Source organism: Endozoicomonas sp. ALB115 (assembly GCF_049310245.1).
GTDB lineage: Bacteria > Pseudomonadota > Gammaproteobacteria > Pseudomonadales > Endozoicomonadaceae > Endozoicomonas.
The window spans coordinates 57,672-173,014 of the sequence record NZ_JBLYZG010000002.1 but is presented as its reverse complement, the minus strand read 5'-3'; the positions used below and the strand labels follow the sequence as shown (position 1 = coordinate 173,014).

The following is a 115,343-nucleotide window of genomic DNA, read 5'->3' as shown; positions in this document are numbered from 1 at the left end:
GGGTCCGCCCCATGTTTCAGTAACAGCAAAACTGTTTCCAGAGAACCGAAATTCAGAGCATAAAATAACGGTGGCTCATCGCAGCTATCGCGCTGGTTCAGGTTAAACCCCTGATCTATCAGTTCAACAATTTTGTCATTCGACCCATTGGCAATCCATCTGTAGATATCGTCTCTCTCCTCGAATGGATCCTCAGGATATCGATACCACCAAATTATCGGCCCTGTGTCACTTGTATCTCTCGAAGCATCACGTTTTACTGATTCCGAATGATCTGAGCATTCAACGTTTCGCTCTCTCAAACTGCTACCGGCAAACTGGTGGTACTGCTGAGTACTCAACAGAGAATTAACCGAAGCCTCAGTTGGCAATGTTTCAGAGGTTTCTGGTAGAGACTGGGGGAAATCTGGCCGGACAGCCAAGTGATGATTGATCATGCTTGAATACTCTGAGTTGGCCAGCGTTTGTTTCGTGCTACAATTTTTCGACAACATTAACAACGTAAAAGTTCTTGAAAATAATTCTGGGACTTGACAGCCTGGCGGAGGCAAAGGGACAGAACTGCCTTTTCTTAGTAAAAAAAGGTCGATGTAATTCAAACCGTTCTTACCATGACTATTACACTGGCTATTATCTCCTCCCCATTAACGGTTTAGAAATCGGCAATGGTTACACGACAAAGACAAATCAAGTAGTTGGCCAAATGGAATCGTATGTTTCTGGCTAAGTGGGCAGTTACTATGCAAGGAACAACGCAGGAGCAGTTGCCGGGAGTGGCTGTCCACTTATTCAGAAAATAGGATTTCATTTGGTTAACTACTTAAACGTCACTGACTTATCTGTTCTATTCCTATAGTTATCTGTTCTATTCCTATAGATAGATGTTTGCTCTGTAACGACAGTGAATTGATATCACTGCAAACAACTTTGTTATAAGGTACTGATTTGATACGGCAATCGCACGTCCCCCCAACAAGCACTGCCATCGACCCGCAAACTGTGGCAACCCCGCCCACAGAACCGGAGGGTCGATGGAGAGGGCTGGGTGTGACCATCCAATCCGGGGGTATTGCACTTCTCCAGTCGTTGAACCCTTTCTCTGATCTATCCAATTCCAGCCCACCGGTACCAGGCTTCGTAAGCCCTGCTGCCGACATGGATCCTCAGGGCCTTGATGGCCAGGCCAGTAATTTCCTGCAGTACACCGCACTGGCAGGACGGGCAATATCTGGCTATACCGGCCTGCCCTCAGAAATCATTAGTCTGCTGAGCAATCTTGCCAACCTTTCGGTTGCTGCCCGGTTTGCCAGGGATCAGTTTAACGCGTTCACAGCCCGTGCCGGTTTGCTACCCGAACCTGACACGCAAAGAGAGAATACGCCGGAAAACGCTAAAGAAAAAACCGGAAAAGCCCCCCGGAACCCACGACCACAGCCCGATAACCCCGTGACCACGACACTCCGGGCAGGCCAGCTGCCAAACATGCCTCTGGCACTGGGCGCTCTGGCCAGCCTTTCCTTGGCAGGCGCGTCAACAGCATCCGGCCCTGACACCCCGGTTGAAGTGGCGGATGCCGAAACTCTGGGCAAGGTCTGCCATACAGAGAAATATTCATGCAGTAAAAAATATCGGCTGATTAAGGATATTGACGGTAGCCAGCTGACTCAGCCCATTGGCAATAAAACCCATCCATTTACCGGCGAGTTGGACGGCGGTGGTCATATGATCCGCAGCCTCTCGCACTGCCTGGTAGGAGAGTTGGCCGAGAGCGGTCGTATTGATCGCCTGGGCTTTAGTGGTACCAGTATACGGTCAAACGATCCAGCCGGGGTAGCAGCCTGTGAAATGTCAGGTAATGCCACGATCAGCAATATTCAGGTTGAAGGTGCTGACATCACCACTAACGATGCACCCGCAGCTATTGGCGTTGGCAAGATTAATGGTGGAGGAACTGTGACCAATACGACTGCAGTGAATTGCACGGTAAAAAGTTCCGGAGCCAAGTCACACTCCGGTATTGGTGCGGGATATCAGTTTAAAGGCGCTGTTATCAACACAGCTGCGTTAAAATGTCATGTGGAAACAGCAGGAAAGTACGCAAGTGCTGGTATTGGTGCGGGATATTCGGAGGAAGGAATGGTTACCAACACAATTGCGGTGAACTGCCATGTTAAAACATTGAGAAGACGTGCAGATGCGGGTATTGGGGTGGGATATCTTGAGCAAGGAACGGTTACCGACACGACAGCAGTAAACTGTACAGTCGCAACCGCCAATGATAATGCAGATGCCGGGATTGGGGCGGGAACGTCGAATAATAAAGGTACTGTTAGACACACGACAGCCGTGAACTGCAACGTGACAACCGCCACAGGCGTTGCATATGCCGGTATCGGGGTGGGACATCATGAAGACAGCGATGTTTCCGACACGACGGCAATCAACTGCCGGGTGGAAACCTCTGGCAAACATGCATATGCCGGTATTGGTGCGGGAGGCGCAAATGCAGGGACTGTCACCAAAACGACCGCAGTGAACTGTCATATTGGCACAAAACGGGCCGGTGTCGGTATTCTCGTAGGACTTAACGTTAATCCAAAAAATATCGCCAACACTGTGGTGGTTAACAGCACCTTTAACAGTGCAGGTAAAGATGCCTCTGTGAATAAAAATGCAGGAGATGATTCTGTTATTTGTAATGTCCGCATTAATGGTGAGCAACAGGACAATGACCCTGAGTGTCGTGACTGGCTGGATCATAAATTCTGTGCAGGTATTGACCCCCGCCTGGTAACACAGAATTGTCAGGCCGCTAATTACAGTCTTACCACATTAAACAGTACTAATGCCCTGCTAACGCCCTTAATCACAGAGACGGGGGCCAGGGTATCGAGCACCAACATGACCTTTTCCGATACGGGTTCTGCCACAATTACAAAGCCCCAAACAACTGTGGCCACGGCATCCGACATGACCTTTGCCAGCCCGGGCGCTACCAAATTTGCCACACCATCACCGCTAGCGGAGTCTCTAAGTACTACTGTCATAACTTATATCACCCTGGGCGTCGCTCTGGGCACCGTAATTTTTATCCTGACCGGTGTTACCGGTGTGTGCGTCTACCGCTATTTCCGCCAAAGATCATCGACTAATGCTGACCGTAACCGTGAGGAACCCATACCGGAGTCCCCCGATATGCCCCGGGTTGAGAGAGAGCTATCTACTCCCCCCCGGAACCATCACCAACCGCAACTGTTGTCAGTCAGTCAGGCAAACTCAAGACCGCTGCCTGTTCTTCCCTGGAACCATTATCAACCATTGTTAGTCAGGCAAGGGGACATGAGACGGCTGTCAACTTCTCCCGAAAGCCATTATCAATCGTTGTCAGCCATTCAGGAGAACATGGGGACAGGGGGCAGAAGCTCTATTGCGACGAACGCTGAAGAAGAACCTGACCCGAAAAGTCCTGACAGCCCTGTGTACCATGTACTGACCGAGCATCAATACTGCGGCCATGACCAACCAGTGATGATGGAGCTGACAGATATGACAAAAGCCACTAACTCCATGGCAAGCGCAGGCAAAGAACCGGAGCCTGAACCGCAAAGCCCTGACAGCCCTGTGAACCATGTGCTGACCGGGTATGAATCCGATGACCATGACGAACCGGTGATGATAGAGATGACGGATATGACAACGGTCAATAACCCCATGGCGAGCACAGACCAGGAACCGGAGCAACAACGTCCTGATAGCCCTGATTAAAACCAATGGCTACAGATATCTGCATTTCCATAATATTTTCTGGCAATCATATCTCTACCTGCAGAAACCGGAATTACTGGCTATCTTATGTCCATATTGGTTTGTCAGGAGGTTCAAGTGTCCAGAGTCATTCAATTATGTCTTATTGGCATGATTGCCGTTTTCGTAACCGTCCAGTCATGCCTTGGTGGGGCAGAAACCAACGACAAAAGCAAACCGGTCCTTGCAGAAATAACTTCACCAAAACCGCACGGGGATTCGTCACTATCTGAAGCAGATAAAGAAGCGCTTAAATCTACTGTTCTTGAGATGGTTCGAAACCTGAACACGTTTGACTTTGACGAATTCGCCAGTTTCTTTGCTGAAGACGCATTAAAACTGTTAAAGCATCAGGTGCAACGCTATCACTCAAGTCATTTGTTTCAAATTATTTTTCCTGAAGGACGGGCAAAAGCCAATGAACTGAGTCCACAGGATTTTTATGTGCGAATTATTTCCAAATCAAAATTTAATGTGGGTATTTCCCGGGCCTACGAAATTAATGTGCCCCCCAGGTTTCGTATGCGGGCAGATGATGATGGAGAGATTGTAACCGTACTAACTATCTTCCCGGAGTCATACTCCGGCTATCAGACCAGAAGCGAAGTGTTCACCTTCAGGAAAGCGGGAAACCAATGGGTTCCGGAGGTTCCTGACTTTATTCTCAGCGACTTTAAATATGACCTGACCCGAAACTTTGCCAGCCCGCGCACGTTCTACCCGCTCTATCCGGTCATGGATACTTTCAATATTATGATGGGTTACTTCAAGCCTTCGAGTTAACCCGGAAGACGAGATTCACGGAAATATTGTTCCTCGTCTCTGTAATCGCAATTCCTTCCGTGTGGCCTCGGGCAAAGGCAAAACTCTCGGATCACGTCCATTGAGATGTTTCCCAATGGCACGTAAGCTGGCACCTTTGAGCGACAGCGGTGTGGTTTTCGGGTTTATCTTATATTTACGGATAACCTTCCTGACCAAATTTCTGGTCAGCTTTTTATCCGCACGAGCGCCACACCTGAGCAGTTCAAAGGCAATATCAACCCGCTTTTTCCAGGCAGCTAACTCAAGGGGAGCTATCCTGTCGCCATCGACGCTATTAACATCCGCATGATAATCCAACAGCAAGTTCACACTCCTTAAACCTCCGGTGTGCACCGCAATAGCCAGAGGGGTGGTCAAGCCGGTTGACTTGCCATTAACGTCCGCACCGGACTCCAGCAACAGCTTCGCGATCTTGATATCCCCCAATCTCACCGCTTTGTATAGTGGCGTTTCGTAGCCCGAGCTTCTGCTATTAGTGTCGGCCCCATGCTGCAGAAGTAGCTTTACGGCATTGATATGCCTATGGTAGACAGCCCAAAACAACGGGGTGTAGCGTCCCTTGGTCTTGGCGTCAGGATTCGCACCGTGTTTTAGCAATACCTTCATGACCTTAATACTGATAGGCTTTTCTTGAAGGATAGAGTTCAACGGCGTTTTGACACCAACGGCATGATCGTCAGGGTTTGCCCCATGCTCCAGCAGCAATTCCAGAATCTTGATACGACGATGGTTCACAGCCGTTTTCAACGGGGAATCCTGATATTTCAAATAGCATTCTTTGCGAATGTTCACGCCTTTATGCAGTAGCCGTTCAACTTCATTGCGGCGTCCGGATCTGACAGCCATGACCAGGTCCAGCTTGTCCCGAACCGTAATTTTACGTTTCCCATGTCCGGTCGGTGTCTGGTAATGGGGACTGGTATCTTGTTGTTTGCTGGCCTGGTCAACAGTGCCGGAGAGGGGAGATTGGCTTGCCGGTGTTTCAATCCTGAGAGCTGGCGTATTGCTGATACTGTTCATGATGTCTGCTCTTCATCAGGGACATCATTAAAATATAGGGCTTACGCATTGATCTGATACACCATTTGCATGAAAACTGTATATTGGAACTGTTGACGTTTAGTTGCGAGCTGAGTAACAAAACGTCAACAGGCTCCCGGGAAAAGTGATGACTGCCAGAACAAACTTTAGCCAGAAGAACGATCACTGTGGCCCGGAACCGGTTCAATCACCAGGCTGCCTTCGCGGATATCAAATTGAATCTGCCCATCAGCATTATGTCTGGCAAGTGATTCGATGGTGGCCGCCAGTTCCGGGGTTTTGACCAACGAGATTAATGGCATCCCGGCCAGCTCTTTGAGCAATGCCTTCTGAAAGCTGTCCACGATCATGGTTTTGAACAATGCCACTTCCAGGTCGATCTGAGCCTCCATAAACGCTATCTCAGTAAAATAAATGGCCTCATCTTCCCTGGAATATCTCAGCTGGGTGAAGCCGGTAATTTGCACCGGCAGTTTTTCCGTGACCATCCCCCCAAAGATATCCGCATCCACCTTGCCATCGATATGGAACATCAGGGGCTTGCCATCCCCCTGAAGAAAAATTTGCGGCGTGTCCAGATAGAGCTGCACCGTCATCATCGGCAGCATATCCAGATTGCGAATCTGTGGTGACAGAAAGCCTTTATCTACCAGCTGCTGAAACTGCTGCTGGCTGTAAACCTCCCGGTCATTTCCTGCACAGCCCCCCAGGAGAATAACTGCCAGAGCGCAGAAAACGTTAGCGAGCCAGAATCTGGTTGGCCCTGGCAACCGCCTGTCCCCGGTTGGAAGCCAGTGCATCTGCCCAACGAGTGGTTTCCGGCAACCGGAAGCGGGTAAGACATGATTCAACATAATGCACCGCCGTGTTCAACGATATTCTATGGCCAATACTGATGTACAGTGGGCGGGTTGCGCTTCGGGTGCGCAGCACACTGCCAATCACTTCATTATTATCCCGCAGTTCAACCCTGGCCCCTTTCTGCTCTGGCAGGGTATCACTGTTTCCACATAGTCGGCTCTTGGCAACCCCAATGGCGGGCAGCCCGGTGAGCACACCAACGTGACAGGCAACGCCAAAGCGCCGTGGATGGGCAACTCCCTGACCATCACACAGCAACAGATCAGGCGTTATCCGCAACTGGCCAAGCGCTGCCAGAATCGCCGGGCATTCCCTGAACGACAGCAACCCGGGGATATAGGGCATCCGGGTCGGCACTTTGGCAATGGTGTAATCCAGCAGCTCCAGAGTGGGAAAAGCCAGAACCGCAACGGCGGCACGGGTTACCCGCCCGTTATCCTCAAAGCCCACATCAACACCGGCAACACGGGTAATTTCAGGCAGGTCATCCTGTTGGATCACCTGACTGGCCAGTGTCGTTTGCATGGATATGGCTTCGGCATAGGACAAGTCCCAGCGAAGGTCAGCAAAGTCAGACACTCAACCCATTCCTTAACGGAAGACGAAGGGTCACTTCAAGACCCGGGTGGGCATTGCGGGCAGCAATGGAGCCGTTATGTTGTGATACTGCAGTACTGGCGATCGCCATGCCAAGACCCGTTCCATCATTTTCCTTACCCCGGGTTTCATCCACCCGGAAGAAGGGTTCAAACAGATCGTCAAGGGTCTCTTCAGGCACCCCCGGCCCATAATCACGAATACGAATCAGTGCCACATCATTTTCCCGAAACAGTCGCACCTCAACTTCCGAACCTTCCGGAGTGAAACGGATCGCATTCCTGATGATGTTTTCCACCGCACTGGAAAGAAACTCTCGCACAACCACCAGCTCAATTTTAGCGGTCTCTTTCAATACCACGGCCTTGTCACGGGCCTGGGCTTCAAAGTTACCATCGTCCACCAGCTTTTTCAGCATACCTTCGAGAGCCAGTTTCTCGCAGGTCATATTGGCCATATTATGCTGAATACGGGAAAAGTGGATGATCTGCCCGATCAACTGATCCAGGCGTTCTATCTCCCGTTCGATGCGTGCGTGCTCTGCCTCGGCATCCGGCGTTTTCCGTCTGGCCAGCGCCAGAGAGATCTGCAACCGGGTTAACGGCGACCTTAACTCATGGGAGACATCCCGCAACAACCGTTCTTTACTGAACACCAGAGACCCGACCTGCTCCGCCATGTGGTCAAAATCCCTGGCCAACTCACCCAGTTCATCCCGGCGTCTGGCAACCTTGCCGCCCACCCGGGCACTCAGGTTGCCACGGGCCAGCTTTCTGGAGGCCCGCTGCAAGTTCCGAATCGGCCCCACCAGGTAGCGGGCCAGAACCACACAGAGAAAGAAGCTGACACCCAACGCCAGAATAATAAGATGCCACTGACGTGCAATAACCTGCTGCACCCGCCAGTGCACCAGCATTGGCATCTCCTTGGTGAGGTACAGTTCGTAGGGGGCATCATTCAGGGTAATTCGCTGTGGGCCGACCACCACCACCCCTCGGCGAAAGGTAATGGTCGGATCGCTGAGGTTCCGGGTTTTATTGTAGGCAGAAATCAACTCTTCAGAGATCGACGCACTGCCCAGAATATTGCCCTCAGTATCGAACAGGTAGTAACCACTGCCGGGGAACCGGGGAATGGGTAAGTGCACGGAAGTACGGGAAAGCAGCTCCATTTTGCGGGCCGCTATTTCCAGCTCACGAAACAGCGCCCGCCGCTCGGACAGAAAGTCCGATGGGTCCACGGTGATGGCAAAGGCCAGAAACAGCGTCACCAGCATGGCAATCATGGTCAGCCAGAACCACAGAAAAATCTTCCAGAAGACACTGTGCCATGGCCAGACCACCAGCCCGGGGATTTTAACTCGCACTGGCAACCCCATCAGCCCGGAAGAATATAAAAGTAACCAGATCCACGCACGGTTTTTATCCTTGGATTGCCGTCAGGCCGGGTACCAATCTTTTTGCGCACATTACTCACATGCATATCAATGGCCCGATCATACAGTGTCAACTTACGGTTAAGGGCGATCTGGGTCAGGTCATCCCGGGAAATCAGTTCACCGGCCTTTTCAATCAGCGTTTTCAGCACCAGAAATTCAGTGGCGGTCAACTCCAGTGGTTCACCGGCAATGGCGGCCTCACGGTTGGCCAGATTCAGGGCAATATCATCAATCTGCAGGGTTCGGCTGGTCCCTTCCGGAATCAATGGTGTGCGACCACGGCGCAGAATAGCCTTGATTCTGGCCACCAGTTCACGGTGGTTGTAAGGCTTGGGCAAATAATCATCCGCGCCAATTTCCAGACCGATAATCCGATCCACATCATCGCCACGGGCAGTCAGCATCAGAACCGGGATGTCCGATTGCTGGCGTATCTGCTTCAGGGCATCAAAACCGTTCAGCTTCGGCAAAGTGACATCCAGCAGCACCAGGTCATGCATCCCGGACAGAGCGGCATCAACCCCGGCTTCACCATCATGAACCGCAGAGACCGTAAACCCTTCTGTGGCCAGATATTCCACCAGCAATTCACAGAGCTCGATATCATCATCAATCAGCAACAGCCTGGCACTGGTTTTGCCTGTACTTATAGAGTGACTCATAGCATGTGCTCCATAAAAAAAATACCCCGCCTTGGGGGAAAGCGGGGTTAAAGGTACAGCTCGTAAAGTAACTGATGGTATGGCCAGTCTCCCCCCCGCCCGGGTTTTCTGGCTGCCTCTGCTCATTGATTTAATAAAGAGGCTTGCCAAAAGCGCGGGACATCATATCATTCATCAAACATCAATGCTTAGTGAAACAGCGGCAAGACAACACATCAGCCCCAAACAGTGACGACTTTGATCACTGTTTCTGAATCTCGAATTCAGTGTATTGACTTGCATCTCAATCGGGTCAATAGATCCGGTAAAAGCAGTGTAAAGCCCTGACTTATTCCATTTTAAACAGTAAAGGATTCGCCAATAGTGGTTTTCCACATAGCTCTGGATGGATGAACCTCGTACTATCCGTCACAGTACATAACCCTGTATAGTGTTCGGCGCTTTGCACGGGGCATTTCCCTATATAAAGCCAAAGGCACACTCCCTTCCCCTGAAGTCATACAGGTTAATACTTAAGACCGCCAATACCTTCTTCCCCTAACAGGTTATGACGTTTGCAAAGACAAATAAGTGGCAGGTATTTTGCTGAATGCAAACAGTACGGAGCTATCAATGATCGCTAACATCACTGATCGTAAACTCGGAAAATGGCTTCCGATAGGCGCTTTAGCCACCTCTATTTTCCTTCTGGCCGGTTGCTCGGAGGAGCAGCAGCCGCAACATCAAATGCCGCCACCCGGTGTATCGGTTTTCAGTGTAATCGATCAGGAAGTAGGCGACTATTATGAATACATTGGCCGTTCAGAAGCGATCAATGAGGTAGACATCCGTGCTCGTGTAGAAGGCTTTCTGGTCAAAAGAAACTTTACGGAAGGCGGTATGGTTGAACAGGGCCAGCTGCTTTACGAAATTGACCGGGCACCATTTGAGGCCGCCCTCAAAGGTGCCGAGGCCCAGCTGGCAAGCAGCAAGGCTTCCCTTATTAACGCCCGGAAAAACCTTGAGCGTAGCCGGGATCTGGTAAAACGGGGAGCGATCAGTCAGGCTGACTACGATAATAAAACCAGCTCGGAAGCCCAGGCGGTGGCCGCAGTGGAAGCAGCAGAAGCCAGTCTAGAAACAGCCCGGCTGAATCTTGGCTACACGCAAATTTCCGCACCCTTCAAAGGGGAAATTGGCAAATCAACCTACAGTGTTGGCAATCTGGTGGGTCCCACCAGCCAGCCTCTGGCTACGCTGACCAGCATGGATCCAATCTATGTTACCTTTCAGGTGGATGAACGACAGCTGATCAGCCATCTGGCCGAACACCCCGGAGCCAGAACGGCGCAGGAAGCCAGCGTTGAGGTCGAAGAAAAAGGCAGGTTCAAACTCTCTCTCAGACTGCCCAATGGCACTGAATACGACCAGCCAGGCACCTTCAGTTTTGCCGACACCCAGATCGATGAAACCATGGGTACCCTGACCCTGCGAGCCACCTTCCCGAACCCACAGGGTATTATTCTGCCGGGCCTCTACGTCACGCTGCAGGCAGAAAGCCATCAGAAAATGCCCATGCCCCTGATTCCCCAGGCCGCAGTTCAGCAGGATCAGTCCGGCTATTTTGTCCTGGTTGTCACGCCGGAAAATGTCGTTGAAACCCGACAGGTGGAAGTCGGTCGTCGTATCAATGCCATGTGGGCCGTAACCTCAGGCCTTAAGCAAGGTGAACAGATTATCGTTCAGGGCCTGCAGAAAGTGCGCCCGGGCGGCACAGTATCGCCAACCCTGGTTAATGTAGACCCAACCACCGGTACGCTTTCATCACCCGCTTCCGCCAAGCCACAGGAGCAGGATATCTGAGATGATCAGCCAGTTTTTTATTAACCGGCCCAAGTTCGCATTCGTCATCTCGATTGTGATCACCATGGTCGGTCTGATCTCGCTGACAACACTGCCAGTGAGTATGTTCCCGGAAATCACGCCGCCCCAGGTAACCATCAACGCCACCTACCCGGGTGCCGATGCAGAAACCCTGGAGTCTGCGGTTATGCGCCCCATTGAAGAGCAGGTTAACGGGGTTGAAGGGATGATTTATATGGACTCCAAAGCCTACAATAATGGCAGTGTGTCCATCACCGTCACCTTTGATTCCGGCACCGACCAGGACATCGCCATGGTCAACGTGCAAAACCGGGTCGCCGCTGCCGAACCGGGTTTGCCTGAACAGGTGCGCCGACTGGGCATCAATGTACGAAAACAGTCGTCCAATATGCTGCTCGGGGTTAACCTGGTGTCGGAATCCGGCAAGTTTGATCAGGTCTACCTGAGCAACTACGCCAGTAACTACCTGTTAGACCCAATGACCCGTATCAATGGCGTAGCGCAGGCCCAGGTGATGGGTGCCATGACCTACAGTATGCGCGTCTGGCTGAACCCCAGCCGGATGGCGGCACTGGGTGTCACCACTTCCGACGTCAGTCATGCCATTAATGAGCAGAATGCCATTGTTCCCGCCGGACAACTGGGACAATCCCCCAATCAGCCGGATCAACAATTTACCTATACGATTCGTACCCGGGAACAGCTGGAATCCCCTGACGCTTTTGGCAATATCATTATCCGGGCAAACCCGGATGGCTCTTTTGTCCGCATTAAAGATATTGCCAAAGTGGAACTTGGTTCCCAGAACTATGAGGGTGATGCACGGCTGAACAAACAACCCACGGCATTCCTGGTTGTTTACCAGCAACCGGATGCCAATGCCATGGACGTGGCCAAAGGCGTAAAAGCCCGGATGGAAGAGCTGAAGAAGAACTTCCCCGCAGGCATGGACTATACCATCAAGTTTGACACCACAGAGTTTATCTCCGAGTCCATCAATGAGGTGGTCAAAACACTGTTTGAAGCCGTACTTCTGGTTATCCTGGTGGTCTTCCTGTTCCTTCAGAACTGGCGCGCAACGCTAATTCCCGCCATCGCTATCCCGGTGTCGTTGATTGGTACCTTTGCGGTCATGCAGGTACTGGGGTTCTCCATCAATACCATCAGCCTGTTTGGCCTGGTGCTGGCCATCGGTGTGGTGGTAGACGATGCCATTGTCGTGATTGAAAACGTTGAACGACTGATCACCAAAGAAGGCATGGCACCGAAAGAGGCCACCCGCCAGGCGATGAAAGAGGTATCCGGCCCCATTGTTGCCACCACCATGGTACTGCTGGCGGTTTTTGTACCCGTGGCATTTATGCCGGGCATTACCGGAGGCCTCTATACCCAGTTTGCCGTGACCATTTCTGTCGCGGTACTGATCTCCTCGGTCAACGCGCTCACCTTAAGCCCCGCACTGTGCTCAGTGTTACTGAAAAAAGGCAGTCTTGACCAGATTGTCTGGCTGAAGCCGGTAGACACCCTGATTCACAAATTGACCGGGGGTTACCAGGGCTGGGTAAAACTTTTACTGCGCCGTTCCATTCTGGGTGTTGGTCTTCTGGCGGTGATGCTGGGCAGTACCGGCTTTATGTTTACCACCACACCCGGCGGCTTCGTCCCCGGTGAAGACCAGGGCTTCTTTGCGGTCAACATTCAGCTACCGGATGCGGCTTCACTGAATCGCACCCAGGAATTAATGGGGGGCATCACCGACCAGATTCGCTCTGAAAAAGGGGTGGATAGCGTTATCACCATTTCCGGCTTTAGTATCTTCAGCGGTGCCAGCAGTAATGCGGCCATGGCCATTGTCGTACTGGATGACTGGTCAGAGAGACAGAGCCCTGAGCTGCATCAGGATGCCATTTTGCAAAGAACCCAGGCTAAATTGTGGTCGCTGCAAGAAGCACAGGTCATGGCTTTTGCCTTCCCACCCATTCCGGGTCTTGGGTCATCCGGTGGCTTTGACTTCCGGCTGCAAGACACCATGGGACGCTCACCCCAAGAGCTAAGCCAGGTCATGAATGGCCTGATTTACCAGGCCAACCAGCAGCCGGAACTCGCCCGGGTGTTCTCAACCTGGCAGGCCAATGTGCCGCAATACCTGCTGGAAGTGGATCGTCAGAAAGCCAAGGCCCAGGATGTATCGTTATCCGAGATTTTCATGACGCTGCAAACCCAGCTGGGCTCTCTGTACGTGAATAACTTCACCCTGTTTGGCCAGAACTATCAGGTCAACCTGCAGGCTGAAAGTGCTGACCGGGCCGGACCGGCTGACCTCAGCAAGTTCTATGTCCGTAACAGTCAGGGACAAATGGTGCCATTGACCACGGTTGCTTCCCTGAAACCCGTGCTGGGCCCCAGCAGTATCGGTCATTACAACCTGTATCAATCCGCCAGCATCAGTGGTCAGGCTGCTCCGGGTTACAGCTCCGGTGACGCCATTGCGGCAATGGCCCGACTGGCTGAGAACCTTCCCCAGGGGTATACCTATTCCTGGTCAGGTCAGTCTTTACAGGAAATCGAAGCAGGAAACCTGGCACCCATCCTGTTTGCGCTGTGCTTCCTGTTTGCCTACCTGTTCCTGGTCGCCCAATACGAAAGCTGGACCATGCCACTGGCCATCATCAGTGCCGTGCCTATTGCTACCTTTGGTGCCTTTGTGGGAATCAATATCATGCGACAGTGGAATCCGGTGCTGGCCAATGACATCTATGCCCAGATCGGGATGGTGCTGTTAATTGGTATCGCGGCAAAAACGGCGATTCTGATCGTGGAATTTGCCATGGTTCAACGTCGGGAAGGCAACAGTATTTTTGACTCAGCCATTAATGCCGCTGGCCTGCGCTTCCGTGCTGTACTGATGACTGCACTGTCTTTTATTCTCGGGGTAATGCCGCTGGTGCTTGCCACTGGCGCTGGTGCCGCCAGCCGACAGATCATCGGTATCACGGTGAGCTCCGGTATGTTGGCGGCCACTATCTTTGGCACTCTGCTGATTCCAGTGTTTTATTTACTGTTGCAAAGGGTGCGTGAGCATTTTGATCCTGACAAGGCAAATAGTTAATTGAACCAGAAGATGCTGTGTACAATCTCCGTTCACCGGGAATCGAAGGGTGATTGGCACAGTGTTCAACGGTTACCCATACCGTTCGTCCTGAGCCTGTCGAAGACCGGAAACTCCGGACTCTGATAGATCGTGCCAAGTACCCTTCGACTCCGCTCAGGGTGAACGGAGATCGTACACGTCAAACTCATTAAAACCAGGTACCAGATCGCTGGCTGGTTATTCATAACGGTATTTATAAAGCACTACTGTTATGAGGCATCAGTGGATCGGCCAGCTCATCAACCGTCAGGTTCAATGAGTTTTTCGGAATGGCTCCTGGCTTGATGGTTGCTGTGCCATCCTCTCTAATTAGCCATTGCTGCCCACCAGCCCTGACCGACAGAGGTCTGTGCAATGCCTCGGCCATCAATGTCAGTGGATGTCTGTCGGGCAGCGCACTGCCTGGCAACCAGTCCTCCAGAGTAAAGTTTGACCAGCATTCAGGCCCGTAGCAACTGCCTGCTAATTGCGCCCGTTGAACCTCCTCTCTGACAAGCGCAGCTGCCACCTCTGGATCATCATTGGCAGCGCGTGAGGAATCATCATCACCGCCAGCCACCCATTGCTCACAGTCTGCCAGTCTGGAAATACGATACCTGCCTATATCCTCCCCGGTTTTTTCCAGTGTCATTTTCAACGGGTTTACCTGCCTTTTCAGTTCACCCCAGGCCTCTTGCAATTGTGACAGATTGAAGGTGTCCATTTGCGATTGATCTTGCCGATCTTGTACAGGTTTTTTTCGACCTTTTGGCAACTTGTTGTTTCTTTTCAAAAACTGGAACCGGTCATGCCAGATGAGTTTTATCTCTTCAAAAGCGGCTTCAATCTCACTAACCAGCCCTACCTCTGTCCTGACACGTTCATGCAAAGATGCCAGCTCATCCAGAAATTCCCTGTCCAGCCCATCAGTACGAAGAATTAATCCCGACAAGGTGCTCAGCGCATCATTGACATTATCAAGCCAACCACAAATCTTCGTTATATCAGTAACGTCCTGAATGGCCTTTTTGAATTCCATACCCAAAGTGGGCGACGGCGTCAAACCTGCTCGTATTAACTGCCCATAGGAATAAATAAAGGACGTATGAGTGATAATCCGGTCAAATTCTTTATTCATTTTTCTATCAAGCATATCAGCAAGAGCGAAATAAGACTCAGCCTTAACCACAGGCGTACTCTCGGGATCATCAACCACTGATTGAATCATTGCCTTGACCTCAGCCATTGGTCGATCAGCAATAAACGCCTTTACCGCATCCTGCACCCCCTGTGGCAAAGGTGTTTCCCGTGGTGGGGTTGGTGAATCTTGTCGGGCTGCCGACTGAGCTGCGGGTACAGGTGCTTTTGGCTGCACCGGTTTCCGGTAACCATAGCCCCTGGTCATTTTTCGTTTAAGCTTCCCCCTGATCTCCGATTTTTTCCTGGCTTTCTCAGATTCTTCTTCACTGATCAGACTGTTTATTTGCATGGCGGATTCTTCTGCTTTCAGGGCATGCATCAGTAAAATATCTCTGCAGGGCCCTTCTATGAATCGTTGAAAACAGTCATCAAGATTTGCACACTCAGCTTTAGACAGGGAAAACGTCTGCTTAAATTTTTCCATCGCGTCTTTAAACGACTTTTTGGTTGTTTCGATATGTATAAGTTTTTGATTGTCAATGTCTGACAAGTTGATGCAAACCAGGCACGCTAATGCCTTCGATGCAAGATAAAACAACCATTCGATATCGCCCAGTTCAGCATTTATGCCATCAATTTTGCCATCAATCAGGTTGATAAACTTGCTTAACAGCCTGAGTGCTGTGGCAAATTCGCCAATACACAGTGAAGCACTGACCATTTGTATCACTTGGGGAATTTCATAGCACTTGAACAGGTCTTGGTCTAGTTTGTCCGACGCTGAATTTAACCAATTGCTGAAACCTTTAACAGCAGAAGCTGATCCTCGCTTCAGGTCTGCTTTTTCTTTCAAATGTGGATAGTGATTGACAGCATCATCCAGAGTTTTTATCAGAGACAAACCGACAGTGTCACTGACACTGGATATCAGGTCAATATACAGATTATGCTTTTCCACATCCTTGCTAAGCGGACCATCAGGCTTGATCGGGATCTGGCTATTCAAATCGGCCATACTGTCACAGACATTCAGAAACTCCATGGATTGTGACATGAAGACCTGCCAGTGCTGTGACAAACGATCACCATTGAGAGCATTCGACTGAAACAGCTGGACCAAATCACTGATGTTTTGTCCATACTTATTTGCGAGACGTTCGATTTGGTTTTCGTCTGGCTCATCACCACAACGCAATGACGACACAAAGTGTAAATCTAACACTGTTTTGGATACAGGTTTGAAACGTTTGTGGCACAGAGCGAAGTATTCTTGTTTCAAAAGAAACAACTGATCTCTAAGCATTTCACGATTTTCTTTTGCAAATGTTCGGTCACTCGATTTTCTACCAACCTTTTTTCTTTCATTCGTCACCATTTCCTCAAAAAGAGCAACATCCTCTCGAAAATGCTCCATAATCTCGAGATCTTTCATTGACTTAGGTGTAAAGCCAGCAAAGTCATAGGAAAACTCCATATTTCGGAGGGTCTTGACACTAAAAGGCATTAATTCATCAAAATTTTTTACTTCGGAAAATTTTTTATGACGGACAACCTTTCTCTTAGCCAGTCCTTTACCACCCTTTTTTTCAACAGGGTCTTCCACCGGTATTTTTTTTCTGCTTTCAATAACATTCGGACCGACGGAGTCAATGGTCTTGCTGGCATTATTGTCTTTGGCTGCTGCCGGAAATTGCTTTTCAAAAGTAACCACGCCAGGTGCACTGCCAGCAGAAGGCTTTATATTTTCCATAACCATTACCTTTTATAATCGCGAATATTTCTTAATATTGACAACGTAAAGCCTTTTTTGTTCCCTATCGATGTAACCTGACCCGGGCCAGATCAAAAATGAGGCGTTATCACGGAGAAAAAATAAGGACTTAATGATACCTGTCGGCGACATTTACTGGAGCGGTTATTCATAACGGTGTTTAGAAAGCACGACTGTTAAGTAGCTGGCCATATGGAATCATATATTTCTGGCTACTTATGTATGAGGCGTCAGTGGATCGGCCAGCTCTTCAACCGTCAGGTTCAGTGAATTTTTCGGAATGGCTCCGGGCTTGATGGTTGCTGTGCCATCTTCGCCAATTAACCATTGCTGCCCACCCGCCCTGACCGACAGAGGTCTGTGCAATGCCTCGGCGATCAGTGTCAATGGATGCCTTTCAGGCAGGGCACTGCCTGGCAACCAGTCCTCCAGGGTAAAGTTTGACCAGTATTCAGGCCCATAGCAACTGCCTGCTAACTGCGCCCGTTGAACCTCCTGCCTGACAAGCGCAGAAGGCACCTCTGGGTCATCATTGGCAGCAAGTAAGGAATCTTCATTGGCAGCAAGTGAGGAATCTTCATTGGCAGCAAGTGAGGAATCTTCATTGGCAGCAAGTGAGGAATCATCATCACCGCCAGCCTCCCATTGCTCACAGTCTGCCAGTCTGGAAATACGATGCCTGTCTATATCCTCCCCGGTTTTTTCCAGTGTTATTTTCAACGGGTTTACCTGCCTTGTCAGTTTACCCCAGACCTCTAGCAATTTTGGCAGATCGAAGGTGGCCATTTGCGATTGATCTTGCCGATCTTGTACAGGTTTTCTTCGACCCTTTGGCAGCTTGTTGTTTCTTTTCAAAAACTGGAACCGGTCACTCCAGATGCTTTTTATCTCATCAAAAGTGGCTTCAATCTCACTAACCAGCCCTACCTCTGCCCTGAGACGCTCATGCAAAGATGCCAGCTCATCCAGAAAATCCCTGTCCAGCCCATCAGTACGAAGAATTAATCCCGACAAGGTGCTCAGCGCATCATTGACACTATCAAGCCAACCACAAATCTTCGTTATATCAGTAACGTCCTGAATGGCCTTTTTGAATGCCACACCCAAAGCGGACGACGGCATCACACCTGCTCGTATTAACTGCCCATAGGAATAAATGAAGGACGTTTGAGAGATAATCCGGTTGAATTCTCTATTCATTTTTCTGTCAAGCATATCAGCGAGAGCGAAATAAGACTCAGCCTTAACCACAGGCGTACTCTCGGGATCATCAACCACTGATTGAATCATTGCCGTGACCTCAGCCATTGGTCGATCAGCAATAAACGCTTTTACTGCATCCTGCACCCCCTGTGGCAAAGATGTTTCCCTTGGTGGGGTTTGTGAATCTTGCCGGGCTGTCGACTGGGCAGCGGGTACAGGTGCTTTTAACTCCACCGGTTTCTGGTAACCATAGCCCCTGGCCATTTTTCGTTTCAGCTTCCCCCTGATCTCCCGCTTTTCCCTGGTTTTCCCAGATTCTTCTCCACTGATCAGACGGCTTATTTGCCTGGCAGATTCTTGTCCCCTCAGGGCGTGCATCAATAAAACGTCTCTGCAGGGTCCTTCTACGAATCTTTGAAAACACTCATCGAGTTCTGAGCACTCAGCTGCAGACAGGGAAAACATCTGCTCAGCCTTTTGCATTACCTCTTTTAACAACTTTTTGATTGTTTCGATATTTTTAAGTTCATCATTGCCAATGTCTGGCAATTTGATGCAAACCAGGCACGATAACGCCTTCGAGGCGAGATAAAACAACCATTCGGTATCGTCCAGGTCAGCATTTATGCCATCAATTTTGCCATCAATCAATTTGATGAACCCGCTTAACAGCTTGCGCGCTGAGACAAATTCGCCAATACACAGTGAAGCACTGATCATTTGTATCACCTGGGGAATTTCATAGCACTTGAACAGGTCTGAATTGTTTGATTCTGAATTTAACCATTTGCTCAATCCTGTAACATCAGAACCCAACCCACGATGCAGGTCATCTTTGTCCTCTAGCTGTGCATAGTGATTAACAGCATCGTCCAGGATTATGATCAGAGACAAACTGACAGTTGTACAGAGACGGGATGCTGAGTCAGGAAACCCTTTAAATTTTTCCTGATGATGTTTCGGGAGTTGTTGATGCATAGTGGCCAGATCGGCACAGACATTCAGAAATTCCATGGATTGTGACATAAAAACCTGCCAGTGCTGTGCCAGACGATCACTACAGACAGCGTTCCAGTATAACTCCATGCCAAGATCACCGACGCATTGGCAATACTTACTGGTGAGACGTTTGACTTTTTGGTGCATGGCGGGCTCATCACCAAGACGCAATGACGATACCATCTGTAACACTAACACTATCCCGGATACAGGCTTGTAGCGTTGGAAGCACAAAATAAAGTACTTATGTTTCAAATTAAACAGCTGCTCTCTGAGGCATTCATAGCTTTGTCTTGCGCTTGTTCGGTCACCGCCTATTTTACGCAGCTTCGGTCTTTCATCACTCACCATCTTGTCAAAACGAGCAATATCCGCTCGAAAAGACTCCATCATCTTGAGATCTTCCGTTGACTTTGGTGTAAAGCCTGCAAGATCGTAGGAAAACTCCTTATGTTTGAGATTCTCAAGATAAAAAGACATTAATTCCGAATAACTTTTTACCCTGGATGGTTCTTCATGGAGGTTAACCTTTCTTTCAGTCAGGCTTTTCTCCGGTATTTTTTTAGCAGAGTATTCCACCGGAGCATTTTTTCTGCTTTTGATAGTATTCGAACTGCAGGGTATCCCGGCCAAAGAACCGCCGGAGCCAATGGTCTTGCTGGCATGATTGGCTATGGCTGCTGCCGGTAATTGATTTTCACCACTTACCACGCCAGGTACACTGACAACAGAAGGCTGTACATTGTCCATAACCAATACCCCTTTAGAATCGCGGATATCTCTCAATACGGACAACGTAAAGCCTTTTTTGTTCCATCTCTGTGCAACCTGAACCAGGCCAGATCAACAACGAACAGTTATATACGCCTCAAATCACTGAGAAAAAAGTCCTTAAATAATTCCGACATTTAGAACTCACTCTCCGTTCATCCTGAGCGGAGTCGAAGGGTGCCTGGCACAATCTATCATGCCTCGGAGTTAACGCCCTTCGACAGCCTCAGGACGAACGGAGTTCGGAGGCTCCGAAATGTGTAAATTATTCAAGGACTATTCCTTAACCTCCCGGTGGCGGCCTTTGTTACCGGCTTTTTTTATCGGCTTTTTTATCAATTGAGAAAAGCAGCCTGTCCCTGTGAACTATCACGTCATACAATGGACCTCATAATAACGTGTATGGAGTTCAACGATGACCACTGCTTATGAGAATCTGGTGAGCCGATTCCAGCAGATGTATCACCTTTCCCATCTGGGAGCTATCGCTGGCTGGGACCAGGCCGCCATGATGCCTGTCGGCGGCAATCAGGCCCGTGGTGCAGCGCTGGCGGAATTGAACACCCTTCTGCATAAGCTGCTGACGGCACCTGAAGTGGCAGCCTGGCTGCAAGAAGCACAGGCTCAGGAAACCAACCCGGACACCATCCGCTCCATTAGAGAGATGGCGGTTGAATGGCAACAGGCCAGTGCCATTCCTGATGATCTGGTGAAAGCCAAAACCATTGCATCCACAAACTGTGAACATGCCTGGCGCAGCCAGCGGCCTGCAAATGACTGGCCGGGTTTTGCCAGGAATCTGAAAGAGGTGGTTAACCTTTCCCGCCAGGAAGCGGCTGTTCGGGCAGAAAAAAGCCATGTTTCCCCTTACAACGCCCTATTGGAGCTTTATGAACCCGGCGTCAATACCCGGGAGCTTGACCAGCTGTTTGGTGACCTGAAAACCTGGCTGCCTGGCTATATTCAGGATGCCCTGGATCGCCAGTCTTCGGTGAGCATCATTCAGCCTGAAGGCCCCTTCCCGATCGACAGGCAAAAGGCGCTGGGACTGGAGGTGATGCAGCTGCTCGGCTTTGATTTTGACCATGGCCGATTGGACGTAAGTACTCACCCATTTTGTGGTGGTGTCAGCGAAGATGTCCGGATGACTACCCGCTATAAAGAAGATAATTTTGTAGAAGCATTGATGGGCATCATCCATGAAACCGGCCATGCCCGCTACCAGCAAAATCTGCCGGAACAGAACCGTGAACTCCCCATTGCCCTCCCCCGCTCCATGGGAATCCATGAAGGACAGAGCCTGTTCTTTGAAATGCAGCTGGGCCGCAGCAGCGAATTCCTGTCGCTGATCCAGCCGTTGATCGTCAAACACCTCTGCGCTGGCACGTCACAGCCCGCCATGGCACTGGATAATCTGGAAAAAATCTACAAACGGGTTCGTCCGGGCTTTATCCGGGTTGATGCGGATGAGATCACCTACCCGGCTCATATTATTTTGCGCTATGAAATCGAGCGAGACCTGATTGAAGGGAACATCGAGGTGGGTGATATCCCCGAACTCTGGCAGCAGAAAATGCAGGATTACCTGGGCCTGGATGTAGCCGGTGATCACAAGAATGGCTGCATGCAGGATATTCACTGGCCCATGGGGTCGTTCGGCTACTTCCCGAGCTACACCCTTGGAGCCATGGTCGCAGCCCAGCTGTTTGCCGCCCGGAAAAAAACCATGCCGGATATTGCAGAGCTGATTCAACAGGGTAACCTTTCACCCATTTTTGACTGGTTGAAAAACAACATCTGGTCACAGGGACGACAGTATTCCACGGCAGAACTGATGACCAGGGCGACCGGCGAGCCATTAACGGCCAGTTATTTCCAACAACACCTGAAAGAAAGGTATCTTGGCTGACAGGCCCTGATAAATAGCATTTTCATCAATAGCACGCCTGGGTTAACTATGATGAAATCGACTGAATCTCTCCATTATTATCCTCGAGGTTAACCTGATGCGGGGCATCAAAACGACACATGTCCGCCATATATTTCAGGGGCTGGCAGCACTGATTATCATCATAACGGGGATCAAGCTGGGCAGCACACTGGTTATTCCCCTGCTGCTTTCTGCCCTGCTTGCCTTGCTGGCCAATCCTGTGGTTGACTTGCTGGCGCGGTTCAGAGTCCCGCGAATCGTCGGAATCCTGTTCACCTTAACGGCCTTTGTCATCTTCGCCCTGTTATTCCTGGGTAATGTTGCCAGCACGGTTCAGGAGTTTACCGCTGCACTGCCCGGGTATCGTGAACAGCTGACTGAGTCGTTTAACAGGACTCAGGCCTTTTTAGCACAGAAAAATATCCGTGTTGACCTGAAAACCTTTATGGACTCCTTTGACCCATCGGCGCTTGTCAGTCTGCTGACCAATATGATTGGCAAACTCGGCAGCACCATGAGTTTTGCCCTGCTGATTTTAATCGCCGCCATCTTCATGCTGCTGGAAGCTCCGCTGCTGCCGGGCAAGCTGCGCTTGGCACTGTCATCCCCGGACCATGAGTTACAGAGCATGCGTCGTTTTCTCCACTCATTTAACCGTTATGTGGCCCTGAAAACGCTGATCAGTATGATCACTGGCCTGTTGGTTGGCACCATGCTCTGGGCGAAAGGGGTGAACTTTTATGTGCTCTGGGGGCTGGTCGCTTTTCTGTTTAACTTTATCCCTAATGTCGGCTCCATCGTGGCGGCTATTCCCGGTATTCTGCTGACACTGCTGCAGTTTGGCTATGGCGATGCCATGCTGGTTCTGGCGGGCTACCTGGCGATAAACGTGTTTATCGGCAATATCATTGAGCCTAACGTTATGGGACAAGGGCTGGGATTGTCGCCCCTGGTCGTCTTTCTGTCGTTGATCTTCTGGGGCTGGCTGTTAGGGCCTGTAGGGATGATTCTCTCCGTTCCACTGACCATGTTTATTAAAATCATGATGGAATCTTCCAGACAGTGGCGGAACATGGCTATTCTATTAGGACCTGACGACAGTGCAGAGCAACACCAACAGAAGAACAGCTGATTAATAGGTAAAAGGGAGCCGGTGATGGTTGATAAACCTGACGTTGATCTGAAAAAAAATGCCCCGGATAACAATCCATGGATCGACTGGGCAGAAAAGATCCGGGCCATTGCCCAGAACGGGCTCACCTTCTCCAGAGGTGAATTTGACCTTGAGCGATATCACCAATTACAGGCTATTGCCCACGATATGACCGCACTGCTGACCGGAGCCCCCACAGCAAAAGTGGACGACTACTTTCTGCCGGATCATGGTTATGCCACCCCGAAGATTGACCTCCGTGGCGGCGTATTCCTCGATAATAAAATACTGCTGGTCAAAGAGCGCTCTGATGGGCGCTGGGCGCTGCCCGGAGGCTGGGGTGATGTGTGTGAACCTCCCGCTTATGGGGTCGAGCGGGAAATTGTGGAAGAGTCCGGCTATACCGCCAGGGCATTAAAGCTGGTCGCTGTTCGGGATACCCAGCAACACCCCTACCGCCCACGAAGCCCCTATCATATCTACAAATTGATTTTTCTCTGCGAACTGACCGGTGGAGCCCCAAAAGAGAATATTGAAATTTCCGATATCGGTTTTTTTGATATTGACGATCTGCCGGAGCTTTCCAGGGGAAGAACCTTGCCGGAAGATATCCAATTATTACTGGAACACAAAAATAAACGCGAATTGCCCACCGTTTTTGACTGAAACGATGGGCACAATCCGCAGAGAATATTAAGTAATTGTCTTTTAATAAGTTCCCGATTTCCGTTCACCCTGAGTGCTGAGCTTGTCGAAGTATCGAAGGGTCGTGCCACCGAACTTCGACAAGCTCAGTCCGAACGGAGTCGGGCGATGAAAATAGGGAAGTTATTTCCAGACAATTCCTAAGCCGTACCACCCACGGTAATTTCATCAATCTTCAACGTCGGCTGACCAACACCCACCGGAACAGACTGACCATCCTTACCACAGACCCCGACACCGGGGTCCAGTTCCAGGTCACTGCCGACCATGGACACCTTGTTCATCACATCAGGGCCGTTACCGATCAGGGTTGCGCCCTTGACTGGCACGGTCTTTTTGCCATTTTCGATCAACCAGGCCTCACTGGTGGAGAACACAAACTTGCCGGAGGTAATATCCACCTGACCACCGCCCATGTTTTCCACATAGATGCCTTTTTTAACGGTACTGATAATCTCCTCCGGGTCATGCTTGCCAGCCAGCATATAAGTATTGGTCATCCTTGGCATGGGCAGGTGAGAATACGACTCACGTCGTCCGTTACCGGTCGGTGCAACACCCATTAAACGAGCGTTCAGCTTATCCTGCATATAGCCTTTGAGAATGCCATTTTCAATCAGGACGGTGCTTTCTGTGGGTACGCCCTCATCGTCCATATTCATGGAACCACGACGACCGCCCAGCGTACCGTCATCAACAATGGTACAGTGTGGAGAAGCTACCCGTTCGCCAATCCGGCCAGCATAGGCAGACGACCCTTTGCGGTTAAAGTCACCTTCCAGTCCATGTCCTACCGCTTCGTGCAGCAGCACACCGGACCAGCCAGCGCTTAATACCACCGGCATGGTGCCTGCCGGAGCGGCCACTGCTTCAAGGTTGGTCATCGCCTGACGCACGGCTTTGCGGGCATACTCAAGGCCGGTGTCGTTGAGCAGGAACTGAAGGTAGTCACCCCGGCCGCCGCCTCCGGCCGACCCGCGCTCAATACGCCCTTCTTTTTCAGCAATAACACTGACATTCAAACGAACCAGCGGGCGAATATCCGCCGCCAGCGTGCCATCGGAGGCGGCTACCAGCACCACCTCATGGACACCGGCCAGACTCACCGTCACCTGCTTGACACTGGGGTCCGCCTTGCGGGCTTCCTGGTCCAGCTTTTTTAGCAGATCAACTTTATCTTCACTGGTTAAAGAGTCCAGAGGGTTGGCGGTTCCGTAGAGCGACAGTGGCTGGCTGCGCTGCCATGCCTGAACCTGCTGCTGCTGGCCGACCCGGGCAATACTTCGGGCAGCACCGGCAGCCTGTTCCAGTGCCGGGAGGATAATTTCATTGGAGTAGGCAAAACCGGTCTTCTCGCCACTCATGGCGCGAACACCAACCCCGCTGTCGACATTGAAACTGCCTTCCTTAACGATGCCATCTTCCAGCACCCAGGACTCATGGCGCATGGATTGAAAATAGAGGTCAGCGGCATCCACATTGTGCCCCAGAATGTTATCCAGAATCCTGCTGAGTTCACTGTCGCCGATATTGGCTGGAGTCAGCAGTTGGTCGCGGGCTGTTGTAATAATATCGGTCATAGATTTTGTCACCACTTTTGTTACCGCTTTTGTCAGCAGCACGTTTTGTCAGCAGCGTGGCTTCACACTGGTTTATTCTTATTGCAAGCCTACTCCCTGAGAACGGGCTAACTCAAGGGAAGTTTGAAATTTCCAATAGCAGTTTGGCATCCGAAAATAGCCTTTTGAGAAACTATATATCATCCAATGGCAGCAGTTGCTGTGGATCAAACTCTTTTCTCCGATGATAATGGCGATAGAGACACACACCACCAAGACCGACCACGGCAACCACGGCAGTAACGCCGACGGCAATACCGGCAATTGCGCCTGTGCTCAGGCCTGTTGCAATGGCAGGTGCAGCCGCAGCTATTGTTGATGATGTGGGCAGGGTTAAAGGCATACCCGTAAATGTTGTCATCGGTGTTGTTATTGGGCATGTGCCATCGGGTAATGATGAACTGAGCTGGCAATCGGAGCTGACAAAACGCTGGTCAGCTGAGGCACAGAGTGTATCGGCGCTGATATTGGTATCACTGCTGCTCTGAAAATTAACCCGGGTGTTTACGGTGCGGATATCAGTCAATCTCGCATCGGATTTATCTGCAAACCCGCTGGCAGCATAGCCGGCAGCGACACCGGCACTGCTATTTCTACCAACCGCAATCACCTCGCTGTTTACAGCGGTTATGGCATTGAGTTCACCATAGCGCTCAATTTTACCGGCACCGACTCCGGCATTAGCACCGTTGCCCATGGTGAATACCCGGCAGTTCAGTGCAGTGATATTGTTTGCTTCCCCGGCATGGCTTATGGATCCGGCACCAACTCCGGCATTGGCACCGTCGCTCATGGTTCTTACGGTGCTGTTAATCGCCGTCAGGTCACGGACTTCACCCAGAGGATCAATCTGGCCACCGCCAATGCCGGCGAAAGCCTCAGGGCCAGAGACTTCCACGTTATTACATACCGACGTGACATGGCTGAGTTTGCCCTCAATAAGCCCACCTCCGATCCCCCCATGGGCTTCGTAACCTTGTGTACTTATCCGGCTATTTTGTACCGTAACGTCATCAACCTGCCCCCGGATCTCACCCGCGACCATACCGGCAAGCTGGTCTCTCCCCCTTGTTTCAACGGTGCAGTTGTGTACTTCAATATTTTCAATGCGGCTTTCCCTGCTGAGTTGTTGTGCCGTAATAATCCCCCCCGCAGCCGGGGAATCACCGTGAATGGTTACGCTGGCGTTGGCAACCTTGATATTCCCGATACGGCTGGTGTCATCCATGGTACAGGCGACCACCGCAGCGGCTTCGTTTTCTGCCGATACCCGGGCATTAACCACTTGCAGATTGTTAACGCTGCCCCGAAGGTCCCGGAATAAACACATTGTTTGCTGATCAGTGATACGGTCCTGTCCATGATAATGGCCGGAAAAAACGACAGTTTTATCATAATTCAGCTCAGAGCCATCCAGATCACCGGTCTGGATGTAGTAGGCATTGGCTGGATAATCAGCATCCAGGCCGATTTTATTGAACGTTTTGCTGTCGTTTATCGAAATGGGTTTCCAGACAGACCCTCGTTCCGCAATCAATGGCGTTGTTGAGCAGTTCCAGAGGTTATCCATAACAGGATCCGGATGCACCTGACAATCACTGGTAACTAAACGAGGGTCGGCAGTACGGCATAAACCCGGCATCGTCAGATTCCCAACATTGACCAATTCACCGTTAACCAGGCTGTTGAGTGACCGGACATCCCCGATCACAGCGCCTCTAAAAACACCACCGTCAGCTATGCCAGCATTAGCGCCAGTCTCCGTGGTGACTGTGCAGTTCACTGCACGGGTATTGATCACCTCGCCAGCGTTGTAGCCTGCACCAATGGCAGCACCATCATTTGCGCCCCTGCCACCGGCTGAGACCGTGCAGCTCACTGCGTTGGTTCCGTTGACCCGGTCATGCACATACCCGCCGCCAATGTCGGCAGAGGCGGCATTCCCTTCGGTTCTCACGTGGCTGTCCAGGGCAACCAGGTCATTGATGGAACCCTTAAGAAGTTTGCCTCCGCCAAAAGGCCCGGGCAGGGTGTGGCCAACCTGCCCACCACCAATACCGGCATAAGCCCGGTTGCCATTGGTAGTGACCCGGCTCTTCACCACCGTCATGTTATTAATTTTACCGGTTACCATTCCTCCGCCAATGCCGGCATCTGACCCAGGTTTGTGGGTGCTGACATTGGTCCCCGACACCGTCAGATGTTGTATATCACCATCGACCTCCCCCCCACCAATCCCCGCATCCGCCTCGATGCCCCGGGTTTCCACCTGGCTGTCCGAAACCGTCAGCCGCTCAATCTGTCCTTCCATTTCGCCAGCGCCGATACCGGCATCTGAGTTTAAACCTGATGTTGTGACCCGAGCCCCCTCCACGTTCAGGTGGTTCATCTCACCCCGGGTCTTACCAGCGCCGATACCGGTCGGGGAATAGTTCCCTGAGGTTAAGACCGAACTGTTTTTCACCTCGGCTCTCTCAATCTGGCTGCCTTCTTGCTGAAGCCCGGTAATGACTCCGGTGTACGTTGAGTCAGACCGTGCAGATTTTCTGCTATTGATGATACGGCTATCCTCTATCCGGACATCGCGTATCGTTGATTTTCCCTCCATTTCACAGGCCAGTGCCGCTGAGGACTTATCCGTATTATTGATATTGGCATTGGCCACGCGCAGGTCGCGGACCTCGGAATAATGCCCTAGCTTGTGGAATAGGCAGCGACGGGAATCACTGATGGTATAACAGTCACCGTTATAATGGCCGGTGAACGGATGATCATCATCACCCACTGACACGCTGCTGTTATGGCTGAAGCTTTTTGTCTGGCGGTAGTAAGCGTCAGCGGGGTAGCCCTCCTGACCAATTTTGCCCAGGGTTTCGCTATCACCAACCGGTATCGGATTGTCCGGTGAGCCTGGTGATGTCCCGGCAGAGGGGACAGCCGCCGCACCGGAAAGCCTGTCCAGGGCAACCATTGCCAGGGTCGCAGCAGCGGGGCCGGACATGCTGCCTCCGCAACGGTTGACCGGTCTGTTCTGTTTTCGTCCTGATGCTTCTGTGGCCATCATGCTGTGCAAATCCTGACTCAGGGCAACAGATGAGCAGAGGGTGCTGACTGCATCGCTGACAACCTTGACGGAAGGTATCCAGCAGGAAGCTACCTTACTGGCCAGTCCAACTTGCCGGACGATATCGGTCATCGAACCTGTCCTGCCGCTTTTATTATCGGAATCGGCCGGGTTCATTACATCCACTGTTACGGGCTGGCTGATCAGGGTGGGTTGCTGCAGGTTTTCGGGGACATAAGCCGGCGACAGCGAAGCGAAGAAAGAGGTGATGCCTGATCGAATGGTAACGGCAAACCTCCCGGATTTGCCCACAGGTTCAGACTGGGTTGTCGAGGCAATTCCCGGGTTTTCGGCAGGGGCGGTCAGAGTAGCGTTCAATGGCAAATGTGATTGCATGTATTGTTCTCCATAATGCTGTCAACACAGTTTCAAACAGGCAGAAAGCCAGCACTGCTGCCAGGAGGAATCCGCTGCCTGCAAGCCAGCCATGCAGGCAGCAGAACATTCATAAATGGATACAATCAGTTATTGGCCTGCTGATTTAAGTGTTCCAAAGGTATTTCAGGATCCGCTGGTTGCTGTGCCTCGTCCCGACGATGATAGTGTTGGTAGAGAGCGCATAGACCAATGCCCGCAAGGATCGTGACAGCGGTACCCAGGCTGACACCCAGGACAACCCAGGTACTGATGGTTCCAGCCAATGGTGCAGGCGTGACGGGCAGTGCCGTTGCCGGGGGCATGCCGGAGAATGTCATTGATGCTTCCGGTAACGTCACCACGGTTTCCGTTACTGGTGCTGAGGTTGTCATTGCCGCCGTTGCCAATGGTGTTGTGGGAGTGATCGTGGCATTGATGGACGGTAACGGCGTTGAGATGGTGTTTCCTGTAATGGTTGTATTGGACATTACCATTTCGTTGAGCAATGCCGGGGTGGTCAGAGCAGGACTGGACAACGGAGTGCTTGTGTTGGCCATTGCCGTTTTGCCCAGTGGTGCCGGGGTAGTCTGAGTATGGCTGGACGGTGGGCTGGTAGTTCTGTCCATTGTCGCTTTGTTGAATGGCACCGGGGTGGTCTGTGTATGGCTGGACAGCATGCTGGCTGTGCTGTCCATTGCCGTTTTGTTGAATGCTGCTGGGGTAGTCTGAGTATGGCTGGACAGCGGGCTAGTTGCGCTGTCCATTGCCGTTTTATTGAATGGTACCGGGGTGGTCAGAGTATGGCTGGACAGCGAGCTGACTGTGCTGTCCATTGTCGTCTTGTTGTATGGTGCCGGGGTAGTCTGAGTATGGCTGGACAGCAGGCTGCTTGTGCTGTCCATTGTCGTTTTATTGAGTGATGTCATTGCCGGTTGTTGTGAGGTTGTATCAGCCATCGCAGGGTTATTGGTCGAGGATGCCGCTGTCTGCGGGCTATATTGCCGGACAGCAGGTGAATGGGCAGGTGTAGCAGCAATAGATGTTGCTGAACAGTTCCAATGCCAATGGTCTTCAGTGAGTGAGCCCGACGTGAGTTGGCAATCATCGGTTACAAAACGGGAGTCAGCGGTACGGCATAATTCGGATGAATCTGCAGAGCCAAAGTTTTCCAGCTCACCATTAACCTGGCTGTTCAATGATCGTATATCCGCTGTACTGCCGGCCTTACGACCGGCACCAATACCCCCACTCCCATCCGCCGTTGAAACAGAACAGTCAATAGCGCTGATCCCTCTGACCTCATCATTCACCACCCCGCCACCAATGCCGGCATGTGCCAAACGGCCTTCCGTCCTTACGTGGCTGTCCACGGCAACGAGATCATTGACGGAACCCCTGATAAGTTGGCCTCCGCCGCCAAAAGGTCTAAGACTGGGCCTCATGCCAACCTGTCCGCCACCAATGCCTGCATAAGCTATGGGAGCTTTGGTGGTGACATGGCTCTTGATCACCGTCATGGTGCGGATATCACCGGCCACTTCACCGCCGCCAATGCCGGCATCGGATGAGAACTGATCAGTGCTGACATTACTTGACAGAACCGTCAGATGCTCAATATCCCCGGTGATTTTGCCCCCTCCAATCCCGGCATTAGAATGGCTACCCCGGGTTTCTACCCGGCTATCGGTTACTGCCAGATGCTCACCCTGTCCAGCCATCCTGCCAGCGCCGATACCCGCATCTGAGTAACGGCCAGAGGTGGTGACCTGACTGTCTGCGACATTCATATTCTTCATCTGTCCCCTGGTCGTACCACTGCCAATGCCGGCCGGGGAAAAGTTGCCAGTGGTTGTGACCGAACTGTTTTTCACATCAACGCCCTCAATCAGGCTGCCTGTTTCCTGCTGTCCGGTGATGACGCCAGTGGAGGTACGACTAAAAAGATTAGCAGCCCGCTCGTTGATAATGCTGGTATCCTCGACAAGGATGTCGCGAACCGTTGATTGTTCGCCCATTTCACAAGCCAGTGCCGCTGAGAACCGATCACTGTTTTCGATGGCTCCATTGGCGACATGCAGGTCATGCACAATGGCATCACGCCCAAGCTTGCCGAATAGGCAACCCTCCGGATCACTGATGGTATGACACCCCCCATCATAATCCCCCTTGAATGGCGTGCTCCAGCTCCCAATGGTCACACTGTTGTTATGGCTGAAACTTTTTGTCTGAAGGTAGTGACCGTCCAGGGGATAGCCTGGCTGACCGATTTTGCCCAGTGTTTCGCTATCCGCGACCAGTATCGGACTGTCCGGTGCAGCCGACGTTCCGGTCAATGGTTTGCTGCCAGGAAGCGGTGTGGTGGTATGGGACAGCGCTGTTTTATGCATGGTTGTCGGCGTTGTCAGTGCATCGGTTGCTGGTTGTGTGATTGGATTTGCTGTCACGGTTTCCGTGATGGGTAATGTCGTTGGCTGAGGAACCGGGGCCGAAGTAGCAGTGGAGCTTGAACAGTTCCAATGATCTCCGGTGAGTGAATCAGGGTTCAGCTGACAATCACTGGTCACAAAACGTGCATCAGCCGTACGACATAAACCGGGTAAGGTAACATTGCCAAAGTTTTTCAATTCACCATTAACCTGGCTGTTCAGGGAGGCGGTCCCCTTCTCGCTGCCTGAACCGAGTGCCTTCCCAATATCTGCAAAACGCCCGGTGACTGAACTGTTCACTGCGGTGGTATCAGCAACTTGCCCCATGTTCCAACCGGCACCAATCGCAATCCAGGAAAGGTTCTGACTGGCTGAAACAGAACAGTCGATAGCCGTTATGCCGTTGATCTCACTTTGCTGAGCTACAAGGCCACCGCCAATAGCAGCAAAGCTGTGATCATTTTCTATGTTGACCCGGCTATTCAGGGCAACAAGTTCACTGACCTTGCCAGCAACAGGCGGAAACACCCTGCCAACCTGCCCACCACCAATGGCAGCATGCCCGCTGGTTCCCGTCGTTGTAACCTGACCGTTGACTACGGTGAGTTGTTTTATCTCGCCAGTGACCAGGCCACCACCTATGCCTGCTGGAGAATAAGCCCCTGCACTGGTAACCTGAGTGTCTCTAACGGTCAAGCGCTCGATATTACCATCAACCCATCCTCCCCCGGCTCCGGTATCTGTGTTCCGCCCTGAAGAAGTGACTGAGCAGTTAACAATCTCAATGTCTTTCAGAACGCTCTTTTTACCCTGTAGCCCGGTAATTACCCCGGCGGTACTGACCGACTCTGAGGATATTACCCCTTGCCTGGTTGCCACGCTGCCATGTTCAATCCGGACATCACTGACCGCAGAGCCACCGGACATTTTACAGGCCAATACGGCAGAGTGCTGCTTGCCGGTTTGATCAATGGTGGCATTGGCAATACGCAGGTTCTTAACGTCGGCACCGGACCCGAGTTCACCGAACAAACAGTCCTGCAGATCGCTTATGGTATGGCACCCACCGTCGTAATGGCCCTGAAATGGGGTGCTGTCACTGCCAACCGGAACACTGGTGTTATGGCTGAAGCTTCGAGTCTGCTGATAATGAGCGTCCGGGGGATAGCTATCGTTACGGCCGATTTTGCCCAGTGTTGCGCTATCCTCAACGGGTATCGGGTTGTTCCAGGCCCCGGGTCTGCCTTCTGCAGGCAGGGCCGCAGCACCCGCCAGCCGGTCCATCGCCATCAGGGTGGCGGTTGCCATGGCCGGACCTGATACACGTTTTGCTGTGCCCGAAGCGGTTACCGGCTTGTCTGGCTTTTCATCTTCCTGTTTTTTATCAGTGACCTTTTGCGAATGGTGTTTTGACACATTGTCTGAACCGCTGGCTGGCTCTTTACCAGACTTTCCCGACACGGCCATATTATCCAGGCTATTCGCCAGAGAAACGTAAGAACAGATGGTTCCTATCGCATCGCTCACTGCACTCACATTGGGTACCCAGCAGGAAAGTACCTTGCTGGCCAGCCCAACCCCCTGGACGACACTATCCGCCAGGCTTGTTTTGTCGTTTTTATTGTCAGCAGGCAGCGTATTGGCAACCGGTGCAGCTGGCTGGCTGGTTTGTCGTTGATGCTCAGGAATATAATTGGGAGAGAGAGAGCTGAAGAAGGAGGTAACACCTGACTGGACAGCAACTGCAAACTTTCCTAATGTACCAGTGGGTTTGGTTTTTGCTGGTTCGTTAAGGTAGGGATTACTGGTTACATCTGTCATTGGTGCATGAGTTGAAGAAAATGGCTGCACAATTTACTCCATAAATGTTGTCTCGGTTATACATTGAGAGTGCCATTGTCGTATGAGTAAAAAACAAAGGCATACACCTAGGAGGCTAGATGGCTTTTTGTCATTATTTCAGTTTTGGTAAGATTGCTTTGGACTACATAAAGTCATAAGCAATTTCTTTTGCCGTGAAAGATATTTTGCTTTATTCGATTGTTCTCACTTTTTGCGTCGGCTTGTTCAACGTTGAGCTCTGCTATTTCCAAACCCTGAACAAGAACGGGGCGGTCAGAGTAGCGTTCAATGGTAAATGTGATTGCATGTATTGTTCTCCATAATGTTGTCAACACAGTTTCAAACAGGCAGAAAGCCAGCACTGCTGCCAGGAGGAATCCGCTGCCTGCAAGCCAGCCATGCAGGCAGCAGAACATTCATAAATGGATACAATCAGTTATTGGCCTGCTGGTTTAAGGGTTCCAAAGGTATTTCGGGTTCCGCTTGTTTCGGTGCCTCGCCCCGACGGTGGTATTGGTAGAAAGCGTATAGACCAATGCCTGCAAGGATCGTGAAAGCTGTACCCAGGCTGACACCCAGGATCAGCCCGGTGTTCGGGATTGTAACCAGTGGGGGGGTGGTGGGCAGTACCGTTGTTGGGGGCATGCCAGCAAATGTCACTGATGCTTCCGGTAACGTCACCCCGTTTTCCGTCACTGGTGCTGTGGTTGTCATTGCAGCCATTGCCAATGGTGCTGTGGTAGTGACCGTGGCATTGATGGTCGGTAACGGCGTTGTCATGGTGTGCCCTGTAATGGCCGTATTGGACATGACCATTTCGTTGAGCGGGGCCCGGGTTGTCAGAGTTGGGCTGGACAGCGGGCTGGTTGTGTTGGCCATTGCCCTTTGGCCCAAGGTGGCCTGGCTTGTCAGAGTTGGGCTGGACAGCGGACTGGTTGGGCTGGCCATTGCCGTTTTGTCCACGGGGGGCTGGCTTGTCAGAGTTGGGCCGGACAGCGGGCTGGCCATTGCCGTTTGGTCCACAGGGGCCTGGCTTGTCAGAGTTGGACCGGGCAGCGGGCTGGTTGTGTTGGTCATTGCCCTTTGGCCCAAGGTGGCCTGGCTTGTCAGAGTTGGTCTGGACTGCGAGCTGGTTGTGTCGGCCGTTACCTTTTCATTGAGTTGTGTCATTGCCGGTTGTTGTGAGGTTGTATCAGCCATCACGGTTTTATTGGTGGTGGCTGAAGCTGGCTGCAGGAACCGGCTATGTTGCCGGGTAGCAGTTGAACGGGCAGGTGCGGAGTCAGTAGATGAGGCAGTAGATGAAGCAGTAGATGTTGAACAATTCCGATACCAATGGTCTTCAGTGAGTGAGTCAGTTAGCTGACAATCATCGTTCACTAAACGGGAATCGACGGTACGGCATAGTTCGGGTGAATATACAGAGTCAGAGTTTTGTAAGTCACCGTTAACCCAGCTGTTCAACGTTCGTATTTCCGTTGTTTTATTACCATGACTATAACCGGAATCAATACCCGCACGCCTATTATTCGCCGTTGTAACATTACAGTTAATGGCAATGCCCCCCCTGACCTCACCAGCCACCATCCCGCCACCAATGCCGGCATAGGCCCGGGAGCCTTCCGTTCTAACGTAGCTGTCCAGGGCAACAAGATCATTGACGGAACCATCAAGCCCGGGTTCGCAATGAGTTCCGAAACCACCAACCATCCCGCCACCAATGGCGACATTCGCATGCTTACCATCGGTAGTGACCCTGCTCTTTACCACCGTTATGTTCCGGATATCACCGCACACTTGGCCGCCGCCAATCCCGGCATGAGCCAGGCCACCCATGGTTAGTACCCAACTATCGGTGACTGCCAGATGCTCAATCTCTCCAGACATCTTGCCAGCACCGATACCTGCAACTGAGTAACGCTCAGAGGTGGTGACCGAACAGTTTTTCACAACAGCGCACTCAATCAGGCTGTCTGTTTGCTGCAGTCCGGTGATGACGCCAGTGGAGGTACGATTAGAAGCCCGCTTGTTGATAATGCTGGTATCCTCGACAAGGATGTTGCGAACCGTTGATTGTTCACCCATTTCACAGGCCAGTGCCGCTGAGTACCGATCACTGTTTTCGATAACTCCATTGGCGACATTCAGGTCATGCACGATGGCACCACGCCCAAGCTTGCTGAATAGGCAGCGCTGTGGGTCTCTGATGGTATGACCGCCTCCATCATAACGCCCCGTGAATGGTGTGCTCACGCTACCAATAGCCACACCGCTGTTGTGGCTGAAACTTTTTGTCTGACGGTAGGAACCGTTCGGGGGATAGCCTTCCTGACCGATTTTGCCCAGTATTTCACTGCCATTCACGCATATTTCACTGCCATTCACGCATATCGGGTTGTTCCTGGACCCTGGTTTTCCTTCTTCGGGCAGGGCCGCAGCACCCGCTAGCCGATCCATCGCCATCAGTGTGACGGTTGCAATGGCCGGACCGGACACACTGTTTGTTGTGTTGGAAGCGTTTACCGGCTTGCCCTGCTTGTCATCTTCCTGGTGTTTATTGGTGATCTCTTGCGAATGGGGTTTTGGCACATTTTCCGAACCGCTGGTTGGCTCTTTACCCGACTTGCCCGACTTGGCCATATTGTCCAGGCTATGAGCCAGGGAAAAGGAAGAACAGAGTGTTACTACCGCATCGCTCACTTCACTGACATTGGGTACCCAGCAGGAAAGTACCTTGCTGGCCAGCCCAACTCCCTGGACGACATCAGCCACTAAACTTGTTTTGTCGTTTTTATTTTCAGCAGGCAGCATATTGACAACCGGGGCAGTTGGCTGATTGGTTTGTCGTTGATGTTCAGGAACATAATTGGGAGAGAGAGAACTGAAAAAAGTGGTAATACCTGACTGGACAGCAACTGCAAACTTTCCTAATGTACCAGAGGGATTTGTTTTTGCTGGTTCGTTAAAGGAGGGATTGCTGGTTACATCTGACATTGGTACATGAGTTGAAGAAAATGGTTGCACAATTTACTCCATAATAGATGTTGTCTCTGTTAGATATTTAGAGCGCCATTGTCGTATGAGTAAAAAACAAAGGCATACACTAGTACATCGTTTCAATGAGTTTGACGTGTACAATCTCCGTTCACCCTGAGCGTCCATCGTCTCCGCTCAGGATGCGCGGACTAAGGGGGCTTGGCACGATCTATCAGAGTCCGGAGTTTCCGTCCTTCGACAGGCTCAGGACGAACGGAGTGTGGAGGCACGACAACCAGTCAAACTCATTGAAACCATCTACTAGGAGGCTAGATGACTTTTTGTCGTTATTTCAGTTTTGGTAAGATTGCTTTGGACTACACAAGGACATAAGCAATTACTTTTGCCGTGAAAAATATTTTGCTTTATTCGTATTGTTCTCACTTTTTGCGTCGGCTTGTTCAACGTTAAGCTCTGCTATTTCCAAACCCTGAACAAGAACGGGGGCAAAGAAAGCAATACGCATAGTACACTACGAAGTTTACATTTTTTTAACGCAAGCATACTATAAACTCAAACGTTTACTTCTTGCAGAGGATGACTATAATCGCGCCAAAGCGATTTTTGACAAAAGCCGGGCGATTTCCAAAAGTGATCTGGACGCCATCACCACCCGATTCAATCTGGCCCGGAACCGTGTCGATGAAGCAAAACGACAGCATGAGTACACCGAGCTGAGAGCACCTTTTGACGGCATCATCGGTCGTAAACTGGTGGACAACCATATCCAGATCCAGGCCAATGCGCCAGTGCTGGTGCTGCATGACCTGAGTGACCTGGAAGTTGTGATTAACCTCCCCCATCAGATGATGCTTTCCGAGCAGAATCAGGCGACAGTCAATGCGGAATTATCCGCCGTACCCGGTCAGTTGTTCCCACTGGATTTACGCACCTGGGCAACAGAAGCGGAGCCTGTCTCCCAGACTTACCCGGTGGTATTCGGATTTAATGACCTCAAGGGCTTCCGCGTTCTGCCGGGCATGGCTGTTAAAGTCACTGCGTCCAGCACCCGGGCGGAAGGCGCTCTGGCAACCATCACCGTTCCGCTGACGGCAGTGGTTCCGGACAATCAGGGCGGCCAGTTTGTCTGGGTGGTTGGCAGTGACAACCGGGTGAAAAAACGTTTTGTCAAAGTGGGCAACCTGAATAACAACCGCATTGAGATCAGACAACACCTGACCACCGGTGAACGGGTCATTATCGCCGGTGTCTCCAGCCTTAAAGAGGGCATGGAAGTTCGCCCATATACCGATAGCTCTGCTGAAAAAGCCACGAAAGGCTCTGGAAAAGCTGATGGCTCTTTCATCAAAAAAGCTGATGGCTCTCTTATCAGAAACGCTGATGGCTCCACCCAGAAAAGTTCTGGAGTCTGATGCATGGATATTGCACGCTACACCATCGCAAAACGTACCAGTGTCTGGGTGATTATCGCCCTGACCCTGATCGGCGGCTATATCAGCTACCTGAAACTGGGTCGCTTTGAAGACCCTGAATTCGTTATTCGTCAGGCGGTCATTAATACGCCTTATAATGGTGCCACCGCCCAGGAAGTATCCGATGAAGTCACGGACCTGATCGAAGGTGCGGTTCAATCCCTGCAGGAGCTGAAGGAAGTAAAGTCCGTCTCCAAACAGGGCATGTCCGAAGTGACCGTTGAAATCCAGCTGGAATTTGCCAAAAGCTCCGGGGATTTACAGCAGGTCTGGGACAAACTGCGGCGGAAAATCAGTGATGTTCAACGGCAACTGCCGCCCGGTGCCGGCCCATCCATCGTTAATGATGATTTCGCCGATGTTTATGCCCTCTTCTTTGCCGTAACCGGTGAAGGGTTCAGTGACCGGCAACTGCAGGATTACGTCGACACCCTGCGTCGTGAGCTGGTACTGGTGCCGGGCGTAGCCAAAACAGCCACGCTGGCCGAACAACAGGAAACCATTTTCGTCGAAATATCCAGTGAACGGATGGCCAGGTACGGTCTGTCGGCAGAGAAAGTCCTTCAGGTACTGCAAAAACAGAACCTGGTGGCCGTTGCTGGCAGTCTTGCTACTGATGCCATGCGTATTCCAGTGATTCCCTCCGCCAGCGTACACTCCTTTACTGACCTGAAAAATTTGCAGGTCGGCGTTGGTGAAAACAACGCCGTACTCCGCCTGGGCGATATTGCCGATGTGACCCGGGGATACCGGGAACCAGCCTCCATGCTGATGCGCTATAACGGCGAACGGGCCATTGGGTTTGGTATCTCCAATGTCACCGGTGGCAACGTGGTGGATATGGGCGATGCAGTCAAGGCACGGATTGCCGAACTGGAAAACCAGCGACCACTGGGCATCGAGCTGCATGTGATTTCCATGCAATCCGATTCGGTGCGTGCGTCAGTGGCCATTGCTGGGCGGCACCGTTGTGGGCATCTGTGCCTTCAGTGCCATTGGTCTGTCACCGTCGGATATGGGGGAATACGCCGGTTCACTGTTCTGGGTAATCCTCTACTCCATGCTGCTCAGCTGGGTATTTGCGGTCACAGTCACCCCAATGCTCTGCCATGACTTTATGAAAGTGAATACCAGCAAGGCGGCCCCAAAGCCAGGTCGAATGATCACGGCCTATAAAGCGCTGCTGGTATGGGTTATTAACCATCGTCTGGTAAGTGCAGTACTGCTACTGGCTACAATGGCAGTAACCATCTGGGGTGTGCAGTTTGTGCCTCCCGGCTTTATGCCTGATTCACAACGCGCACAGTTTGTGGTGGACGTCTATCTGCCACAGGGTTCCGATATCAAGCGTACCGAAGCAGTGGTTGCTGATATCGAGCAGGATGTAAAAGCTAAAGAAGGCATCACCAATATCACCAGCTTTATTGGCGGCGGCGGACTGCGCTTTATGCTGACCTATTCGCCAGAGGCGCGGAACCCAAGCTACGGTCAGCTGCTGATTGATATTGATGATTACACCCGAATTGCGCCGTTATTGAGCGAACTGCAAACAGAACTGGACACCAAATACCCCGACGCATCAATAAAAGTCTGGAAGTTTATGCTGGGCCGCGGTGGTGGCAAGAAGATCGAAGCCGGTTTCCAGGGTCCGGACAGTCAGGTGTTGCGTCAACTGGCTGAGCAGGCCAAAGCAATCATGCTGAATGAACCTGACCTGATTGCGATTCAGGACGACTGGCACCAGCAGGTACCTGTCCTGCGTCCGGTATACGCAGCTGAAGAAGCGCAACGTTTCGGCCTGACCACACCGGAGATCAATCAGGCCATTGCCCAGACACTGACTGGCCGAAACGTCGGGGTGTACCGTGAGGGTAATGAGCTGATTACTATTGTGGTCCGCTCACCCGAGGATGAACGCAACCATCAACGGGCTATCGAAAATACCGAAGTGTTCAGTCAGGTGGCGCAGCGCTTTATTCCGGTGAGTCAGTTGATCGATTCAGTCGATGTCGTCTATCAGGATGCCATCTTGCGTCGTATTGACCGCGTACCTACCATTCTTGTACAGGGCGACCCGGCACCCGGTGTCCTGACGGCGGATGCATTCAACAATATCCGCAGCAAAATCGAAGCGATTGAACTGCCTCCCGGCTATCAGCTGACCTGGTATGGTGAATACAAAGCCTCAAGGGACGCTAATGAAGGACTGGTGATTTCTGCGCCTTATGGTTTTGCCGCCATGATCCTGTCGGTCATCTTTATGTTCAACGCCCTGCGCCAGCTCCTGGTCATCTGGCTGACCGCACCGCTGGCACTGGTGGGCGTCACTATCGGGCTGGTAATCTTCCAGACGCCTTTCGAATTTATGGCGATACTGGGCTTTTTAAGCCTGATCGGCATGATGGTAAAGAATGCGATTGTTCTGGTGGACCAGGCGGATGTGGAAATCAAAGCTGGGAAACCGGCGTATCATGCCATTATTGATGCCGCCCTCAGCCGTGCCCGTCCGGTGTTGCTGGGTGCCCTGACCACCATACTGGGCGTGGCTCCGCTATTGGTTGATCCGTTCTTTAAAAGTATGGCAGTGACCATTATGTTTGGTCTGCTGTTTGCCACCATTCTGACCCTGGTGGTTATTCCACTGTTTTATGCCATCTTCTTCAAAGTGACTGTTGAAACGGCATAAAAGCGGATAAGAATATTCGCTCCTGCCGGGAGCGAATATTTTTTCAACCATTAACCTGCCTACCATTAAGATCAGTATCACTCTCCCTTTAGGATTTCTAAACTGATGTCAACCCGGTACCGGTTCTGTTGGCTGAGGATTCACTGATGAACAACACCCAAATCAACTATGCCGTTCAGGACGCCATTGAGTGGTCACTGATGCACGGCATGGCGGTAAAAACCGCCAAAGATTCTGCACGACACTGTGCCTTCAGCTTTGCCCCCACCCTGATCGGGCGTGAACGCTTTGAATTGTTGAAATCCATTGTGCCATTGATGGGCAAGCTGATTCACGGTGTTTCAGAAGACCATGGTTTTCTTCTGGATGCCATTGAGCCGCTGTGCAGTGGCGATGTCTTTTTTGCCAGCCTGCTGGAGCTGCACCAGAACATCCACAGCAGCACCAAGCCTGCCAGACGGCTGCCCATGCTGCTGATGCGCACAGACTTTATGGACGATGCAGAGTCTGGCCCGAAACTGATCGAATTTAATGGCATTGCTGCCGGTATGGGGCCTTTTGGTCAACGGGCCCATGAGTTGCACCATTATCTGCAGTATCAGTGGCCAGCGGCCTTTCAATCCTGGTCCGAGGCAGATGACCTTGAACTGATTCCAAATCATGGCATAGAACATCTGGCCAGGGGTATTGCCGGCGCAGCGACGATGGTACGTTCCCAATCCGGTGAACAGAGCCAGCCGTTGTTCCTGATGGTTGTGCAGCCCGATGAAAGCAATGTCTATGACCAGCACCTGCTGGAAGAAGCCATCCAGAAAGAGGGGGTCAAAACCGTCCGTCGTACCTTCCGCCAGCTATACGACCAGCTCACTTCCGGAGACAATAGTCGTCTGCTGCTGGAGGGGCTTGGCGGTATCGATGCCATCTACCTGCGGGCCGGTTATCAACACTGCGACTATGTTGCCCATGATCTGGATGGTGTCCGCTGTTGCTCCGAGCTGGGCAAGGTCAGAATCCTTATTGAACAGCACCGGGTGGCAGTGAACGCCACCGTTAGCCAGCAACTGGCCACCAGTAAGCGGGTACAAATGCTGCTTTGTGACATGAACGAAGAACAGCTGACCCGGTTTGGCCTGACAATGGCAGAGGCCCAACAGGTGAAGCCGTTCCTGGGGGAGATGCGACCAGTGGATGATCAGTCAGCCCATTGGTTTGCCGGGCAGAACCCCAACGATTGGGTGCTTAAGAACCAGGGAGAAGGCGGCGGCCACTGTGTTTTTGACCATCATATCCTGCCTCGCCTGAGCAGCCTCAGGTCTGAAGAGTATTCGGCCTGGTCACTGATGCGTCGTCTGCATCCACTACACCGTTCTCATGAAGCACTGGTGGTTCGAAATGGTGAAGCACAACCGGTAGATAACCTGATCAGTGAGATCGGCATGTTCACCCTGCACCTGGATGGGCACTCCCTGACCAGTGATATGGGGTACGCCGGTTATCTGGTACGCAGCAAACCTGCAACAGCCTCTGAAGGCGGGGTCCATAGCGGTCAGGGGGCGGTGGACTCACTGGCCTGCACCCGCCCCCCCTGGCAACGCCTGTGTTTCTGACGCCCTATTGCGCTGAAGACTGGTGCTTTATTTGGTGATCGTCGTCTTTTCTCAAGGTACAAATCTTCATGCTCATCGCGGTCGTTGGAAAACACGACAGGTATCGGATCCTGCAGGTCTTTTTTTGAGTTTTTAGCGCCTGGTTATTGGATCTTTTTGGCGTTTACCCGGTCTGAGTAACCAACCCAGAAAACGTAAGTGAAAAAGTCTCTTACATGGACAGCATTCCCTCCAGTCCGGCAGAAGCCATACCCACTGAGAATGCAATCTGCCCGATATGCCACGATGATCTCTACCGACCTGAAGACCCGGAATTTGCGGGCAGGCACGTCACCATAGCCAGGCCTTGCGGACATAAATTCCACCTTAACTGCCTTACCACCTGGACCGATGATCACCTGACGTGCCCCGTGGGGCGCAGAGTCATTGAGACCGTAGAGCTGGAAATCCTCACCCTGCCCCCGGACTGGCGGCAGCAGATGATCACGGCAGCAAAGGAGGGCGATATCAGGACCATCCGTGCCCTGCTGAACCGGGGGGCAGACGTGGGTGCAGGCCAGCCAGGGGAGCCTTCCCCCCTGGTCTGGGCCGCTACCAACAAGCATCTTGAGGTTGCCCTGCTGCTGGCCAGCAGGGGAGGACCCGACCCGATCGGTCTGTGCAAGCTGGGGGATCTGTTCCAGGATGGTGGCGAGGGCATTGAGGTAAATCTGCATGTAGCGGAGCGCTGGTATATGAAGGCAGCCATGCTGGGGAATGACTTAGCCATGAACAACCTGGGCCTCCTGTATAACAATGGTGGCGAGGGCTTTCCGGCAGATCTGCACAAGGCAAAATACTGGCTGCAAAAGGCGGCTGATCTGGATAACACTGTTGCCATGTACAACCTGGGCGAACTCTATGAGCAAGGTGGAGCGGACTTTCCGGTAGATCTCCGTGAGGCAGAACGATGGTACATTAAAGCGGCCAGACTGGATGATGCCATATCCATGTACAATCTGGGCTACCTGAATGAGCATGGTGGCAAGGACTTTCCGGTCAATCTGCACGAAGCTGAGCTCTGGTACTTAAAGGCGATTGAGCATGGGCATACTGGTGCCATGAACAACCTGGGCTTCCTGTATTTGGAAGGTGGCAAGGGCTTGCCAGCGAATCCGGAGCAAGGGAAGTTCCTGTTGTTCAAGGCGGCCGGGCTGGATGAAGAGTCAGCCATGTACAACCTGGGCTTACTGTATCAGCATGGTGGCGTGGGCTTTGAGGTAGATCTGCATGAAGCGGAACGATGGTATCTAAATGCAGCTGAGCTGGGGGATGTTATGGCCATGAACAACCTGGGCTACCTGTATGAGCATGGTAGCAAGGACTTTGCGGTAGATCTGTGCAAAGCGGAGCACTGGTACCTGGAAGCGGTTCGGCTGGAGTATTCTGTGGCCATGAACAACCTGGGCCTCCTGTATTTGTACGGTGGCGAGGGCTTGCCAGCGAATCCGGAGCAAGGGAAACGCTTGTTGCTCAGGGCGGTCGGGCTGGGAAACGCTTCAGCCATGAACAACCTGGGCTGCCTTTACAGGGATGGTGGCGAGGGCTTTGAGGTAGATCTGCCCCAGGCAAGAGCCTTGTTTCTCAAGGCGGCTGGGCTGGGAGATGCCTCGGCCATGAGAAACCTGAAAAAACTCCCTGAACCGCAACCCGCTAAAAAACGCGGGTTTGATGAAGCCTTTCCTGATGAACCCGACCACGCCTGCCCGGAAGGCGAATCCGGGGCTGGAGGCATAAAACGGTGTTAACGAGAGCTTCCCGACAGATCAGCTACAAGCGTTAATCACAAAGCTGCAATTATTCCCGGCACAGATGTGACCCGTTGATGATCATTGAGATTTTCAGAGCCTGGTACTGGATATTTTTGGGTTCTACCCGGTCTGAGTAACCAACCCAAACACGCAAGGGGTACCTTAGATGAACCGTGTTTCGTCCATTGCAGCAGTCATACCCACTGCCCCCCCAAACTGCCCGATCTGCCACGATGATCTCTACCGACCTGAAAATCCCGAGTTTGCGGGCAGGTACGTCGCCACAGCCAGGCCCTGCGGGCATAAATTCCACTTTAAATGCCTTGATCGCTGGAGAAAGGATCATCTTGAGTGCCCTTACGGGCGAAGGGCCATTGAGGATATGTTGTTGGAAAACCGGACCTTGCCCGGGGGCTGGCAGCAGCAGATGACCAATGCGGCAAAACAAGGCGATATCGGGATCATCCGGGTTCTGCTGAACCTGGGTGCGGACGTGGATGCGGGCCAGAGCCCGGGTAAAACACCACTGGCTCTGGCCGCTACCAATAAGCACCTCGATGTTGCTCTGCTACTGGCCGACCGGGGGGGGGCCGACCTGGTCGGTCTGAGAGAACTGGGGCGTTTGTACAGGTTTGGTGGCGAGGGCGTTCCGGTCGATCTGCGCAAAGCGGAGTGCTGGTTACTTAGGGCGGCCGTGCTGGGGGATGCTTCAGCCATGTGCCTCCTGGCTCACCTGTATCATCATGGTGGCGAGGGCTTTGGGGTAGATCTGCGTAAAGCGGAGTACTGGTACCGGGAGGCGGCTGGGAGGGGGATTGTTCTGGCCATGAGCAATCTGGGTTACCTGTATCAGTATGGTGGCGAGGGCTTTGAGGCAGATCCGGACCGGGGAACGTTCCTGTTGTTCAAGGCGGCCGGGCTGGGGAGTGTTGGAGCCATGTACAACCTTGGCAACCTGTATCACCATGGTGGCGTGGGCTTCAAGATAGATCTGCGCAAAGCGGAGCACTGGTATCTGCACGCGATCAAGCGGAGGTGCTCTGCGGCCATGAACAATTTGGCTGTCCTGTATCTGCGCGGTGGCAAAGACTTTCCGGCAAATCCGCACAAGGGAAAACGCCTGTTGCTCAAGGCGGCCGGGCTGGGTGATGCTGTCGCCATGTACTGCCTGGGCCAGCTGTATGAGTATGGTAGAACGGACTTTCCGACAGATCCCGGCAAAGCGCAGAGCTGGTACCAGAAGGCGGCTGAATTGGGGAATGCCCGGGCCATGAAAAAACTGGAAGAACTCTCTAAACCGCAACCCGCTAAAAAACGCGGGTTTGATGAAGCCTTTCCTGATGAACCCGGCCACGCCCATCCACAGGAGCCATGAATCCGGTAACCAATGCTGGCCTGTTAAAGTTCAGGCCTACTTAAACGACAATAAATTTGTATCTCTATACTTCCTGCATCCATAAAAATGTGTACGTTATGACTGTATAACCACTTTTTTTCGGATATTTTGCCCTGTTCTGGAATTCATGAAATCTATAAAGCTGTTTTTTGATATTTTCGGAACCTGTTACGGGATATTTTTTAGATCAACACAGTCAGAGTAGCAATCCCAAAAACGTAAGGGAGTTACCTGGCATGAACAGCGTTCCCCCCAGTGCAGCAGTTGTTGTACCCACCGAGCCCCCAATCTGCCCGATCTGCCATGATAGCCTCTACTCATCCAAAAATCGGAAGTTTGTGGGCAGGCACGTCGCTATTGCCAGGCCCTGCGGGCATAAGTTTCACTTTAAGTGCCTTTCCCGCTGGACAAAAGACCACGTGACCTGCCCTTACGGGCAGGAAGTCATTAAAAATATGGTGGTGAAAAACCTGCCCCTGCCCCGAGGCTGGAAGAACAAGATGGTCAACGCGGCAGAGGAGGGTGATATCAAGATCATCCAGGCCCTGCTGCAACGGGGAGCGAAGGTGGATGCGGGCCAAACTGCGGGTGAAACTCCCCTGGCCCTGGCCGTTGCCAATAAGCATCTCGATGCTGCCCTGCTGCTGGCCGGAAGGGGTGGATCCGACCCGATCGGTCTGAGAAACCTGGGGAATCTTTTCAAGGATGGTGGTGAGGGCATTGTGGTAGATCTAAGCAAAGCGGAGCACTGGTACCTGAAGGCAGCTGGATTGGGGGATGCCTGCGCCATGAATAACCTGGCCCTACTGTATCTGGATGGCGGCGAGGGCTTACCGGCAGATCATCAGGATCAGGGAAAGTTCCTGTTGTTCAAGGCGGCTGGGCTTGGGGATTCCGGAGCCATGTCCAATCTGGGCTGGCACTGTTTTAAGGGTGACAAGGGCTTTGAGCAAGATCTACACCAGGCGAAATCCTGGTGGCTCAAGGCGGTTGAGCTGAGATATGTTCTATCCATGCATCACCTGGGAAGCCTGTATCTGCATGGTGGCGAGAACTTTCCGGCAGATCTGCACCAGGCGAAAACCTTGTTGCTCAAGGTGATTGAGCTGGGAAAAGATCCAGCCATTATAGCTTCAGCCATGTACATGCTGGGTCGCCTATATCAGTATGGTGGCGAGGGCTTTAAGATAGATCTGCTTGAAGCGGAGCGCTGGTACCTGAAAGCCATTGAGCTGGGGTCTCATCTGGCCATGAGTAGCCTGGGTCACCTGTATCTGCGTGGTGGCGAAAAATTTCCGGAACATAGGTACAAGGGAAAACGACTGTTGCTCAAGGCGGCTCAGTTGAGGAGAGACCTGGACATCAAAAAACTGAAAAAAGTCTCTAAACCGCAACCCGCTAAAAAACGCGGGCTTGATGAAGCCTTTCCTGATGAAACCGGCCGCGCCCACACAGAGGGCGAATCCACGGCAGCAGACAGTAACGGGTATAAAACGATGATAGAGCAGGCTTCCCGATAGAGCCGCCAAATGCCCATGGCAGGTGACAATATTTTGTGTCCCCCGGGAGGCTGTCCAGAGTTATTTCCGGGTTATCCCGGGATCATCAAAGGAGCCATGAATCCGGTAACCAATGCTGGCCTGTTAAAGTCTGGGTCGAATTAAACGACAATGAATTTATATCTATATACCTCCTGCATCGATAAAATTGTATATGTTATAACTGTATAACCACTTTTTTTCGGATATTTTGCCCTGTTCTGGAATTCACGAAATCTATAAAGCTGTTTTTTGATATTTTCAGAACCTGTTACGGGATATTTTTGAGATCAACACAGTCAGAGTAGCAATCCCAAAAAGTAAGGGAGTTACCTGGCATGAACAACATTCCCTCCAGTGCAGCAGTTGTTGTACCCACCGAGCCCGCAATCTGCCCGATCTGCCATGATGGCCTCTACTCATCCACTAATCGGAAGTTTGTGGGCAGGCGTGTCGCTATTGCCAGGCCCTGCGGGCATAAGTTTCACTTTAAGTGCCTTTCCCGCTGGACCAAAGACCATCTGACCTGCCCTTACGGGCGGGAAGTCATTAACAATATTATGGTGGTGAAAAACCTGCCCCTGCCACGGGGCTGGCGGCGTCAAATGGTCAACGCGGCAAAGGAGGGTGATCTCAAGATCATCCAGGCCCTGCTGCAACGGGGGGCGAAGGTGGATGCGGGCCGAACTGTGGGTAAAACTCCCCTGGCCCGGGCCGCTGCCAATAAGCACCTCGATGTTGCTCTGCTGCTCGCCAGAAGGGGAGGATCCGACCCGATCGGACTGAACAACCTGGGGAAGCTGCTCCACGATGGTTGTGAGGGCATTCCGGTAGACCTAAGCAAAGCGGAGCACTGGTACCTCAAGGCGGCTGAGTTGGGGGATATTGCAGGCATGTGGCATCTGGGCTACCTGTATCATTATGGTGGCAAGGACTTCGCGGTAGATCTGCACAAAGCGGAGAGCTGGTACCTTAAGGCGGCTGAGCTGGGGCATATTAAAGCCATGTGCGGCCTGGGCATGGTGTATAGCGACGGTGGCGAGGGCTTTCCAGCCGATCTGCACAAAGCCGAGAGCTGGTACCTGAAGGCGGCTGAGCTGGGGCATGTTGTAGCCATGAATAATCTGGGCTACCTGTATCATTATGGTGGTGAGGACTTCGCGGTAGATCTGCGCAAAGCGGAGCGATTGTACATAGAGGCGGCTGGGCTGGGGGATGCTTGCGCCATGAGCAACCTGGGCCTGGTGTACCTGGAGGGAGGCGAGGGCTTACCGGCAGATCCGGATCGGGGAAAGCTCCTGTTGTTCAAAGCGGCTGGGCTGGGGGATATTGGAGCCATGTTTCACCTGGGTTGCTTTTATCTGGATGGCGACGAGAACTTTCCGGTAGATCTGCGCCAGGCGAAAATCTGGTTGCTCAAAGCGGCTGATCTGGGTTGCGCTGCTGCCATGTACAACCTGAGCGAGCTGTATGAGCGCAGTGGAGCGAACTTTCCGGTAGATCTGGACCAGGCGAAAGCCTGGTTGCTCAAGGCGGCTGAGTTGGGGTATGACCTGGCCATCAAAAAACTGGAAAAAGCCTTTAAACCGCAACCCGCTAAAAAACGCGGGTTTGATGAAGCCTTTCCTGATGAAACCGGCCGCGCCCACACAGTGGGCGAATCCACGGCAGCAGACTGTAAGGGTTATAAAACGATGGTAGAGAATGCTCCCCGATAGATCCACCAAATGCCCATGGCACGTCCCCGGGAGGCTGTCCCGGGTTATTTCAGGATTATCCCGGGATCATCAAAGGGGCCATGAATCCGGTAACCAATGTCGGCCTGTTAAAGTCCAGATCGACTTAAACGACAATAAATCTATATCTTTATACCTCCTGCATCCATAAAATTGTGTAAGTTATAATCGTATAACCGCCTTCTTTTCCGATATTTTGACCTTTTCTGTAATTCAAGAAATCTATAAAGCTGGTTTTTTGATATTTTCAGAACCTGTTACGGGATATTTTTGAGATCAACACAGTCAGAGTAGCAATCCCAAAAACGTAAGGGAGTTACCTGGCATGAACAGCGTTCCCTCCAGTGCAGCAGTTATTGTACCCACCGAGCCTCCAATCTGCCCGATCTGCCATGATAGCCTCTACTCATCCAAAAATCGGAAGTTTGTGGGCAGGCACGTCGCTATTGCCAGGCCCTGCGGGCATAAGTTTCACTTTAAGTGCCTTTCCCGCTGGACAAAAGACCATCTGACCTGCCCTTACGGGCGGGGAGTCATTAAACATATGGTGGTGAAAAACCTGCCCCTGCCCCGGGGCTGGCGGCGTCAGATGGTCAACGCGGCAAAGGAGGGTGATATCAAGATCATCCAGACCCTGCTGCAACGGGGGGCAAAGGTGGATGCGGGCCGGACTTCAGGAAAAACCCCCCTTGCCTGGGCCGCTGCCAATAAGCACCTCGATGCTGCCCTGCTGCTGGCCAGAAGGGGTGGATCCGACCCGATCGGTCTGAGCAACCTGGGGTGTCTTTTCCAGAATGGTGGTGAGGGCATTCCGGTAGATCTGCACAAAGCGGAGCACTGGTACCTCAAGGCGGCTGAGTTGGGGGATATTGCAGCCATGTGGCAGCTGGGCCACCTGTATCAGCATGGTGGCAAGGGCTTTCCGGTAGATCTGCACAAAGCCGAGAGCTGGTACCTTAAGGCGGCTGAGCTGGGGGATATTGCAGCCATGTGCAGACTGGGCATCGTCTTTGCAAATGGTGGCGAGGGCTTTCCAGCCGATCTGCACAAAGCCGAGAGCTGGTACCTTAAGGCGGCTGAGCTGGGGGATATTATAGCCATGAACAACCTGGGCTGCCTGTATCATAATGGTGGCAAGGACTTCGCGGTAGATCTGCGCAAAGCGGAGCACTGGTACTGTGAGGCGGCTGGATTGGGGGATGCCTGCACCATGACTAACCTGGCCATACTGTATCTGGATGGCGGCGAGGGCTTACCGGCAGATCAGGATCAGGCAAAGTTCCTGTTGTTCAAGGCGGCTGGAATGGGGGATGTTGGAGCAATGACCAGTCTGGGCTGGCAGTATTTCAAGGGTAACAATGGCTTTGAGAAAGATCTGCACCAGGCGAAATCCTGGTGGCTCAAGGCGATTGAGCTGGGATGTGCTAAAGCCATGCTTCACCTGGGTTACCTGTGTCTTCATGGTGGCGAGAACTTTCCGGCAGATCTGCACCAGGCGAAAATCTGGTTGCTCAAGGCGGTTGAGCTGGGGGAAGATCCAGCCATTGTAGCTTCAGCCATGTACCAGCTGGTTTACCTTCATCACTATGCTGACCAGGACTTTGGGTTAGATCTGCGTGAAGCGGAGCGCTTGTACCTGAAAGCCATTGAGCTGGGGTCTCCTCTGGCCATGAGTAAACTGGGTCACCTGTATCTGGGTGGTGGCAAGAACTTTCCGGCAGACCAGTACAAGGGAGAACGCCTGTTGCTCAAGGCGGCTGAGCTGGGAAATGCGCCATCCATGAACACCCTCGGCAACCGTTATGTGCTTGGTGACGTGGGCTTTGAGGCAGATCCGCACAAAGCAAAACACTTTTTCCTCAAGGCCGCTGAGCTGGGATATGTTTCAGCCATGAGCAACCTGGGCTGGTTATATCTGTATGGTCGCAAACACTTTCAGGTGGATCTGCAGCAGGCGAAGCTCTGGTTGCTCAAGGCGGCTGACCTGGGTAACGCTTGGGCCATGTTCCACCTGAGTCATCTGTATGAGCATGGTGGGGCGGACTTCCCGGTAGATCTGGACCAGGCGAAGGCCTGGTTGCTCAAGGCGGCTGAGTTGGGGAATGACCTGGCCATCAAAAAACTGGAAAAAGTCTCTAAACCACAACCAGCTAAAAAACGCGGGTTTGATAAAACCTTTACTGATGAACCCGGCCACGCCCGCCCGGAAGGAGAATCCGGGGCTGGAGGCATAAAATGATGATAGCGAGGGCTTCCGGATCAGCTACAAGCGTTAATCACAAAGCTTCAATGATTCCCGGCAGAGATGTGACCCATTGATGATCATTGAGATTTTCAGAGCCTGGTAATGGATATTTTTGGGGGCTACCCGGTCTGAGTAACGGACTTAGCAATGTAACGAAGCCCCTTACATGAACAGCGTTCCATCCAGTGCGACTGTAGCCATACCCACCGCCCCCTCAAACTGCCCGATCTGCCACGATGACCTCTACCGACCTGAAAAGCCGGAGTTTGTCGGCAGGCACGTCGCCATAGCCAGGCCCTGCGGGCATAAATTCCACCTTAACTGCCTTACCCGCTGGACAGAAGCTCATCTGAAGTGCCCCTGCGGGCGAGGGGCCATTGAGGGTGTGGTGGTAGAAAACCTGACCTTGCCCAGGGGCTGGAAGCAGCAGATGGTCAAGGCGGCAAAGAAAGGCGATATCGGGATCATCCGGGCCCTGCTGAACCGGGGTGCGGACGTGGATGCAGGCCAGAGCCCGGGCAAAACGCCACTGGCCCTGGCCGCTATCAATAAGCACCTCGATGTTGCCCTGCTGCTGGCCGACCGGGGAGGGTCCGACCCAATCGGCCTGAGAAAGCTGGGGTATCTGTACCGGCTTGGCGGCGAGGGCGTTCCAGTAGATCTGTGCAAAGCGGAGCAATGGTTTCTTAAGGCTGCTGAGCTGTGGGACGCTTCCGCCATGTACAGCCTGGGCTGCCTGTATCAGGATGGTGGCGAGGGCATTGCGGTAGATCTGCGCAAAGCGGAGCGTTGGTACTATGAGGCGGCTGGACTGGGGCATATTGCTGCCATGAACAACCTGGGTCACCTTTATCAGCATGGTCGCGAGGGCTTTAAGGCAGATCCGGACCAGGGAAAGTTCCTGTTGTTCAAGGCGGCCGGGCAGGGCTGTGTCACCGCCATGTACAACCTGGGGTGCCTCTATCAGCATGGTGGCGTGGGTTTTGAGGTAGATTTACGTGAAGCGGAGCGATGGTACATAAAGGCGATTGGACTGGGGGATCCCCGGGCCATGAATAACCTGGGTGAACTGTATCTGCGCGGTGACAGGGGCTTTGAGGCAAATCCATATCTGGGAAAGCGCCTGTTGCTCAGGGCCTCTGGGCTGGGGATTACGCAATCCATGAACATCCTCGGCAACCGTTATGCGAATGGTGGCGAAGGCTTTGAGGCAGACCCGCACAAAGCGGAACAATTGTACCGCAAAGCCGCTGAGCTGGGATATGTTTCAGCCATGAGCAACCTGGGCTGCTTATATCTGTATGGTCGCAAACGCTTTCCAGTGGATCTGCAACAGGCGAAGTTTTGGTTGCTCAAGGCGGCTGATCTGGGTAACGCTGCGGCCATGTTCCACCTGAGTCATCTGTATGAGCATGGTGGGGTGGACTTTTCGGTAGATCTGGACCAGGCGAAGGCCTGGTTGCTCAAGGCGGCTGAGTTGGGGAATGACCTGGCCATGAAAAAACTGGAAAAACTCTCTAAACCGCTACCAGCTAAAAAGCGCGGGTTTGATGAAGCCTTTCCTGATGAACCCGGCCGCGCCCACCCAGAGGGCGAATCCACTGCAGCAGACAGTAACGGGCATAAAACGATGGTAGAGAAGGCTTCCTGATAGATCCACCAAATGCCCATGGTACGTGACAATATTTTGCGTCCCCCGGGAGGCTGTCCAGAGTTATTTCCGGATTATCCCGGGACCATCAAAGGAGCCATGAATCCGATAAGGAATTGTCCCGGAATAACTTCATCATTTTATTCAGTCCGGGAAAATGTCGCCGCCCGCTTCCCGCCACCCGCTGCCCGCAAAAGCACAAGTGGTTCCAGCTTTTCGGGAAGCGGGCGGCGGGTAGCGGGTAGCGACTGTAGAAATGTCGAAGTTATTTCAGGACAGCTCCTAACCAATGCTGGCCTGTTAAAGTTCACGTCGATTTAAACGACAATAAATTTGTATCTCTATACTTCCTGCATCCATAAAATTGTGTACGTTATAACCGTATAAACGCCTTATTTTCGGATATTTTGACCTGTTCTGGAATTCATGAAATATATAAAGCTGTTTTTTGATATTTTTAGATCCTGGTACGGGATATTTTTGAGATCAACACAGTCAGAGTAACAATCCCAAAAACATAAGGAAGTTACCTGGCGTGAACAGCGTGCCCTCCAGTACAGCAGTTGTTGTACCCACCGAGCCCCCAACCTGCCCGATCTGCCATGATGACCTCTACTCACCCAAAAATCGGAAGTTTGTGGGCAGGCGCGTCGCTATTGCCAGACCCTGTGGGCATAAGTTTCACTTTAAGTGCCTTTCCCGCTGGACAAAAGACCACGTGACCTGCCCTTACGAGCGGAAAGTCATTAAAAATATGGTGGTGAAAAACCTGCACCTGCCCCGGGGCTGGAAGAACAAGATGGTCAACGCGGCAGAGGAGGGTGATATCAAGATCCTCCAGGCCCTGCTGCAACGGGGGGCAAAGGTGGATGCGGGCCAAACTGCGGGTGAAACTCCCCTGGCCCTGGCCGTTGACAATAAGCATCTCAATGCTGCCCTGCTGCTGGCCGGAAGGGGAGGATCGGACCCGATCGGTCTGAGCAACCTGGGAAGACTGTTCAATGATGGTGGTGAGGGCATTCCGGTAGATCTGCACAAAGCGGAGCATTGGTATCTCAAGGCGGCTGAGTTGGGGGATGTTGAAGCCATGTGGCATCTGGGCTACCTGTATCAGTTTGGTGGCGAGGGCTTGTCGATAGATCTGCATAAAGCCGTGAGCTGGTACCTTAAGGCGGCTGAGCTGGGGGATATTGAAGCCATGTGCAGCCTGGGCATCGTGTATGCAAATGGTGGTGAGGGCTTTCCAGCCGATCCGCACAAAGCCGAGAGCTGGTACCTTAAGTCGGCTGAGCTGGGGGATACTACAGCCATGAATAACCTGGCCTGCCTGTATCAAGACGGTGGCAAGGACTTCGCGGTAGATCTGGGCAAATCGGAGCACTGGTACCTGAAGGCGGTTGGATTGGGGGATGTCTGCGCCATGAATAACCTGGCACTACTGTATCTGGATGGCGGCGAGGGCTTACCGGCAGATCATCAGGATCGGGGAAAGTCCCGGTTGTTCAAGGCGGCTGAGTTGGGGGATCTTGGAGCCATGACCAACTTGGGGTGCCAGTATTTCCACGGTGAGGATGGCTTTGAGAAAGATCTGCACCAGGCGAAATCCTGGTGGCTCAAGGCGGGTGAGCTGGGATATGTTGAAGCGATGCATCACCTGAGTTACCTGTATCTGCATGGTGGCGAGAACTTTCCGGCAGATCTGCATCAGGCGAAAATCTGGTTGCTCAAGGTGGTTGAGCCGGGAAAAGATCCAGCCAATATAGCTTCAGCCATGTACATGCTGGGCCGCCTATATCATTTTGGTGGCGCGGGCTTTGAGGTAGATCTGCATGAAGCGGAGCGATGGTACCTGAAGGCGGCTGGGCTGGGGGATGTTTTAGCCATGTACAACCTGGGTCGCCTATATCAGTATGGTGGCGAGGGCTTTAAGATAGATCTGCGTGAAGCAGAGCGATGGTACCTGAAAGCCATTGAGCTGGGGTCTCCTCTGGCCATGAGTAGGCTGGGTCACCTGTATCTGCGTGGTGGCGAAAAATTTCCGGAACATAGGTACGAGGGAAAACGACTGTTGCTCAAGGCTGCTCAACTGAGGAGAGACCTGGCCATCAAAAATCGGGAAAAAGCCTCTAAACCGCAACTCGCAAAAAAACGCGGACTTGATGAAGCCTTTCCTGAAGAACCCGGCCGCGCCCACCCAGAGGGCGAATCCACGGCAGCAGGCTGTAAGGCATAAAATGATGGTAGAGCAGGCTTCCCGACAGATCCGCCAAATGCCCATGGCAGGTGACAATATTTTGCGTCCCACGGGAGCGAAAAAAGGTTCAGCAAAATATGTTTCACGACAATGAATATATATCTATACCTCCTGCATCGATAAAATTGTGTGCGTTATAACCGTATAACCACCTTCTTTTCCCATATTTTGATCTGTTCTGGAATTCAGGAAATCCACAAAGCTGGTTTTTTGATATTTTCAGAACCTGGTACGGGATATTTTTGAGATCAACACAGTCAGAGTAGCAATCCCAAAAAGTAAGGAAGTTACCTGGCGTGAACAGCATTCCCTCCAGTGCAGCAGTTGTTGTGCCCACCGAGCCCACAATCTGCTCGATCTGCCATGATGACCTCTACTCATCCACCAATCAGAAGTTTGTGGGCAGGTGCGTCGCTATTGCCAGGCCCTGCAGGCATAAGTTTCACTTTAAGTGCCTTTCCAGCTGGACAAAAGGCCATGTGACCTGCCCTTACGGGCGGGAAGTCATTCAAAATATGGTGGTGAAAAACCTGCCTCTGCCCCGGGACTGGCGGCATCAGATGGTCAACGCGGCAAAGAAGGGTGATATCAAGATCATCCAGGCCCTGCTGCAACGGGGGGTGGAGGTGGATGCGGGCCGAGCGGCGGGTAAAACGCCCCTGGCCATGGCCGTTGCCAATAAGCACCTCGATGCGGCCCTGCTGCTGGCCAGAAGGGGAGGATCCGACCCGATCGGTCTGAGAAACCTGGGGGAGCTTTTCCAGAATGGTGGTGAGGGCATTCCGGTAGATCTGCACAAAGCGGAGCAATGGTATATCAAGGCCGCTGAGTTGGGGGATATTGCCGCCATGTGGCATCTGGGCTACCTGTATCAGTTTGGTGGCGAGGGCTTTTCGATAGATCTGCACAAAGCCCAGAGCTGGTACCTTAAGGCGGCTGAGCTGGGGGATATTGCAGCCATGTACAGCCTGGGCATCGTGTATACAAATGGTGGCAAGGGCTTTGAGATAGATCTGCACAAAGCCCAGAGCTGGTACCTTAAGGCGGCTGAGCTGGGGGATACTTCAGCCATGAATAACCTGGCCTACCAGTATGAGCATGGTGGCAAGGACTTCGCGGCAGATCTGTGCAAAGCGGAGCACTGGTACCTGGAAGCGGCCGGATTGGGGGATGCCTGCGCCATGAATAACCTGGCCCTACTGTATCTGGGTGGCGGCGAGGGCTTACCGGCAGATCATCAGGATCAGGGAAAGTTCCTGTTGCTCAAGGCGGCTGGAATGGGGGATGTTGGAGCCATGACCAACCTGGGCTGCCAGTATTACGAGGGTGACAATGGCTTTGAGAAAGATCTGCACCAGGCGAAATCCTGGTGGCTCAAAGCGGTTGAGCTGGAAGGTGTCAGGGCCATGTTTAACCTGGGTTACCTGTATCTTTATGGCGGCGAGGGCTTTGAGGCAGATCTGCACCAGGCGAAAATCTGGTTGCTCAAGGTGGTTGAGCGGGGGAAAGATCCAGCCATTATAGCTTCAGCCATGTACCTGCTGGGCTACCTTCATCACTATGCTGACGGGGGCTTTGGGGTAGATCTGCGTGAAGCGGAGCGGTGGTACCTGAAGGCGGCCATGCTGGGCGATGATTCCGCCATGAACAAGCTGGGTGGCCTTTATCTGTATGGTGACGAGGGCTTTGAGATAGATCTGGACCAGGCGATCCCCTGGTTGCTCAGGGCGTCTGAGCGGGGTAATGCTTCAGCCATGAACAAACTGGGCACTCTGTTTGAGCTAGGTAGCAAGGGCTTTGTGGCAAATCTGTATGAAGCGGAGCGCTGGTACCGTATGGCAGCCAGGCTGGGGCATGCCAAGGCTATGAAAAACCTGAGGAACCTCAAAAGCAGTGTGGAGGTAGCTTCCTGATAGATCCGCCAAAAGCCTTTGCGTATTCAGAGTACATTCAGGCAGAGGATGAATCAGGAAGATTATATCGGCCGGGTTATTTTTTCGGCTTATTGGAGAACAGCCTGTCCAGGGTCATTTTAGGGTCAGCAAAGGAGCCATGAATCCGGTAACGGATGCTGGCCAGCTGATCCACCTGTTTGCCCACCAGTCTGTCCGCAATGTAAATAATACCCGCCACCTGGGGAGCAGTGCCCAGCAGTACGCTGAGAATCGGCAGATTGGATGACACAGGCAGGGTAACCACCAGGCTCAGATCCAGCTGTTCGGTGTTGGTATCGATAGTGCCATCCAGTTTGAAGTCGGAAGACGGTCCTTCGATCACCATGGGTGAATTGAAGGTAATCAGTCCCCGGTTAAAGTTCAGGCTGCCCTTGATTTGATCAAAACTGATACCGGACGAGTAGAGATCGGAAAAGTCCAGCTTTATCCTTCTGGTCAGTGCTTCGGTATTAAAAATACCAAATAATTTAAGTGCTTCCGACGAGCCATTATCGACTTTGCGCAGCCGCCCCTTCTTCAGCAGCAAATCGATCCGGCCTTTCATGGTGGCAATCGAACCTCCAAGAGGCGATCCATCCCAGTTCAGGCTGGCCTCGAAACGGCTTTCCCTGGCCTCAAGAAAACCTGAAGAGCCCAGGGCTTTCTGCAATGCTGTGATGTCCGTGCCCTTAAGTTCTCCCTGAACCCAGCTGCGCTGTTCACCGTCCGTCAGCACCCAGTCTGCCAGACCATTCAGCGACATACCCGACAGCTCACCGGTAATATGATCGATCTTGACACCGTTGGGTCCATGACGAAGTTTAAAACCGATGCTTGCAGGCGTTCGGCCGCCAACCTGAATATGGTTGATGTTCACATCAAGATTGGGCAACGTTGCCGGATTGATGTCCGCCAGGCTGTCCCCGGATTCTGAAGGACTATCTCCGGAAGCGGTTTCAGAAGCAGGCTCTGGCAGATGTACACGGTCAATATAAAGAGACCACGGTGCAGTTTGCTGGTCAGGAATCCATAAATCACCTTTCAGTGTCTGTCCATCAACGGCCAGTTTCATACCTTTTCTGTCAGACTGTGACCTCTGATTCTGAACCGCCTGCTGAAGTGAAACCGATATATCCGGCCAGAGATAATCCCCATACTTCAGTGAACCGAGGCGAACATTGTCAAGGGCCAGGCGTGAGGCCAACTGTTGCTCGACAGGACTACCGGGCTGCCCTTCAAAGCGAGCCTTCCAGGGACCGAGATCCAGTTCCGGCAAAGCACCGGTCACCAGAAATTGATTCCCTGAAGGCCAGGCAGCAGAGCCTGTACCAGGGTGGGAAGCATCGTCACCCAGTGTCATCAGGGCAGACTCCGGGGAAAACTCTGGCGTCATTCTCATGTCCAGCCGCCCCAGTTTGCCCAGCGTCACACCCAGCAGCTGGTGACCTGTTTTTTTGGTCAGAGAAAACGTCAGGGGTAGCGGTGTATCCGCCGTTTTACCCACCGGCGCTGGCAGTTCAACATTAACGCCAAGCAGTTCACTGCCGACCCTGAGTTCCGTGTTATTGTCGTCTAATCCCAGGGATAAGCTAGCGCGATAATCCGTTTCTCCCTCCAGCAAACTGAGCCAATCCAGCTTCAGCCAGTCCTGAAGTGAAGACACTGAGGCTCTGCCTGACCAGACAATATCGGTGGCAACGGGTTGTTGATTCTGTACCATCGAACGTATCTGAAATTGAGCCGGCTGATCAAACAGTTGACCAGATAACTGTCGTGCAGTAAGTCCACGGTCAGTGCTGTAGGAGAGATCACCGGCAATGCCTTTTGCGGCAATCCCCACCTCAGGAATCCCGAAGGTAAATGATTCCACAGCGCCACGGATATCCACTTCAGAACGGCCCGGGTCATCCAGAGGAAGTGTCAAATCAAGTCCGGCATCCAGCTGCCCCTGCAACGTCCATTGCTCTGCTGCACCCTTCATCCAGTCATTAACGGGTGTCCGGGTAAGAAAGTGCTGCAGAGTCTCGCCACTGGCATTCAGCTGACTGCTGATCCTGAGTATTGATGTCCCGTCCAGCGGCACTCGCGCGACTATACCATCCAGTTGGCCACCCGCTGACTCTGCCTGCTGGCCCTGTACTTCCACCCGGTCATCGTTAACATAAACCTGCCCGGCCAGGCCGGTAATCACAGGCCAGTCAGGCGCGTAGTCCAGCTCGCCATTCTGGAGATCAAAAAAAAGTCCCCATCGGGAATCCTGCGGGCCGATATCTCCACGCTTACCACCAGATAGAGCACCGTTATAAATAAACCCGCCCCCTAAGATATCTGCCTTGCGGATGGCGGTATCCAGCCAGTGCACCAGACCGCTGTTCATGGGCAGCAAGGCTGGCAGGTATTTGCCCGTATAGCGGGCATCACCATTGCTCATGCCCACCGTCAATGCCATATCCAGGGTGTCACCTTCATGCCATTTCAGCGGGATATCAAGCCTGAGCTTGCCTTTCAGATCACCTTCAGCCCCCACCAGGGCGATGTCATCCGACTTCAAAATATAAAAGTCATCAATAACATCCCAGTAAAGGCGTGCTTTGGCAGTAGCAAATGTCCAGGTCTCCCGGAACAGTTTGGGAAAGCCCAGCTGGAAGTTCCGGGTATCCAGGTCAAGATAGCCCTGCAGCAGGTTCATCCTTAACTGACCACTGACATTGCCCCCGGAAGGAGCGCCATGCCAGGCAGCCACCGACACATTGTCAAGCCGGGCACTCAAGTCGAAATCAAACGGTTGACGGGATGGGTAAAAACGGATGGCCAGATCCTTCAACTGGCCAATGGGATTCAGGGTATTCACCAGATCAGCCACCGGTTCCGGAAGCGCATCGGTATCCAGTAACCATCGTTTCAGCAGATCCAGATCCAGGTTTTCGGTCGCTACGGTTACCGTATATTCTTCAGCACGGCCACCGGCCAGATACCAGCTGTTTTCCCACTGATAAACCGTCCCGTTATGCAGGCGGTTCTCCAGATTGAGGCCATTCAGCCAGATCTGCCAGCTGGATTCTGACAACGGCTCCCGGGACAAAACGCCCTGCATAAATACATGGGTCTGTCCGGAAAGATGGTGCAACGCACCAGCGTTATCCCGATACGTTACATCAGGAGAAGCGATCTCTCCCTGTACTTGCCAGGCCCCATCATCATAAAGCCACCGGGTCTCCAACTGTACCACTGCTGACAGCACATCATCATAACAACCAGACCACAGGACACAGAGCTGCTCAGCATCAAGATCACTGGCGACGGCCACTCCCTGCCACCGGGAAAACTGACCAGGGCCGACGATGCCAGAGCCATCGATGGCAAGATAACCAGCACCCGCCTCAAGACGGACCGACAGATTTTTCTGGTCACCATCCGTCATGACCGTCAAATGCTGGCCACGAATATCACTGCCCTCACCATTGGCTTTGCGCATATTCAGGCGGATATCACGAATATCCACCTTCTTTTGCAGGGCAAGCCATTCCAGTGCAGAACTCTGTTGATATTCAGGAGCCTGTAATGATGACCCGGCAACCCGTTGAATACCGGATAGCGCCCACTGGGCACCATCGCCACGGACCAGCGCAACATTGACGCCATTGATTTCCAGGGATGAAAATACCGGCGTCCAGTGTAACAGTGACTCCTTCAGGCTCAATTCCAAAGCCAGCTGCGAGATACTGAACCCGGCCTGATCTGCCTCTTTACCTTTAAGCGTCAACCCTTGCATGGATAACCATGGCTCGCCATCATTCCATTGCGCAGACATGGACTCAATTTGCAGATCAGCCTGTAAACGGTCGCTGAGAACACCTGAAAGCTGAGGCAGCAGAACCGGTAGGGCACTGAACATCAGTCGCCCGAGTCCTACTAGAATGACCAGAATGGTTAACCCGGTCAGCAGCAGCCGCCAACTCCATTTCATCAAACTATTCAGTAGACGGAGACTGCCAGATGGTGCATTTTCGCCATCTGCCTCATGAATAAACGGAGCACTCCGCCTGAGGCTGTTTACCATCCGCTTCAACAACCGAGTTCCCGCCCTGACAAACCATTGGACAACTGACCATCAGCCAGCCGTATAACAAAAGTGACGCTCAACAAAATATCAATCCAGTAACCATTACCAAATACTAAAAAAACACTACCCGCTTCCCGTTAACCGCTCCCCTGAGAAGCGGGGTAGCGGTTAACGGGAAGCGGGCAGCGTTCGTTACACCAGAACTACATCAAACTGTTCCTGGGTGTAGATCGGCTCTACCTGAAAACGAATAGGCTTCTGGATAAACTCTTCAAGATCGGCGACATTATTGGACTCTTCATCCAGCAGACGGTCTATCACGGTCTCAGCTGCCAGCACCGTATAACTGTCACCATCATAGGCCCGGACAGCCCGGAGAATTTCCCGAAAAATCTCGTAGCATACCGTCTCTGCCGTTTTCAAGGTACCACGACCCTCACAGGTTGGGCAGGATTCGCACAGAACATTCTCCAATGACTCACGGGTTCGTTTGCGGGTCATCTCCACCAGGCCCAGTTCACTGACGCCGGTAAAATTGGTCTTGGCATGGTCCTGCTCCATGGCCTTTTCAAAAGCACGCTGAACCTGCCGCTGATGCTCCGGATCTTCCATATCAATAAAGTCGATAATGATGATCCCCCCCAGGTTCCGTAAACGGAGCTGGCGGGCAATGGCAACGGCCGCTTCAAGGTTGGTTTTAAAGATAGTCTCTTCCAGATTACGATGGCCAACAAAGGCACCGGTGTTGACATCGATGGTAGTCATGGCTTCGGTCTGGTCAATAATCAGATAGCCACCGGACTTCAGCTGAACTTTACGGCTAAGCCCCTTGTTGATCTCATCCTCAACGCCAAACAGATCAAAAATCGGGCGTTCGCCGGGGTAATATTCCACCCGGCCATCAATCTCAGGCACCAGCTTCTTGACGAATTTGGACACCTTTTCAAAGGTTTCCCGGGAATCAATGCGGATCTTTTCAATATTGGGATTGACCAGGTCGCGCATGGTTCGCAAGTGCAGCGGCAAGTCTTCATAGACATTGGCCGGTGCCCTGCTCTCCCGGATATTCTCTTCGATGGTGGCCCACAGCCTGCGCAGAAAGAGAATATCCGCACGCACCTCATCTTCGCCAATGCCTTCTGCTGCCGTTCTCAGAATAAAGCCACCGGCACCATCATCACCGCCAAGGCAAGACTCAACCAATTGCCGCAGACGTTCCCGCTCCTCAACATCTTCGATGCGCAGCGAGATCCCAACGTGGTTGTTTTTTGGCATGTGCACCAGATAGCGGGCCGGAATGGAGATATGGGTGGTCAGGCGGGCACCTTTGGTACCCAGGGGATCTTTGGTTACCTGAACCACCAGCGACTGGCCTTCATGCACCAACTCATAAATCGGGCGTTCCTGGGTCTCTTCCCCGTTTTTTTCATGGCGGCTGTCCTGCCTGGGCGCAATTTCACTGGCATGAATAAACGCCGCCCGTTCAAGGCCAATATCAACAAAGGCGGCCTGCATTCCCGGCAGGACACGAACCACCTTCCCTTTATAAATATTGCCGACAATACCCCGACTTCGGGCACGCTCGACATAGATCTCCTGCAGCACCCCATTTTCAACCAGAGCCACCCGTGATTCCATGGGCGTGATATTCATGAGAATTTCTTCGCTCATCCCAGTCCCTCAATTCCTTTAATGCATTGACCTGTGGTGCCTCTGCAGACGGACGATGAGTTTCGTCTCAGGCATCACAGGTCAATACACTTTCCACCATTCCTTAAGAGGCCGTCTGAGGTTGACGTACTGGTAGACACAAAATAGATCAGTCGATCATACCAGTAATTTGCATCCGGTTTTTGCTTCCTGACAAACTTTATACCAAAAACCGTTCCATGATGTTGTGAGAGCGTATTCACGCTCTTTTTTGAACTGCAAAAACGGAGAGAAAATGAGACACCTTAGTTGGAAATAAGGACTATCAGCACGCTTGCCAGAATGGCACATTAAAATCTGTCAGAAGTCGTGCAGTCTCCATTAGCGGTAACCCGACAACACCGGAATAGCTGCCAGACAGACTCGCTACCAAAACCGCACCGTAGCCCTGAATTCCGTAGGCACCTGCTTTATCGGTCGGCTCCCCGGAGGCAATATAATCATCAATCAACGAATCAGGCAGGTCATTAAACACCACACCCGTAACCGACAACTCAGTTTGCAGCTGACTGCCATCGGTCACCGCTACTGCGGTCATCACCTGATGAGTCTTGCCGGAAAGCATCCCCAACATACGACGAGCATCGTTTGCATTCTGAGGCTTGCCGAGAATTTGATCATTACAGACCACCGTTGTATCTGCTGCCAACAAAGGCATTTTGGCAGAATCCCGGGTTACTGATGCCTGCCAGCCTGCCGCTGCCTTTTCCCGGGCCATGCGCAGCACGTACTCTGCTGGAGCCTCACCGGGGAATGGGGTTTCATCAATATCACAGGCCAGTTGCTGAAAGGAAACACCGATTTGCTGTAACAGCTCAGCTCGACGCGGGGATTGGGAAGCCAGATAGATCATATTCAACCTTTTTTTGAACGACACAGATTAGAGGGATAGATGCCTAACGTAATGCAGACGGATTATAAAAGAGTTGGAACTTATTCGTTAGTTAGTGGTCAAAAACAGCAGCAAAGCTTTAATACCCATACACCCACTCTTCCTGAGCGGAGCCAAAGGATGGGAGCACCGCACTTCACTCAGTGCGAACGGTGTGGGTATCAAAGAATCAACTACTTATAACAATACTCATAATAAAGAAACACAGGAGGTTTCTATGACAGGCCCCACCGCCGGTAATTCAGCGCTCAATTCCCCCCAGAATGCGCCAAATAGTGAATGGACCTGCGTAAGCTGGTTTAAAAAAATTTCTGACACTGTTGCCAGTAAAACATCTCGCTTTTTTGGGCGTGTTGTTGCCGCTGTGCTATCTGTAGCCGCCTTCATTCCTTCACTGGGCGTTGATCTTGTTTATGCAGCCAAGAGCCTGTATGACAGAAAAGTCACCCATCTCCAAACCAAGGTAGAGTGGATAAGAGACATTCATGATAACGATGTCAAAACTACGATGGCAAACCACAACCGTTTTCTGGCAAAGAACGTCTTACATCCTCCAGAGGCTATCCCGGAAGCAGCTCACCGACAACTGCTTGAGGCCCTGAATGGTGATAGTCCAATTGAGTTGATTACTCCAGACCAAAATGCTTTTACAACATTTAAGTTCGGGGAAGAGCTAAGAATTGGTGAATCCAGACGTTACTACGATATTGGCGGTGGACAGGCACTGGCAATGAATAATCGACCACACCAATTCTATGATGAATTAATGATGAATAGATACCTGGAAAAATTAGGTGTTCCGACCATTGAAATCAAACCCGCTGTTATTCGTTGGGAATTCGAGGGCGAAAAATACACAATGGCAACCTACATCACAACATCATTTAGCGAATACGCAAAACAAAATGCTTTCTTAATGCATAAAAAATCTACGTCAGAGGAAAATGAACTACTGGATGGTAAGAAATTGTTAGCAGTAGACGAAGACAAAGACGAAGACGAGTATATACGGACTCCTGAGAACTGGGATGAGGTTTTAAAGCCACTGGTTAATGATGTCAGAACCCTGGTTGATAATGGTGTTTCTACACGTGCCTGTTACGGAATTGCGGCTACCCACAAAGCCATCGTTGTCGGAAAAGGCAATAAATTCCACTCAGGGGGGCCTGCTGAATATGAGATTCGCGCATTTCCTTATGAATTTGTAGACGAAACGACTCAACTGGATCAACTTCCACCTAAAAAGCAGCTTACAGCCAGGGAGGAGGAAGAAATATTGCAACATTATTTCGAGTTAGCCGCTTTTGTTCAATTTAACCCCAAGGAATGGTTCTTGCCAAAAGAGTGGAAAAAACTTGTTAAAAATCTTGTCGAAAGACATATTCGCCGATGAATCTTCCTGAGAAAAGGCTGCGTTGGTTTTCTACACTCCCGGGAGAATCGCGGTTTGGTGTTTTTGCCAGCAGTTGCCTTTTCCCGGCAGGGGACTCACCGGGAAAAGGTTTTTTATTGAAGGGCAGTTTCTGGCAGGAAACACCAATTTGTTGCAGCAGCTCAGCTCGACGCAGCCATTTGGAAGCCAGATAGATCTTATTAAATCTTAAAAGAATTGAAACTTATTCACTAGATAGTGGTCAAATCTCTAGAAAAATTTACTATATCTCCAAAATATTACTTACAACTACATAATTTAAAGAAAAACACAGGAGGTTTCTATGTCAGACCCGATTGTTGGTAATCCAGCACTCAATCTTTCGCCAACTGCGCAAAATAGTGAATGGACCTGCGTAAGCTGGTTTAAAAAAATTTCTGACGCTGTTGCCAGTAAAACATCTCGCTTTTTTGGGCGTGTTGTTGCGGCTGTGGTAACTGTAGTCACCTTTATTCCTTCACTGGGCGTTGATCTTGTTTATGCAGCAGCCAAGAGCCTGTATGCCAGAAAAATCAGCAGACTCCAGGCTACTGCTCCAAATCTTCCGGTTATTCCGGGAGCCAAAGTACAATGGCGAAGATACATTCATGATGCTGATGTTAAAGCTACGATGGAACGTTACGATCGTTTTCTGGCAGAAAACCTCACACATCATCCAGATGAGATTCCAACAGCAGCAGGGCAACAATTGGATAAGGCAGCCCAAGGTAATATCCCCATTGAGCTGATTACTGAAGATGGTGTCGCAACAGTAAAACTCCATAAAGCGCTGGGAGGTGGTGGATCCAAGACTTTCTACGATATCGGCGATGGCCAGGCACTGGCAATGATTAAAGCCCCACACCAATTCTATGATGAGTTAATGATGCATCGATACCTGGAAAAATTAGGTATTCCTACCAATGAAATCAAACCTGCGGTTATTCGTTGGGAATTTGAAGGCACCACATACACAAAAGCAACCTACATCGCACCATCATTCAGCGAATACCCGAAACAAAATGCTTTCGTATTGGACAGCAAAGCCCCTTTTAATATTGTCGATCAACTGAAGGGTAAGAAACTGTTATCAGCAGGCCAGAATCCATTCATACCTGAGAACTGGGATGAAGTTTTGAATCCACTGGTTAATGATATTAGAACCCTTATTGATAATGGAATTTTTGCTCGGCACGATTCTCTAAATGCCATTCTTGTGGGAAAAGGCAACAAATTCCACTCAGGGGGGCAAGCTGATTTTGAGGCGCGTGCATTTCCATTTGATTTCTCAAGCAAAGTCGAGCAGTACGATCAGCTCCCCGTTAAAAAGCGGCTTAAAGCGAAAGAGGAGGAAAGAACATTAAGTGCCTATATTGAGCAAGTCGTTTTCATTCAATTTGATGCCACGAAATGCGCCTTGCCAAAAGAGTGGAAAGGCCTTGTTAAGGACCTTACCACAAGATACCTTCGTCGAAGAAACTTCCTGTAAAAAAAGTAGCGACAGATTTCTATCCCGGAAGAATCCCGGTTCAGTATTTCTGCCAGCAGTTGCCTTTTCCCGGCGGGAAACTCACCGGGAAAAGGGTTTTCATTTAAAGGCCATTTTCTGTCAGAAAACACCAATTTGGTGTAACAGCTCAGCTCGACGCAGCCATTGGCAAGCCAGATGGATCATATTTAATCTTAAAAGAATTGAAACTTATTCACTGCATAGTGGTCAAACCAGTAGATAATCAACTATATCTCCATATTATTATTTACAATTACATGATTTAACATGATTTAAAGAGAAACACAGGAGGTTTCTATGTCAGACCCGATTGTTAGTAATCCGGCACTCATTACCGATCAGACTACAGAGAAACATAAATGGACCTGTGCAAGCTGGTTTAACAAAATTTCTGAGGCTGTTGCCAGTAAAACATCTCGCTTTTTTGGGCGAGCTGTTGCCGCTGTGGTGGCTGTAGTAGCTTTTATTCCGTCACTGGCGGTTGATCTTGTTTACGCAGTCAAGAGCCTGTATGACCGAAAAGTTACCAAACCTCAAACTATGACCGAAAACCAGCTGCCAGTGAGCAGAACACAAACTACGACTCAAAACCCGATACCAGAGATCAGGTCACAAACTACAACTCAAAACCCGACACCTGAGACAAGGCCACAAACTACAGCTCAACACCCGACACCTGAGACAAGGCCACAAACTACAGCTCAAAACCCGACACCTGAGAGAAGGCCACAAACTACAGCTCAAAACCCGATACCTAAGAGAAGGCCACAAACTACAGCTCAAAACCCGATACCAGAGAGAAGGCCACAAACTACAGCTCAAAACCCGACACCTGAGAGAAGGCCACAAACTACAGCTCAACGCCCGATACCAAAGAGCGGGCCACAACCCCCGGCTCAACGCCCGATACCAAAGAGCGGGCCACAACCCCCGGCTCAACGCCCGATACCAAAGAGCAGTTTTAAAAGTACGGCTCAAAAACGAATGGCAGAGGGTGGTTCAAAAACGCTGACTTCAAACCTTCAAGTTATTCCCGGAGCCAAAGTACAATGGCAAAGATACATCATTGATGACGATGTCAGAGATGCGATGGAAAGATACAATCGTTTTCTGGCAGTTAATGTTTCACATCATCCTGAGGAAATTCCAAAAGCAGCCTACAGTCAATTGGAGAAGGCAAGAGATGGCGCTATTCCCATTGAGTTGATTACTCAAGATGCGGTTAAAACAGTAAAACTCAAGAAGAGACTGGGAGCTGGTGCATCAAAGACATTCTATGATACTGGCGATGGTCAGGCACTGGCAATGAATGCGGCCCCACATCAATTCTATGATGAGTTAATGATGCACAGTTACCTGAAAAAATCAGGTATTCCAACCCTTGACATCGAACCCGCTGTAATTCGTTGGGAGTTTCAGGGTACCAAATACTCAATAGCAACCCATATCGCGCCATCATTTAGCGAATACGCCAAAGAAAATGCTTTTGAAGTGATCAGCAAAACCAGTCTTAAGATTTTTAATCATCTGAACGGTAAGAAAGTGTTATCAGAAGGCCAGAAGCCGTCCATACTTGAAAACTGGGATGCGGCTTTAACTCCACTGGTTAAGGATATTAGAAACCTTATTGATAATGGAGTTTACAACCCGGGTGATGCCTTCAATATGATTCTTGTGGGAAAAGGCGCAAAATTCCACTCAGGAGGTCCTGCTGATTATGAGGTTCGTGCATTCCCAATTGATTTCTCAAGCAAGATTTTTTGCTATGACCGTCTGCCCGTTAAAAATCAGCTGAAAGCTGAAGACGAGAAAACAATATTGAAGGCACATATCAAGCAAGCGGCTCTTATTCAACTCGATGCCAATGCACACCAGTTGACAAAAGATTGGAAGCGTCTTGTTGATAACCTTGCTGAAAGATACCTCCGCAAATGAAGACCTCTGTAAGTAGTTAACCAAATGAACGAGCCTCCAATTACATTGAAAACATTTGGTTAACTACTTATACCAGTGGCAAATCCCATTCACACCAGGAACTAAGTAATGATCCTTAAATAATTCCGACATTTAGAACTCACTCTCCGTTCATCCTGAGCGGAGTCGAAGGGTGCCTGGCACAATCTATCATGCCTCGGAGTTAACGCCCTTCGACAGGCTCAGGACGAACGGAGTTCGGAGGCTCCGAAATGTGTAAATTATTCAAGGACTATTCCTAAACCACCCGGAAATAGCGCCTCAAAAAACGCAGTCCGGACATAACCCAGGGCCAGATAAGCGCGCTGGATAATGAAGGCAGCAAATACCAGACAGAGGGAATCGTATTCCCTGCAGCACTGCGAACCCACAGTAGCAGCAGTTGATAAAAACCTACCATCAGGAACACCATGAAGGCCTGTTGCCAGACAGGAAATAACCTGAGCCGCCGATGCAGGCTGAGCACAATAAAAGCAACCATGATCATCCCCAGGGAGTTCAACCCAAACAGACTTCCCTGAAACACATCCAGCAGCAAACCAGTAATAAAGGCAAACAGCAAACCAAACCGCTCCGGCAATGCCAGAGCCCAGTAGATAACCACCAGCGGTACCCATGCCGGGCGAACCAGTGATAACCATTCAGGCAATGGCATAATACTGAACATTGCCGCCACCAGCAGGGTCATCCACACCACCCAGTGGGCATTAGCCTGCTGAACCATTATCGCCGCACCTCATCTGCTTTCTTCTCCACCTTTGTCTTTGAAACATCCGTCTGGGCAGCGTTGATCGGCTCAATCAGGCCGGAGACTTCCCGAAAAACCAGAAGCACAACCCGGCTTCTGTTCACTTCAGCAAGAGGCTTAACTTCAATAGAGGCAAAGGCATCGCCGGAATTATGGATAACCCGGGTAACCACCCCCACCGGGTACCCCTCGGGATAGATGCCCCCCAGCCCCGAACTGGTCAGCAGATCACCCTCCTGAAAATCTTCAGTAACCGGGATATGCTGCAATTCAAGGCGATCCGTACGACCGGTCCCCGTAGCAATAGCTCGATATTTGGTTCGGTGATTTTGCACAGGAATGCGGGCCGCCACATCGGTCAGCATCAACACCCGACTGCTGACCGGGCTGACTTCAATAACCTGCCCCATCACGCCATGAGCATCGAGAATGGCCTGCCCTTCGTAGACCTTGTCAATGGCTCCCTTGTTAATGATCACCCGGTGCCGGAAAGGATCAGGGTCAACGCCAACCACCTCGGCAACCAATACCTGCTCATCCACCAGTTCAGAAGAGTTCAGCAACTCCCGCAGACGGATATTCTGGGCTGTTAATGAAGCAAGTTTCTGAACCTTCTGTTCAAGAATCAGGTTTCGTGCCTTGAGACGGGCGTTTTCCTGAAGCAAGTCGTTGTGCGACATCACCACCTGTGAAGCGGTTCCCCAGATACGCCCGGGCAGATCAGCAAGAAACAGGACAGGCGTAGCAGCAACAGTCAGCCACTGGCGAACCTGTGACAGGGCGCGATAGCTATGATCAAAATACAAAATCGCCAATGACAGGATGATCAGCAAAACAAAGCGCGTGACCAGTGACTGGCGTTGACTGAAAATCGGTTTAATAACCTGCTCCTTACCAGGCTTCGGATTAATTGCCGTGAAAATGCCATATCAAAAACCTGAAGCACCGTTCTATCGACACCCATACCTGGCTGACAATTTCCAGTGATCAGCTATTTAAGGTGATGAGTTCAACACTTCCCGGAAAAGCCGCGATTACCGAAAAAACACTGATCACCAGAAGATAACTGCTAACTTTGCCTGGGAGCCTGTCCGAGAATAGCGCCCGTAGCGAGGATGGCAGAAAATTGAGGATAAAAATTCTGTTTTGTGAGGTGAATAGCGGGGCTATTTGCCGAACAAAACGGAATTTTTAGACCAATTTGCTGCCACCGCAGTAGGGCAGTCTATTCTCGGACAGGCTCCTAGTGGCAGACCAAAATAGCAAATCAGCAATACCTCGGGAAGAAATATTGCTGATCATTTTGCAAAACAGGTGCTTGATTAACAGAGCCGTTAATCCGTGGATAACAAGTCCATACGGTGCTTATCCATCATCTCTATTGCCCTGCCGCCGCCACGGGCCACACAGGTCAGCGGATCTTCAGCGACCAGAACCGGCAGGCCGGTTTCTTCACTGATCAGTTTATCCAGATCCCGCAGCAATGCACCACCACCGGTCAGAACCAGGCCACGCTCGGCAATATCCGAAGCCAGTTCCGGCGGTGATTGTTCCAAGGCACTTTTCACTGCCTGAACAATCGCCGTCAGCGACTCCTGAAGCGCTTCCAGAATTTCACCACTGTTCAGGGTAAAGCTCCGGGGAATACCTTCCGCCAGGTTACGCCCGCGCACATCAATTTCCAGCAGTTCATCACTTGGGTAGGCGATGGCAATTTCCTGCTTGATACGCTCAGCAGTAGCATCACCAATCAGGCTGCCGTAGTTGCGGCGGACATACGTCACAATCGCGTCATCAAAACGGTCACCGCCAATGCGCACAGATTCAGAGTATACGACACCGCTAAGGGAGATAATGGCAATCTCCGTAGTACCACCACCGATATCCACAACCATGGAGCCACTGGCTTCTTCAACCGGAAGTCCGGCACCAATAGCGGCCGCCATCGGCTCTTCGATCAAATACACTTCCCGGGCACCCGCGCCCAGTACTGATTCACGGATCGCCCGCTTTTCAACTTTGGTTGATTTGCAGGGCACACAGACCAGCACACGAGGGCTGGGCTGAATAAAACTGTTCTCATGCACTTTGTTAATAAAGTGCTGGAGCATACGCTCGCAGACATCAAAGTCCGCTATCACGCCATCCTTCATTGGACGTATAGCGGTAATGTTGCCGGGGGTTCGCCCCAGCATCCGCTTGGCATCGGCACCAACAGCCACTACGCTTTTCTGAGTACCGAGATTGCGGATAGCAACCACAGAGGGTTCATTTAACACTATGCCCTTTTCGCGGACATAGACCAATGTGTTGGCTGTTCCAAGATCAATCGAGAGATCGCTGGAAAACAGGCCACGTAACCTTTTCAGCATGTTATGGTGTACCTTGATTCAAGGCTTGGGTAATTCCAGAAACTCTAACAATGCTGCCTCCGGAGGGCAAGCAGCAATTGTGCTCTGTGGCAACTGTGCCTGAATCATTTATCTCAGGAAAAGCATTCAAACAGCGGCCTTAATAGTGGGATTTACCGAAAAACCGGGTGACTGTCCGTGTGTTTTGTTAAACTGCAAAGTTCTATTTTTACACCAATCAGCCCCCCCATTTACCATTCCAGCAGAGATGTTTCCGGTAATCATCCCATAGATCACCCGATAAATCCTTGAGAAATAGGTGGGCAGCCCATACATTAGCTTCTTATTTATTTGATTGTTATTCATTTATGGAGAACCATTACCAATGGCCATCGACGCCTCTGGAGTTAAAAAGGTTGCAAAACTTGCACGTCTGTCCATTGACGACGATGCAGTGGAAGTAACCGCTGCCACCATCAGCAGCATACTGGAACTGGTCGATAGCATGCAGGCCGTTGATACACAGGGCGTGGAACCCCTGGCACACCCTCTGGATGCCATCCAGCGCCTGCGCCCTGACCAGGTCACCGAAGAAAACCAGCGAGAGCAATTACAGGGCTGCGCACCTGCCGTTGAAGAAGGCCTCTTTCTGGTTCCCCGTGTTATTGAGTAATACGTCAGAAAATATTGCAGCAGTGATCGTGGTAGAAACGCCGAAAAGGCATTATTTTCATAATAACTGCTCTGAGTCCGGTAGAAGCTGAGCCTCTTCTATACCATACGTCTTCCAACCGAACGAATCCCATGTACGATAAAACCATTGCAGAACAGAGCCGGGCATTAGCCAGTGGCGAAATATCCAGTGTCGAGTTGACACAAACCTACCTTGACCGAATCAGGCAGTTCGATGGTGACATCAACAGCTTTATTACGGTGACTGAAACGTTAGCCCTGGAACAGGCAGCCGCCGCCGACCAGTGCCTTGCGGCGGGCGATGCCCACGCCATGACCGGCATTCCCGTTGCCCATAAAGACCTGTTCTGCACACAAGGCGTAAAAACCTCCTGTGGTTCAAAAATGCTGGACAACTTTATTGCCCCTTATGAGTCCACCGTCACCGGCAAATTCAGGGATGCCGGTGCCGTTATGCTGGGCAAAACCAATATGGATGAGTTTGCCATGGGCTCTTCCAATGAAAACAGCCATTATGGCCCGGTCAAAAACCCATGGGACAAATCCGCCATCCCCGGCGGCTCCTCCGGCGGTTCTGCCGCAGCTGTAGCAGCCCAGCTGGCAGCTGGCGCTACCGGCACGGATACCGGCGGGTCCATTCGCCAGCCTGCCTCACACTGCGGCATTACCGGACTGAAGCCAACCTATGGCCGGGTTTCCCGCTGGGGTATGGTAGCCTACGCATCAAGCCTTGATCAGGCTGGCCCGATGACCCGCTCCGCTGAAGATGCCGCCATTATGCTGAACACCATGGCGGGCTTTGATAACCGGGACTCCACCTGTCTTGACCATGAAGTACCGGACTACACGGCAACACTGAATGACTCCCTGGAAGGCCTGACCATTGGGCTGCCAAAAGAGTACTTCGCGGCCGGACTGGACAGTGAAGTGGAACAACAGATCCGCAATGCCATTGCCGAATATGAAAAGCTCGGTGCAAACGTCAAGGAGGTCAGCCTGCCTAATGCCAGGCTGTGCATTCCTGCCTACTACGTGATTGCCCCGGCAGAAGCTTCTTCCAACCTGTCCCGCTTTGACGGCGTGCGTTTCGGGCATCGCTGCGAAGACCCGAAAGACTTGATGGATCTCTACATTCGCAGCCGCAGCGAAGGGTTTGGTGAAGAAGTCAAACGTCGTATTATTGTGGGTACCTATGCCCTCTCGGCTGGCTACTACGACGCCTATTACCGCAAGGCCCAGCAGATCCGTCGCCTGATCCGGGATGACTTCCTCAACGCCTTTAAAGAGTGTGATGTCATCATGGGCCCTAACGCCCCGACATCCGCCTTTGACATTGGCTCCATGAGCAATGATCCGGTCGCCATGTACCTCTCGGATATCTATACACTGTCGGTTAACCTGGCAGGCCTGCCCGGATTATCTGTTCCTGCTGGCATGGCAAACCAGCGCCCGGTCGGCCTGCAGATCATTGGTCAGCACTTTGATGAAGCCCGTCTGTTGAATATTGGCCACCGCTTCCAGCAGGCAACCGACTGGCACCAGAAATCTCCGGCATTGGTTTAGGACACAGTAATATGCAATGGGAAACCGTTATCGGACTGGAGATTCACGTCCAGCTCGCCACCAGAACCAAAATATTCTCCGGTGCATCCACCGCTTTTGGTGCCGCACCTAACACCCAGGCCTGTGCGGTAGACCTTGGTCTGCCCGGCATCCTGCCCGTGGTTAACGAAGAAGCGATCAATATGGCCATTAAGTTTGGCCTGGGCATTGATGCCGACATCAACAAGGTGAATGTTTTCGAGCGTAAAAACTATTTCTACCCGGATCTGCCAAAAGGCTACCAGACCACCCAGCTGGAAAAGCCAATAGTGGGCGCTGGTCATGTGGATATCACACTGGCGGATGGCTCCACTAAAAGCATTCGCATCCACCATGCCCACCTGGAAGAAGATGCAGGAAAAAGCCTGCACGAAGACTTTCATGGTATGTCAGGGATTGACCTGAACCGTGCTGGCACTCCCCTGATTGAGATTGTCACAGAACCTGATATCCGCAATGCAGAGGAAGCTGTGGCCTTTGCCAAAAAGCTGCACTCCATTGTCACTACACTGGGCATCTGCGATGGCGATATGTCCCAGGGTTCCATGCGGTTTGATGTTAACGTCTCCGTTCGCCCTAAAGGACAACAAGAGTTCGGTACCCGCACAGAAACCAAAAACCTGAACTCCTTCAAGTTTATGGAGGCTGCCATCCTCAAAGAGGTAGAACGCCAGATCGACCTGATTGAAGATGGCGGAACCGTTATCCAGGAGACCCGTCTCTATAACGGTGATACCGGCGAAGCCCGCTCCATGCGCAGCAAAGAAGAAGCGAACGATTACCGTTACTTCCCCTGCCCTGACCTGCTGCCGGTTATTATTGACGACAGTCGTCTTGAAAAACTGAAGGCTGAAATGCCTGAAATGCCAGCTGCCAAAAAAGCACGTTTTATCACTGATTTTGGCCTGAGCGATTATGATGCCGAAATACTTTCCGCTGACCAGGGGACGGCGAACTACTTTGAAGCCACCGTCCGTGCCAGTGGTGATGCCAAACTGTCTGCCAACTGGATTATGGGAGAACTGTCCAGATCCCTGAATCAGAACAGCATTGCCATCAGCGCAAGCCCGGTGACTGCCGATATGCTCGGCGGCCTGATCAAGCGCATCAAAGACAACACCATCTCCGGCAAAATCGCCAAAGAGGTCTTTGAAGTACTCTGGCAGGGTGAGTGCAGCACGGCCGATGCAGTCATCGAGAAAAAAGGCCTCAAGCAGGTGACCGATACCGGTGCCATTGAAGCCATGATTGATGACGTTCTGGCCAACAATGCCCAGCAGGTTGAGAATTATCGTGCGGCTGAGGAAGACAAGCGCGGAAAAATGATCGGTTTCTTTGTGGGTCAGTGCATGAAAGCGTCCAAAGGCAAGGCCAACCCCGGCCTGGTTAACCAGATTCTGAAACAGAAACTGGACGGCTAACCGTAGCTCTCAGGGTAGACATTAGCACCAGGGGAAGTCGCTAATGTCTACTTAACAAGGCAACATCCATCAAAACAGCCCCTCTCACCTCCGTCTGTAATTGATCACCTGTTAACCAGAATACGACAGATGACAATGAAGGGCTGGATTTCCAAACCCTTCAGCTGGCCTAACGTTTTTAACTGATTCTAGATCAGCTATTAACCAGGAAGTGGGCCCAGATACTGGCCGCATACCCCAGGGCAATGGCCCAACTCCAGCGGAGATGGGTCATAAAGGTGTAGCCACCTTTCGATGTCCCCATCAAGGCAACGCCAGCAGCGGAGCCGATGGATAACAGGCTGCCACCCACACCTGCGGTCAGCGTTATCAATAACCACTGGAAGGCGTCCATTTCAGGATCCATTCCGAGGATGGCAAACATCACCGGAATGTTATCGACAATGGCAGAGATTATACCGGCGATGATATTAGTCCACGTTGCCCCGAGATCGGCATACATGGTTTCCGAGGCAAGGTCGAGGTAACCGAGATAGCGCAGGCCACCCACCGAGAAGATGACACCAAAGAAGAACAGCAGCGTATCCCATTCGGCATGGGCCACTTCCTGAAAGATATCGATTTTATCCTCTTTGGCCCGGGGACGTGCTGTCAACCGGCGGTTACTGGTCAGCCCCTGAATTTGCATGATATAGGTATAGAGCATCAACAGGGCAAGACCTGTCATCATCCCCATAAATGGTGGCAGCCCCAGCACTTTCTCAAAACTGACTGCCAGGAAAATAGTCACCAGGAAAAGACAGCAGATGGCAATACCACCACGACGAATGGTGCTATCCACTCGCACAGCGACCGGACGCCCTTGCTCAATGAAAAAGCTCATAATGATGGCCGGTACCAGATAATTAACCACCGACGGTATAAAGAGGCTGAAAAAGGTAAAGAACTCAAGCTTACCTGCCTGCCAAACCATCAGAGTGGTAATATCTCCAAAGGGGCTGAAAGCACCACCGGCATTGGCAGCAACCACCACATTGATCATGGCCAGGGTAGTAAACGCTGGCCTGCCTTCACCTACGGCCATAATCACCGCGCCCATCAACAGCGCAGTGGTAAGATTGTCAGCCACCGGAGAAATAAAGAACGCCATAGCGCCGGTTATCCAGAAAAGACTTCGGTAATTAAAGCCCTTGCTGATCAGCCAGCTGCGTAACGTGGCAAACACCTGCCGGTCTTCCATGGCATTAATGTAGGTCATGGCCACCAGCAGAAAGAGGAACATCGCCGCATACTCTTCCAGATCATGCATAACGGCCTGTTTGAGCTCTTCGTGGGAAACGCCCTTCTGTGTAGCAATAAAAGCAATCAGTGCCCAGATGATTCCCGCCGCCATAATCACCGGTTTGGACTTACGCAGATGAAGCTGCTCTTCGGCCATCACCAGGCAGTAGGCAATTACAAAAATGGCAATGCAGGCCCAGGCTAACGGGCTGGATGTTACCCCCAGCACACTATCGCCAGCCAGAGCGGTGGTCGGCAGGCAGGCTAGCGCTCCCATTGACAGGCGTCTTTTCATTATTATCATCATAACTTCGTCCCACAGGCTCAATCTGAAGCCAGTGCTAAATTGGTAAATTTAAAGATCGCGAAGGATACCTATACCGAAAGCAGAGTGCAAAAAAGCATCAAATAAAAGCAGCATTACGCAGTGGCAGGATAAACAGGCAAGACGATACGAAAGCAAATAGCGATATGAAAAAAAAGTTATTAATACTTTTTTAGCTTAAAAACCGCTTTATATTGAACAATCTTTCAACAAGTTTGCGTATAGACTTTATAGACAGATGTTCAATATTTCCGAGAATGATTTTTGCGAGAGTGTCTGATGTCAATCGCTCTAAAACTCCAGGCTTTTTTAAATCATAATCAGGTAGATTATGAAGTGGTCAGTCACCCTTATTCAGACCGTGCACTCAACACCGCCCATGTCGCCTGCGTTCCCGTTAAACATATGGCTAAAGCCATCGTTCTTCAGGATGAGGAAGGTCATGTAATGGCTATCGTTCCCTCCATGAACAAATTAATGCTGCGCTGGATAAACACAAAACTGAATCGTCATCTTCATCTGGTCAGCGAACACAGCCTTGAGGAGCTGTTCCCAGACTGCGAAATGGGAGCAGTACCGGCAATGGGCATCGCCTATGGCATGAAAACCTGTTGGGATGATGAGCTCAACGCCGTCCAGGATCTTTACTTCCAGGGAGGTAATCACCGGGAACTGGTGCATATTCAAAGAGAACAGTTTAAAAAGTTGCTACAGGGCCAGCCACACGCCGCCATCAGCTGTGATCCGGATGAAGCGGAGGCTTATGCAACGGACAACTAAGGAATTGAGCCTGAATAATTTCCTTTTTTGCCACAGAGGAAAAGCTTTTTGCTTTTCTCCGTGTCTCTGTGACTCCGTGGCAATCTCTTTTAGCGGATCATCTTCTTTACAAACAAGACAACAAAAAGCGCCAGGGAAAAGCTGCCGGTGAATGCTTCACAGGCAGCAACAATCCGGGACAGCCCCAGCGGGGTCAAGTCACCGTAGCCAAGGGTGGTAAACGTCACCACGCTGAAATAAAGACAATCAAGCCAATACCGGAGGTTCTGGAACAGATCCTGGTTCTGGCTGAACCGGATAACCGTATCACCACCCTGAACCCCGGTGAACAGATAGAGGAAAGAGCAGAACACAATCAAAGCCACGGAAAAAAGCACCACTCGCAGCGGTGATTCACCATAGCCACTGATCCTGTCAACCAGGTAAGAAAGCACCCGTTGCCGCGAGCATTTTGGCATCTGCAACCGATGGAAGACCCTTTCCCGATAATAAAAATGACCGGCCTCCCTCATCATGCCGAGGTTTTCACAATGTCGGCGAATGTTTCTGGCAGACTCTTCCGCTTCTTCAAATAACGCCATGGCATTTTCAGGATGGGCGGCAGCTTCCTGCTCCTGATAAAGCTTATCCCCCCACGTCACATGATCCAGCAGACTATTGTTCAGATTCACACCCAGCAGATTACAGCCTTCAAGATTTGCCCTATGCAGATTGGCATTGGAAAGATCTGCTTTTAACAGTCGGGAACCCGATAAATCCACACGATAAAAATGCCCATTACAGAGGCTGGCCCTGCTCAAATCGCAGTTAACCAGTTGATATGGCTTACCACCACCGTGGTTCACCAGGTTAACGTTGTCCAGATTAGCCCTGCGGAGAATAAATCCTTCCATGGGCAGCCCGGTTGCGGCCCTCTTTTCCAGCCTCACTTTTACCTCATCTCCGGTTTTATCCACATCAGGATCATGCCAGAAGCAAAGCTGGCTGCCTGACTCCGCCACATCTTTGCAACGACCATATTGTCCGAAAAAAGAGCACTGATGCTCGGTCTTCTGCACCTGATTCAAACCCCGGGCCCTGTATTCTGACGACAGTTTCTGCTGAAAACCATCATCTTCCCTGCTGTGCTGACTATATCGGCCCGCTGATTATGGTATTTACATCGCCGGTGACTTTACAGACAGCAAACTTTTCAACACACTGAGCACTTCTCTGATCAATGTGGGACACTCCATGAAAATTCTGTTTGTACACTCCGCCCACGATAAACCGGGGTCTATGGGTGAAAAAACGTGGAGCCATATATTTCACCACCATCTGCAAGAAGGAACCAACAACAATGAATAAATCCGCCCACTACATCCTGCCTTTACTGTTATTACTTTCCAGCCATTGGCTACACGCTGACGTCCCGGAACTTACCTGCCCTGAAAGCCCGAATTGCGTCAGCAGCCTCGCTTCTGGCAAACAGAATATTGCCGCCCTTTCCTTTGATCAGTCTGATACCCAGGGGATCAAGAAAAAACTGTTAGCCACTTTGCAGAACTGGCCCAATGCAGAGATTCTCAGCAGTAATGACCAGATCATTATTACGGTGTTCACCACCCCCTGGCTGAAGTTCAAGGACGACCTGATAATGATTATTCGTCCGAACGGCACGGTTGATGTGCGCTCATCCTCTCGCGTCGGCTATTACGATTTCGGTACCAATCGCCGTCGTATCGAAAAGTTAAGAGCAGCGCTTGGTGATGGAAGCGACCCGGATGCTGAGCCAAAATAGGACCCAATACCCGTTAATAGACCAGCCTCCTGGTACATCATTTCAATGGGTTTGATGCGTACAATCTCCATTGACATAGACGTGAAAGCGGATTTTCCGACGCCTGATGACTTTCCAGTGTATAAGCTGAGTAAGTTCGAGGGTAATGAATTGTCTGCGGCTGAAAAGAAACACAATCAGGTTCTGAAATTTGCCCGCAATAATTGCAAGAATAATGGCAAAGGTTGTGATGTCCGAGTCATCTCAGACTATTCATTCTGGGGTTATCCACACACTGACTTCAGGGTAGCGATAAAATGAACAAAATATTTGCTCTGGTATTTGCAACTCTCGTAATACAACTTCATGGCTACTGGGAAGTTTCACGTCTACCAACTGGGCTGGCGGAGTGGGGAACGTTACTTCTGCTAAGCGCCATTGTTGTTTCGCCATTGATTTTTTTCCAGCCCGTAGTTGATGAGGAGGTGAATGATGGCTCTGAGGTTTAGAAAGCGTATCAGGATAGCCAAAGGGCTGAATCTAAACTTGAGCTGGTCGGGTAAAAGAGGTGTGACCACTAGTGCCACCGCTGGTGTGCCGGGTGCTAATGTCAATATAGGTAAAAAAGGCAGTGGTATTGGTGTTCGCAGGGGAACATTGGGAGTGCCTGGGTCGGGAGTCTCCAGCCATAAAAACTTTTCAGATGACAAAAACATTGCTGAAGAGGGTGATAGCGCTTCAGCGCATAGCTGGAAGCATTGGCTTTTTGTTTTAACCTGTATTGGCGGGATTGTTCTGTTGCATTACAGATGATATCTCTTTTTGTCAGCGAAGCAGATTCAACCACGTCAGTCGAAGATAGGCCTCTATCTCTGGGAAAATCGACCTAGAGTAATGAAGCAACACAGAACCTTACTGATTAGCCACACACCCGGATTACTTTCCTTATACATTGAATGCCGGTCAGGTTGCTTATCATAAAGCCTCATGATCGGTTTAAAGATGTAAATTATTTGAAGATGTACCCCTATGGCCCATAGCTACCGCAATGATGCGGACCTGGAAATGCTGCGCTACGCAGATAACGAGATGCTGAGCATTCTGGTGAACTATCTCACCAAAGATAAGGATGGAGATTCCCGCTGGACAGAAGAGTTAACATCGAACCCTGAGTTTAAAAAAGCCGGGTGCAACTATAAACAAGCCTGGCAGCCAATAGCTGCTGAATTGCAACACTTTGGTGGCGACACCCTTGTTAATATCTTCAGACGCAGTGGCGTACCTTACCGTGAAATTCTGATTGATGTCTGCAAGAAGGTCGGCGTAAAAACCGATTACAGTAACTCTGTCGATACCATAAACATTGAACAGTCCCTGCTTGCTCATCTTTTTGAAAAAGCATGGTCTGATATGACAAAAGAACAGAAGGCGGAAGTTCGCAGGCAGATGAAAATAGACCCGTCGCTCACTGGCGGTGCCGCCATAGCCACTATCCAGGTCGCCATTCGTATGGGTGGTTTTATGTCTTACCAGATCGCCCTGATTGTCGCTAACTCGGTAGCCAGAGCCATTACCGGTCAGGGCCTTAAAATGGCAACTAACGTCGGTATTTCCCGAGTCATCGGTGTGGCTGCCGGCCCCATTGGCTGGGTCATTACCGGTTTGCTGACGGTACCGGCCATTTCCGGGCCCGCGTTTCGCGTTACTCTGCCCTGTGTTATTCAGATTGCTGCTATCCGGCAGCAGATGTTGAACGAATCAATTGGCTTTTAATACCCATGAATACCATTTTTACTTTTGACTGGGATAAAGTGTATCCCCATGTTTTTGAGGCATTACAGATTGGCAGTGCCGTGCTTCGGGATGGTGTTGCCTACTGGAGTGAAACGTCCGGTAAGTCTGGCATTATTCAGCATATGCCGTTGAAATCCGTCGTACTTGACCAGGCCGATTTGAATGATCTGACTTCTGCCATCTCCAAAGTTCAGAAGATGGTTCAAGGGACACAGGCCGCTTCATTGGTTGCAACAGCCGTCAGCACAGGCATTATTGTTGGCGCTATTGTGGTGCAAACCATATACCTGGCCAATAAGATCGACACACTGCAAAACGAAGTTGATCTGATTTCTCAGGACGTTAACTCCCAGAACATTATCTACTTTATGAGCAGGATGTCCGAGTATTTTGGCGTGGTTGAATCTGCCCGGATTTTACTGCTGGATAGAGCTCTGGTCGATGATACCCGGACAATGGCAGATCATCTGATTATGGATCTAAGCATCAAACGCAATGAGTTGATGTCGCTGATTGACAATCTTGTGGCTTTTGCTGACCAGGTATCTGAGCAACACCTGACACATATGCTGGACTTTATTACGACCATGCTTGATATCCTTCCAAAAGCCATTTTCATAGAATGTCAGCTGTGTGATCGCTACGGTAAATTTTCACTTGCAGAGCACCTGATGCGAGAAAGCAGTAAACGCTATGAGGGAATACTGGCCAATTACAGAGCCTGGTGTAATGATAGAGTAAAGCAGGTCATTATGGGTAAGTCAGACCCGGGAGCCCTTTGCTTTCATGAGAAAAAGGACGATCTGAAAGCCTTGTTCGACTCAGTCAGTAATAATCTGCTTCTGGCTCCTGCGATGCCTATTAGACTGGAAAATAACAGATAGCCTTCAGGGATACAGGTTCAGCTCTGCTCTTAACTTGTCTATAAAGGATAGACTGAGCTCTGTTTCAGTCTTTACCGGTGCTGAAATATGTGCTGCCTCGTTATTCTGAGGTGGCACACTCTTCTCGAATAAACCCGTCAGATTTAGAGTTTCTGACTGACTAAGTTGGGCAATATGGCAGGCATTACTCACTAAAACCTGAGTATTTAGAAACCATGCCAGATATTGGCCAGTAGTCGTGCATTTATACTCCATATGGCCTGATACCTGTTCACTCAGATCAATATTGATAGAGTTACTTCTATCCTCTGCCAGCTGCTGCAAGCCGCAGGGCCGGTCTCCAAAAAGGGTACCCAGTCGATACAGCCAGTTCAGTACCTGATCTTTATTGCTATAGCAATTCACCAGAGTAAGCGATGGCAATTTCTCCCATACTTGCTGCCAGTCCCCATGTTCAGAAGAAACGGCTCCACCCAACAAATAGCTGGCTTGCACACAACCTGTATTGGTTAAATTAAGCAGCGTGTTATAAATCACTCTGGCACCCAGTGAGTGCCCTAATAGAATGGCATCTTTACCAGTGAAGCTCGCATCAAGATACTCCGCCAATTGCTCACCTGCCTGTTGTGCATTTTCCATTGACTGCTTCCAGTGCCCTGCCACTTTATCAGCAGCGATAGCCCCAACAGACATAAGAGAGCTGACTATTTCCCCCTTAAATAAATTTCGAGCCGTTGTTGAGAGCACCTCTTTCCCCAGGCCAGTCAGACCATCTGCCAGCACCATTTCTTTTACGCTGCCAGCCTGCCACTGAACATGTACGACCTGGTTCTCGGGGTAGAGTTGTTTGGTAATACTCAGCCAGTCAGTGACATCTTTTTCAGAAGCAGACAAAAAACCATTGATGACCAGGATTACTGGATCACAGCCCTGGCGCACAGTAGTAAAACGAAGATTTTTAAAATAAGCTTGGGAAGGCATTAGGAGCAATGTTCTGAGGTTACTGCTATGAAGCGAGTGATTTTGACATGGAAGACTTCTGGTTGATATTCCGTCTGAATACCTATTTTGTCAGTGTTTCTTGCAGGAAGGGTTGCCATTTGGGTGGTTTCAATCAATAGGTGAACCTCCCATTTTTGCAACAAGTGGTACCCTTGTTCTGTGGATTGGCCATTGATGTGAACTCCATATGATAGGAAAAACCAGATCAGAAAAACTAATTCGTTCAGTTTGCTCTGGCTATAACGGCGAATATACTGGCGCTTACATTTTAATGGAGTAATCAATGAGAGATATTTTTGAACTGGAAAGAAGCACAGAGATAGATGCAAACCATTCATACATTGTCTCCTATTCACACCTTGTCCGTTTTACATCTGGAATACAATTCTTCACAGCCACTGAGCTGGTTGCCCTGAGTCATATGGTGTATGGCTGGATGCCAACCATTCTCAGCCTTCATATTTCTGAAGAGACAGGTGCTCTTGAAGGCACAGCTCTCATTTTGCAAAAAGCAAAACAGGAAGGCAGTCTCAGCTATGACGACCTGTCGCAGCTGAAAGCCCTGGTGAACAATTCGATGGTTGGCGCATCAAAACTGCTGCACTTTGTTGCTCCAGAGCATTTCCCAATCTGGGATTCAAAGGTGTATCGCTTTTGCCATAAGCAGGAGCCTCATCAGTACAGAGTTAACAGTATTGATGAATATCTGACTTATCTGGATCAGCTGAAAAAACTGAGCGAAGATGAACGCTTCCCGGAGTTCCACAACAGCGTAATTGGGAAGCTGGGCTATGAGGTGACGCCGATGCGAGCCATTGAGCTGGTAATGTTTCTGAACGCTGAAAATGATTTGATGAAGTGAGGCAAAAATTCAGAGGGCAAAATATATAAATGCCCTCTTTCTGGATCAATAAAGCTTTATTAACCAAACAGTCTCCTTCATTATGAGTACTACTGAAAAACCTGACGTCGTATTATACGGTTTAAGCCCCTCAATATGCGAGCTATTTTGGTGACATGAACCGTACTATTCTTCCGTATTCTCTTATCGGTTGCCTCTTTGTTAGAATGAACTGATTTAGGCAACTACAAAAGGCGATAAATGATAGCGATTGAAATGTGTGCTGGAGCAGGAGGTCAGGCGCTAGGGTTACATGAAGCAGGCTTTCAACATGCAGCGCTTATTGAAATCGACCGTCATGCATGTGAAACCTTACGGCTTAATAATGAACAGCTTGGTCTCGGATGGGGCGATGTCATTGAGGGTGATCTCAAGGAGTTCGCTAAGTTATCGGCTGGTTTTGCTGGTCGGGTCGACCTTGTGGCCGGTGGTGTTCCCTGCCCCCCTTTTAGTAAAGCGGGTCAGCAGTTAGGGCATGAAGATGAGCGTGACCTATTTCCTACCGCACTGCAAGTCGTTAAAAAGGTAAAGCCCAGAGCTGTAATGCTTGAAAATGTCCCGGGACTGTTTGAGGAAAAATTCCGCTGGTATCGAGACAAAATATCCGCCGAGCTTACCGCCATGGGGTACAAGAGCGAGTGGAAACTGCACCAAGCTAGTGATTATGGCGTACCGCAGCTTAGGCCCAGAGTTATTCTGGTTGCTATGCATCAAGACAATTTCCAGCATTTCACTTGGCCGGAGCCTGTTTCAAATATTGTCACTGTTGGTGATGCACTGTATGACCTGATATCTGAAGGCGGTTGGGAAGGAGCAGAAGAATGGCGAGAGAGAGCTAATAGGATTGCTCCAACTCTGGTTGGTGGTTCCAAGAAGCATGGCGGGCCTGACCTCGGGCCGACTCGGGCCAAACGTCAGTGGCGTGAGCTGGGGGTTAATGCCCATCGACTGGCCAATGATGATGAGATTCCGGGAAAAGGTTTCAAGGGAGCCATGAAGCGTGACGGTTCAATTCAAGAAGGCTGTGAAAATATGCCCCTCCTGAATGTCAGAATGACCGCAAGAATTCAAGGTTTTCCTGATGATTGGAGCTTCTACGGCAGCAAAACCCACGCTTATCGTCAAGTAGGAAACGCCTTTCCTCCCCCTGTTGCCAAGGCAATTGGAACGCAGATTATCAAAGCATTACGTGCTGAGCCGAAGGAATGTGCTGCATGAGTATACTATCCGAAGAAAGAACTGGTTTTCACCGCTACCTCATTGAAAAAGAAATTCTTACTCACGCCCCTTTTTCCAAGTTTGATGCCGACTATATTTGCAGCAATGCAGACAACGGTCAGAAGCATAGCGTGTTAGTGGCAAATCTGTTGGCTGCCAAGATTTCAAAGAAAGCAGGCGTGACACTGGTAGAGCGCAAGAAGAAAGACGGCCAAACACTCGGTAATGAGTTCGAAGAAGCTTGTGCTTTATATCTGCAAAATACCTTTCTGAAGCTGGGCAACCTTAGGCCGGGGAGCTGGGAAGTTCAGAAGATCAATAGTAGGAAGCAATCAGTTCTCGGAAGGTATGAGCAATATACTCACCTTGCAGAGCTGGGCCGCTTGGCTTCTGAGTATTCAGAGCTGCGTAATTTTTTGGGTGATGGTTACACTGTTGCTCCTGACGTGATTATCGCTCGAATTCCAGAAGATGACGAAGTAATAAATGATGATATTGAGATTGTTGGCGATGACTCCTGTCATCAAGCAATGCTCAGAGCTTCAAACCATAAGAACGACATTGCGCATATTCTTCATGCAAGCGTATCTTGCAAGTTCACCATGCGTTCTGACAGGTCTCAGAATACCAGAACTGAAGCTTTGAGCCTTATCAGGGCAAGAAAAGGGCGTTCCCCTCACATTGTATCCCTGACCTCTGAGCCTACAGCCAGCAGGATTGCTTCCCTTGCTCTTGGTACTGGTGATCTGGACTGTGTTTATCACTTTGCCCTATATGAGTTGCGTGAGGCTCTGGTTGAGCTTGATGCTGACGATGCCCTTGACCTGCTGGACTCTATGGTTGATGGAAAAAGGTTGAAAGATATCAGCGATCTACCACTTGATCTGGTTGTTTAACAGTAACTGTTTGCTGAAACCATATTGACCCTTGATTCCCAAGGGCTGCAAGAACATGGACTTTGGTTCAATATGGCTACAGCCCTTGGTAATTGGGAATACTGGATGGGATTACCAAACAGTTACGTTTAACAAGAAAGTAGAAAATTATGATTACTATTTTTGGCATAACCAACTGCGACACCATAAAGAAAGCACGCCGCTGGCTGGAAGGTGCTGGTATTGAATATCACTTTCATGACTACAGGAAAGATGGCCTGTTGAAAGACATGATCGAACAGTGGGCCAATGAACTGGGCTGGGAGGCCCTGTTAAACCGCCGGGGAACCACCTGGCGGCAGCTTCCGGAAGAAGAAAAAGCCGCCATTAATGCAGAGCGGGCAATCACCCTGATGCTGGAGCAACCCGCCATGATCAAGCGCCCGTTACTGGATACGGGCAGCCAGAAGTTGCTGGGCTTTTCCGAAGAACAATACCGCAACTTGCTGGCATAACAGACGTTCTGATTAATTGAAGGAATGAAAATGAGCAAACCGCATTTCAGTCTGGCCATTGGTGTCGGCAGCAAAAACCGGAACGACCAGTGGCTGGAAGTATTTTACCCAAAACCTATTCTCAATCCAGCACCTGAGCTGCTGGAGAGTATTGCCAAACTGGTTGGTTACCAGGGTGGCAATACGTTTATTGAGCTTGACAGCAAAACCCTGCACGCACTGGAAGACCTGTTTGTCGATATCGAACAAACTGAATTGGCTGCCATCACCCGAAGCCTGGAAGAAAGTGTACAACCCCGTGTGATCACTATTCTGGCAACCGATGAAGCACCCACCAGCACCCCCGAGGCTTATCTCAAGCTGCACCTGCTGTCACATCGTCTGGTCAAGCCACACGGCACCAACCTTCAGGGCATTTTCCCACTGCTGCCAAATGTTGCCTGGACCAGTGAAGGCGCAATCGACCTGGAAGAACTGCCAGCCCGTCAGCTGGCGGCCCGGGCAGAAGGCCGGGTTCTGAGTGTCAACTCCGTGGATAAATTCCCGAAAATGACCGACTACGTTGTCCCTGCCGGTGTCCGCATTGCCCATACGGCCCGGGTTCGCCTGGGTGCTTATGTGGGTGAAGGCACCACCGTAATGCATGAAGGCTTTATCAACTTCAACGCCGGCACCGAAGGCAAGAGCATGATTGAAGGTCGTGTTTCTGCCGGTGTCATGGTGGGTGAGGGCTCTGATCTTGGTGGTGGCTGCAGCACCATGGGTACCCTGTCCGGCGGCAATGACATTGTGATCTGTGTCGGTGAAAACTGCCTGATCGGTGCCAATGCCGGCCTGGGCATTCCGCTGGGTGACCGCTGCATTATCGAAGCCGGCCTTTACCTGACGGCTGCCAGTAAGGTTCAGGTTCTTGATGATCAGAAAAATGTCGTTGAAGTCGTGAAAGCAGGAGATCTCTCAGGCAAGTCCGATCTGCTGTTCCGCAGAAACTCCCTGACCGGAGCCCTGGAATGCCTCACCAACAAATCAGCCATTGAGCTGAATGATGAGCTGCACTCCCACAATTAAGCCCGCAATGACTGTGTATTGAAAAAAGCGCGCTGAAGAAAGGGTAGCGCATACTTATAGCCCCGGTGCATAATACTGGGGCTATTTATTAAGATCAGGTTTAAATAATAATAATGCGTCATACGATTTTTGATACGCCTATCGTTAACAGCTGTTTTCGCTTCTTATCCCACCTTGGTCTGAAGCTATTCGGCTGGAAGCTGGAAGGCCAACGCCCAAATGCCCGGAAGTACGTTATTATCGCGGCACCCCATACCAGTAACTGGGACTTTATTCTGATCATTGCCTGTGCCTTCTGCTTTCGCATTAATATCTACTGGATGGGGAAAAACTCTCTGTTCAAGGGGCCCTTTGGCGGCATCATGACCTGGCTTGGGGGAATTCCGGTTGACCGCAGCAAAGCCAATGGTCTGGTTCAGCAAATGGTCGACACCTTCCACAACTCCACAGACCTGGCCGTTGCCATTCCTCCTGAAGGCACACGCAACAAGGTTCGTCAATGGAAAAGTGGTTTTTACCACGTCGCTCACGGTGCTGAAGTCCCCATTGCGCTGAGCTTCCTGGATTATAAAAAGAAGGTTGGCGGTTTTGGCCCTATGTTCTTTACTACAGGGGACTATGCGTCAGACCTGAAAAAAATTCAGGAATTTTATCAACCTATGACGGGCAAGAACCCGGAAAAGTTTGCTTAGGCCATCTATTCGTAGCTGCATACTGAAACCAGACAGCATGTAGCTATCATCTTTAGATGTATAACTTTCCACAAAATTTATAGAACCATGGAACTATTTAATAGTAAGAGCATCTAACCCCTATAAAACCCATATAAAAAAACCGGATAACCACTTAATTAAATCATGACCATTCCAGCACTACCAAACTCGACTGCAACAAAACATGCAACCTCTGAAAAAAGTCTATTCGAGATAAAAAAAGAAGAAAAAAAATTTTTACCAACCACTGAACAACGGCATGTTAGAAAACGTATCGCTTCGTTCAACACTATAGAAAATACCCAAAGTACCAGTAAGTTTTCCGTAGAGGCGTTTTTAACTGACTTACCAGAAGCCCTTAAAGTCGAATTAAACACAATTCAAAGGTTTTGCACCCTCAATAACAATCTCACAGAGATACTTAATGGTCATGGAATTTTTTATAACCGACTAATCATCTTATTGAAAAAAATAGATCTTACTATGACTGAAAATGGCTTTTCTAATAAACAAAAAACAAAGGTAGAGAAAAAAATAAATCTGTTATTGACAGATGGTAAATTAAATTTACTCAGTGATATCGGAAGAGAAATTAATCATCTGGAAGAATATTATGACACCGGAAGCTGGCTGCCTGCCCCTGAAGACATAACCTTTTTTGATCAAGATGGTGAAAACTGTGCTGCACAGCATCGTTCAGGTGATTTCTGCCCTGAATGGATGAAAAAAACTGAAATAGACCCTGACATTCCAGCATCAAAAGCAATGCTGGGTTACTGGAACTTCCGACATTCATCCAAAAATACCAAAAGAACTAAACTGACCGACCTTATTGTCAGTAAGATGGATCCCGTACTTTTCCGTTTTATGTGCAAACTTCGAAAATTAAAAGCCGCCTTACACAATCCAGCTGTTGGTACCCCCTGCTCACCACCGGGTTTAACCAGATTTCATATTGATGCCATCGTTGCACGTTTTGAATATGCAGATAAAGTAGCCAACAAACAAGCAAAGACCAATCCTGCCTTCAAGCTTTATTTCTGGGATCATCAAGGCCCTTGCACTGAAGAGCAGGAAAGCATGCAGCCATCAGAAACCGGTGAAGCTGCCAGGCAAACGTTAAATCGAATTGTCGAAGACAGCCCTAATACCTCTACCTGCCATGTTGTTAAAGAAGAAGACAACAAGCCTATCCAGAAAACCACAGGCCGTTCATTAAGAAAACGCAGCTCTTATCCAAACTACCAGGAAATTGTTGGTGATGAGCAACTGGCCTCGCCCAAAAAGAGAAAGAAAACAAGCACATTTTCATCGTCCTCTACAGCCAATAAATTTACCAGAATGGATAAGGAAAACTTATTAAAAGAAACAGGCATCCCGGCATTTGAAAAAATTATCAAATCAGTACTTGAGGAGAGAGAGAAAGAATTAATTCCGGATCCAACGTCTGCCCCTCTTGAAGAGAGTGTTGAAGCCAGCTATCACAGAGATCGTGCAGAAGTAATAGCTGCTCAGGATGAACTCAGCCGACTATATGACGCGTGCCGACAACACTTTGGAATAAACAAATCACTCTACAGGTTGGACACAAGTATAAAATCAGAATCAATCAAACCTGTAATAGTTAGAACTAATAATCCTCGTGTTGAAGTGGATATCCCGGAGCCCAATAAACCACCATATACAGATAAACCACCCACCCAAATGAGCGCTGCTGAAAGAACGCCCAATTTTTCTGAAGCTCAAAATGCCTTCATTAACATGATAGAAAAATCCAAAGAACTATCATTGAAACCTATAATAGAGCCTGAAAGACTCCGAGGTCATCCTGAAGACTTTGAATATGCCCCTAACTGGCAACCCTTATCCACAGTTTTGACATTTCCTATGCCTTTTTTGACAAAGCTCTTGGCAATAGAAGGTGATACAAACCCGGAAGCTACCATAAAATTAAAAGAGAAAGTACCGGAATTATTTGATGACATTAAAACGATCATACGTTTTTACCGGCATAATTCACATGTCTGGTGTCCGGATGTTGCCAGAGAAACGCTCAATCCGGTCATACAAAAAGTCCGGAAAGTTCAACACTGTTTCCCACAAATCATCAATGCTTTTGAAAACAGACAGCAAGATCTGCTTAAATCAAGCCATCGCACAACAGAAGACATCAACAGCGATGAAAATCAACTGAAAATGATTCAGGAAGCACTGGCAAAAACAGCTATAGTGCTGTCTGCATTTGAAGACTTCAGCGCACATTTAAAAACTGAAAAACAGCAAGAACTCTACCAACGTCTTTTAGAAACCTTAAAGGAATGGAGTGCCTGTATAAAAAATACCCCTGAGAGCCTGCTGCCAGCAGTTCGTGAACGGGGCAGTTAACAGAGTCGTCCCTGCCTGCCTCCCACACCGCGCAAGAAATGAAGGTGTGAGTCAGCGCTCTTCTGCACTGGTAACAACACCTTTCATCATTATTACAGCGGCGTATTTTTGCAAATTTTATCAAATCAGAGGACACTGTTGACATATAAACCAAGAATTATAAGTAGCAGGAAGTATCAATGGCAGAGTCTAACCAGAAGATCGCCCTCTTTATTGATGCGGATAATGCCCCCGCCAGAAAAATTGAGAAGATCCTCTCTGAAATGGCCAAGTATGGTGTCGTCAGTATCCGAAGAGCCTACGGCAACTGGAAGAGTCACACCATCAAAGGATGGGAGGAACAACTTCACGAATACGCGATCCAGCCAATCCAGCAGTTTGATTTAACCAAAGGCAAGAACGCCACCGATATGGCCATGACCATCGATGCTATGGATACGCTCTACACCAGGAACATGGACGCCTTTTGCATTGTCTCTTCTGACAGTGACTTTACACCACTGATCATGCGACTGCTCTCAGCAGGTAAAGTGGTGTACGGCTTTGGTGAACGAAAAGCCCCATCCCCTTTCGTGAATGCCTGCTCCCGCTTTCTCTACCTGGATGAGCCCGGTGATGATCCGGAAAAAGTCGCTGCAAACGATAAGAAAAGCGGCCATGAATTGAAAGCCGATACCAAACTGATGAACCTGATCCGCAATGCCATCGATACAGAGCAGGACGATGATGGCTGGGCCTACCTTGGAAGAATCGGTGCGGTCATCGCTAACCAGGCTTCCTTTGACCCACGAAATTACGGTTATAAAAAACTGGGCGATCTGATCAGGGCTGTAGACCTGTTTGAAACTCAGGTTATGGACAATAATCAGATGAGTGTCCGTGATAAGCGACGTGGTAACCATATCCACAATGGTGGTCATTAAGCGTGATGTGCAGCCTGAGAGGCTGCTCATCAGCACCGGCCAAGGCACCCTGGTTACCCAAAGGGGACGCTTTGCTATCCATCATCAAAGGGGCTTCGGCAGGGGTTTAGCATAAAAGTGTTTTATGGATTTCCCCTTCACAAATTGTTTCTCCAGGATACCTTCAAACTCAAATCCCAAACCGGTGAGTATCTTGACTGAACCCGTATTTTCTGGGGAGACTGTCGCCGTCAGCCACTCCAGAGGCAGAGATTTCCGGGTATTATCTGGCAACGCACAGGTGACTTTAAAGCCCTGCTTTTGATATTCCGGAGCAACACCATTCACCATTGCTGCAGCCGCTTGTTTACCGTAGCCTCTTTTCCAGTGTTGGTTATCAATCATAAAAGTCATCTCAGAGGATCCAGCTACTGTGTTGCCGACATATGCCTTATTGTTCTCTCCTGATTTGAAGCAGATGTGCCCTATAAATCGCTCAGGATCCTGCACCCCACTGACATCACGCTTAAAAATCGAAAACCCACTGAAAGGATTACCCTTTTTCCAATCATCACTCCATCTCTGCACTAGCCTTTCAGAGATGCTGTCTTCCCAAGGTTTGCCAGCACCGTAGTTTTTCATATTCTCAGCACATCTATGAAGCCGAATTGAATCATTAAGATCTGAAATCTCAACAGAACGAAGATGCAAATCATCGGTATAAATGTGGACAATCAGGCCCTGTTTCTCCTTTCCCGGGTCATCGTAAGAAGCCGGGTCAATACTGAGCTCAATAGAGCCACGGTAAGGATTGCCTGATGGGAATGAAATACTGCTGTTCATAATTTAATTTCTCCATATAATTAAGCATTTAGTGATCCATCACCTTTTAGACTTAAAATAGATAGCATAGTTCCCCGGCATAGCCTGACGACCTGAGCTCAGGGAGAGTAAGGGCATATTTATACAGAAGCAGAAGTACTTTGCGGGTTGGTCACTTTACGTCTTCGTGGCCTGGGGTGGTTTTCAGCAAATACACGCCCTGACCCCGTTCCCCCGGACTTTCTCCTTTCATTACTCTGACCTGCCTGCTGCTTAGGTGTCTTACCGTTTCCGCCACTCTCCTGTCCGGGCCTGTGAGAAGTCCTGGACTTTTTAGGCTTTTTAGGTTTCGGTGGCTTACCGGACAACTGAGTCACCGGCACCTCATTAACCGGCTCAAACCCGGAGATCATCTCCCTGGGTAACTGCTGATTGATCAACCGTTCAATGTCCCGAAGCTGCTTGCTCTCATCTGCACAGACCAGCGAGACCGCATGACCATCCGCCCCCGCGCGCCCTGTTCGCCCGATACGATGCACATAATCCTCCGGCACATTGGGCAGGTCGAAGTTCACCACCTGTGGCAACTGGTCAATATCCAGCCCACGGGCAGCGATATCCGTTGCCACCAGGGCCGTAATGTCATTATTTTTGAAATCAGCAAGGGCCCTGGTACGGGCTCCCTGGCTCTTATTGCCATGAATCGCCGCCGCCAGAATGCCTTTACCTTCCAGATGACGGGTTAAGCGGTTGGCACCGTGCTTGGTCCGGGTAAAAACCAGCACCTGTTGCCAGTTATGCTCTTTAATCAACCGGGTCAGCAGTGCCGGTTTTTTACTTTTATCCACCGGATACACACACTGCCTGACCGTTCTGGCCGTAGTATTGCGGGGAGAAACGTCAATCTCTACCGGATGGTGAACAATGGTTTTTGCCAGCTGTCGTATGTCATCGGAAAACGTTGCCGAAAACATCAGGTTCTGTCTTTGCTGGGGCAACAGCGCCAGAATACGACGAATATCGTGAATAAACCCCATATCCAGCATCCGGTCTGCTTCATCCAGAACCAGCACTTCCAGGTGTTTGAACTTCACCGCATTCTGGTTGTAAAGATCCAGAAGTCGCCCGGGTGTGGCCACAAGGATATCTGCACCACGTCTCAGATTCATCATTTGCGGGTTGATTTTGACCCCGCCAAAAACCACTGAAGAACGTATTGGCAAATGCCGACCGTAGGTGGCAACACTCTCTGCTACCTGAGCTGCCAGCTCACGGGTCGGCGTCAGAACCAGCGCACGAACCTGGTTGGGCCTTGCCCGCTCGCCGCGACTGAGCAGCTCCAGTATCGGCAGCGTAAAACCGGCTGTTTTACCGGTGCCTGTCTGAGCTGCCGCCATCACATCCTGTCCTGCCAGAACCGCCGGTATGGCTTCTGCCTGAATAGGAGAAGGCTGTTTATAGCCCTGTTCGGTAATGGCTTGCAGGATCGGCAGGGAAAGCCCGAGGTTGGCGAAGGTCATGGAATGTCTCATTAAGGGCCATACAACTAAAATGATTGATATTTCGTCAGTTTACCGCTGTTCTGTTACCACATGAATCATTCTGTGGATTACACGGGAACTTTTCGTAGAAGAGGAAGCTGAGAATAGAGAACTTTTTTCTGTATTCAGAGTCTGATTGATAAGGATACAAGTTATTCAGGCTAATTTCATGCAACCAGCAAGACCATTAGATACATCTATGCCAATGCTCCAGCCTCAGGGGGCGGCAGCCAATGAACAGATGGATAATTCAGAACAGATATTGTGTCAGCATCAAGTTTTTGGACGAACGGTTTCAATGTCAAAATATACAGCTGTCTCTCTGTCTGCAGGTCTACCTGCATGCCTGTCTTTTGTTGTGCCGGGTTTGATCATTCACCCAAGCTTCGCTGTTTTTTGTTTCACTTTGGGCGTAGGTTGTCTTGTTGGTATTCCTGTTGGTAAGGGTGCCGCGGAGGTGTATCGTTGTCTTCAGCGTCGGCACATAGCAACCGAGCCCCCATCAATACAGTTATCCCGGGTTATCACCCATGCCCCTGAACCGACAGAAACACCCGGTGAAGTAGAACCAGACAATTACCCGGCGACGTTTCGACACAACCCGGGACCGCCACCAGTATACACTCCTATAGAAATAGAATCGCCACCACCTTACAGTCCTTAGACTGATGACTTCCTGATCATTAGCACTCAGGATAAACTTCGAGATTTGGGCTTACGCGATATTGATGGACAATAATATTGCTTGCGTAAAAATGATGTCGGTATTCAGGTTCTTTATGGTTGGCAAAAAAAAGCCATTCATCAGTTTTGTACTCATTGACGAATAGCCCTATTTTTTTTCCTATGCTTTCAACACACAATGGTTCCCTACTGCCCGTGTTGCAGCAATTCCTGATAGTGAAATTCTCCATGATAAAGGAAAACTGTTCCTGGTATTACACTTTTATGCCTTGCAGTCTTTCTCTTATTCTCCCGTCCAGAAGGTCTTCTGGTTTGACGACTGGCTCGCCACTGCTTTCAGCGGTGTCTGGAACTTCTTGCCGAAAACAAGCAACTTTTTTTCAGCCTGAGCCATTTTCCGGTTTGCAATGTCTGATGGCGTTTCTGAAGGTTGATCGGCCTCTGGAATCAACGATGAAACCTCTGAGCATTTTGTTTGCAGTATAGAAAAAAACAGCTAGTTTTTAGTTGCTGTAACCAAACGAGAGAGACGAGGATGATCAACTTCCACCCATGAATTATCTAAAGGGCTTTGCCGGAGAGTTTATAGGTACATTTATCCTCGTCTTGTTTGGCTGCGGCTCAGTGGCCGTGACGGTGCTATTTTCTGCCCATGCAGGACTCTTTCAGGTGGCCATGGTCTGGGGACTGGCAGTCACCCTGGCGATATACGCTACCCGTCGTCTCTCCTGTGCTCACCTTAATCCGGCTGTAAGCATTGCCATGGTGGTCAGTCGCCGGATGTCCATGACATTACTGCCCTGCTATCTGGTTGCCCAGTTTGCCGGTGCATTTGTGGCAGCCGCCCTGCTGTACCTGCTCTTCTCCAGCTCAATCATGCAGTATGAACTGACCCATGGCATTGTTCGTGGCACTGAGTCATCCATAGCCAGTGCCATGATGTTTGGCGAGTATTATCCCAACCCCATGGCCGGGCAGGTTGCCTCCGTGTCCACTGTCAATGCATTTTTTGCCGAATGTACCGGCACCTTTGCCCTGGTCTTTATGATTCTCGTCCTGACCGAAGGCTGCAACACCGGACGACCGGACCAGGCCCTTGCCCCCCTGTTTATCGGTTTAACCGTCACCGCCATTATCTCGATTATTGCGCCACTGACCCAGGCAGGACTCAACCCGGCCAGAGATTTATCACCCCGACTGCTAGCCTCTCTATGCGGCTGGGAGCGCGCGGCGTTTCCCGATAAGCATTATGGTTTTTTGACCGTATATGTTGTGGGGCCGATTACCGGGGGAGTTATAGCCGCTTTATGTTTTATGGGTATTGTTGAGCCGCTGATGAAAAACACGACAGCGGAAGAACCTGACAAAATTGACAGAACAACAACCCCGGACAAAACAATCCCGGACAAATAGCACCCCTGATTCATGTACATTAACCAAGGCGAGAACAATGCATAACCTCTCCAGTAATCATCAGGTCCTGAAGGAGTACTACGGCCGTGTTCTTGGCGGCACCACGGATCTTAAAACCAATGCCTGCTGTTCCGATCCCGGCACCATGCCAGCCCGTGTCCGGGATATCCTGAAGCAGATCGACCCGGCCATTACGGACCGTTTTTATGGCTGCGGATCGCCGATCCCATCGGCCCTGGAAGGATGCCGGGTACTGGATCTTGGCTGCGGTACCGGCAGGGACAGTTATATTCTCGCCAGCCTGGTAGGAGAACAGGGCCAGGTTATCGGTATCGATATGACCGACGAGCAATTAATGGTGGCCACCGGGCATATTCCCTCAATGATGGAGAAGTTTGGCTTTCAGCAACCGAATATCGACTTCAGGCAGGGTTATATTGAAGATCTGCAAACCCCAGGAATAGAAGACAATTCCATGGATGTGGTGATTTCCAACTGCGTGATAAACCTTTCGCCCCACAAGGAAGAGGTGTTCAGGGAGATTTTCCGGGTACTGAAACCCGGTGGCGAACTGCTTTTCAGTGATGTATTTGCCGGTCAGCGAATACCGGCCTCGTTAAAAGATGACCCGGTGCTGATGGGGGAATGCCTTAGTGGTGCTCTTTATATTGAAGACTTTCGTCGTCTGTTAACCGGGCTGGGTTACCCAGACTACCGGTTGCTTTCTGCCAGCCCGATCACCATTGCCAACCAGCAAATCGAGGAGAAAATTGGCAATATCGATTTTCAATCCCTGACCGTTCGGGTGTTCAAACTGGATAACCTTGAAGATATCTGTGAAGACTATGGTCAGGTGGCCATTTACAACGGCACCCTGCCGGAACACCCTCACTTTTTCCAACTGGACGACCATCATCGCTTTATCAATGGCAAACCGATGCTGATCTGCGGCAATACCGCAGCCATGGTGCAGGATACCCGCTATGGCAGCCACTTTACCGTACATGGCAATCGAAAGACCCATTATGGCCCTTTCAACTGTCTCCCGGCAGCCATTGATAATGGGACTGATTGCACAACTGGCGGTTGCTGTTGAAGCCCTATCCACTGATCCATGAACCTGATAGATTACCGGGCCAGTGAGTTACAGCGCTTTCTTTCCGCTATTAGTAATATTGTTAACCGGTTGCCAAATGCCCATAAAACCATCCAGCGGTTTCTGCATGGTTCTGACCACCTGCCCCAATCAACAGGAAGCTGACGACCATGCCAGGGCTATCATCGAACAGCGCCTGGCAGCCTGTGTTCAGAGCAGTCCAATCCACAGCCATTATCGATGGGATGGTGAAGTCCAGTCGGATCCGGAAGTACTGCTTCGGATTAAAACCACCTGTGAGCGTTATCAGGCACTGGAGCAATACCTGAAAGCTGAACACAGCTATGATGTGCCACAGGTTATTCAGATACCCATTGAGAACGGCCTGCCAGAGTACCTTGACTGGGTAAGGGGAGAAACGGTGGTCATCGGCCAGTAAAACATAAGTAGCTAACCATATGAAATCATACATTTCTGACTCCTTGTTCAGGCACTCTGCTTCGTTACAACTCCGGTCACATAGCTACGGCTATGCTCCCTCCGTTGTGCCTCGCATAGCACCTGCCCAAGTAGCCAGAAATGTATGATTCCATATGGCCAGCTACTTATATTGGCAAGATCAAATCAAATACTTTATTTAGTACATTTGCCTTTTTTGGTTTGTCTGAGTTATAGGAGTCTGTACAATCCTTCTGAGCTGTATACCTGTAAAATAAGTATAAAACATGCCGCATGGTATGAGAAAAGCAAAGTTAAGGATGCATTTGTGAACAGAAAAGTTATGTACCCAGTTGTGGTCGCGTGTCTGTTGGCGGCAGTGGGTTGTTCTCCTATCCCTAAAGCAACAACCGTTGATCAAAGTCCTCAGGTTAAACTTCAATCTGCTCAGCATTGGGGAGTGATAGCCGAACATTTATCCGGACAGATTATGGCTAACGCAAACCTTGCGTCTCAGCCGGTCTATATCGATTTGGAGCAGAGTCACTCAACTTTCAGCAAAGTATTCACACAGCAGCTATCCAGTGCGTTGGTCAAGCGCGGCGCAACGGTTATGACCTCAAGTGCTACCAGCCTTTCAATGGAACTGGATGCACAGGTTGTCAGGCACTCAAATGATAGAGATAAGGGCACAAACTTCGCCACCACTGGAACTGCAGGCTTCCAATGGGCACTGGCCGAACTTGGTGATGATTTAAGCGTTGCTGAAGGTATTAGCTATGGCGTTATCCCTCTTTCGGTAGCTTATGACGTCAGCAAAATATTCCCCTCCAAAACCAACACAGAAGTTGTGATTACAGCCCGTATTGTCGACGACTACCAGATTCAATTTTCAGAAACTAATTCCTACTATATTCCTGATATGGCTATGCGGCAGTACAAAAAGTCAGCAGTTGTTAATCTGACCAAAAATGATGGACAGGGAGTAGAAAAATAATGAAGTCACTCACTGCAAAAATTATCATTGCACTGCTTTCTACCGTTCTGATAGCAGGGTGCTCAAACAAAAGCCACAAAAGAACAGAAAGAATTGATCTGGTAAAAATCAGCCAACTGGCAGCGACTGCCATGGCTAAAAAGGCGCAGGATGAATTACCGGTCGGGGCTACTATTCTTTCGACAAGTCTTGCAGATATTAACCAGCTTAGTAATACGACTACTCTGGGTCGTGTTCTTGGAGAACAGCTTTCATCCGCTTTATCTGATATTGGTTATGATTTGATCGAAATCAAAATGCGGGATAGCGTTTTTATTGATGACTTCAAGGCTGGAGAGTTCAGTCTTTCAAGAAATCTGGATAATCTCAGTAAGTCCTATAATGCTGATGCTATTGTAACTGGCACCTATGCTGTTGGCAGCTCAACTGTCTATATCAGCGCAAGAATGATTGATACCAGTACAAAACGTGTTATTTCCACTGCCGATTTCCAGATTCCAATGGACGCAGATATTCGTTTATTAGTGAGCAACCGTCGTTACTGATAATAATGAATACAGGTATTTTTATTTACGACCAGGCTGAAGTTCTGGACTTCTCTGGTCCCTTTGAAGTGTTTACCACTGCGGCACGCCTCTCTCCCAACGGAAAAGCCTTCAGGCCTTTTCTGGTCAGTGAATCCGGCAATCTGGTCACTGCCAGGGGAGGTTACCGGGTTCAACCGGACTACGGGTTTCACAACCACCCCTCAATTGACCTGCTGGTGGTTGTCGGTGGTGTGCACAACGCAGAAATGGATAAGCCCGGTGTTTTACAATGGATTTACTCTCAGGGAAAACAGGCCAGGTTGAACGCTTCAGTTTGTACCGGCGCTTTCCTGATGGCGGCAGCCGGTTTACTGAGCAACCAACAGAATGTCACCACTCACTGGGAAGATATCCCGGATTTGCAAACACAGTTCCCCGGTCTCAACGTTATCAGCAACGTCCGTTGGGTGGATGAAGGCTCTGTTATCACGTCAGCGGGTATTTCTGCGGGTATTGATATGAGCCTGCATATTGTCAATCGCTTACACAGTCAGGCGCTGGCAGAAAAGACCGCCAGGCAAATGGATTTCCACTGGCAAAAGGCCTGATAGTATGAAGTACCGCTTTCAGGAAAAGATAAACACAGCATCAAAACTAGACCAATTGATCTCAAAATAGTTCAAATATCTGGATAATCCTCAGTTAATGATGGCGTGGATTGCTGCCATGCATAATCTTGCAGCCCTTTATGAAAATCAGAAGATCCCACAGAAGGCCAGTGAATTTCTGGTTTTCCCCTACCGGCGGATTATCACGCTGATAAAGTCAGGAGGATTGTCTGAGGCATTTAAGCCTCCATTATTCAAGGCTCTGAAGTGTACTGTAATACCGCTGCTGGAGTTTTCCAAAAAGTATCGTATCTGTTTTTCCAACTGGACGACCATCATCGCTTTATCAATGGCAAACCGATGCTGGTCTGTGGCAATACCGCAGCCATGGTGCAGGATACTCGCTATAGCAGCCACTTTACCGTGCATGGCAACCGGAAGACCCATTATGGCCCTTTCAACTGTCTCCCGGCCGTCATTGATAATGGGACTGATTGCACAACTGGCGGTTGCTGTTGAAGCCCTATCCACTGATCCATGAACCTGATAGATTACCAGGCCAGTGAGTTACAGCGCTTTTTTTCCGCTATTAGTAATATTGTTAACCGGTTGCCAAATGCCCATAAAACCATCCAGCGGTTTCTGCATGGTTCTGACCACCTGCCCCAATCAACAGGAAGCCGACATCCATGCCAGGGCCATCATCGAACAGAGCCTGGCAGCCTGTGTTCAGAGCAGTCCAATCCACAGCCATTATCGATGGGATGGTGAAGTCCAGTCGGATCCGGAAGTACTGCTTCGGATTAAAACCACCTGTGAGCGTTATCAGGCACTGGAGCAATACCTGAAAGCTGAACACAGCTATGATGTGCCACAGATTATTCAGATACCCATTGAAAATGGCCTGCCAGAGTACCTTGACTGGGTAAGGGAGGAAACGGCGGTCATCGGCCGGTAAAGAGAGTCGGATAGTATTCTTCAGTAAAAAGGACTTTTGACCTTATATCGCAAGTCGGAGCGTGAAAGTATTCCTGGTCATATCCTGAAAAAGATAGCGGAGGCTATAAACGATGAATGAACGAGATATTGGTCAGGAAATCCTCGATGGCCTGAATGAGATCAAGGCATTTAAGGCGGGTAAGGGAAAGCTGAAAACGACCGTCTTATCAGAGCCGTCACCTGCCAAAGAGATCAGGGAAAAGCTCCAGCTGTCCCAGTCGGCTTTTGCTTCTTTTATGGGAGTCAGTGTTCGGACAATCCAGGACTGGGAGCAGGGACGGCGGAATCCTCAGGGGCCTGCAAAAGCTCTGTTGCGAGTTGTCGAACAGCATCCTGAGGTTTTTGAGAATCTCCGTTAATGGGCATTTGTTATAGTTTGCCAGAGTGTCCAGCATTTGTCTGAAAATCAACCAACAACCACTTCTACCAACTAATCCGAAGATATTTAATAATAATGAATACAGGTATTTTTATTTACGACCAGGCTGAAGTCCTGGACTTCTCTGGTCCTTTTGAAGTGTTTGCCACTGCGGCACGCCTCTCTCCCAACGGAAAAGCCTTCAGGCCTTTTCTGGTCAGTGAATCCGGCAATCTGGTCACTGCCAGGGGAGGTTACCGGGTTCAACCGGACTACGGGTTTCACAACCACCCCTCAATTGACCTGCTGGTGGTTGTCGGTGGTGTGCACAACGCAGAAATGGATAAACCCGGTGTATTACAATGGATCTACTCTCAGGGACAACAGGCCAGGCTGAACGCTTCAGTTTGTACCGGCGCTTTCCTGATGGCGGCAGCCGGTTTACTGCGTAACCAGCAGAATGTCACCACTCACTGGGAAGATATCCCGGATTTGCAAACACAGTTCCCCGGTCTCAACGTTATCAGCAACGTCCGTTGGGTGGATGAAGGCTCTGTTATCACGTCAGCGGGTATTTCTGCGGGTATTGATATGAGCCTGCATATTGTCAGTCGCTTACACAGTGAGGCGCTGGCAGAAAAGACCGCCAGACAAATGGATTTCGACTGGCAAAAGGCGTGACAGTATGAAGGATCGCTTTTGGAAAAGATAAAACAGTAAACTTAACTATGATGCCAGGTGATTACAGTAAAAACCAATCACCTGGATTTCCCAGAGCCGTTTCTTCACCACTGATCTGACACAATCACATCCTGTTGTTCCAAACAATTTTGCGGGAAAAGTTTACATCAGCCACTTTTTATAATACAAATGATAATTATTCTCATTAAAATAAATGAATCAATACGGGATCCGGACAGTGAACCAGTGGCAACAGAAGCTTCATCAAGGGAATGTTAATTTTCATCAATGCAAATGGCGATCAGCTGAAACAGCTTATCTGGACGCTGCCCGGATGCTGGAACATGAATGGTTCAAGGATCTGGATAACCCTCAGTTAATGATGGCGTGGATTGCTGCCATGCATAATCTGGCAGCCCTTTATGAAAATCAGAAGATCCCCCAGAAGGCCAGTGAATTTCTGGTCTTCCCCTACCGGCGGATTATCACGCTGATAAAGTCAGGAGGATTATCTGAGGCATTTAAGCCCCCGTTACTCAAGGCTCTGAAGTGTACTGTGATACCACTGCTGGAGTTTTCCACAAAGCATCGTATCTGTAAGTGCTGTCAACATTATCTCGATGAGGCCAAAGAGTGGCTAAGTCTGAGTTGGCCGGATCTGCAATACCTGCACAGAAACCAAAACCATATTGCTAACCAGTCTTCCCCCACAGACAGAACAATTCATTGAATCTAAAGGGGCGTTTTCGCCTTGCTTGTGGTCTGGTCACATGGCGAGAAAACGTCCCAAATGCTTTTCCAGCGTTACCAACGCCCTGTTGAACGCAGGCTAAACCACCTCTTTCAGCCGATACCACAACATCCCCAGGGCCAGTAACGGCGAACGGAAATAGCGCCCTCCGGGAAAAGTGATATGACGTATATTGGCAAACACATCAAACCGTTCTGCCTGGCCGGAAATAGCCTCTGCCAGTACCCTCCCCGCCAGATGGGTGGCATTGACCCCGTGGCCAGAATAGGCCTGGGCAAAGTAAATGTTTGCCCCTGATCGACCAATCTGTGGCATGCGATTGGCACCAATCCCAATCATGCCGCCCCACTGGTATTCAATAGCGACATTTTCCAGTTGAGGAAAGACCTGCAACATTTTCGGGCGAAGCGATGCGACAATATCTTTTGGATCCCGCCCGGAGTAATTGCACATACCACCAAACAACAGTCGTTTATCCGCAGAAAGGCGGAAGTAATCCAGGGCAAGGCTGACATCACAGAGAGCCGTGTCTTGTGGTATCAGGTTTTGCCAGACCCTGTCCTCCAGTTGTTCTGTGGCAATGATATAACTGCCCGCAGGTAACACTTTCCCGCCAATCTTTGGTTCCAGGTTCCCCAGGTAGGCATTCCCTGCCAATACCAGGAACTGGCAGGTTACTGAACCTTTCGCCGTTTCAACCCCGGGCAGGTTACCCTTATGGATTTTCTCCACCGCCGAATATTCGAACAACTGTACCCCTAACCCCTCAGCTACACGCGCCTCACCCAGACAGAGATTCAATGGGTGCAAATGACCACTTCCCGAGTCCAGCATGCCGCCAATATACCGGTCAGTATTAACATATTGCTTGATATCATCCTGTGATAGCAGCCGCAGCTTATGGGCATAATGGCGTGCCTTCAGGGACTCATAGTCTTCGGTAATCCCGGCCATCTGTTTTGGCTTGATCGCCGCATCCACATACCCCATTTTCAAGTCACACTGAATGCCGTATTTCCGGACCCGCTCACGCACCAGCTCAACAGCCTCAAACCCCATCCGATGGATTGCCTCGACCCCATCGGTACCGATCTGGTTGCGAAACTGCTCCGGCTCTTCCCCCATCCCCCGAATCAGCTGACCGCCATTGCGCCCGGTTGCCCCCCAACCGATTTTCCGTGCCTCCAGAACCGCAACGCGATAGCCACGCTCGGCCAGTTCCAGGGCTGTAGCGATGCCGGAGAACCCCCCACCAACCACACAGACATCGACGGTCAGGCTACCTTCCAGCACCGGATAATCTGTGGCAAAGTTCAGTGACGCGGCGTAGTAAGACTGCGCATGGGCTTCGGTATGTACAGGTGCCTTGAGTTTCATAAATCATTGCCTGTTCTTATATTTCAACGTTTTCAAGAGGCAGAATTTCAGCGAACCATTCCTCACGAACTATTCCCCAGGCCCCCTGATATATCAAGGGAATTTTCAGTCTGTGTCAGAGTCTAATTACCGAGTACTTATGATGAGCTTTTTTTATGACGCCCCCCAAGGAACCCGGCAAACAACATTTATCTTTCAACACAAACCCGCCCCGGGGAGCCGTTGCAGCAACAGCGCGTCCTGCGAAACACAATCAATATTCGGTAAAACCGGATGATGGAGTAGCGATCGCCGGAAAAATTACCGGAGAATCCATTGACCTTCCTCTACCTGCAAAGGCTCCGATCAATAAAAGAGCCAGTCGCCACTACTCCCCACCGATTGAAACCGAACAGGTGATAGTGCAGCTCTTGCGCCTGAAAGAACCGGTGAAAAGCAGAAAAATCAACGAAGGAGGGTCTTCTGTGGTAAAAAAAGTATCGGATGGACAACAAACCATCGCTGTGAAGCTGTTAAAAGATAAAACATTCTCAATAGAGCGGAGACTCATTCAGCAGAAAAACGGAGAGATATCAGGGCTGAATATTCCGGATCATCCGAATATTGTTAAAACTCTGGCGGTTTTAGTACAGCGAGAAGCTAACAATAAATATCGTTTGATCCAACACGGGGATCCTGATTTTTCCCTGGCTCTCTACAGGCCCCTGGCCTGCGTTCTCGAATATGTTGATGCCATTGACCTTTGTGAAAGCCTTGTAAATAAAAAAGTCGAACCTGGTTTCGACCTTGCAGTTGATGTTGGCAGAAAAATCTGTGCCGCATTAATGTGTATTCATGATCAGAATTTGGTGTATCGGGATATTAAGCCCGATAATATACTTTATGCCCCCCCAAAAGCCCCGGGGGAAGAAAGCATGGTAAAGCTAACCGATATGGGGCTCACCAAACACCTGAAAAAAGACGATTATACCAGAACCCTCTGTGGCACTGTTGACTATGTTGCCCCCGAGGTGTTCTCTGAAAGAAGATATAATCATACCGCAGATGCCTGGTCACTCGGGGTGCTTCTATTTGTTCTATCCACCGGATTGCGATTATATGACTCAAAGGATAAATCTAAGACTTATAAGGACATCATCCGTTTCAATGAAAAAAGTGAGGAACAAAAAAGGTCATATATGCTGACGCGATTCAGAGTTTTTCATCCTGAATTGTTGAACATCATGCTTTCGCTGTTTCGTAAACCGAGCCAGCGAATGGCATTGTCAGAAGCGAAAGCAGCATTGGACCAGTTAGCAGGCTTAAAGCAGTGAAATCCAGGTAGATTTCAACTCCGTGTATTTATCAAAGGCATGGAGCGACTTATCCCGACCATTACCGGACTGCTTGAAGCCCCCAAAAGGCACCGTCATATCTCCACCATGGTAGTTATTGATGAACACTGAACCCGCCCTGAGTCGCCTGGCTACCCGATGCGCTTTGTCAAGATTACCGGTCCAGAACGCTGCCGCAAGGCCGTAGTCGCTGTCATTGGCAATGCGGATTGCCTCCTCCTTATCATGGAAGGAAATAACCGACAGCACCGGCCCAAAGATCTCTTCACGGGCAATGGTCATCTGATTATCAACCTGGTCAAACACCGTGGGTTCGATAAGTAGTTGGCCAAATGGAATCGTATATTTCTGGCTAAGTGGGCAGTTGCTATGCAAGGCGCAACGTAGGGAGCATAGCCGTAGCTATGTGACCGGAGTTGCAACGCCGCAGAGTGACTGCCCACTTAGCTAGAAATATACGATTCCATTTGGCCAACTACTTAGCCTGCCATTGCACGCGCGTTCTGGTCGCCATAACCGCTCCCGTTGTTATTGTTTGAGGGCATTTGTTGATAAAAGCACATTAACGAAATGCAGTACTTGATTCAATACAGATTGTTTGAAATATTGTGCACAATGTTTGCAATCATGTGCGCCACTGATACCACTGGCGTCAGCAAACCAGGGCTCAATAATAACAAAGGTAAGGGATATGACTGATCTGCCCCTGAGTAAGCCCACAGCAACTGCCCGCCAACATACCATGAACAGCGAAGCCAGCTCACTGGACGCGCTCTGGATGCCCTTCACAGCGAACCGCCAGTTCAGGCAACAGCCCCGTATGCTCAACAGTGCAGAAGGCATGTACTATCAGGACGACAAAGGTCGTCTGATTCTGGATGGCTGCGCCGGTCTATGGTGTGTTAACGCCGGTCATGGACGTCAGGAGATATCTGACGCTGTCGCCCGTCAGGTGGCAAAAATGGACTACGCGCCACCCTTTCAAATGGGGCACCCCCTGGCATTCGAGTTTGCAGAACGTCTGGCCGACATTGCCCCCGGCAACCTGAACCACGTGTTCTTTACCAACTCAGGCTCAGAGTCTGTAGAGACTGCCCTGAAAATTGCCCTGGGCTATCATCGCATCAGGGGTGAAGGTACACGACAGAGACTGGTTGGTCGTGAGCGTGGTTACCACGGTGTGAATTTTGGTGGCATTTCTGTCGGGGGGATCGGCAATAATCGCACAATGTTCGGTAATCTAACTGAAAAAACGTGTGATCAAATATTGAAAGCAGACATGTCCCAGATAGACACCCACGATCCCTGTAACGCCCGACAGTACAGGAGGTGCAGGGATCGGCAAGCGGAAGTAGCTAAAGAGCATACCTACGGCAAAACCAGTGGCTGTAGCAATAAGGGCTTCGTTCATCAGGTGACACCAGAAGAAACTGCAGGAAAATCTTATATTAGTCCATGAAAACAGCCCCTGAAGTCTGATTCAGGGAAACGAAGCTTAAACAACATAATAAGGTGGATTATGAAAACCGATACCCGGCCACTGATCGGTGTCACAGCAGACACGGCAATGGATGGTCTGCACCGTGTACATCAGGCTGGAGAAAAGTATCTCACCTCTGTTGTTCATGCTGCCAATGCCCTCCCTGTTATCATCCCTTCTTTGCCTGTTCCCCTGGATAGTCAGGACATTCTTGCACAGCTTGACGGCCTGCTGGTTACTGGTGCTTATTCGAATATTGAACCCCGGCGCTATGGTAGTGCACCGGCTAACTCCGATGTTTCAAAAGAAAGCGCACACCATGATAGCCAGAGAGATAACACAACTCTGCAACTTATCCCTGATGCCATAGCCCTGGGTATTCCTTTATTAGGCATTTGCCGAAGCCTGTCGTACAAGGCATTACCAACGATTACCTCGTCATCACTAAGAACATAACCATAAGCAAAGATACTATGAAAAAGCTGGCCAGCTGGTTAAAAGCGCAGAGAATCACCGAGGTCGAAGCGGTCATATCCGACTTTACCGGTATCGCCCGTGGCAAGATTATGCCCAGTAGCAAGTTTATTGCCGAAAAAGGCATACGACTGCCGGAAAGTTTGCTGATTCAGGGAGTGACCGGAGATTACGTCGAAGATGAAATCTACTATGAGCTGATGAATGCCGCTGAGATCGATATGATTCTCAAACCCGATGAGTCCGCTGTCCATATGGTACCCTGGGCACTGGAGCCAACGGCGCTGGTTATCCATGACTGTTACGATAAGCAGGGTAACCTGATCAGCATGGCACCAAGGGCAGTGCTGAAAAACGTTCTGGCGCTTTATGAAGCCAAAGGCTGGAAGCCCGTCGTGGCACCTGAACTGGAATTTTACCTGACCAAACGCACCGCTAATCCGGACCACCCGTTGCAGCCGCCGGTTGGCCGATCCGGGCGTCCTGAGTCTGGCCGCCAATCCTATAGCATTGACGCTGCCAATGAATATGACCCTCTCTTTGAAGATGTTTACAACTGGTGTGAACAGCAGGGGCTGGATGTAGATACCCTGATTCACGAAGAAGGTGCAGCCCAGATGGAAATCAACTTCCGTCACGGTGATGCGCTGTCCCTGGCAGACCAGGTATTTATATTTAAACGCACGGTACGGGAAGCGGCATTAAAACATGAGATTAATGCCACTTTTATGGCCAAGCCCATCAGTGGTGAACCGGGCAGCTCCATGCACCTGCACCAGAGTATCCTGGATAAACAGGGAAACAACATTTTCAGCAACGAAGATGACTCCCCCAGCAAGATGATTTACCACTATATTGGCGGGCTTCAGCAGTATGTATCGGAAGCCATGCCACTTTTTGCGCCGAACGTAAACTCCTACCGTCGTTTTCTCAGGGATACCTCTGCGCCGGTGAATCTGGCCTGGGGTATTGATAACCGGACTGTCAGCCTGAGAATTCCTGACTCATCTCCTGCCAACCGCCGTGTTGAAAACAGACTGGCAGGGGCGGACGCCAACCCATACCTCGCCTTTGCGGCATCACTGCTTTGTGGTTACCTTGGCATGATTAATGCCGCAGAACCAACACAAGCCGTTACCGGAAATGCCTCTGATGATTCTAACGACAAAAGACTTCCACTTAATCTTGAGGAAGCCCTTGAGCTGATGGAACAGAGTGAAATTCTCAAAAAGACCCTGGGAAGACGCTTTGTTCGTTCCTATGTTGAAGTGAAGCGCACTGAATACCAGAACTTCAAAGGGATTATCAGCTCCTGGGAGCGTGAATACCTGCAGATGACTGTTTAAAAAAATAATAAAATTCTTGATGGCATGGCCGGGCTCTGGTGCGTCAATATTGGCTATGGACGACAGGAGCTGATTGCCGCAGTCTGTCAGCAGATGAAAGAGCTGCCTTACTACAACACCTTCTTTAAAACCACCCATAACCCGTGGTGTCGGCATGGTTGCGGCACTGGAAATGACCAATAACAGGGAAGCAAGAACCCGTTTTGATGATGAAGGCACAGCAGGCACCGTCTGCCGTAATTTCTGCTTCAAAAATGGTCTGGTGATGCGCGCAGTGGGCGATACCATGATCATCTCACCACCACTGATCATCAGCCATGCCGAGATTGATGAATTGGTGACCAAAGCCCGTAAATGCCTTGATTTAACCCTGGAGTACTTGAACGACAGAAAACAATAATTCATCCGGGTTGTTATAACCCGGGTATTTTTTAATCAACCTTGCCAAAGACACCATTGCCAACTTTGAGCAAGAGACCGGTATCCAGGTTCGCTATGACGTGTTTGACAGTAATGAAGTACTGGAAGCCAAGCTCCTGTCAGGAAATACCGGCTACGATATTGTCGTGCCCTCTTCCGATTTTATGGCCAGGCAGATCAAAGCCGGTGTGTTCAAACCGTTGGATAAAACCAGACTGTCTGAATGGAAACACCTTGATACGGAACTGATGGCCCTGCTGGAGACATACGACGAAGGCAATAAACATTCCATCCCTTACCTGTGGGGAACCACGGGCATTGGCTATAACCCTGAGCTGGTCAAAAAATATCTTGGCGAAGAGGCCCCTGTCGACAGCTGGGACCTGGTGTTTGAGGAGAAGTACATCAGCAAGCTGAACAAGTGCGGTGTTGCGTTTCTGAATGCGCCAACAGAAATCATGCCTGCTGCCCTGCGCTACCTTGGGCTTGATCCTAACTCAGTGAACAAGGGTGATTATCAGAAAGCGGAAGCGCTGCTGATGAAGGTTCGCCCTCATGTCACCTACTTCCACTCTTCCCGCTACATTTCTGATCTGGCCAACGGAGATATCTGTGTGGCAATAGGCTGGTCCGGCGACGTGCTGCAGGCCAGTGACCGTGCCGATGAAGCCGACAATGGTGTCGTTGTTGAATACACCATTCCCAAGGAAGGTGCAGGCATGTGGTTTGATATGCTGGCCATTCCCAAAGATGCGAAAAATATTGATGAAGCCTATGCCTTCCTGAACTATCTTCTGAAGCCGGAAGTGATTGCTGACATCAGTAACTACGTGGCCTATGCCAGCCCGAATAAGAGTTCTTTTGCCCTGGTTGACCAGGATATCCGTGAAAATCCCGGTATTTACCCGACCGCAGAAGCCAAAAAGAATCTCTACGTTTTTGCTGTGCTGCCACCCAAAGTGGATCGCATTATTAACCGGTCGTTCACCAAAGTCACTACCGGACAGTAAACGTCACCACTGGCTCCTGCGGGACAGGGAGCCAGTCTCTTGCTTCCCTGTGGGTCTGTTCAAACATCATGGAGAACTTCAGGGAAGCTTCAAGGAGAACCTGCTTTGGATGTAGGAACACGGTTAAAAACCGTTCGAATTATGCATAACCTCTCCCAGCGAGAGCTGGCAAAACGTGCCGGTGTTACCAACAGCACCATTTCCATGATTGAAAAAAACAGTGTCAGCCCATCGGTCAGCTCCCTGAAAAAAGTACTCGATGGCATTCCCATGTCGCTGGTGACGTTTTTCTCTGTGGAGATGGATGAGTACGGCTACGAGCCAGTCGTCTATCGTTCAGAAGAACTTCCTGCGATGATCATGGACCAGATACAGATCAAAATCATTGGTCAGCACAAGGCGAACCGTGCCATGGCCTTTATGGATGAAAATTACCCGCCGGGTTCCGATACCGGTGAGGAGATGCTCTGCCATGAAGGTGAAGAAGCCGGCATCATCATTGAAGGTCAGCTTGAGCTTACCGTGGGTCTAGATGTCTATCTGCTGAACCCCGGTGACAGCTATTATTTCGACAGCAACCGCCCTCACCGCTTCTGCAATCCGAGTAATGACAAAAAGTGTCGTTTGATCAGCTGTACAACTCCCGGTAATTTTTAATGCCTTCCGGTGAAGGCGCTATCCGGTCAGGCCCTTGCTTTAAAAAAATAACTATATTGCTTTCCAGAGAGATCGGTAAACCTGTGGAGCCCATGCCATGGGCATACTTGCATGGATGTATTGGACATATCCTCTGAGGTCATCAAATGCAAATTGCAACATCTACCTTGCCAAATGTCTTCCCTTCCCAGGTCACTTCTTCACACTCCCGGGAAACCACAAAAGCATCAGGTATCACCGTCAGCCACGGGCAGACGAGTGCCAGTTGCCGTCATGGCCCAGCTCAAAAGCCTGAGCACAGGGCGATTTCTGACTACAGGGTAAGGCAGCTTGCCGGTAGTGCCTTACAGGCCGGAATGGGACTGATGCGTAGTGTAGCGGGTTATGCATTTAATCAGGTAATGACCTCACCTTATATTGATGGTGTTGCACCAGGGCTTAAAACACTGCTCAGCTTTGCTGTTTTTTATCATCAACTGCAACCGGCCGGGGCGAAATGTCCTTCTGACGAATTCAGCTGTGACAACGGTAAATGTATTTATATCAGTGATCTGTGCGATGGGCATGATGATTGTTTTGATAATACGGATGAGCGGAAAGATGTATGCACTAAGGACAAATGTGAAAAGTTGGGGCGGTTTATCTGCAACAGCGCAAAGTGCATTGATACCAAGGGGGTCTGTAACGGGAGAGATAGTGGGTATGGTCATTTAGATTGTGGCGATGGTTCCGATGAGGGGGCGAAAACATGCACTCAGGATAGATGTGAGAAGTTAGGGCGTAGTTTCCTCTGCCACAACAGTTCAAAATGTATCTCTACCGAAAGAGTGTGCAATGGACATAATAGTTGTAATACTCTGAATGTTACGGATAATTCTGATGAAGGGCCGGATTTATGCACACAGGACCAATGTGAGAAGCTAGGGCGTAGTATCCTCTGCAACTACGAAGACAAACCAACATGTATCTCTCGCAGGATGCAGTGCGATGGATATATTGATTGTGGTGATGGTTCCGATGAGGGCGCGGATTTTTGCACTCAGGCCAGATGTGAAGAGTTAGGGCGTAGCTTTCTCTGCAAAAACAAAAGGTGCATTGAGCCCAAGTATGTCTGTAACAAGGATGACTGTAACTTGGTTAAATCTTATTGGTATGATAATTGTGATGATAATTCCGATGAGGGGGCGGATTTATGCACACAGGCCAAATGTGAAGAGTTAGGGCGTGATTTCCGCTGCGACAGCAGCAAATGTATTCCTCGGGATAAAGTGTGCGATGGGAATTTCGATTGTTGTGATTTCTCGGATGAGCGGGCAGATTTATGCCATACTGTTGCCCCCCCTGCTCATGGCTGGCTTGCTTTACCCGCTGTTTTGACAATAGCCGCCTATGGAGTCTGTACCTATAAAAGTTATAAGACTCTCAGGCAGGCAAATCCGGACTCATCAACAACACCTTTATTGTTGAACGCACTAAGTAATCCATTGCAATTCCGGCAGTCTCATCATCAACCCGCAGCTACAGCGGAGCCTTCGACGGGGTCCGCGAACAACAATAATCCGGTGGTACAACTGGAGCAACAGAACGTTTGACGGCATAAATCATGTGCCCAACCAGCTGTGGCTGATTAGCCGCAGTGGACGGTCAATGACAAAGGTCAAATTCATAGCCAGAGGCTGTGCAGGAGAACAATAGTGTATGAAATTACCAGTCAATAGTTGCATCTTTGTTTTCCCTGGGCACAGTCAGCTTTCCTGCACTCTACTTCATCATTAAAGTACAAAGGCGACGTTAACCCAACAGTATTGACCTGATAAAAATCAACTACAATTCGATACAGGATTCATCAATGAATTAACCATCCAAGGTTTCTCTGCATCTCAGTGCCCTGAATTTGAGCCAGAACAGTTCATCCAATGCCGGGGGCACTGATATTTTACCCTTGCAGTATGATTCAGAAGCGGGTGTGACCAATGCTCCAGCATTAGAAACTATCGGGCTGGCTTCTAAAGGAACTCATATTACAGGCCCTTTATTACTGGATAGAACGGCTTCTATTTCATCATCTGGTGATGTTTCCCTGCTATCCAGTGGCTTTCGGAAAAGATGGCAAGTCAATGAAGAGAACCATTCCCCAAAAGAGCCCCATTCCCCACCCTTTGAAATATTACAGCAGGCGCATAAAATCCAATTTACCTTGGCAAATGAGCCTGGTAAATGTTTGTCCATCCAGCATTTAACTAACCACACAGGGCTATCAATACCAGAGGCTGAAAAAGAGATTAACAGCTTTTAAAAAAAACTGGAGAGCGCCCAATATCACTGGAATTATGCAAAATCAAACATTGAACGTTTAGCTAACGACCACCATCATATATTCAATACTTTACACACCGTTGAAGCCAATAGAAATCTGGCAGAAAGAAGCGCTGTAAGATTTGAAAAAAAGCATGACAAGATTGAATCCATTCTGAAACATATCAGCAGGGAAGAAAACAAAGCGATTATCACCGAAAAACTTTGTGAGCAGCTCAAGAAGCCAAAACATGACGTTGAAATTCTTTTTCAGCGTTTTATCTGCGAAGCGGAAAAACCGAAATCAGTACTTCATGGGGTGCTAACAGGTCTGTGTCTTTTCAGTGCTTTTGGCAGATACAGCAGTTTTATTCTCGATAAACAATCTACAGCCAGTGGCATTATTGTGACGTTGATCGGGTCTTTCAGTACTGCTGCATTGACATTAGATGCTGTGTCAGCCGCTCCTGACAGCTGGGAAGAGTATTCAGCAAAACTTTCCCGGGCACAGGAAACCTTCAATAAATGTTATTTCCCCGCATTATTCCTGGCCACGGCCAGCGACATGGCAAGGGTTGGCATTGCTGCCCATAAAGAATTTGGACTGACTATTGCCATTTTGGGTACTGCCTCAGAAGGTATTACCATGCTGGCCATTGGCTGTGAAGCGCTCAATCTTCTCTACAAAGCCGGGGAAATAATAGGCAAGGCAGAGCGTTGTCATCTTGCTGCTGAGAATATTTTGACCGCTGACCTTGTTCAAACCGCTGCCATTGCGTCTCCAGTTTCGGCCTATGCCTTACCACTGGGTGTTGAACAATGGACCAATGATCCCCCGGAACTCATTCCGCCAGAATCATGGGCCTTTTCTTACGGGGCCCAGGCAGCAAAAATTTTCATAATGTCGCCTCACGCACTGGTTAATACGATTATTGAAACTTATATGACGGCGACATTTTTAGTGTCAATTAAAAAGGTAATATTTGAAACTGCACGTTTAACGTCTGTTTTTTGTAAGAAAAAAGCGGGCCAACAAACACAACTAACCGATTCAGAAAAACGTATCTCTGATAAGATCGATAAAATTCTGACCACGCTTGGCTCTGTACCAGACTCCAGAGTTGGCAAAGTCGCCCTGGCTAAAGCACTCCTGGGCCTGGCATGCAGCTTAACCGTTGGCAGTTTTGCGCTTTACAATGCCTTTATCTACCAAATGGGCCTCACCCGGGAAAGGGCTGATACATTCAGAGTGATGCCTAACGAAACTCGCTTTAACGGCACTGTGCATCCGGGTGTGTCGCCTGATCCACTGGATGGATTAGCAAGATGGGCTGACAGAGATGCCACTGTCAATGAATTTTCGGTCGGGACAACCATGACAGCCCAGTTTATGGAAGCCTTCAGTCTGGTCAAGGCGGCGGGGATGGTTTTTGGCGTTGGTAAGGCACTGTATCAGAGATGCCGTGGCACTCAGCCTATGACTCCGAGCCAGCTGCGCACTGCACTGGAAGCGTCTTCTGAAGAAAAACTGGATGAAATTTTAGCCATTTTTCAACAACAGGGCTCACTGTCCAAAAAATTAGTAGAATATAAAATTTCAACGGTTTGACCAGCTAAGCCTTTACCTTCCTGTAAGGGGAAGGGTTATGCTGCATCAGTCAGTGACAGAATGGCAACAGGAGCATAACCCATGACCGTCATAGAAACCGAACTGCGATTGAGTGGTCTGCGCTGTGCCGGCTGTGTTGGCAAGGTAGAAAAGGCCCTGCTTGCGGTGACCGGCGTTACTGCCGCCAGTGTTAATCTTGCCGACCGCACTGCACGGGTTGCCGGAACCGCCTCTTCAGAATCGTTAGTGAGCGCAGTAGAAAGTGTTGGCTTTGTCGCTGAGCTTGCTTCGGGAGTTCAAACCTCGGCAATGGTTGCCATCGCAGCCATGAACTGTGCCTCCTGCGTTGGCAAAATTGAAAAATCACTGCAGGGCATCGATGGGGTTCAGGGAACCGTTAATCTGGCGGATAAAACCGTTCTGCTGGAAAGTACCGACGGTACGGATCTTCATATAGAGATCCATAGCGTGCTTTCTGCGCTGGAACAGGCGGGGTTTCCCGGCACGGTTCTTAACTTTGCAGAGGGTTCATTCGAGCAACAACAGGTTCAGCAGGAAGCAGAAGACAGGCGACGTTATCGCTATCTGCTGAAACATACCGCCATCGCCCTGGGCCTCGGGATACCACTGATGATCTGGGGCATGGTCACCGGCGAGATGGGCGTCAACAGCCCTCAGGAGCAGATTGCCTGGGGTGTGGTTGGCGTTGTTACCGGACTGATTCTGTATTTCTCCGGTGGGCACTTCTTCACAGGGCTATGCCAGTCCCTGAAACATCGCAATGCCAATATGGACACTCTGGTGGCACTGGGCACCGGTGCCGCCTGGCTGTTTTCCATGATTGTTGTACTGTTCCCGGATTGGCTGCCCGACAGTGCCCGGCATGTCTATTTTGAAGCTTCCGCCATGATTATCGGCCTGATCAACCTGGGCCAGGCGCTGGAACTCAGAGCCAGGGGCAAAACCAGTGAAGCGGTAAAACGACTGCTTGGGCTTCAGGCCAGGACAGCGCGGGTGATTCGTGCTGGCAAAGAGCTGGATATCCCTGTGCAGCAAGTGCGTAAAGGCGACACACTGCGGGT

General features: G+C 50.3%; 88 protein-coding genes and 1 pseudogene (2 of these 89 cut by a window edge). 62 read left to right on the top strand and 27 right to left on the bottom strand.

Going from position 1 to position 115,343, the window contains the following annotated elements; translation table 11 throughout:
- Positions 1 to 599: the 5' portion of an ankyrin repeat domain-containing protein gene (locus ACO6VE_RS01740; RefSeq protein ID WP_422459404.1), read on the bottom strand. Its footprint begins 391 nt before the window's first position; the window shows 599 of its 990 coding nt (coding positions 1-599); the start codon lies at positions 597 to 599; the stop codon falls past the left edge of the window.
- A 346-nt stretch (positions 600 to 945) separates the two neighbouring features.
- Between ACO6VE_RS01740 and ACO6VE_RS01735 the strand changes: the two genes are divergently transcribed.
- Positions 946 to 3,765 carry a hypothetical protein gene (locus ACO6VE_RS01735; protein ID WP_422449177.1) on the top strand — a complete coding sequence of 940 codons (2,820 nt, stop codon included), beginning with the start codon at positions 946 to 948 and terminating at the stop codon, positions 3,763 to 3,765.
- A 117-nt stretch (positions 3,766 to 3,882) separates the two neighbouring features.
- Positions 3,883 to 4,587, top strand: a complete 705-nt coding sequence (locus ACO6VE_RS01730) for a hypothetical protein (RefSeq protein WP_422459402.1) — start codon at positions 3,883 to 3,885, stop codon at positions 4,585 to 4,587.
- Between the two features lie 15 nt (positions 4,588 to 4,602).
- Here the strand turns inward: ACO6VE_RS01730 and ACO6VE_RS01725 are convergent, their stop codons facing one another.
- The 5 genes from ACO6VE_RS01725 to ACO6VE_RS01705 form a co-directional block, all read right to left on the bottom strand.
- Positions 4,603 to 5,649, bottom strand: a complete 1,047-nt coding sequence (locus ACO6VE_RS01725; protein WP_422459400.1) for an ankyrin repeat domain-containing protein — start codon at positions 5,647 to 5,649, stop codon at positions 4,603 to 4,605.
- Between the two features lie 167 nt (positions 5,650 to 5,816).
- Positions 5,817 to 6,440: a hypothetical protein gene (locus tag ACO6VE_RS01720; protein WP_422449182.1), complete on the bottom strand. Its 624-nt coding sequence runs from the start codon at positions 6,438 to 6,440 to the stop codon at positions 5,817 to 5,819.
- Complete coding sequence (gene nfi, locus ACO6VE_RS01715) at positions 6,409 to 7,110, bottom strand: deoxyribonuclease V (protein ID WP_422449184.1); 702 nt, start codon at positions 7,108 to 7,110, stop codon at positions 6,409 to 6,411. The genes ACO6VE_RS01720 and nfi overlap by 32 nt, the downstream gene beginning before the upstream one ends.
- The gene (locus ACO6VE_RS01710) at positions 7,103 to 8,494 is read right to left on the bottom strand and encodes an ATP-binding protein (protein ID WP_422449186.1); all 1,392 of its coding nucleotides are present in this window, start codon (positions 8,492 to 8,494) and stop codon (positions 7,103 to 7,105) included. The genes nfi and ACO6VE_RS01710 overlap by 8 nt, the downstream gene beginning before the upstream one ends.
- Before the next feature lie 11 nt (positions 8,495 to 8,505).
- Positions 8,506 to 9,228, bottom strand: coding sequence for a response regulator (locus tag ACO6VE_RS01705; RefSeq protein ID WP_422449188.1), 723 nt, complete (start codon positions 9,226 to 9,228; stop codon positions 8,506 to 8,508).
- 612 nt (positions 9,229 to 9,840) lie between these two features.
- On the opposite strand from ACO6VE_RS01705, the gene ACO6VE_RS01700 reads away from it, so the two are divergent.
- On the top strand, positions 9,841 to 11,070 hold the full coding sequence (locus ACO6VE_RS01700) for an efflux RND transporter periplasmic adaptor subunit (RefSeq protein WP_422459398.1): 1,230 nt from the start codon (positions 9,841 to 9,843) through the stop codon (positions 11,068 to 11,070).
- A 1-nt stretch (position 11,071) separates the two neighbouring features.
- Positions 11,072 to 14,200 carry an efflux RND transporter permease subunit gene (locus ACO6VE_RS01695; protein ID WP_422449192.1) on the top strand — a complete coding sequence of 1,043 codons (3,129 nt, stop codon included), beginning with the start codon at positions 11,072 to 11,074 and terminating at the stop codon, positions 14,198 to 14,200.
- A 235-nt stretch (positions 14,201 to 14,435) separates the two neighbouring features.
- Here ACO6VE_RS01695 and ACO6VE_RS01690 read toward each other — a convergent pair whose 3' ends face one another.
- Together ACO6VE_RS01690 and ACO6VE_RS01685 are read right to left on the bottom strand one after the other, a co-directional pair.
- Positions 14,436 to 17,111: a hypothetical protein gene (locus tag ACO6VE_RS01690; protein ID WP_422459396.1), complete on the bottom strand. Its 2,676-nt coding sequence runs from the start codon at positions 17,109 to 17,111 to the stop codon at positions 14,436 to 14,438.
- Positions 17,112 to 17,348: 237 nt separating this feature from the next.
- Entirely contained in the window at positions 17,349 to 20,084 is a 2,736-nt protein-coding gene (locus ACO6VE_RS01685; RefSeq protein ID WP_422459394.1) for a hypothetical protein, read from the bottom strand.
- A gap of 436 nt (positions 20,085 to 20,520) precedes the next feature.
- On the opposite strand from ACO6VE_RS01685, the gene ACO6VE_RS01680 reads away from it, so the two are divergent.
- The 3 genes from ACO6VE_RS01680 (at position 20,521) to ACO6VE_RS01670 (ending at position 23,854) form a co-directional block, all read left to right on the top strand.
- The gene (locus ACO6VE_RS01680) at positions 20,521 to 22,014 is read left to right on the top strand and encodes a carboxypeptidase M32 (RefSeq protein WP_422449198.1); all 1,494 of its coding nucleotides are present in this window, start codon (positions 20,521 to 20,523) and stop codon (positions 22,012 to 22,014) included.
- A 97-nt stretch (positions 22,015 to 22,111) separates the two neighbouring features.
- Positions 22,112 to 23,167 (top strand): AI-2E family transporter, encoded by a 1,056-nt coding sequence (locus ACO6VE_RS01675; RefSeq protein ID WP_269673454.1) that lies wholly within the window; start codon positions 22,112 to 22,114, stop codon positions 23,165 to 23,167.
- A gap of 24 nt (positions 23,168 to 23,191) precedes the next feature.
- Complete coding sequence (locus tag ACO6VE_RS01670) at positions 23,192 to 23,854, top strand: NUDIX hydrolase (protein ID WP_422459391.1); 663 nt, start codon at positions 23,192 to 23,194, stop codon at positions 23,852 to 23,854.
- 179 nt (positions 23,855 to 24,033) lie between these two features.
- On the opposite strand, the gene tldD is transcribed toward ACO6VE_RS01670, so the two are convergent.
- The 4 genes from tldD to ACO6VE_RS01650 all read right to left on the bottom strand — a co-directional run bounded on the left by tldD (position 24,034) and on the right by ACO6VE_RS01650 (position 36,285).
- Positions 24,034 to 25,473: a metalloprotease TldD gene (gene tldD, locus ACO6VE_RS01665; RefSeq protein WP_422459390.1), complete on the bottom strand. Its 1,440-nt coding sequence runs from the start codon at positions 25,471 to 25,473 to the stop codon at positions 24,034 to 24,036.
- A gap of 172 nt (positions 25,474 to 25,645) precedes the next feature.
- On the bottom strand, positions 25,646 to 28,972 hold the full coding sequence (locus ACO6VE_RS01660; protein ID WP_422459388.1) for a hypothetical protein: 3,327 nt from the start codon (positions 28,970 to 28,972) through the stop codon (positions 25,646 to 25,648).
- Between the two features lie 125 nt (positions 28,973 to 29,097).
- Positions 29,098 to 33,270 carry a hypothetical protein gene (locus tag ACO6VE_RS01655; protein WP_422459386.1) on the bottom strand — a complete coding sequence of 1,391 codons (4,173 nt, stop codon included), beginning with the start codon at positions 33,268 to 33,270 and terminating at the stop codon, positions 29,098 to 29,100.
- Between the two features lie 423 nt (positions 33,271 to 33,693).
- On the bottom strand, positions 33,694 to 36,285 hold the full coding sequence (locus ACO6VE_RS01650) for a hypothetical protein (RefSeq protein WP_422459385.1): 2,592 nt from the start codon (positions 36,283 to 36,285) through the stop codon (positions 33,694 to 33,696).
- A 470-nt stretch (positions 36,286 to 36,755) separates the two neighbouring features.
- On the opposite strand from ACO6VE_RS01650, the gene ACO6VE_RS01645 reads away from it, so the two are divergent.
- The 12 genes from ACO6VE_RS01645 (at position 36,756) to ACO6VE_RS01590 (ending at position 56,546) form a co-directional block, all read left to right on the top strand.
- A complete protein-coding gene (locus tag ACO6VE_RS01645; protein WP_422459437.1) occupies positions 36,756 to 37,670 on the top strand; it encodes an efflux RND transporter periplasmic adaptor subunit in 915 nt (304 codons plus the stop codon).
- Positions 37,671 to 37,673: 3 nt separating this feature from the next.
- Entirely contained in the window at positions 37,674 to 38,843 is a 1,170-nt protein-coding gene (locus tag ACO6VE_RS01640) for an efflux RND transporter permease subunit (RefSeq protein ID WP_422459383.1), read from the top strand.
- Positions 38,746 to 40,416, top strand: a complete 1,671-nt coding sequence (locus ACO6VE_RS01635; RefSeq protein ID WP_422459435.1) for an efflux RND transporter permease subunit — start codon at positions 38,746 to 38,748, stop codon at positions 40,414 to 40,416. The genes ACO6VE_RS01640 and ACO6VE_RS01635 overlap by 98 nt, the downstream gene beginning before the upstream one ends.
- Before the next feature lie 146 nt (positions 40,417 to 40,562).
- Positions 40,563 to 42,023, top strand: coding sequence for a glutathione synthase (locus tag ACO6VE_RS01630; RefSeq protein WP_422459381.1), 1,461 nt, complete (start codon positions 40,563 to 40,565; stop codon positions 42,021 to 42,023).
- Between the two features lie 215 nt (positions 42,024 to 42,238).
- Positions 42,239 to 43,810: an RING finger domain-containing protein gene (locus tag ACO6VE_RS01625; RefSeq protein ID WP_422449220.1), complete on the top strand. Its 1,572-nt coding sequence runs from the start codon at positions 42,239 to 42,241 to the stop codon at positions 43,808 to 43,810.
- A gap of 169 nt (positions 43,811 to 43,979) precedes the next feature.
- Positions 43,980 to 45,188, top strand: a complete 1,209-nt coding sequence (locus tag ACO6VE_RS01620; protein ID WP_422449222.1) for an RING finger domain-containing protein — start codon at positions 43,980 to 43,982, stop codon at positions 45,186 to 45,188.
- Between the two features lie 257 nt (positions 45,189 to 45,445).
- The gene (locus ACO6VE_RS01615) at positions 45,446 to 46,729 is read left to right on the top strand and encodes an RING finger domain-containing protein (protein WP_422459379.1); all 1,284 of its coding nucleotides are present in this window, start codon (positions 45,446 to 45,448) and stop codon (positions 46,727 to 46,729) included.
- Positions 46,730 to 47,085: 356 nt separating this feature from the next.
- On the top strand, positions 47,086 to 48,465 hold the full coding sequence (locus ACO6VE_RS01610) for an RING finger domain-containing protein (RefSeq protein ID WP_422459377.1): 1,380 nt from the start codon (positions 47,086 to 47,088) through the stop codon (positions 48,463 to 48,465).
- Positions 48,466 to 48,808: 343 nt separating this feature from the next.
- Positions 48,809 to 50,722, top strand: coding sequence for an RING finger domain-containing protein (locus ACO6VE_RS01605; RefSeq protein WP_422449228.1), 1,914 nt, complete (start codon positions 48,809 to 48,811; stop codon positions 50,720 to 50,722).
- A 172-nt stretch (positions 50,723 to 50,894) separates the two neighbouring features.
- A complete protein-coding gene (locus tag ACO6VE_RS01600) occupies positions 50,895 to 52,379 on the top strand; it encodes an ankyrin repeat domain-containing protein (RefSeq protein WP_422449230.1) in 1,485 nt (494 codons plus the stop codon).
- Between the two features lie 535 nt (positions 52,380 to 52,914).
- Complete coding sequence (locus ACO6VE_RS01595; RefSeq protein ID WP_422459375.1) at positions 52,915 to 54,612, top strand: RING finger domain-containing protein; 1,698 nt, start codon at positions 52,915 to 52,917, stop codon at positions 54,610 to 54,612.
- Positions 54,613 to 54,929: 317 nt separating this feature from the next.
- Positions 54,930 to 56,546 carry an RING finger domain-containing protein gene (locus ACO6VE_RS01590; protein ID WP_422449234.1) on the top strand — a complete coding sequence of 539 codons (1,617 nt, stop codon included), beginning with the start codon at positions 54,930 to 54,932 and terminating at the stop codon, positions 56,544 to 56,546.
- Between the two features lie 76 nt (positions 56,547 to 56,622).
- Here ACO6VE_RS01590 and ACO6VE_RS01585 read toward each other — a convergent pair whose 3' ends face one another.
- The 3 genes from ACO6VE_RS01585 to ACO6VE_RS01575 all read right to left on the bottom strand — a co-directional run bounded on the left by ACO6VE_RS01585 (position 56,623) and on the right by ACO6VE_RS01575 (position 63,193).
- Positions 56,623 to 60,534: a YhdP family protein gene (locus ACO6VE_RS01585; protein ID WP_422459374.1), complete on the bottom strand. Its 3,912-nt coding sequence runs from the start codon at positions 60,532 to 60,534 to the stop codon at positions 56,623 to 56,625.
- A 288-nt stretch (positions 60,535 to 60,822) separates the two neighbouring features.
- Positions 60,823 to 62,301, bottom strand: coding sequence for a ribonuclease G (gene rng, locus ACO6VE_RS01580; RefSeq protein WP_422459372.1), 1,479 nt, complete (start codon positions 62,299 to 62,301; stop codon positions 60,823 to 60,825).
- A gap of 304 nt (positions 62,302 to 62,605) precedes the next feature.
- Positions 62,606 to 63,193 (bottom strand): Maf family protein, encoded by a 588-nt coding sequence (locus ACO6VE_RS01575; protein ID WP_422459370.1) that lies wholly within the window; start codon positions 63,191 to 63,193, stop codon positions 62,606 to 62,608.
- 256 nt (positions 63,194 to 63,449) lie between these two features.
- On the opposite strand from ACO6VE_RS01575, the gene ACO6VE_RS01570 reads away from it, so the two are divergent.
- The 3 genes from ACO6VE_RS01570 (at position 63,450) to ACO6VE_RS01560 (ending at position 68,088) form a co-directional block, all read left to right on the top strand.
- Complete coding sequence (locus tag ACO6VE_RS01570; RefSeq protein WP_422459368.1) at positions 63,450 to 64,625, top strand: hypothetical protein; 1,176 nt, start codon at positions 63,450 to 63,452, stop codon at positions 64,623 to 64,625.
- A gap of 322 nt (positions 64,626 to 64,947) precedes the next feature.
- Complete coding sequence (locus ACO6VE_RS01565; RefSeq protein ID WP_422459366.1) at positions 64,948 to 66,132, top strand: hypothetical protein; 1,185 nt, start codon at positions 64,948 to 64,950, stop codon at positions 66,130 to 66,132.
- 318 nt (positions 66,133 to 66,450) lie between these two features.
- Positions 66,451 to 68,088, top strand: coding sequence for a hypothetical protein (locus ACO6VE_RS01560; RefSeq protein WP_422459364.1), 1,638 nt, complete (start codon positions 66,451 to 66,453; stop codon positions 68,086 to 68,088).
- A gap of 277 nt (positions 68,089 to 68,365) precedes the next feature.
- On the opposite strand, the gene mreD is transcribed toward ACO6VE_RS01560, so the two are convergent.
- The 3 genes from mreD to ACO6VE_RS01545 form a co-directional block, all read right to left on the bottom strand.
- Entirely contained in the window at positions 68,366 to 68,851 is a 486-nt protein-coding gene (gene mreD, locus ACO6VE_RS01555) for a rod shape-determining protein MreD (protein WP_422449246.1), read from the bottom strand.
- Positions 68,851 to 69,747, bottom strand: coding sequence for a rod shape-determining protein MreC (mreC, locus tag ACO6VE_RS01550; protein WP_422459434.1), 897 nt, complete (start codon positions 69,745 to 69,747; stop codon positions 68,851 to 68,853). Before mreC ends, mreD begins: the two co-directional genes overlap by 1 nt.
- 462 nt (positions 69,748 to 70,209) lie before the next feature.
- Complete coding sequence (locus tag ACO6VE_RS01545) at positions 70,210 to 71,247, bottom strand: rod shape-determining protein (RefSeq protein WP_020585121.1); 1,038 nt, start codon at positions 71,245 to 71,247, stop codon at positions 70,210 to 70,212.
- Positions 71,248 to 71,611: 364 nt separating this feature from the next.
- Between ACO6VE_RS01545 and gatC the strand changes: the two genes are divergently transcribed.
- The 3 genes from gatC to gatB all read left to right on the top strand — a co-directional run bounded on the left by gatC (position 71,612) and on the right by gatB (position 74,942).
- Positions 71,612 to 71,899, top strand: a complete 288-nt coding sequence (gene gatC, locus ACO6VE_RS01540; RefSeq protein WP_209203311.1) for an Asp-tRNA(Asn)/Glu-tRNA(Gln) amidotransferase subunit GatC — start codon at positions 71,612 to 71,614, stop codon at positions 71,897 to 71,899.
- 131 nt (positions 71,900 to 72,030) lie between these two features.
- The gene (gene gatA / locus ACO6VE_RS01535; RefSeq protein WP_422449249.1) at positions 72,031 to 73,482 is read left to right on the top strand and encodes an Asp-tRNA(Asn)/Glu-tRNA(Gln) amidotransferase subunit GatA; all 1,452 of its coding nucleotides are present in this window, start codon (positions 72,031 to 72,033) and stop codon (positions 73,480 to 73,482) included.
- Between the two features lie 11 nt (positions 73,483 to 73,493).
- Positions 73,494 to 74,942: an Asp-tRNA(Asn)/Glu-tRNA(Gln) amidotransferase subunit GatB gene (gatB, locus tag ACO6VE_RS01530; RefSeq protein ID WP_422459362.1), complete on the top strand. Its 1,449-nt coding sequence runs from the start codon at positions 73,494 to 73,496 to the stop codon at positions 74,940 to 74,942.
- Positions 74,943 to 75,135: 193 nt separating this feature from the next.
- Here the strand turns inward: gatB and nhaD are convergent, their stop codons facing one another.
- On the bottom strand, positions 75,136 to 76,527 hold the full coding sequence (gene nhaD, locus ACO6VE_RS01525) for a sodium:proton antiporter NhaD (protein ID WP_422459432.1): 1,392 nt from the start codon (positions 76,525 to 76,527) through the stop codon (positions 75,136 to 75,138).
- A 300-nt stretch (positions 76,528 to 76,827) separates the two neighbouring features.
- On the opposite strand from nhaD, the gene ACO6VE_RS01520 reads away from it, so the two are divergent.
- Entirely contained in the window at positions 76,828 to 77,328 is a 501-nt protein-coding gene (locus tag ACO6VE_RS01520; RefSeq protein ID WP_422449253.1) for an aminoacyl-tRNA deacylase, read from the top strand.
- 89 nt (positions 77,329 to 77,417) lie between these two features.
- On the opposite strand, the gene ACO6VE_RS01515 is transcribed toward ACO6VE_RS01520, so the two are convergent.
- Entirely contained in the window at positions 77,418 to 78,386 is a 969-nt protein-coding gene (locus ACO6VE_RS01515) for a pentapeptide repeat-containing protein (protein ID WP_422449572.1), read from the bottom strand.
- A 281-nt stretch (positions 78,387 to 78,667) separates the two neighbouring features.
- Between ACO6VE_RS01515 and ACO6VE_RS01510 the strand changes: the two genes are divergently transcribed.
- The 6 genes from ACO6VE_RS01510 to ACO6VE_RS01485 all read left to right on the top strand — a co-directional run bounded on the left by ACO6VE_RS01510 (position 78,668) and on the right by ACO6VE_RS01485 (position 81,765).
- Positions 78,668 to 79,108, top strand: a complete 441-nt coding sequence (locus tag ACO6VE_RS01510) for a DUF1499 domain-containing protein (protein ID WP_422459360.1) — start codon at positions 78,668 to 78,670, stop codon at positions 79,106 to 79,108.
- A gap of 54 nt (positions 79,109 to 79,162) precedes the next feature.
- Positions 79,163 to 79,408, top strand: coding sequence for a hypothetical protein (locus tag ACO6VE_RS01505; protein ID WP_422459358.1), 246 nt, complete (start codon positions 79,163 to 79,165; stop codon positions 79,406 to 79,408).
- On the top strand, positions 79,405 to 79,596 hold the full coding sequence (locus ACO6VE_RS01500; protein WP_422459356.1) for a hypothetical protein: 192 nt from the start codon (positions 79,405 to 79,407) through the stop codon (positions 79,594 to 79,596). Before ACO6VE_RS01505 ends, ACO6VE_RS01500 begins: the two co-directional genes overlap by 4 nt.
- Entirely contained in the window at positions 79,577 to 79,900 is a 324-nt protein-coding gene (locus tag ACO6VE_RS01495) for a DUF4236 domain-containing protein (RefSeq protein ID WP_422459354.1), read from the top strand. The genes ACO6VE_RS01500 and ACO6VE_RS01495 overlap by 20 nt, the downstream gene beginning before the upstream one ends.
- 216 nt (positions 79,901 to 80,116) lie before the next feature.
- On the top strand, positions 80,117 to 80,860 hold the full coding sequence (locus tag ACO6VE_RS01490; RefSeq protein ID WP_422459352.1) for a DUF3944 domain-containing protein: 744 nt from the start codon (positions 80,117 to 80,119) through the stop codon (positions 80,858 to 80,860).
- Positions 80,861 to 80,865: 5 nt separating this feature from the next.
- Positions 80,866 to 81,765 carry a hypothetical protein gene (locus ACO6VE_RS01485; RefSeq protein WP_422459350.1) on the top strand — a complete coding sequence of 300 codons (900 nt, stop codon included), beginning with the start codon at positions 80,866 to 80,868 and terminating at the stop codon, positions 81,763 to 81,765.
- A gap of 3 nt (positions 81,766 to 81,768) precedes the next feature.
- On the opposite strand, the gene ACO6VE_RS01480 is transcribed toward ACO6VE_RS01485, so the two are convergent.
- Entirely contained in the window at positions 81,769 to 82,746 is a 978-nt protein-coding gene (locus tag ACO6VE_RS01480) for a DUF726 domain-containing protein (RefSeq protein ID WP_422459349.1), read from the bottom strand.
- A 304-nt stretch (positions 82,747 to 83,050) separates the two neighbouring features.
- Here ACO6VE_RS01480 and ACO6VE_RS01475 point away from each other — a divergent pair, with 304 nt between their 5' ends.
- The 8 genes from ACO6VE_RS01475 (at position 83,051) to ACO6VE_RS01440 (ending at position 91,365) form a co-directional block, all read left to right on the top strand.
- A complete protein-coding gene (locus tag ACO6VE_RS01475) occupies positions 83,051 to 83,629 on the top strand; it encodes a hypothetical protein (RefSeq protein ID WP_422459347.1) in 579 nt (192 codons plus the stop codon).
- Positions 83,630 to 83,869: 240 nt separating this feature from the next.
- Entirely contained in the window at positions 83,870 to 84,886 is a 1,017-nt protein-coding gene (locus ACO6VE_RS01470; RefSeq protein WP_422459345.1) for a DNA cytosine methyltransferase, read from the top strand.
- Entirely contained in the window at positions 84,883 to 85,782 is a 900-nt protein-coding gene (locus tag ACO6VE_RS01465; protein ID WP_422459343.1) for an NgoMIV family type II restriction endonuclease, read from the top strand. Before ACO6VE_RS01470 ends, ACO6VE_RS01465 begins: the two co-directional genes overlap by 4 nt.
- A 149-nt stretch (positions 85,783 to 85,931) precedes the next feature.
- The gene (locus tag ACO6VE_RS01460; RefSeq protein ID WP_422459341.1) at positions 85,932 to 86,276 is read left to right on the top strand and encodes an ArsC family reductase; all 345 of its coding nucleotides are present in this window, start codon (positions 85,932 to 85,934) and stop codon (positions 86,274 to 86,276) included.
- Positions 86,277 to 86,306: 30 nt separating this feature from the next.
- Complete coding sequence (dapD, locus tag ACO6VE_RS01455; protein ID WP_422449257.1) at positions 86,307 to 87,344, top strand: 2,3,4,5-tetrahydropyridine-2,6-dicarboxylate N-succinyltransferase; 1,038 nt, start codon at positions 86,307 to 86,309, stop codon at positions 87,342 to 87,344.
- Between the two features lie 113 nt (positions 87,345 to 87,457).
- Positions 87,458 to 88,036 (top strand): lysophospholipid acyltransferase family protein, encoded by a 579-nt coding sequence (locus ACO6VE_RS01450; RefSeq protein ID WP_209203321.1) that lies wholly within the window; start codon positions 87,458 to 87,460, stop codon positions 88,034 to 88,036.
- Between the two features lie 165 nt (positions 88,037 to 88,201).
- On the top strand, positions 88,202 to 90,442 hold the full coding sequence (locus ACO6VE_RS01445) for a hypothetical protein (protein ID WP_422449259.1): 2,241 nt from the start codon (positions 88,202 to 88,204) through the stop codon (positions 90,440 to 90,442).
- 179 nt (positions 90,443 to 90,621) lie between these two features.
- Entirely contained in the window at positions 90,622 to 91,365 is a 744-nt protein-coding gene (locus ACO6VE_RS01440; protein ID WP_422449261.1) for an NYN domain-containing protein, read from the top strand.
- A gap of 84 nt (positions 91,366 to 91,449) precedes the next feature.
- Here ACO6VE_RS01440 and ACO6VE_RS01435 read toward each other — a convergent pair whose 3' ends face one another.
- Positions 91,450 to 92,187, bottom strand: a complete 738-nt coding sequence (locus ACO6VE_RS01435) for a GNAT family N-acetyltransferase (protein ID WP_422449263.1) — start codon at positions 92,185 to 92,187, stop codon at positions 91,450 to 91,452.
- Between the two features lie 119 nt (positions 92,188 to 92,306).
- Positions 92,307 to 93,686: a DEAD/DEAH box helicase gene (locus ACO6VE_RS01430; RefSeq protein WP_422449265.1), complete on the bottom strand. Its 1,380-nt coding sequence runs from the start codon at positions 93,684 to 93,686 to the stop codon at positions 92,307 to 92,309.
- Between the two features lie 1,257 nt (positions 93,687 to 94,943).
- Between ACO6VE_RS01430 and ACO6VE_RS01425 the strand changes: the two genes are divergently transcribed.
- From ACO6VE_RS01425 to ACO6VE_RS01400, 6 genes are all read left to right on the top strand, one after another.
- Positions 94,944 to 95,804, top strand: coding sequence for an MIP/aquaporin family protein (locus ACO6VE_RS01425; RefSeq protein WP_422459339.1), 861 nt, complete (start codon positions 94,944 to 94,946; stop codon positions 95,802 to 95,804).
- Between the two features lie 37 nt (positions 95,805 to 95,841).
- Positions 95,842 to 96,900, top strand: a complete 1,059-nt coding sequence (locus tag ACO6VE_RS01420) for a methyltransferase domain-containing protein (protein WP_422459337.1) — start codon at positions 95,842 to 95,844, stop codon at positions 96,898 to 96,900.
- A gap of 127 nt (positions 96,901 to 97,027) precedes the next feature.
- Positions 97,028 to 97,339, top strand: a complete 312-nt coding sequence (gene cutA / locus ACO6VE_RS01415) for a divalent-cation tolerance protein CutA (RefSeq protein ID WP_422459335.1) — start codon at positions 97,028 to 97,030, stop codon at positions 97,337 to 97,339.
- Between the two features lie 327 nt (positions 97,340 to 97,666).
- A complete protein-coding gene (locus tag ACO6VE_RS01410) occupies positions 97,667 to 98,335 on the top strand; it encodes a hypothetical protein (protein ID WP_422449275.1) in 669 nt (222 codons plus the stop codon).
- Entirely contained in the window at positions 98,335 to 98,880 is a 546-nt protein-coding gene (locus ACO6VE_RS01405) for a FlgO family outer membrane protein (RefSeq protein ID WP_422459333.1), read from the top strand. The genes ACO6VE_RS01410 and ACO6VE_RS01405 overlap by 1 nt, the downstream gene beginning before the upstream one ends.
- Positions 98,881 to 98,885: 5 nt before the next feature.
- The gene (locus ACO6VE_RS01400; RefSeq protein WP_422449279.1) at positions 98,886 to 99,470 is read left to right on the top strand and encodes a DJ-1/PfpI family protein; all 585 of its coding nucleotides are present in this window, start codon (positions 98,886 to 98,888) and stop codon (positions 99,468 to 99,470) included.
- A 189-nt stretch (positions 99,471 to 99,659) separates the two neighbouring features.
- Here ACO6VE_RS01400 and ACO6VE_RS01395 read toward each other — a convergent pair whose 3' ends face one another.
- Entirely contained in the window at positions 99,660 to 100,001 is a 342-nt protein-coding gene (locus tag ACO6VE_RS01395) for a hypothetical protein (protein WP_422459331.1), read from the bottom strand.
- Between the two features lie 115 nt (positions 100,002 to 100,116).
- On the opposite strand from ACO6VE_RS01395, the gene cutA (ACO6VE_RS01390) reads away from it, so the two are divergent.
- From cutA (ACO6VE_RS01390) to ACO6VE_RS01375, 4 genes are all read left to right on the top strand, one after another.
- Complete coding sequence (gene cutA, locus ACO6VE_RS01390; protein ID WP_422459329.1) at positions 100,117 to 100,428, top strand: divalent-cation tolerance protein CutA; 312 nt, start codon at positions 100,117 to 100,119, stop codon at positions 100,426 to 100,428.
- 112 nt (positions 100,429 to 100,540) lie between these two features.
- On the top strand, positions 100,541 to 100,828 hold the full coding sequence (locus tag ACO6VE_RS01385) for a helix-turn-helix domain-containing protein (RefSeq protein WP_101746508.1): 288 nt from the start codon (positions 100,541 to 100,543) through the stop codon (positions 100,826 to 100,828).
- A gap of 95 nt (positions 100,829 to 100,923) precedes the next feature.
- Positions 100,924 to 101,508: a DJ-1/PfpI family protein gene (locus tag ACO6VE_RS01380; RefSeq protein ID WP_422459327.1), complete on the top strand. Its 585-nt coding sequence runs from the start codon at positions 100,924 to 100,926 to the stop codon at positions 101,506 to 101,508.
- Between the two features lie 238 nt (positions 101,509 to 101,746).
- The gene (locus ACO6VE_RS01375) at positions 101,747 to 102,238 is read left to right on the top strand and encodes a hypothetical protein (protein ID WP_422459325.1); all 492 of its coding nucleotides are present in this window, start codon (positions 101,747 to 101,749) and stop codon (positions 102,236 to 102,238) included.
- Positions 102,239 to 102,337: 99 nt separating this feature from the next.
- On the opposite strand, the gene ACO6VE_RS01370 is transcribed toward ACO6VE_RS01375, so the two are convergent.
- The gene (locus tag ACO6VE_RS01370; protein ID WP_422459323.1) at positions 102,338 to 103,636 is read right to left on the bottom strand and encodes an NAD(P)/FAD-dependent oxidoreductase; all 1,299 of its coding nucleotides are present in this window, start codon (positions 103,634 to 103,636) and stop codon (positions 102,338 to 102,340) included.
- A gap of 401 nt (positions 103,637 to 104,037) precedes the next feature.
- Between ACO6VE_RS01370 and ACO6VE_RS01365 the strand changes: the two genes are divergently transcribed.
- The gene (locus ACO6VE_RS01365) at positions 104,038 to 104,949 is read left to right on the top strand and encodes a protein kinase domain-containing protein (RefSeq protein WP_422459321.1); all 912 of its coding nucleotides are present in this window, start codon (positions 104,038 to 104,040) and stop codon (positions 104,947 to 104,949) included.
- Here ACO6VE_RS01365 and ACO6VE_RS01360 read toward each other — a convergent pair.
- A complete protein-coding gene (locus ACO6VE_RS01360) occupies positions 104,938 to 105,345 on the bottom strand; it encodes an aldehyde dehydrogenase family protein (RefSeq protein WP_422459319.1) in 408 nt (135 codons plus the stop codon). The genes ACO6VE_RS01365 and ACO6VE_RS01360 overlap by 12 nt on opposite strands.
- A gap of 316 nt (positions 105,346 to 105,661) precedes the next feature.
- On the opposite strand from ACO6VE_RS01360, the pseudogene ACO6VE_RS01355 reads away from it, so the two are divergent.
- Positions 105,662 to 106,240: pseudogene (locus ACO6VE_RS01355) on the top strand (aminotransferase class III-fold pyridoxal phosphate-dependent enzyme); the annotation flags it as partial.
- On the opposite strand, the gene ACO6VE_RS01350 reads toward ACO6VE_RS01355, so the two are convergent.
- Entirely contained in the window at positions 106,211 to 106,336 is a 126-nt protein-coding gene (locus tag ACO6VE_RS01350) for a XapX domain-containing protein (protein ID WP_422459430.1), read from the bottom strand. The pseudogene ACO6VE_RS01355 and the gene ACO6VE_RS01350 sit on opposite strands and share 30 nt — an antisense overlap.
- A gap of 153 nt (positions 106,337 to 106,489) precedes the next feature.
- Here ACO6VE_RS01350 and ACO6VE_RS01345 point away from each other — a divergent pair, with 153 nt between their 5' ends.
- The 10 genes from ACO6VE_RS01345 to ACO6VE_RS01300 all read left to right on the top strand — a co-directional run.
- On the top strand, positions 106,490 to 106,906 hold the full coding sequence (locus ACO6VE_RS01345; RefSeq protein ID WP_422459317.1) for a gamma-glutamyl-gamma-aminobutyrate hydrolase family protein: 417 nt from the start codon (positions 106,490 to 106,492) through the stop codon (positions 106,904 to 106,906).
- A 17-nt stretch (positions 106,907 to 106,923) separates the two neighbouring features.
- Positions 106,924 to 108,270 (top strand): glutamine synthetase family protein, encoded by a 1,347-nt coding sequence (locus ACO6VE_RS01340; protein ID WP_422459313.1) that lies wholly within the window; start codon positions 106,924 to 106,926, stop codon positions 108,268 to 108,270.
- Between the two features lie 24 nt (positions 108,271 to 108,294).
- Positions 108,295 to 108,453 carry a hypothetical protein gene (locus ACO6VE_RS01335; protein WP_422449301.1) on the top strand — a complete coding sequence of 53 codons (159 nt, stop codon included), beginning with the start codon at positions 108,295 to 108,297 and terminating at the stop codon, positions 108,451 to 108,453.
- Positions 108,425 to 108,670, top strand: a complete 246-nt coding sequence (locus ACO6VE_RS01330) for a hypothetical protein (protein WP_422449303.1) — start codon at positions 108,425 to 108,427, stop codon at positions 108,668 to 108,670. The genes ACO6VE_RS01335 and ACO6VE_RS01330 overlap by 29 nt, the downstream gene beginning before the upstream one ends.
- Before the next feature lie 34 nt (positions 108,671 to 108,704).
- Positions 108,705 to 109,700, top strand: coding sequence for an extracellular solute-binding protein (locus ACO6VE_RS01325; protein ID WP_422459428.1), 996 nt, complete (start codon positions 108,705 to 108,707; stop codon positions 109,698 to 109,700).
- 105 nt (positions 109,701 to 109,805) lie between these two features.
- Positions 109,806 to 110,357 carry a cupin domain-containing protein gene (locus ACO6VE_RS01320; protein WP_422449305.1) on the top strand — a complete coding sequence of 184 codons (552 nt, stop codon included), beginning with the start codon at positions 109,806 to 109,808 and terminating at the stop codon, positions 110,355 to 110,357.
- Between the two features lie 146 nt (positions 110,358 to 110,503).
- Positions 110,504 to 111,949, top strand: coding sequence for a hypothetical protein (locus ACO6VE_RS01315; protein ID WP_422459310.1), 1,446 nt, complete (start codon positions 110,504 to 110,506; stop codon positions 111,947 to 111,949).
- Between the two features lie 374 nt (positions 111,950 to 112,323).
- Complete coding sequence (locus ACO6VE_RS01310) at positions 112,324 to 112,653, top strand: hypothetical protein (RefSeq protein WP_422449309.1); 330 nt, start codon at positions 112,324 to 112,326, stop codon at positions 112,651 to 112,653.
- 318 nt (positions 112,654 to 112,971) lie between these two features.
- Entirely contained in the window at positions 112,972 to 114,261 is a 1,290-nt protein-coding gene (locus ACO6VE_RS01305) for a hypothetical protein (protein ID WP_422459308.1), read from the top strand.
- 81 nt (positions 114,262 to 114,342) lie between these two features.
- Positions 114,343 to 115,343, top strand: the start of a protein-coding gene (locus ACO6VE_RS01300) for a heavy metal translocating P-type ATPase (protein ID WP_422449313.1). 1,495 nt of this gene lie beyond the right edge of the window; only the first 1,001 of its 2,496 coding nucleotides appear in the window; the start codon lies at positions 114,343 to 114,345; its stop codon lies off the right edge, out of view.

Excerpts from the sequence above, each read along its gene's own strand:
- ACO6VE_RS01635 (WP_422459435.1), top strand. The coding sequence starts at position 38,746 with ATGGGGGAATACGCCGGTTCACTGTTCTGGGTAATCCTCTACTCCATG.
- ACO6VE_RS01610 (WP_422459377.1), top strand. The coding sequence starts at position 47,086 with ATGAACAACATTCCCTCCAGTGCAGCAGTTGTTGTACCCACCGAGCCC.
- rng (WP_422459372.1), bottom strand. The coding sequence starts at position 62,301 with ATGAGCGAAGAAATTCTCATGAATATCACGCCCATGGAATCACGGGTG.
- ACO6VE_RS01400 (WP_422449279.1), top strand. The coding sequence starts at position 98,886 with ATGAATACAGGTATTTTTATTTACGACCAGGCTGAAGTTCTGGACTTC.
- cutA (WP_422459329.1), top strand. The coding sequence starts at position 100,117 with ATGGTTCTGACCACCTGCCCCAATCAACAGGAAGCCGACATCCATGCC.
- ACO6VE_RS01385 (WP_101746508.1), top strand. The coding sequence starts at position 100,541 with ATGAATGAACGAGATATTGGTCAGGAAATCCTCGATGGCCTGAATGAG.
- ACO6VE_RS01705 (WP_422449188.1), bottom strand. The coding sequence starts at position 9,228 with ATGAGTCACTCTATAAGTACAGGCAAAACCAGTGCCAGGCTGTTGCTG.
- gatC (WP_209203311.1), top strand. The coding sequence starts at position 71,612 with ATGGCCATCGACGCCTCTGGAGTTAAAAAGGTTGCAAAACTTGCACGT.
- ACO6VE_RS01475 (WP_422459347.1), top strand. The coding sequence starts at position 83,051 with ATGAGAGATATTTTTGAACTGGAAAGAAGCACAGAGATAGATGCAAAC.
- ACO6VE_RS01460 (WP_422459341.1), top strand. The coding sequence starts at position 85,932 with ATGATTACTATTTTTGGCATAACCAACTGCGACACCATAAAGAAAGCA.
- ACO6VE_RS01620 (WP_422449222.1), top strand. The coding sequence starts at position 43,980 with ATGAACCGTGTTTCGTCCATTGCAGCAGTCATACCCACTGCCCCCCCA.
- ACO6VE_RS01545 (WP_020585121.1), bottom strand. The coding sequence starts at position 71,247 with ATGCTGAAAAGGTTACGTGGCCTGTTTTCCAGCGATCTCTCGATTGAT.
- tldD (WP_422459390.1), bottom strand. The coding sequence starts at position 25,473 with ATGACCGATATTATTACAACAGCCCGCGACCAACTGCTGACTCCAGCC.
- mreD (WP_422449246.1), bottom strand. The coding sequence starts at position 68,851 with ATGGTTCAGCAGGCTAATGCCCACTGGGTGGTGTGGATGACCCTGCTG.
- ACO6VE_RS01380 (WP_422459327.1), top strand. The coding sequence starts at position 100,924 with ATGAATACAGGTATTTTTATTTACGACCAGGCTGAAGTCCTGGACTTC.
- ACO6VE_RS01350 (WP_422459430.1), bottom strand. The coding sequence starts at position 106,336 with ATGCTCTTTAGCTACTTCCGCTTGCCGATCCCTGCACCTCCTGTACTG.
- ACO6VE_RS01420 (WP_422459337.1), top strand. The coding sequence starts at position 95,842 with ATGCATAACCTCTCCAGTAATCATCAGGTCCTGAAGGAGTACTACGGC.
- ACO6VE_RS01600 (WP_422449230.1), top strand. The coding sequence starts at position 50,895 with ATGAACAGCGTTCCATCCAGTGCGACTGTAGCCATACCCACCGCCCCC.
- ACO6VE_RS01690 (WP_422459396.1), bottom strand. The coding sequence starts at position 17,111 with ATGGAAAATATAAAGCCTTCTGCTGGCAGTGCACCTGGCGTGGTTACT.
- ACO6VE_RS01335 (WP_422449301.1), top strand. The coding sequence starts at position 108,295 with ATGGCCGGGCTCTGGTGCGTCAATATTGGCTATGGACGACAGGAGCTG.
- ACO6VE_RS01680 (WP_422449198.1), top strand. The coding sequence starts at position 20,521 with ATGACCACTGCTTATGAGAATCTGGTGAGCCGATTCCAGCAGATGTAT.
- gatB (WP_422459362.1), top strand. The coding sequence starts at position 73,494 with ATGCAATGGGAAACCGTTATCGGACTGGAGATTCACGTCCAGCTCGCC.
- ACO6VE_RS01345 (WP_422459317.1), top strand. The coding sequence starts at position 106,490 with ATGAAAACCGATACCCGGCCACTGATCGGTGTCACAGCAGACACGGCA.
- ACO6VE_RS01695 (WP_422449192.1), top strand. The coding sequence starts at position 11,072 with ATGATCAGCCAGTTTTTTATTAACCGGCCCAAGTTCGCATTCGTCATC.
- ACO6VE_RS01505 (WP_422459358.1), top strand. The coding sequence starts at position 79,163 with ATGCGTACAATCTCCATTGACATAGACGTGAAAGCGGATTTTCCGACG.
- ACO6VE_RS01560 (WP_422459364.1), top strand. The coding sequence starts at position 66,451 with ATGTCAGACCCGATTGTTAGTAATCCGGCACTCATTACCGATCAGACT.
- ACO6VE_RS01405 (WP_422459333.1), top strand. The coding sequence starts at position 98,335 with ATGAAGTCACTCACTGCAAAAATTATCATTGCACTGCTTTCTACCGTT.
- ACO6VE_RS01450 (WP_209203321.1), top strand. The coding sequence starts at position 87,458 with ATGCGTCATACGATTTTTGATACGCCTATCGTTAACAGCTGTTTTCGC.
- ACO6VE_RS01490 (WP_422459352.1), top strand. The coding sequence starts at position 80,117 with ATGGCCCATAGCTACCGCAATGATGCGGACCTGGAAATGCTGCGCTAC.
- ACO6VE_RS01315 (WP_422459310.1), top strand. The coding sequence starts at position 110,504 with ATGCAAATTGCAACATCTACCTTGCCAAATGTCTTCCCTTCCCAGGTC.
- ACO6VE_RS01630 (WP_422459381.1), top strand. The coding sequence starts at position 40,563 with ATGAACAACACCCAAATCAACTATGCCGTTCAGGACGCCATTGAGTGG.
- ACO6VE_RS01615 (WP_422459379.1), top strand. The coding sequence starts at position 45,446 with ATGAACAGCGTTCCCCCCAGTGCAGCAGTTGTTGTACCCACCGAGCCC.
- ACO6VE_RS01725 (WP_422459400.1), bottom strand. The coding sequence starts at position 5,649 with ATGAACAGTATCAGCAATACGCCAGCTCTCAGGATTGAAACACCGGCA.
- ACO6VE_RS01660 (WP_422459388.1), bottom strand. The coding sequence starts at position 28,972 with ATGCAATCACATTTGCCATTGAACGCTACTCTGACCGCCCCTGCCGAA.
- ACO6VE_RS01510 (WP_422459360.1), top strand. The coding sequence starts at position 78,668 with ATGAATAAATCCGCCCACTACATCCTGCCTTTACTGTTATTACTTTCC.
- cutA (WP_422459335.1), top strand. The coding sequence starts at position 97,028 with ATGGTTCTGACCACCTGCCCCAATCAACAGGAAGCTGACGACCATGCC.
- ACO6VE_RS01445 (WP_422449259.1), top strand. The coding sequence starts at position 88,202 with ATGACCATTCCAGCACTACCAAACTCGACTGCAACAAAACATGCAACC.
- ACO6VE_RS01670 (WP_422459391.1), top strand. The coding sequence starts at position 23,192 with ATGGTTGATAAACCTGACGTTGATCTGAAAAAAAATGCCCCGGATAAC.
- ACO6VE_RS01700 (WP_422459398.1), top strand. The coding sequence starts at position 9,841 with ATGATCGCTAACATCACTGATCGTAAACTCGGAAAATGGCTTCCGATA.
- ACO6VE_RS01640 (WP_422459383.1), top strand. The coding sequence starts at position 37,674 with ATGGATATTGCACGCTACACCATCGCAAAACGTACCAGTGTCTGGGTG.
- ACO6VE_RS01425 (WP_422459339.1), top strand. The coding sequence starts at position 94,944 with ATGAATTATCTAAAGGGCTTTGCCGGAGAGTTTATAGGTACATTTATC.
- ACO6VE_RS01485 (WP_422459350.1), top strand. The coding sequence starts at position 80,866 with ATGAATACCATTTTTACTTTTGACTGGGATAAAGTGTATCCCCATGTT.
- ACO6VE_RS01625 (WP_422449220.1), top strand. The coding sequence starts at position 42,239 with ATGGACAGCATTCCCTCCAGTCCGGCAGAAGCCATACCCACTGAGAAT.
- ACO6VE_RS01675 (WP_269673454.1), top strand. The coding sequence starts at position 22,112 with ATGCGGGGCATCAAAACGACACATGTCCGCCATATATTTCAGGGGCTG.
- ACO6VE_RS01585 (WP_422459374.1), bottom strand. The coding sequence starts at position 60,534 with ATGAAATGGAGTTGGCGGCTGCTGCTGACCGGGTTAACCATTCTGGTC.
- ACO6VE_RS01605 (WP_422449228.1), top strand. The coding sequence starts at position 48,809 with ATGAACAGCGTTCCCTCCAGTGCAGCAGTTATTGTACCCACCGAGCCT.
- ACO6VE_RS01685 (WP_422459394.1), bottom strand. The coding sequence starts at position 20,084 with ATGGACAATGTACAGCCTTCTGTTGTCAGTGTACCTGGCGTGGTAAGT.
- gatA (WP_422449249.1), top strand. The coding sequence starts at position 72,031 with ATGTACGATAAAACCATTGCAGAACAGAGCCGGGCATTAGCCAGTGGC.
- ACO6VE_RS01465 (WP_422459343.1), top strand. The coding sequence starts at position 84,883 with ATGAGTATACTATCCGAAGAAAGAACTGGTTTTCACCGCTACCTCATT.
- ACO6VE_RS01330 (WP_422449303.1), top strand. The coding sequence starts at position 108,425 with ATGGTTGCGGCACTGGAAATGACCAATAACAGGGAAGCAAGAACCCGT.
- ACO6VE_RS01500 (WP_422459356.1), top strand. The coding sequence starts at position 79,405 with ATGAACAAAATATTTGCTCTGGTATTTGCAACTCTCGTAATACAACTT.
- ACO6VE_RS01370 (WP_422459323.1), bottom strand. The coding sequence starts at position 103,636 with ATGAAACTCAAGGCACCTGTACATACCGAAGCCCATGCGCAGTCTTAC.
- ACO6VE_RS01435 (WP_422449263.1), bottom strand. The coding sequence starts at position 92,187 with ATGAACAGCAGTATTTCATTCCCATCAGGCAATCCTTACCGTGGCTCT.
- ACO6VE_RS01565 (WP_422459366.1), top strand. The coding sequence starts at position 64,948 with ATGTCAGACCCGATTGTTGGTAATCCAGCACTCAATCTTTCGCCAACT.
- ACO6VE_RS01470 (WP_422459345.1), top strand. The coding sequence starts at position 83,870 with ATGATAGCGATTGAAATGTGTGCTGGAGCAGGAGGTCAGGCGCTAGGG.
- ACO6VE_RS01495 (WP_422459354.1), top strand. The coding sequence starts at position 79,577 with ATGATGGCTCTGAGGTTTAGAAAGCGTATCAGGATAGCCAAAGGGCTG.
- ACO6VE_RS01520 (WP_422449253.1), top strand. The coding sequence starts at position 76,828 with ATGTCAATCGCTCTAAAACTCCAGGCTTTTTTAAATCATAATCAGGTA.
- ACO6VE_RS01340 (WP_422459313.1), top strand. The coding sequence starts at position 106,924 with ATGAAAAAGCTGGCCAGCTGGTTAAAAGCGCAGAGAATCACCGAGGTC.
- ACO6VE_RS01480 (WP_422459349.1), bottom strand. The coding sequence starts at position 82,746 with ATGCCTTCCCAAGCTTATTTTAAAAATCTTCGTTTTACTACTGTGCGC.
- nhaD (WP_422459432.1), bottom strand. The coding sequence starts at position 76,527 with ATGATAATAATGAAAAGACGCCTGTCAATGGGAGCGCTAGCCTGCCTG.
- ACO6VE_RS01440 (WP_422449261.1), top strand. The coding sequence starts at position 90,622 with ATGGCAGAGTCTAACCAGAAGATCGCCCTCTTTATTGATGCGGATAAT.
- ACO6VE_RS01430 (WP_422449265.1), bottom strand. The coding sequence starts at position 93,686 with ATGACCTTCGCCAACCTCGGGCTTTCCCTGCCGATCCTGCAAGCCATT.
- ACO6VE_RS01570 (WP_422459368.1), top strand. The coding sequence starts at position 63,450 with ATGACAGGCCCCACCGCCGGTAATTCAGCGCTCAATTCCCCCCAGAAT.
- ACO6VE_RS01575 (WP_422459370.1), bottom strand. The coding sequence starts at position 63,193 with ATGATCTATCTGGCTTCCCAATCCCCGCGTCGAGCTGAGCTGTTACAG.
- dapD (WP_422449257.1), top strand. The coding sequence starts at position 86,307 with ATGAGCAAACCGCATTTCAGTCTGGCCATTGGTGTCGGCAGCAAAAAC.